This is a genomic window from Actinocrispum wychmicini, assembly GCF_004345645.1.
GTDB lineage: Bacteria > Actinomycetota > Actinomycetes > Mycobacteriales > Pseudonocardiaceae > Kibdelosporangium > Kibdelosporangium wychmicini.
Window position 1 is genome coordinate 290,926 of record NZ_SLWS01000011.1, and the last position, 115,343, is coordinate 406,268.

General features: G+C 67.6%; 102 protein-coding genes and 3 pseudogenes (2 of these 105 only partly in view). 65 read left to right on the plus strand and 40 right to left on the minus strand.

Going from position 1 to position 115,343, the window contains the following annotated elements; all coding sequences use genetic code 11:
• Both EV192_RS40775 and EV192_RS40780 read left to right on the plus strand, forming a co-directional pair.
• Positions 1-194: the end of a TerC family protein gene (locus tag EV192_RS40775; RefSeq protein ID WP_132124080.1), read on the plus strand. Its footprint begins 802 nt before the window's first position; only the last 194 of its 996 coding nucleotides appear in the window; its start codon lies beyond the left edge, outside the window; the stop codon is at positions 192-194.
• A 65-nt stretch (positions 195-259) separates the two neighbouring features.
• Positions 260-2,143 (plus strand): S9 family peptidase, encoded by a 1,884-nt coding sequence (locus tag EV192_RS40780; protein ID WP_132124081.1) that lies wholly within the window; start codon positions 260-262, stop codon positions 2,141-2,143.
• A gap of 757 nt (positions 2,144-2,900) precedes the next feature.
• Here the strand turns inward: EV192_RS40780 and EV192_RS40785 are convergent.
• A complete protein-coding gene (locus EV192_RS40785; RefSeq protein WP_132124082.1) occupies positions 2,901-3,338 on the minus strand; it encodes a hypothetical protein in 438 nt (145 codons plus the stop codon).
• 729 nt (positions 3,339-4,067) lie between these two features.
• On the opposite strand from EV192_RS40785, the gene EV192_RS40790 reads away from it, so the two are divergent.
• Both EV192_RS40790 and EV192_RS40795 read left to right on the plus strand, forming a co-directional pair.
• The gene (locus EV192_RS40790; protein WP_165960890.1) at positions 4,068-5,315 is read left to right on the plus strand and encodes a helix-turn-helix domain-containing protein; all 1,248 of its coding nucleotides are present in this window, start codon (positions 4,068-4,070) and stop codon (positions 5,313-5,315) included.
• On the plus strand, positions 5,312-5,869 hold the full coding sequence (locus EV192_RS40795; protein ID WP_132124084.1) for a flavoprotein: 558 nt from the start codon (positions 5,312-5,314) through the stop codon (positions 5,867-5,869). Before EV192_RS40790 ends, EV192_RS40795 begins: the two co-directional genes overlap by 4 nt.
• A gap of 33 nt (positions 5,870-5,902) precedes the next feature.
• On the opposite strand, the gene EV192_RS40800 is transcribed toward EV192_RS40795, so the two are convergent.
• From EV192_RS40800 to EV192_RS40815, 4 genes are all read right to left on the minus strand, one after another.
• A complete protein-coding gene (locus EV192_RS40800; protein ID WP_132124085.1) occupies positions 5,903-6,403 on the minus strand; it encodes a hypothetical protein in 501 nt (166 codons plus the stop codon).
• Between the two features lie 151 nt (positions 6,404-6,554).
• Complete coding sequence (locus EV192_RS40805) at positions 6,555-7,346, minus strand: hypothetical protein (protein WP_132124086.1); 792 nt, start codon at positions 7,344-7,346, stop codon at positions 6,555-6,557.
• A 355-nt stretch (positions 7,347-7,701) separates the two neighbouring features.
• Complete coding sequence (locus EV192_RS40810; protein WP_132124087.1) at positions 7,702-8,358, minus strand: RES family NAD+ phosphorylase; 657 nt, start codon at positions 8,356-8,358, stop codon at positions 7,702-7,704.
• Positions 8,359-8,392: 34 nt separating this feature from the next.
• Positions 8,393-8,977, minus strand: coding sequence for a DNA-binding protein (locus tag EV192_RS40815; RefSeq protein ID WP_132124088.1), 585 nt, complete (start codon positions 8,975-8,977; stop codon positions 8,393-8,395).
• Positions 8,978-9,112: 135 nt separating this feature from the next.
• On the opposite strand from EV192_RS40815, the gene EV192_RS40820 reads away from it, so the two are divergent.
• The 5 genes from EV192_RS40820 to EV192_RS40840 all read left to right on the plus strand — a co-directional run bounded on the left by EV192_RS40820 (position 9,113) and on the right by EV192_RS40840 (position 15,844).
• The gene (locus EV192_RS40820) at positions 9,113-9,676 is read left to right on the plus strand and encodes a hypothetical protein (protein ID WP_132124089.1); all 564 of its coding nucleotides are present in this window, start codon (positions 9,113-9,115) and stop codon (positions 9,674-9,676) included.
• Between the two features lie 116 nt (positions 9,677-9,792).
• A complete protein-coding gene (locus EV192_RS40825; protein ID WP_132124090.1) occupies positions 9,793-11,313 on the plus strand; it encodes a sugar ABC transporter ATP-binding protein in 1,521 nt (506 codons plus the stop codon).
• Positions 11,310-12,317 (plus strand): ABC transporter permease, encoded by a 1,008-nt coding sequence (locus tag EV192_RS40830; RefSeq protein ID WP_132124091.1) that lies wholly within the window; start codon positions 11,310-11,312, stop codon positions 12,315-12,317. The genes EV192_RS40825 and EV192_RS40830 overlap by 4 nt, the downstream gene beginning before the upstream one ends.
• 11 nt (positions 12,318-12,328) lie before the next feature.
• Complete coding sequence (locus EV192_RS40835) at positions 12,329-13,333, plus strand: substrate-binding domain-containing protein (protein ID WP_132124092.1); 1,005 nt, start codon at positions 12,329-12,331, stop codon at positions 13,331-13,333.
• 39 nt (positions 13,334-13,372) lie between these two features.
• On the plus strand, positions 13,373-15,844 hold the full coding sequence (locus EV192_RS40840) for a glycoside hydrolase family 172 protein (protein ID WP_132124093.1): 2,472 nt from the start codon (positions 13,373-13,375) through the stop codon (positions 15,842-15,844).
• 211 nt (positions 15,845-16,055) lie between these two features.
• On the opposite strand, the gene EV192_RS40845 is transcribed toward EV192_RS40840, so the two are convergent.
• Positions 16,056-17,057, minus strand: coding sequence for a LacI family DNA-binding transcriptional regulator (locus EV192_RS40845; RefSeq protein WP_132124094.1), 1,002 nt, complete (start codon positions 17,055-17,057; stop codon positions 16,056-16,058).
• 139 nt (positions 17,058-17,196) lie between these two features.
• Between EV192_RS40845 and EV192_RS40850 the strand changes: the two genes are divergently transcribed.
• On the plus strand, positions 17,197-18,603 hold the full coding sequence (locus EV192_RS40850) for an L-fucose/L-arabinose isomerase family protein (RefSeq protein ID WP_132124095.1): 1,407 nt from the start codon (positions 17,197-17,199) through the stop codon (positions 18,601-18,603).
• Positions 18,600-20,084 carry an FGGY-family carbohydrate kinase gene (locus EV192_RS40855; protein WP_132124096.1) on the plus strand — a complete coding sequence of 495 codons (1,485 nt, stop codon included), beginning with the start codon at positions 18,600-18,602 and terminating at the stop codon, positions 20,082-20,084. Before EV192_RS40850 ends, EV192_RS40855 begins: the two co-directional genes overlap by 4 nt.
• Before the next feature lie 2 nt (positions 20,085-20,086).
• Here EV192_RS40855 and EV192_RS40860 read toward each other — a convergent pair whose 3' ends face one another.
• Positions 20,087-21,268, minus strand: a complete 1,182-nt coding sequence (locus tag EV192_RS40860; RefSeq protein ID WP_132124097.1) for a nitric oxide synthase oxygenase — start codon at positions 21,266-21,268, stop codon at positions 20,087-20,089.
• A 111-nt stretch (positions 21,269-21,379) separates the two neighbouring features.
• Between EV192_RS40860 and EV192_RS40865 the strand changes: the two genes are divergently transcribed.
• Positions 21,380-23,548: a beta-propeller domain-containing protein gene (locus EV192_RS40865; protein ID WP_132124098.1), complete on the plus strand. Its 2,169-nt coding sequence runs from the start codon at positions 21,380-21,382 to the stop codon at positions 23,546-23,548.
• Here EV192_RS40865 and EV192_RS40870 read toward each other — a convergent pair.
• The 4 genes from EV192_RS40870 to EV192_RS40885 are packed head-to-tail and all read right to left on the minus strand — an operon-like array spanning position 23,545 to position 28,732.
• On the minus strand, positions 23,545-24,459 hold the full coding sequence (locus EV192_RS40870) for a prenyltransferase/squalene oxidase repeat-containing protein (protein ID WP_132124099.1): 915 nt from the start codon (positions 24,457-24,459) through the stop codon (positions 23,545-23,547). The genes EV192_RS40865 and EV192_RS40870 overlap by 4 nt on opposite strands.
• Positions 24,456-25,151, minus strand: a complete 696-nt coding sequence (locus EV192_RS40875) for a class I SAM-dependent methyltransferase (protein WP_243727385.1) — start codon at positions 25,149-25,151, stop codon at positions 24,456-24,458. The genes EV192_RS40870 and EV192_RS40875 overlap by 4 nt, the downstream gene beginning before the upstream one ends.
• Positions 25,148-26,293, minus strand: coding sequence for a glycosyltransferase family 4 protein (locus tag EV192_RS40880; RefSeq protein WP_132124101.1), 1,146 nt, complete (start codon positions 26,291-26,293; stop codon positions 25,148-25,150). The genes EV192_RS40875 and EV192_RS40880 overlap by 4 nt, the downstream gene beginning before the upstream one ends.
• Before the next feature lie 3 nt (positions 26,294-26,296).
• Entirely contained in the window at positions 26,297-28,732 is a 2,436-nt protein-coding gene (locus EV192_RS40885; RefSeq protein ID WP_132124102.1) for a tetratricopeptide repeat protein, read from the minus strand.
• 39 nt (positions 28,733-28,771) lie between these two features.
• Here EV192_RS40885 and EV192_RS40890 point away from each other — a divergent pair, with 39 nt between their 5' ends.
• From EV192_RS40890 to EV192_RS57220, 7 genes are all read left to right on the plus strand, one after another.
• Positions 28,772-29,671: a hypothetical protein gene (locus EV192_RS40890; protein WP_132124103.1), complete on the plus strand. Its 900-nt coding sequence runs from the start codon at positions 28,772-28,774 to the stop codon at positions 29,669-29,671.
• 189 nt (positions 29,672-29,860) lie between these two features.
• Complete coding sequence (locus EV192_RS40895) at positions 29,861-30,358, plus strand: DinB family protein (RefSeq protein WP_132124104.1); 498 nt, start codon at positions 29,861-29,863, stop codon at positions 30,356-30,358.
• A 154-nt stretch (positions 30,359-30,512) separates the two neighbouring features.
• Positions 30,513-31,976, plus strand: coding sequence for an MFS transporter (locus EV192_RS40900; RefSeq protein WP_132124105.1), 1,464 nt, complete (start codon positions 30,513-30,515; stop codon positions 31,974-31,976).
• A 48-nt stretch (positions 31,977-32,024) separates the two neighbouring features.
• Positions 32,025-32,549, plus strand: a complete 525-nt coding sequence (locus EV192_RS40905; protein ID WP_243727386.1) for a hypothetical protein — start codon at positions 32,025-32,027, stop codon at positions 32,547-32,549.
• Between the two features lie 133 nt (positions 32,550-32,682).
• Positions 32,683-32,913 (plus strand): hypothetical protein, encoded by a 231-nt coding sequence (locus tag EV192_RS40910; protein ID WP_132124106.1) that lies wholly within the window; start codon positions 32,683-32,685, stop codon positions 32,911-32,913.
• Positions 32,914-33,017: 104 nt separating this feature from the next.
• A complete protein-coding gene (locus EV192_RS40915; RefSeq protein ID WP_132124107.1) occupies positions 33,018-33,233 on the plus strand; it encodes a hypothetical protein in 216 nt (71 codons plus the stop codon).
• 131 nt (positions 33,234-33,364) lie between these two features.
• The gene (locus tag EV192_RS57220) at positions 33,365-34,984 is read left to right on the plus strand and encodes a discoidin domain-containing protein (protein ID WP_132124108.1); all 1,620 of its coding nucleotides are present in this window, start codon (positions 33,365-33,367) and stop codon (positions 34,982-34,984) included.
• Here the strand turns inward: EV192_RS57220 and lipB are convergent.
• Together lipB and EV192_RS40930 are read right to left on the minus strand one after the other, a co-directional pair.
• Positions 34,981-35,595: a lipoyl(octanoyl) transferase LipB gene (gene lipB, locus EV192_RS40925; protein ID WP_132124109.1), complete on the minus strand. Its 615-nt coding sequence runs from the start codon at positions 35,593-35,595 to the stop codon at positions 34,981-34,983. The genes EV192_RS57220 and lipB overlap by 4 nt on opposite strands.
• A gap of 10 nt (positions 35,596-35,605) precedes the next feature.
• The gene (locus EV192_RS40930; RefSeq protein ID WP_132124110.1) at positions 35,606-36,322 is read right to left on the minus strand and encodes an SDR family oxidoreductase; all 717 of its coding nucleotides are present in this window, start codon (positions 36,320-36,322) and stop codon (positions 35,606-35,608) included.
• Positions 36,323-36,392: 70 nt separating this feature from the next.
• On the opposite strand from EV192_RS40930, the gene EV192_RS40935 reads away from it, so the two are divergent.
• Genes EV192_RS40935 through asnB form a run of 3 tightly spaced genes read left to right on the plus strand, consistent with a single transcriptional unit; the run spans position 36,393 to position 39,980 of the window.
• Positions 36,393-37,283, plus strand: a complete 891-nt coding sequence (locus EV192_RS40935; RefSeq protein ID WP_132124111.1) for a LysR family transcriptional regulator — start codon at positions 36,393-36,395, stop codon at positions 37,281-37,283.
• A complete protein-coding gene (locus EV192_RS40940) occupies positions 37,249-38,049 on the plus strand; it encodes an SMP-30/gluconolactonase/LRE family protein (protein WP_207926592.1) in 801 nt (266 codons plus the stop codon). The genes EV192_RS40935 and EV192_RS40940 overlap by 35 nt, the downstream gene beginning before the upstream one ends.
• Positions 38,050-38,057: 8 nt before the next feature.
• Entirely contained in the window at positions 38,058-39,980 is a 1,923-nt protein-coding gene (gene asnB / locus EV192_RS40945; RefSeq protein ID WP_132124113.1) for an asparagine synthase (glutamine-hydrolyzing), read from the plus strand.
• Positions 39,981-40,483: 503 nt separating this feature from the next.
• Here asnB and EV192_RS40950 read toward each other — a convergent pair.
• Entirely contained in the window at positions 40,484-41,071 is a 588-nt protein-coding gene (locus EV192_RS40950) for a TetR/AcrR family transcriptional regulator (RefSeq protein ID WP_132124114.1), read from the minus strand.
• A gap of 89 nt (positions 41,072-41,160) precedes the next feature.
• Here EV192_RS40950 and EV192_RS40955 point away from each other — a divergent pair, with 89 nt between their 5' ends.
• The 6 genes and pseudogenes from EV192_RS40955 to EV192_RS40980 all read left to right on the plus strand — a co-directional run bounded on the left by EV192_RS40955 (position 41,161) and on the right by EV192_RS40980 (position 46,006).
• Positions 41,161-41,994, plus strand: coding sequence for an SCO6745 family protein (locus tag EV192_RS40955; RefSeq protein ID WP_132124115.1), 834 nt, complete (start codon positions 41,161-41,163; stop codon positions 41,992-41,994).
• Between the two features lie 96 nt (positions 41,995-42,090).
• Positions 42,091-42,563: pseudogene (locus EV192_RS40960) on the plus strand (dihydrofolate reductase family protein).
• Between the two features lie 36 nt (positions 42,564-42,599).
• Positions 42,600-42,947, plus strand: a complete 348-nt coding sequence (locus EV192_RS40965; RefSeq protein WP_132124116.1) for a VOC family protein — start codon at positions 42,600-42,602, stop codon at positions 42,945-42,947.
• A gap of 33 nt (positions 42,948-42,980) precedes the next feature.
• Positions 42,981-43,292 carry an ArsR/SmtB family transcription factor gene (locus EV192_RS40970; RefSeq protein ID WP_207926594.1) on the plus strand — a complete coding sequence of 104 codons (312 nt, stop codon included), beginning with the start codon at positions 42,981-42,983 and terminating at the stop codon, positions 43,290-43,292.
• Positions 43,289-43,705 carry an SRPBCC family protein gene (locus EV192_RS40975; RefSeq protein ID WP_243727387.1) on the plus strand — a complete coding sequence of 139 codons (417 nt, stop codon included), beginning with the start codon at positions 43,289-43,291 and terminating at the stop codon, positions 43,703-43,705. Before EV192_RS40970 ends, EV192_RS40975 begins: the two co-directional genes overlap by 4 nt.
• 108 nt (positions 43,706-43,813) lie before the next feature.
• Positions 43,814-46,006, plus strand: a complete 2,193-nt coding sequence (locus EV192_RS40980) for a terpene synthase family protein (RefSeq protein WP_132124118.1) — start codon at positions 43,814-43,816, stop codon at positions 46,004-46,006.
• A gap of 7 nt (positions 46,007-46,013) precedes the next feature.
• Here EV192_RS40980 and EV192_RS40985 read toward each other — a convergent pair whose 3' ends face one another.
• Entirely contained in the window at positions 46,014-46,391 is a 378-nt protein-coding gene (locus EV192_RS40985) for a glyoxalase superfamily protein (RefSeq protein ID WP_132124119.1), read from the minus strand.
• A gap of 42 nt (positions 46,392-46,433) precedes the next feature.
• Positions 46,434-46,913 carry a MarR family winged helix-turn-helix transcriptional regulator gene (locus tag EV192_RS40990; RefSeq protein ID WP_132124120.1) on the minus strand — a complete coding sequence of 160 codons (480 nt, stop codon included), beginning with the start codon at positions 46,911-46,913 and terminating at the stop codon, positions 46,434-46,436.
• Positions 46,914-46,985: 72 nt separating this feature from the next.
• On the opposite strand from EV192_RS40990, the gene EV192_RS40995 reads away from it, so the two are divergent.
• The 3 genes from EV192_RS40995 to EV192_RS41005 are packed head-to-tail and all read left to right on the plus strand — an operon-like array spanning position 46,986 to position 51,767.
• Complete coding sequence (locus EV192_RS40995) at positions 46,986-47,939, plus strand: amidohydrolase family protein (protein ID WP_132124121.1); 954 nt, start codon at positions 46,986-46,988, stop codon at positions 47,937-47,939.
• 54 nt (positions 47,940-47,993) lie between these two features.
• Positions 47,994-50,750 carry a glycosyl hydrolase 2 galactose-binding domain-containing protein gene (locus EV192_RS41000; protein WP_132124122.1) on the plus strand — a complete coding sequence of 919 codons (2,757 nt, stop codon included), beginning with the start codon at positions 47,994-47,996 and terminating at the stop codon, positions 50,748-50,750.
• A 12-nt stretch (positions 50,751-50,762) separates the two neighbouring features.
• Positions 50,763-51,767, plus strand: a complete 1,005-nt coding sequence (locus EV192_RS41005) for a serine hydrolase domain-containing protein (protein WP_132124123.1) — start codon at positions 50,763-50,765, stop codon at positions 51,765-51,767.
• Here EV192_RS41005 and EV192_RS41010 read toward each other — a convergent pair.
• Positions 51,758-52,657, minus strand: a complete 900-nt coding sequence (locus EV192_RS41010) for a LysR family transcriptional regulator (RefSeq protein WP_165960891.1) — start codon at positions 52,655-52,657, stop codon at positions 51,758-51,760. The genes EV192_RS41005 and EV192_RS41010 overlap by 10 nt on opposite strands.
• 73 nt (positions 52,658-52,730) lie before the next feature.
• Here EV192_RS41010 and EV192_RS41015 point away from each other — a divergent pair, with 73 nt between their 5' ends.
• From EV192_RS41015 to EV192_RS41030, 4 genes are all read left to right on the plus strand, one after another.
• Positions 52,731-53,564 (plus strand): isocitrate lyase/PEP mutase family protein, encoded by an 834-nt coding sequence (locus EV192_RS41015; protein WP_132124125.1) that lies wholly within the window; start codon positions 52,731-52,733, stop codon positions 53,562-53,564.
• A gap of 130 nt (positions 53,565-53,694) precedes the next feature.
• Positions 53,695-55,299 carry a discoidin domain-containing protein gene (locus EV192_RS41020; RefSeq protein WP_243727388.1) on the plus strand — a complete coding sequence of 535 codons (1,605 nt, stop codon included), beginning with the start codon at positions 53,695-53,697 and terminating at the stop codon, positions 55,297-55,299.
• A 13-nt stretch (positions 55,300-55,312) separates the two neighbouring features.
• Complete coding sequence (locus EV192_RS41025; RefSeq protein ID WP_132124126.1) at positions 55,313-56,530, plus strand: MFS transporter; 1,218 nt, start codon at positions 55,313-55,315, stop codon at positions 56,528-56,530.
• A complete protein-coding gene (locus tag EV192_RS41030; protein WP_132124127.1) occupies positions 56,527-57,483 on the plus strand; it encodes a PD40 domain-containing protein in 957 nt (318 codons plus the stop codon). The genes EV192_RS41025 and EV192_RS41030 overlap by 4 nt, the downstream gene beginning before the upstream one ends.
• Here EV192_RS41030 and EV192_RS41035 read toward each other — a convergent pair.
• From EV192_RS41035 to EV192_RS41055, 5 genes are read right to left on the minus strand one after another with little or no spacing between them, the layout of a single operon-like run.
• Positions 57,480-58,325, minus strand: a complete 846-nt coding sequence (locus EV192_RS41035) for a hypothetical protein (RefSeq protein WP_132124128.1) — start codon at positions 58,323-58,325, stop codon at positions 57,480-57,482. The genes EV192_RS41030 and EV192_RS41035 overlap by 4 nt on opposite strands.
• Positions 58,322-58,609: an RNA polymerase sigma factor gene (locus EV192_RS41040; RefSeq protein ID WP_243727389.1), complete on the minus strand. Its 288-nt coding sequence runs from the start codon at positions 58,607-58,609 to the stop codon at positions 58,322-58,324. The genes EV192_RS41035 and EV192_RS41040 overlap by 4 nt, the downstream gene beginning before the upstream one ends.
• Before the next feature lie 36 nt (positions 58,610-58,645).
• Positions 58,646-59,233, minus strand: coding sequence for a GrpB family protein (locus EV192_RS41045; protein ID WP_132124129.1), 588 nt, complete (start codon positions 59,231-59,233; stop codon positions 58,646-58,648).
• A 21-nt stretch (positions 59,234-59,254) separates the two neighbouring features.
• Positions 59,255-59,908: a response regulator transcription factor gene (locus EV192_RS41050; RefSeq protein ID WP_132124130.1), complete on the minus strand. Its 654-nt coding sequence runs from the start codon at positions 59,906-59,908 to the stop codon at positions 59,255-59,257.
• Positions 59,905-61,104, minus strand: a complete 1,200-nt coding sequence (locus EV192_RS41055) for a sensor histidine kinase (protein ID WP_132124131.1) — start codon at positions 61,102-61,104, stop codon at positions 59,905-59,907. The genes EV192_RS41050 and EV192_RS41055 overlap by 4 nt, the downstream gene beginning before the upstream one ends.
• Positions 61,105-61,225: 121 nt before the next feature.
• Here EV192_RS41055 and EV192_RS41060 point away from each other — a divergent pair, with 121 nt between their 5' ends.
• The 5 genes from EV192_RS41060 to EV192_RS41080 all read left to right on the plus strand — a co-directional run bounded on the left by EV192_RS41060 (position 61,226) and on the right by EV192_RS41080 (position 68,748).
• Complete coding sequence (locus EV192_RS41060; RefSeq protein WP_132124132.1) at positions 61,226-61,972, plus strand: ABC transporter ATP-binding protein; 747 nt, start codon at positions 61,226-61,228, stop codon at positions 61,970-61,972.
• Positions 61,966-64,476 carry an ABC transporter permease gene (locus tag EV192_RS41065; protein WP_132124133.1) on the plus strand — a complete coding sequence of 837 codons (2,511 nt, stop codon included), beginning with the start codon at positions 61,966-61,968 and terminating at the stop codon, positions 64,474-64,476. The genes EV192_RS41060 and EV192_RS41065 overlap by 7 nt, the downstream gene beginning before the upstream one ends.
• A gap of 17 nt (positions 64,477-64,493) precedes the next feature.
• Positions 64,494-65,675, plus strand: coding sequence for an alpha/beta hydrolase family protein (locus tag EV192_RS41070; protein ID WP_132124134.1), 1,182 nt, complete (start codon positions 64,494-64,496; stop codon positions 65,673-65,675).
• A gap of 90 nt (positions 65,676-65,765) precedes the next feature.
• Positions 65,766-68,132, plus strand: a complete 2,367-nt coding sequence (locus EV192_RS41075) for an SEC-C metal-binding domain-containing protein (protein WP_207926596.1) — start codon at positions 65,766-65,768, stop codon at positions 68,130-68,132.
• Between the two features lie 28 nt (positions 68,133-68,160).
• Positions 68,161-68,748, plus strand: coding sequence for a DUF7711 family protein (locus EV192_RS41080; protein ID WP_132124135.1), 588 nt, complete (start codon positions 68,161-68,163; stop codon positions 68,746-68,748).
• Between the two features lie 6 nt (positions 68,749-68,754).
• Here the strand turns inward: EV192_RS41080 and EV192_RS41085 are convergent, their stop codons facing one another.
• A complete protein-coding gene (locus EV192_RS41085; protein ID WP_132124136.1) occupies positions 68,755-70,707 on the minus strand; it encodes a UvrD-helicase domain-containing protein in 1,953 nt (650 codons plus the stop codon).
• Between the two features lie 175 nt (positions 70,708-70,882).
• On the opposite strand from EV192_RS41085, the gene EV192_RS41090 reads away from it, so the two are divergent.
• The 3 genes from EV192_RS41090 (at position 70,883) to EV192_RS57540 (ending at position 72,174) form a co-directional block, all read left to right on the plus strand.
• On the plus strand, positions 70,883-71,137 hold the full coding sequence (locus tag EV192_RS41090; protein WP_132124137.1) for a hypothetical protein: 255 nt from the start codon (positions 70,883-70,885) through the stop codon (positions 71,135-71,137).
• Positions 71,138-71,393: 256 nt separating this feature from the next.
• Positions 71,394-71,531 (plus strand): hypothetical protein, encoded by a 138-nt coding sequence (locus EV192_RS54325; protein ID WP_207926598.1) that lies wholly within the window; start codon positions 71,394-71,396, stop codon positions 71,529-71,531.
• 403 nt (positions 71,532-71,934) lie between these two features.
• Entirely contained in the window at positions 71,935-72,174 is a 240-nt protein-coding gene (locus EV192_RS57540; RefSeq protein ID WP_424923422.1) for a DUF4143 domain-containing protein, read from the plus strand.
• Here EV192_RS57540 and EV192_RS41105 read toward each other — a convergent pair.
• Complete coding sequence (locus EV192_RS41105; protein WP_132124139.1) at positions 72,131-72,436, minus strand: hypothetical protein; 306 nt, start codon at positions 72,434-72,436, stop codon at positions 72,131-72,133. The genes EV192_RS57540 and EV192_RS41105 overlap by 44 nt on opposite strands.
• Positions 72,437-72,527: 91 nt before the next feature.
• Here EV192_RS41105 and EV192_RS41110 point away from each other — a divergent pair, with 91 nt between their 5' ends.
• The gene (locus EV192_RS41110) at positions 72,528-72,743 is read left to right on the plus strand and encodes a hypothetical protein (protein ID WP_132124140.1); all 216 of its coding nucleotides are present in this window, start codon (positions 72,528-72,530) and stop codon (positions 72,741-72,743) included.
• A 328-nt stretch (positions 72,744-73,071) separates the two neighbouring features.
• Here the strand turns inward: EV192_RS41110 and EV192_RS41115 are convergent, their stop codons facing one another.
• Positions 73,072-73,953: a helix-turn-helix domain-containing protein gene (locus tag EV192_RS41115; protein ID WP_132124141.1), complete on the minus strand. Its 882-nt coding sequence runs from the start codon at positions 73,951-73,953 to the stop codon at positions 73,072-73,074.
• Between the two features lie 84 nt (positions 73,954-74,037).
• Here EV192_RS41115 and EV192_RS41120 point away from each other — a divergent pair, with 84 nt between their 5' ends.
• The gene (locus EV192_RS41120; protein ID WP_132124142.1) at positions 74,038-74,496 is read left to right on the plus strand and encodes a PPOX class F420-dependent oxidoreductase; all 459 of its coding nucleotides are present in this window, start codon (positions 74,038-74,040) and stop codon (positions 74,494-74,496) included.
• Positions 74,497-74,826: 330 nt separating this feature from the next.
• On the opposite strand, the pseudogene EV192_RS41130 reads toward EV192_RS41120, so the two are convergent.
• A pseudogene (locus tag EV192_RS41130) lies at positions 74,827-75,000 on the minus strand (MBL fold metallo-hydrolase); the annotation flags it as partial.
• Positions 75,001-75,346: 346 nt separating this feature from the next.
• Between EV192_RS41130 and EV192_RS41140 the strand changes: the two are divergent.
• Genes EV192_RS41140 through EV192_RS41155 form a run of 4 tightly spaced genes read left to right on the plus strand, consistent with a single transcriptional unit; the run spans position 75,347 to position 83,573 of the window.
• Positions 75,347-76,864, plus strand: a complete 1,518-nt coding sequence (locus EV192_RS41140; RefSeq protein WP_207926599.1) for a TIGR02677 family protein — start codon at positions 75,347-75,349, stop codon at positions 76,862-76,864.
• Positions 76,861-78,099 (plus strand): TIGR02678 family protein, encoded by a 1,239-nt coding sequence (locus EV192_RS41145; protein WP_132124143.1) that lies wholly within the window; start codon positions 76,861-76,863, stop codon positions 78,097-78,099. Before EV192_RS41140 ends, EV192_RS41145 begins: the two co-directional genes overlap by 4 nt.
• A complete protein-coding gene (locus tag EV192_RS41150; RefSeq protein ID WP_132124144.1) occupies positions 78,096-82,274 on the plus strand; it encodes a TIGR02680 family protein in 4,179 nt (1,392 codons plus the stop codon). The genes EV192_RS41145 and EV192_RS41150 overlap by 4 nt, the downstream gene beginning before the upstream one ends.
• A 45-nt stretch (positions 82,275-82,319) precedes the next feature.
• Positions 82,320-83,573 carry a TIGR02679 family protein gene (locus EV192_RS41155; protein WP_165960893.1) on the plus strand — a complete coding sequence of 418 codons (1,254 nt, stop codon included), beginning with the start codon at positions 82,320-82,322 and terminating at the stop codon, positions 83,571-83,573.
• A 249-nt stretch (positions 83,574-83,822) separates the two neighbouring features.
• On the opposite strand, the gene EV192_RS41160 is transcribed toward EV192_RS41155, so the two are convergent.
• Positions 83,823-84,500 (minus strand): MBL fold metallo-hydrolase, encoded by a 678-nt coding sequence (locus EV192_RS41160; RefSeq protein WP_132124146.1) that lies wholly within the window; start codon positions 84,498-84,500, stop codon positions 83,823-83,825.
• A 103-nt stretch (positions 84,501-84,603) separates the two neighbouring features.
• Here EV192_RS41160 and EV192_RS56375 point away from each other — a divergent pair.
• Positions 84,604-85,674, plus strand: a pseudogene (locus tag EV192_RS56375) (acyltransferase family protein); the annotation flags it as partial.
• 86 nt (positions 85,675-85,760) lie between these two features.
• Here the strand turns inward: EV192_RS56375 and EV192_RS41170 are convergent.
• Complete coding sequence (locus tag EV192_RS41170) at positions 85,761-86,558, minus strand: maleylpyruvate isomerase family mycothiol-dependent enzyme (RefSeq protein ID WP_132124148.1); 798 nt, start codon at positions 86,556-86,558, stop codon at positions 85,761-85,763.
• Between the two features lie 209 nt (positions 86,559-86,767).
• On the opposite strand from EV192_RS41170, the gene uvrA reads away from it, so the two are divergent.
• The 7 genes from uvrA to EV192_RS41205 all read left to right on the plus strand — a co-directional run bounded on the left by uvrA (position 86,768) and on the right by EV192_RS41205 (position 93,905).
• Positions 86,768-89,626, plus strand: a complete 2,859-nt coding sequence (gene uvrA / locus EV192_RS41175; protein ID WP_132124149.1) for an excinuclease ABC subunit UvrA — start codon at positions 86,768-86,770, stop codon at positions 89,624-89,626.
• A 148-nt stretch (positions 89,627-89,774) separates the two neighbouring features.
• The gene (locus EV192_RS41180; RefSeq protein ID WP_132124150.1) at positions 89,775-90,179 is read left to right on the plus strand and encodes a hypothetical protein; all 405 of its coding nucleotides are present in this window, start codon (positions 89,775-89,777) and stop codon (positions 90,177-90,179) included.
• 54 nt (positions 90,180-90,233) lie between these two features.
• The gene (locus EV192_RS41185; RefSeq protein WP_132124151.1) at positions 90,234-91,367 is read left to right on the plus strand and encodes an ATP-binding protein; all 1,134 of its coding nucleotides are present in this window, start codon (positions 90,234-90,236) and stop codon (positions 91,365-91,367) included.
• Positions 91,368-91,482: 115 nt separating this feature from the next.
• Entirely contained in the window at positions 91,483-92,082 is a 600-nt protein-coding gene (locus EV192_RS41190) for a hypothetical protein (protein WP_132124152.1), read from the plus strand.
• Positions 92,083-92,215: 133 nt separating this feature from the next.
• Positions 92,216-92,770, plus strand: coding sequence for a sigma-70 family RNA polymerase sigma factor (locus EV192_RS41195; protein ID WP_165960894.1), 555 nt, complete (start codon positions 92,216-92,218; stop codon positions 92,768-92,770).
• Positions 92,767-93,468: an anti-sigma factor family protein gene (locus EV192_RS41200; RefSeq protein WP_132124154.1), complete on the plus strand. Its 702-nt coding sequence runs from the start codon at positions 92,767-92,769 to the stop codon at positions 93,466-93,468. The genes EV192_RS41195 and EV192_RS41200 overlap by 4 nt, the downstream gene beginning before the upstream one ends.
• Positions 93,465-93,905 carry an SRPBCC family protein gene (locus EV192_RS41205; RefSeq protein ID WP_132124155.1) on the plus strand — a complete coding sequence of 147 codons (441 nt, stop codon included), beginning with the start codon at positions 93,465-93,467 and terminating at the stop codon, positions 93,903-93,905. Before EV192_RS41200 ends, EV192_RS41205 begins: the two co-directional genes overlap by 4 nt.
• Here the strand turns inward: EV192_RS41205 and EV192_RS41210 are convergent.
• Positions 93,894-95,216: a cation:dicarboxylate symporter family transporter gene (locus tag EV192_RS41210; RefSeq protein WP_132124156.1), complete on the minus strand. Its 1,323-nt coding sequence runs from the start codon at positions 95,214-95,216 to the stop codon at positions 93,894-93,896. The genes EV192_RS41205 and EV192_RS41210 overlap by 12 nt on opposite strands.
• A 111-nt stretch (positions 95,217-95,327) precedes the next feature.
• Between EV192_RS41210 and EV192_RS41215 the strand changes: the two genes are divergently transcribed.
• The 4 genes from EV192_RS41215 to EV192_RS41230 all read left to right on the plus strand — a co-directional run bounded on the left by EV192_RS41215 (position 95,328) and on the right by EV192_RS41230 (position 100,493).
• A complete protein-coding gene (locus tag EV192_RS41215; protein WP_243727390.1) occupies positions 95,328-96,866 on the plus strand; it encodes an ATP-binding protein in 1,539 nt (512 codons plus the stop codon).
• Between the two features lie 66 nt (positions 96,867-96,932).
• Positions 96,933-98,135 carry a helix-turn-helix domain-containing protein gene (locus tag EV192_RS41220; RefSeq protein ID WP_207926602.1) on the plus strand — a complete coding sequence of 401 codons (1,203 nt, stop codon included), beginning with the start codon at positions 96,933-96,935 and terminating at the stop codon, positions 98,133-98,135.
• Positions 98,136-98,383: 248 nt separating this feature from the next.
• Positions 98,384-99,817: an arsenate reductase/protein-tyrosine-phosphatase family protein gene (locus tag EV192_RS41225; protein ID WP_132124157.1), complete on the plus strand. Its 1,434-nt coding sequence runs from the start codon at positions 98,384-98,386 to the stop codon at positions 99,815-99,817.
• A 10-nt stretch (positions 99,818-99,827) separates the two neighbouring features.
• The gene (locus tag EV192_RS41230) at positions 99,828-100,493 is read left to right on the plus strand and encodes a response regulator (protein WP_132124158.1); all 666 of its coding nucleotides are present in this window, start codon (positions 99,828-99,830) and stop codon (positions 100,491-100,493) included.
• Here EV192_RS41230 and EV192_RS41235 read toward each other — a convergent pair.
• Positions 100,490-101,017, minus strand: coding sequence for a CGNR zinc finger domain-containing protein (locus EV192_RS41235; protein ID WP_243727391.1), 528 nt, complete (start codon positions 101,015-101,017; stop codon positions 100,490-100,492). The two genes, EV192_RS41230 and EV192_RS41235, sit on opposite strands and share 4 nt — an antisense overlap.
• A 73-nt stretch (positions 101,018-101,090) precedes the next feature.
• On the opposite strand from EV192_RS41235, the gene EV192_RS41240 reads away from it, so the two are divergent.
• Positions 101,091-101,852, plus strand: coding sequence for a class I SAM-dependent methyltransferase (locus tag EV192_RS41240; RefSeq protein ID WP_132124160.1), 762 nt, complete (start codon positions 101,091-101,093; stop codon positions 101,850-101,852).
• 1 nt (position 101,853) lies between these two features.
• On the opposite strand, the gene EV192_RS41245 is transcribed toward EV192_RS41240, so the two are convergent.
• From EV192_RS41245 to EV192_RS41285, 9 genes are all read right to left on the minus strand, one after another.
• Positions 101,854-103,314 (minus strand): beta-N-acetylhexosaminidase, encoded by a 1,461-nt coding sequence (locus EV192_RS41245; RefSeq protein ID WP_132124161.1) that lies wholly within the window; start codon positions 103,312-103,314, stop codon positions 101,854-101,856.
• Positions 103,311-104,162, minus strand: a complete 852-nt coding sequence (locus EV192_RS41250) for a carbohydrate ABC transporter permease (protein WP_132124162.1) — start codon at positions 104,160-104,162, stop codon at positions 103,311-103,313. The genes EV192_RS41245 and EV192_RS41250 overlap by 4 nt, the downstream gene beginning before the upstream one ends.
• Positions 104,150-105,004, minus strand: coding sequence for a carbohydrate ABC transporter permease (locus tag EV192_RS41255; protein WP_243727399.1), 855 nt, complete (start codon positions 105,002-105,004; stop codon positions 104,150-104,152). The genes EV192_RS41250 and EV192_RS41255 overlap by 13 nt, the downstream gene beginning before the upstream one ends.
• A gap of 122 nt (positions 105,005-105,126) precedes the next feature.
• Positions 105,127-106,434: an extracellular solute-binding protein gene (locus EV192_RS41260; protein ID WP_132124163.1), complete on the minus strand. Its 1,308-nt coding sequence runs from the start codon at positions 106,432-106,434 to the stop codon at positions 105,127-105,129.
• A 120-nt stretch (positions 106,435-106,554) separates the two neighbouring features.
• Positions 106,555-107,670 carry a lactonase family protein gene (locus EV192_RS41265; RefSeq protein WP_132124164.1) on the minus strand — a complete coding sequence of 372 codons (1,116 nt, stop codon included), beginning with the start codon at positions 107,668-107,670 and terminating at the stop codon, positions 106,555-106,557.
• A 46-nt stretch (positions 107,671-107,716) separates the two neighbouring features.
• The gene (locus EV192_RS41270) at positions 107,717-109,147 is read right to left on the minus strand and encodes a GntP family permease (protein WP_132124165.1); all 1,431 of its coding nucleotides are present in this window, start codon (positions 109,145-109,147) and stop codon (positions 107,717-107,719) included.
• Between the two features lie 13 nt (positions 109,148-109,160).
• Complete coding sequence (locus tag EV192_RS41275; protein ID WP_132124166.1) at positions 109,161-109,790, minus strand: bifunctional 4-hydroxy-2-oxoglutarate aldolase/2-dehydro-3-deoxy-phosphogluconate aldolase; 630 nt, start codon at positions 109,788-109,790, stop codon at positions 109,161-109,163.
• Positions 109,791-111,380, minus strand: a complete 1,590-nt coding sequence (locus tag EV192_RS41280; RefSeq protein WP_132124167.1) for an N-acyl-D-amino-acid deacylase family protein — start codon at positions 111,378-111,380, stop codon at positions 109,791-109,793.
• A 10-nt stretch (positions 111,381-111,390) separates the two neighbouring features.
• Entirely contained in the window at positions 111,391-112,677 is a 1,287-nt protein-coding gene (locus EV192_RS41285) for an amino acid deaminase (RefSeq protein ID WP_132124168.1), read from the minus strand.
• A 130-nt stretch (positions 112,678-112,807) separates the two neighbouring features.
• Here EV192_RS41285 and EV192_RS41290 point away from each other — a divergent pair, with 130 nt between their 5' ends.
• From EV192_RS41290 to EV192_RS41300, 3 genes are read left to right on the plus strand one after another with little or no spacing between them, the layout of a single operon-like run.
• Entirely contained in the window at positions 112,808-113,767 is a 960-nt protein-coding gene (locus EV192_RS41290; RefSeq protein WP_132124169.1) for a sugar kinase, read from the plus strand.
• Entirely contained in the window at positions 113,764-114,507 is a 744-nt protein-coding gene (locus tag EV192_RS41295) for an IclR family transcriptional regulator (protein WP_132124170.1), read from the plus strand. The genes EV192_RS41290 and EV192_RS41295 overlap by 4 nt, the downstream gene beginning before the upstream one ends.
• Positions 114,508-114,522: 15 nt before the next feature.
• Complete coding sequence (locus tag EV192_RS41300; protein WP_132124171.1) at positions 114,523-114,900, plus strand: RidA family protein; 378 nt, start codon at positions 114,523-114,525, stop codon at positions 114,898-114,900.
• Positions 114,901-114,965: 65 nt separating this feature from the next.
• Here the strand turns inward: EV192_RS41300 and EV192_RS41305 are convergent, their stop codons facing one another.
• Positions 114,966-115,343, minus strand: the 3' end of a protein-coding gene (locus EV192_RS41305) for an IclR family transcriptional regulator (protein WP_207926606.1). 432 nt of this gene lie beyond the right edge of the window; 378 of the gene's 810 nt are visible here — the last part of the coding sequence; the start codon falls outside the window, past its right edge; the stop codon is at positions 114,966-114,968.

A 115,343-nucleotide genomic window follows, 5' to 3' on the forward strand; every position in this document is an offset into this window, starting at 1 on the left:
GTGTGAAGCTGGTGCTGGAGGCGTTGCACTCCAACGAGTTGCCGTTCATCAACTCGGGCGACCCGATCGGCGTGTGGGTGCCGAGCATCGCGGTGTCGCTCGGTGTGATCGTCACGGTCCTGGCGATCACCACCGTCGCCAGCCTGGTCAAGACCCGCCGGGTGGCCGCCAGGGAGCAGAAGGCGGCCGTGTAGGCCACCGGAAAAGTCGACCAAAGAGTGGTCGTGAGCATGGCTAAGGGTCGGGTAGCTTCAGACGGGTGCGCCCTGAGGACATCGAGCTGCTCATCACTCCGGACACTGTGACCTTGCGGGGTGAGTTGCTGCTGGTGGCGGCGGCGCACCCGGCTTTGGACACGAACGACTACCCCAGCCGGCTGCGGCGGGTGGCGCTGGACGGTTCGGGCGACCGACCCTGGTCCCACGGACACGCCGACACCGCCCCGGCGATCTCCCCGGACGGCCGGTGGGTGGCGTTCCTGCGGGTCACCAAGCCAGGGGAACAGCCGCAGGTGTACGTGCAGCCGACGGACGGCGGCGACGCGCGCGCGTTGACTGATCTGCCGTTAGGTGCGCAAGCTCCGGTGTGGTCCCCTGACTCACAGCGGATCGCTTTCACCGCAAGGATTCCCGAGCCCGGCCGGGACACGCCGGGCGTCGAGCCGGCGGCCGAGTCGGTCCGCCGGATCGTCCGGGTGGACTACCGGTGGGACGACCTCGGCTACTGCGGCGACCGGCGCCTGCGCCTGTACGTCGTCGACCTGACCGGATCGGCTGTCGAGTTGACGGATGGCGGGTGCGACGTCGGAACTCCGGCGTGGACAGCGGACAACCGGCTGGTCTTCGCCGCGGCCCGGGACTGGGGCGCGGTCGAGACGGTCAATCGGGACATTTACGTGATCCCGGCGGGCGGCGGTGAACCTGAGGTCCTGGTACGCACCCAAGGGGACGCCTCCTTCCTCGCGGTCGACGCTTCGAACGTCGTGTACCAGGGGCGCGAACTGGCCGAGTCGTCGAGTATCGCCGCGGTCAACACCGGCCTGTGGGTGGCGCCGCTCGACGGGTCCGCGCCGCCGCGCCGGGTGACCGACGTGGAAACCGTGGACTGTGAGGACATCACGCCGGTCATCGCCGGCGACGACGTGTACTTCACGGTCCGCAGCCGCGGTGCCGTGGAGCTGCGCCGGGTGTCGCTTCGGGATTCGGCGGTTGTGTTGGCGGACATGGCTTTGCTGGCCGGCGAACGGGCCAGGGTGAAAAGCTTCGCGGTGGACGGCTCCCGGGTCGTGGCCGTTGTGTCCACTCCGGACAGTGCCGGTGACGTCGTGCTGTGCGGCGGGCAACGGCTGACGGACTTCTCCGCGCCGCTGCGCGCCAGCGGGGTCCATGAGGTGCGGGAGATCGTCGGGACTTCGCCGGATGGATACTCCAGCCACGGCTGGGTCGTGTTGCCTTCGGGCGACGGGCCGCATCCAGTGCTGCTGCACATCCACGGCGGGCCGTTCATGTACCACGGCTGGGGTTTCTTCGACGAGGCCCAGGTGTACGCGTCCGCCGGGTACGCGGTCGTGGTCGCCAACCCACGTGGCTCGACGGGCTACGGCCAGTCCCACGGAAAAGCGATCGTGCACGCCCTCGGCACAGTGGACGTGGACGACCTGTTGTCCGTGCTGGACAAAGCCCTGGAACTGCCCGAGTGCGACCCCACCCGGGTCGGTGTGATGGGCGGGTCCTACGGCGGCTTCATGACCAGCTGGCTGGCGGCTCATCACAGCCGGCGGTTCCGGGCGGCGTGGAGCGAGCGCGCGGTGAACGCCTGGGACTCCTTCGCTGGGACCTCCGACATCGGCTGGTATTTCGCGGAGGCGTACGTCGGCGCCGACCCTGAGGTGCAGCGGAAGAAGAGTCCTCTTACGTACGCGGATCTGATTCGGATCCCGTTCATGATCGCGCACTCGGAGAACGACTTCCGCTGTCCCGTGGAACAGGCCCAACGGATGTTCGCCGCTTTGCGGCGTCAGAAGGCTCCGGTGGAGATGCTCCTCTTTCCGGGGGAGGGGCATGAACTGACTCGTTCTGGGCGGCCTCGGCATCGTCGGGAACGGTTTGACGCTGTTTTGGAGTGGTGGGGGCGGTATTTATAGCTCTTTTTTGGGCGGCTGGAAAGATTTTCCGCTCGCCGCTACGGCAGGCCGCCAAGAGGGAGCCCTTGTCCTGGGTATTGCTGGTTGGTTGGGTTGTTTGGTCGTGGCGCCTCCCTCCCGTGTGGCCTGCCCAAGGGAATCACATCTGGCACGTGGTGTCCGGCCTGGGTTTCGGTCCGTAGGGCTCCCGCTTTTTGCTGGGTTTCGTGGGCGGACCGGACGCTTTTGGTGGGTTCGGACACCACGTGCAGGACGAACTCGACTTCTTGGTCCGCATCCGCGTGTGGGGCGACGACAAATACGAACTCGCCAACTTCACGGACGATGAGCCGGTACCGGCGATCACCACGCTGGCGACTCAGCAACAGAGCCAGCGAGTCTCATCGCCAACCTGGGAGCACGATCTTCGGACCGAGCTGCAGGCCGCCCGTGTTGCCCACCACGACATCAAGGTGCCCTCGGCCAGATGCGGGTGCGGGAGGACAAGGTCGCGTTGGCGAAACTGCTGTGGCCGGTGCTCCAGTCGGAGTGTGAAGCTGAATATGCCCAGCGGCACCATTACTACGCCTGTACTGAAGCTCGTACTTGAAGTTCGCCAAATAGTGGCCAGACTGAATGGCATTTTTGCCCTGATGGGGCCGACCTAGCTCAGAAGATCGCCGATGCCTGGACTAAAGGTAGTTTGCTTTCAAACTACCACGCAAGGAATAGTCAGGGTACACCCCCGGCGCACCCTGACCATCCCACCGCCTACCCTCTACGCCTCATGCCCCACACACCCGCTGCACTCCACCAACACGGTGTCATCCACCGCCATCCCCGCCAGCCGCAAGAGCGCTTCTCCGAGATGCACGGCTTCGGCAGGGAGCAGCGTCAGCTGCTGCCTGCCAGATGGTCGTTCGCCCACCACTACCTGGGGCACTCGTTCCCGAAACCGTTGCTCCAAGTAGATCTCCAGCTCCTTGGGCAGCACGACCGGTACGGTCGTGCCATTGCCGCCATCCATTGCAACAACTGTCGGCACTTCCATCGACAGCGCCACAAAACACATCCATTCACTGGACATGTGTTCTGGACAATCCGGATGGTTGCCATCGCACCAGGCCGGACACGGTTCTTCGGCCCAGGACAACAGCACCTTGGTGTGGTGGTCAACCGGTGGTTCGACAACGTGCAGCGTCAGTGTGTCCGTCATGGGGTTGTTCCTCTCACAGTTTCATGTGTTTCTTGTCCGGTGCCCGCCATCCCAAGCCAAATCCGCAACCACTCATTGGCCCGGATCCAGGCCAGATCGGCCAATTCCAGGTTGGATGCAAGGCTGGCGGCAGATACTTCCGCCCAGCAACAAGCCCAGCACAAGGCCACTTGACCCAATTGCTCGGTTCCCACCGCCGCCAAGACTTCGGCAGCCCGCACTCGCACCTCAAAGGCTTCCCGGACGTAGACTGCTTCCCAATCTGGGCGAAAGCCGGGCGACAGCATGGCAAACCCTCACCGCCGCCAAGCCCGATCCTGTCGCCGCCAGCGCCAGACTGCGAACCGAGCTTTCCATCCAGATTTCGCCCAGAGCCAGCGAACCAGCACGACGGCCCACAACCCCACGGCCAGGGAGACAAGCAGCCAGAAGGAAAGGTCAGGCACGGGTGGTCTCCGTTCGCAGAACACCAGCAGCGAACCGCGGTTGGTTGCGTGACATCACCAACTCCTCAAGGGAATGCCTGGCGGGCAAAGGTTTTCTCTCGGGTGGCGCTCGACTCAGGGGAGGCAGTGTGGCCCGAACCGAGCGCCAAACGGGACGCTAAGCCGTGTTGGCTGCCCGACCCTGTACAAACTGTGCAACTTCGTGGGACTCGGACTCAGCTTCCCCGGATACGCTGAAGTAGCCCGAGTAGATGTCGCAGCTACCACAGGCTTGGAGCAAGACATGGACTACGAGGAGCAACAGCGGCACCGAACCGCCGAAGTGGTGCTGTACTGGATGCGCCGACGGGGCCTCACCCGCCAAGTCTTTGCCGACCGCATGGGTCGTTCACTCAGTTGGGTGGACAAGATTCGCAACGGTGACCGCCAGCTGGACCGGTTGTCAGTCCTGCGGCAGATCGCCAGCGTGTTGGACGTCAGCCTGGCGACGCTCATCGAGCCGGCGCAGATCGACCAGGCCAAGCGTTGTCCGGACGACCGCGAGGTTGCAGCCATTCGTGCCGCCCTGGCCCGCTACGACGTCACGACCAACATCTTCCGCCCGAACGGTGATGTCCTACCGGAACCAAACCTTGCCACCTTGGAACGCCTGGTGCGTTACGGCTGGATGGCCTTCCAAGCTGCCAACTACCAAGCGATTGGCGAACTACTGCCGAACCTCATCCGCGACGCCCAAGCGTCGGTCTGGCAGCTGGACGGCGTACCGCAGACGACAGCCCGAACCTGGTTGGCCTGGACCTACCAACTGACGGCCGCAACGGCCTTCAAGCTGGGTGACGCGCAGCTTGGCTGGATGGCCGCGGACCGCAGCATCCAGCTTGCCGAGCAAACCGAAGATCCGACGCTCATTGGGAGTGCGGCGCGGCGGGTGGCCTACGCCCTGATTGCCACCGGCCAAAGCGCCCAGGCCGTCCAGCTCGTACGGGCTGCCGCCGACCGCTTGTCGCCGCATCTCACAGCTAACGATCCAGCCTTTGTGTCCTGCTACGGCATGTTGCTGCTCAAGGGCTCGATTGCAGCAGCCCGACTGCACCAAGCAGCAGAGGTCCGCGACTTGCAAGCCGAAGCCCTGACCGTTGCCGAACGGCTCGGGGTAGACCGCAACGAGAACTGGACGGCGTTTGGCGCTACCAACGTCCGGGTCCACAAAATAGCTGCGCTGGCCGACATGCAGGCTGGCGGCTTGGTCATTGAAGCCGCCCAGGCCATCCCCTCCGGTGATCTGCTCCGGTTGCCACGTGAACGTCGGGCCAGTTACTTGCTGGACGTTACCCGCGGTTACTTGCAATGGGGCAAACGTGACGCCGCCGCCGTCACCTTGCTGGATGCCGACCAACTGGCACCGGAAGAAGTCCGCTGTCGACAGTTGACGCGGCAGATTCTTGCGGATTTGGTGCGCAGTTATCCGCGTGGACTGCATCCGCCAACTCCGCTTGCGAACATTGCCCGCGCTGTGGGAGTCGCGGTATGACCGAAAATACGCCCGAACGCGTGCTGTACGTGATTACCTGCGCTACGCCAGCCGCTCGCAAAGTTGGCACGCTTGTTGACTTGGCCCAGCAGCGTGGCTGGACCGTCTGTGTTATTGCCACGCCGCAAGCGCTGAAGTTCATTGATGCGGTCGCCTTGGAACAGCAAACCGGTTACCCAGTCCGATCGGAGTACAAAGACCCCGGCACGCCGGACGTTTTGCCGCCGGCCAGTGCCATATTGGTTGGTGGGGCGAGTTTCAATACCTTGAACAAGTGGGCGGCCGGGATTGCCGATACCTTGGCCCTCGGGCTCCTGACCGAAGGCATTGGGCTGGGAATACCCTTGGTTGCCCTGCCTTTCTTGAATGCCGCCCAAGCCGCGCATCCGGCTTTTGGGCGCAGTGTCAAGGAACTCCGGGAGGCTGACGTGCGGGTGCTCCTGGGGCCAGGCGGGTACGAGCCGCATGTGCCGCACCACGGCTCGAAGAACTTGGCGGATTATCCGTGGGGGGTGGGGTTGGCGGCGGTAGAACGGATTGCTGCTGACAGCTAGTTGGAAACAGTCAGCTCGGCGGTGTGTAGATTGTTAGGCCCCGAGAAGAAAAGTTGCACTCCGGCGTGCCCCGTCAGGCAGAGCAAGGATATCTAGGCGATCAACTGCGAGGACTTTCACAGCGCGAACGGCAACGTCGAGTGCCTCTTGGCAAAGTGGATATTCATCGGGCTCCAGCGTGCGCTCTAGGTCATCCTGTCCCGCAGGTATCTGTTCAGCGCCCACCGCGCGTTCCGCAAAGTTCTGGCGGGGATCTCTCCTGACTTGATCGAGCCGAGTAAGAACAAAACTCACAACGTCCTTGACTGAAGTATCACCAAGGTTGTCAGGTATCTGATCTCGAAACTGGGCGAGTTCCGCAAGAATAGCAGCCTGCTCGGCGCTGAGTTGAGTTTCGCCTGAGATCAACGAGGGAATGGAGTCGAGATCATTGCCAAGCAGGTAGGCGAGTAGCCTCGCGCCAATATCTTCTTCGAGCCAGGCCAAAATGGACCGATCAAACTCGGCACTCGTAGTTTCTGCTTCGTCGGTCATTGGCGTGCATCCCCTTGAATATAACTGCCTGCTACGAGCACATCGTCTCACGGGAAGTTTGCTTAGCTCGGAACGACGCGCCGGTGGGAGAAGCTTTCTGTACTGGTGGTAAGGTAATGAGCACCAAAGCCGCGCCGGCAGACGAATCCCTCTACATACTCGCCGCCGTACTCGACGGAAACGCCGCCAGATTTGCCCAGTCCTCTATTGCCGCTGAAAGCATCTTCTTGACGCGCGTCTTGGTCTCGGTCAATGCCAGTTCGATGAAGCATTGGCATCGACTGAGGTCTCGACCGTCAGCCAGGCACAGCAGAATGCCCGTGACCTGAACGCCCCGAGCCACTGCCACCAGCTTGGCATCCCAGGGCAACGGGAGGCGCGCGGCGAGTTCCTGGACGAGTTTCTGCTCAACCTTGCCTGCTCCCAGACGTGACATGATCCATTTCACGAGCGAACCCAAGAGATTGTGAAGTTTCTGCTTGCCCGACAGGATGGAGTTCGCGAGATCAGCGAGTACCTTGCAATGCTTGGTCCGTCGACTGCCAAACAGTGCCCGCCAGGTTTCCTTGGTGACGTAGTTCGTTGCGCGGCTCGCAACTGTCTCCTGCCAGCCGTCGGTCAGGATCTCGCGGCACAGCTCGGTGGCCTCGTCGATGCGCTTCTGCCGCCGTCGCGCCTGCGCGGCTTCCCGTGTCGAGTGAGCCGACGTCGGCCGTGTCGGAGCCGTGCTGTGTTGCCGCCCCATCGCGCGGGTCGACGTCGTTGTCGATCTCTTCTGCCGTTGCGCCTTGGGATGCCGCGGGCCGGCTTCGGGTTGCCCTCTGTGGAGTTGACAGCGTTGCCCAGCTTTGGCCACGCGGTTCTGACAGAGTGTGTTGGTCTTGGTGCGGGCGCGGCAACGAGGCATCTGTTGAGTGTCAAACAGCAGGGAGATCGACAGCATCCGCTATCCAGGTGCGTTGGACAAAAGATCTTTTTGACACGCCCACGGGCAGGCGACTGCAGGACAGCCCGTTTACGGCGAGCACCACCACACGTCGCGAACTGTGGTGAAGTCATTTCTCTGCCTCAACTCGGTCGCTGATGTAGGTGGTCAAATCGCGCTCGCTTAGGATGCTCGCAGGAGACGCCGGCGAATCGGCACCGCAGGAACAGGAGCTACGCATGGGCAACCATGAGCGTCACAAAGCCCAGGTTCGCCATTATGTTGAGTCGATAGTTGGTAATTGTTCGCTGATGGTGAGGGTGGGCAATTGTTTTCGGTTCGCTCGCCTGTGTGGGAGCTTTGTTCGGAATTTTTAGCTGAGGAGGGTGTAGTTCAGGTCTTCGCAGATTCGGCCTAGGGGGAGGTCCAGGCCTGGGTGGTCCAGGGGGAGGAGCATGTCCGGGGCCGGGGGGATCGCTGTTCCTGATGGGGGATCGAAGAGGCAGATCGCTGGTTCTCCGCCGTCCATTGAGGACCTGTACCAGACTCCGTCGAGGTCTGGGTGGGCCGAGCGGATGGCGCGGGCCCAGGTTTGGGTGACTGCTTTGGCTCCGCTGCTGATTTCTTGGGAGGCGCCTGCTCTGGTGGGCCAGAGGCCGGCCAGGTCGAGGAGACGGAGGGTGCGTTGGGGGCGGAAGACCACGAGGTGGGGACGGCGGGTTGTTCTGTCCACTATGGAGGTGGACTGGAAGACTTCGGCGATGCTGGTGCGCACCGAGAGGCCGAAGTACAGCACGCCGTTGCCGGGGCTGTCCGCCGGCCGTCCTTCCGGACCGGGTGGGTGTGGGTCGAACCGGCCGTGGGGGAGGGGGCCGGTGTAGCGGAAGGAGTTCCAGCGTTGTCTGTGGGCGCCGCCCGCTGCGAAGACGCGGACAAGACGGGTGGCTGTGTGCACGGCGACGATGTCCTCGTCGATCCGCAGCAGCGATTTCAGCGCAGCCGGGGGCGGCGGCTGGGGTAGCCGGGACATACGTTGAGACTTAGCGTGTCGTCCGATCTCTGTGTTACGCGGGGGTGCCTAGGACGGCCGCGAGCGCGGCGACCCGGTCCGGGTCTCCGCCGGCGAGCAGCCACTGGCGTGGGGTGCCGGGGGCGCCGCCGATCTGCAGGTCTTCTTGCGGGGTGGTCATGAACGCGGCCACCACCAGCGGCGGCTGGTCGTTGGGCAGGGCGGCCAGGACGATCTCCAGGCCGGGCAGCACGCCGGAGCCGGTGAACTGCCAGGCCGGCAGCCGCCAGCCACCGCGGTCCTTCCAGCCCACCAGTCGGCCGGCGGCGAGGCGGTGCCGGACACGGCTGGTGTCCACCTTGAGCGTGTCAGCCGCGTCGGACACGGTCAGTGCCGAGTCCCGCAGCACCGCCTGCGCGGCCACGGCACGGGCCCGTGAGTCCGGTTCGTGGGGCTGGCGGGGGCGCAGGTCAAGGCCCACTTCGGTGAGCGTCTCCCGCTGGTCGGCGGAGAAGTACTCGGCCGGGTTGGGGTTCGGCGGGGACAGCCGTCTGGCCGCGTCCTCCACCAGGCCGAGGAACTCGTCCGGGCTGGATCGAAGGCCCGCTTTGGCCAGAACCGTCTCCAACGCGATGCTCATTCGCCTAGAGTAGCGCGCGTGTGCGGGTTCGTGCGCCTTTGTGAATGTTTTCACGAAAAAGACTACAAATCGCACATAGTCCAACACTGTGCGTACAGGCCTCACCCACTATGCCCGCCGAAGTACGGTATGTCCATGCTCATCAGGGTCGACGTGCTCGAGCGGATCCAGCGGGGCGAGGTGACGCTCGCGTTCCGCAGATGGCGCAAACCCACGGTCCGTGCTGGTGGGACTCTACGAACGCTGGTCGGCGTGCTCGCGATCGACGCGGTCGACCGAATCGACCCGGACGCCGTCACCGCCGACGAGGCCATGCGTGCCGGGTACCCCGATCTCGCGGCGCTCAAAGCCACGCTGTCCACCCGCGACGGCGACGTCTACCGGATCGCGCTCCGCTTTGTCGGCGAGGACCCGCGGATCTCCCTGCGCTCGTCGGTCCCGTCCGACGACGAGATGGAAGAGATCCGCGCCAGACTGCGCCAAATGGACGAACGCAGTCCCCATGGTCCGTGGACCCGACAGGTTCTCCACATGATCGCGGCCAAGCCCGGTGCGCGCGCCTCAGACCTCGCGGCCGAGCTCGGCCGGGAGACGCGGACGTTCAAAGCGGACGTTCGCAAGCTCAAGGAACTGGGCCTGACCGAAAGCCTGCAGATCGGATACCAGCTGTCCGCACGCGGCCATGCGGTCGTCAGCTGACGGCGGAGACAGATAACAACCGATCAGTCATTCATCGCGTCGAACCTTGACATGTGCGCGCGGCCGACCCTAGCGTCTCGGGTAATCGTTTACTGAAGCCGGTCGGCGAGGTGCGGATGGACAGTGTCGTCCTGGTGGAGTTGGCCGCGATCAGCAAGTCCTACGGAGGGGTCAGGGCGTGCCGGAACGTTGACTTCGCCGTACGGGCGGGCGAGGTGCACGCGCTGCTCGGCGAGAACGGCGCGGGCAAGTCGACCCTGATGCGGGTGCTGTCCGGCGACCTCGCCGACTACGAGGGCACTGTCACGGTCGACGGCCAACCGGTCCGGTTCCACGGACCGGCCGACGCCCAACGCGCCGGCATCGCCATGATCCACCAGGAGCTCGACCTGGTCCCCGGCCTCTCGGTGGCGGACAACATCTTCCTCGGCCGCGAGCCACGCACCCGGCTGCGCACCCTGGACCGCCGCGCCATGCTCAGGGAGACGCGGAACCTGTTGCGCCGCACCGGAATCGACCTGGATCCCCGGCGGCCGGTCGGTGACCTGCGGACCGGTGAGCAGCAACTGGTCAGCATCGCCAAAGCGCTGTCGCTCGACGCCAAGGTCCTGATCATGGACGAGCCCACGTCGGCGCTGTCGGTGGCCGAGGTGGACCGGATGTTCACGGTGATCACCGAGCTCAGGCGGGCCGGCGCCGGGATCGTCTACATCTCCCACCGGATGGACGAGATCGGCCGGATCGCCGACCGCGCGACGGTCTTGCGCAACGGGTCCGTGGTGGCCCAGTTCGACGCCAGGGAGATGACCGCCGAGGGGGCCGCCGAGGCCATGATCGGCCGGCCGGTGCAGACCATGTTCGCGCACGACCCGGCCGCCCAGGGCGCCACCCTGCTCGAGGTCGACGGCCTGGTGGTGCCCCGGCACCGGTCCGGCCGCCGCGACCCGGCCGGGATCAGCCTGACCGTCCGGCACGGCGAGATCGTCGGGCTGGCCGGCCTGCTCGGATCGGGCCGTACGGAGCTGTTGGAGACGCTGTTCGGCGCGGGCGGCTCGTGGCGTGGGTCGATCCGCCTCGACGGGAAACCGATCCGGCCCCGCAGCCCCCGGCACGCGGTCCGGCTCGGCCTGGCGTTCGTTCCCGAGGACCGCCGGATCTCCGGGCTCGCGCTCGACCACTCGGTGCTGGCCAACACCGTTCTGTCGATTGTGGACAGAATCGCGCGGTTCGGGGTGGTCTCCCGGCGCCAGGAGATGTCCGAGACCACGCGGATGGTGCACGACCTGCGGGTGAAGCTCGGCTCGGTGCGTGACCCGGTCAGCGCCCTGTCCGGCGGGAACCAGCAGAAGGTCGTGTTCGGCCGGATGCTGCTGACCGAGCCGAGCCTGTTGCTGCTCGACGAACCCACGCGCGGGGTGGACGTCGGCGCGAAGGCCGAGATCTACCAGCTGCTCGGCCGGCTCGCCGAGGGCGGCATGGGGGTGCTGCTGGCGTCCTCGGAACTGGCCGAGCTGGTGGGGGTCTGCGACCGGGTGATCGTCCTGCGCGGCGGCCAGAACGTGGCCGAGCTGCCGACCGCGCACGCCGGGGAAGCGGAGTTGCTGGCCGCGTCGATGGGAGAGGTGGTTCCGCTGTGACAGCTGAGGTGGTAGGCGTCCGCCGGCACACCATCCGGACCACGGTCTTCCGCTTCCAGAGCCTGTTCGGGCTGGTGGCGGTGTTCGTGGCGGCGATCCTGTTCTCGCCGAGCCGCAACGGCGAACTCGTCTTCCTCTCCAGCGGCAACCTGTTCAACGTCGTCCGCGCCATCTCCGAGAAGGGGATCATCGCGGTCGGCATGACGTTCGTGATTCTCATCGGCGGCATCGACCTGTCGGTCGGCGCGGTCCTCGGGCTCACCGCGGTCGCGTCGGCCGACCTGATGGTGAACAACGACTGGGGTGTCGTGCCCACGGTCCTGCTGGTGCTGGTCGTGGGCCTGGTTTTCGGCCTGCTGCAAGGTGTCGCGTCCACCGCGTTCCGGATCCAGGCGTTCATCGTCACCCTCGCCGGCCTGCAGATCGCGCGCGGCCTGGCCCGGATCTGGTCCGGCGGGCAGGGCATCGCCATCTCGTACGGCACCGACCCCGGCGAGGCCCCGGTCGCGTTCTCGCTGCTGGGCGAGCGGACGTTCAACGGCCTGGTCCCGATTCCTGCGCTGATCTTCGTCGTCATCGCGGTGTTGGCGACGTTGTTCCTGCGGAGCAGCGCCTTCTCCAGACACGTGTACGCCATTGGCGGCAACGAGAAGGCCGCGCGCCTGTCCGGTATCCCGGTGACCAAGGTCAAGATCATCGTCTTCGGGATCTGCGGACTGCTGACCGCGCTGGCCGGGATCATCCACGCCGGGCAGCTCAACCAGGGCAGCCCCAACGACGGCCTCGGCTACGAGCTGGACGCCATCGCGGCGGTGGTGATCGGCGGCACGAGCCTGGCCGGCGGCCGGGGATCGGTCGGCGGCACGGTCGCCGGCGCCCTGCTCATCGGGGTGCTGAACAACATCCTGTCCCTCAACGGGGTCAACAGCGACATCCAGTTGCTCATCACGGGATTCGTCATCGTGGTCGTGGCCGGGCTGCAACGGCTCCGGCCGGCGGCCTGACTGGAGGGAACATGTCATCGCTGCGTAGCGGCACCATCCTGCTCGCCGCCTGTGTCGTGCTCACGGCCTGCGGCACCACCTCCGAGAACAGCGGCGGTGGTGGCGGGCAGACCACCGGCGCGTCCACGAAATGCAAGGGCACGGGCGGGAAGTACGTCATCGGCATGAGCCAGGCCAACGTCGCCGAGCCCTACCGGCAACGGATGGACGACGACATCAAGGCGGCCGCCAAGGGTGTGCCGCAGTTCGAGGTCCGGTTCACCGACGCCCAACAGGACAACGCGCGTCAGGTGTCCGATGTGGAGAACTTTGTCACCCAGCAGATCGACCTGCTGATCATCAGCCCGAACGAGGCGAAGCCGCTGACCGCGGTGGTGAAGTCCGCCTACGACAAGGGTATCCCGGTGCTCGTGCTGGACCGCAAGGTGGAGGGCGACGCGTACACCGAGTGGATCGGCGCGGACAACACCGAGATCGGCCGGCAGGCGGGCAAGTACGTGGCCGAGAAACTGCTGCCTTCCGGCGGAAAGATCGCTGAGATCCGCGGCCTGGCCGGGTCGACCCCGGCCCAGGAACGCGGGGACGGCTTCCGGGACGCCATCAAGGGCAAGAACATCGACATCGCGGTCAGCCAGGACGGCGACTGGCTGCGCGACAAGGGCCAGGAGAAGGCGGACGCCATCCTGAAGTCCAATCCGGACGTCCAGGTGATCTACGCGCACAACGACCCGATGGCCGAAGGCGCCTACCTGGCCGCGAAGGCCGCCGGCAAGCAGGACAGCCTGAAGTTCATCGGCATCGACGCCCTGCCGATCCCGTCCGGCGGGATCAAGGCCGTGGAGGCGGGGCGGCTGTCCGCCACCTTCGTCTACCCGACCGCGGGCAAGGAGGCGGTGGCCGCGGCCAAGCAGATCCTCGTCGACTGCCAGCAGGTGCCGAAGACGCAGACGCTGCAAACCCAGTTGATCACCAAGGAGAACGCCACGGAGGTGTACGCGAAAGCCAACGGCGGCTGAGAACCCCAGCGCGCCACAACAGAACATGAGGAGGCCAGGATGCGTATTCGATCCCTGCTCGCATCCACCGTAGTCCCTGTCCTCGTCATCGCGTTCGCGCCCGGCGCGGCCTCGGCCGCGCCGCGGCTGGCGGACACCGGTGACAAGGGTCCGATCGGATGGCAGGTCTATCGCGATCTCAACCAGTTGTCCCGGTTGAGACCAGGCGCGATCATGCGCCAGTTCTCCAGTTTCGACCGTACCGGCGGAAACGACGACGGTTTCAACGGTACCTATTCGTGCCTGCGGACCACAGCGACCGGCTGTGTGATCGCGGAACGGACCGGCGCGGGCCAGATCGACTCGATGTGGTTCACCCGCGACTTCGGGTCGATGGTCAACAACGGCCGGATCAAGATCGAACTGGACGGCACGGTCGTGCTCGACCAGTTGCTGCAGGACGTGGTCAACGGCAAGCTCGGCGCGCCGTTCGTGTGGCCGTTGGTGGGCAACGGCGAGGACACGTCCGGTGGTTCGGTGATCAAGGTCCCGATGCCGTACCGCGAGTCGATGCGGGTGACCATCCAGGCCAACCCGCGCTTCTACCACGTCGACTACCGGTCCTTTTCGGACGCTGACGGCGTGCGGACCTTCGATCCGACGGACAAGGCGCTCGACGTGATCGCCAAGTTGCGCGGCTACGGGATCCGCGACCCGAAGCAGAATGTCGCGGCCAACCGGCTCCCGGTCGTCAATGCCACTGTCGCGGCCGGCAGGTCCCGCAAGATCGCCACCACGAGCGGATCCGGGTACATCAGCCAACTGCGCGTGCGGATCCCGCAGATCGCGGCCAGTCCGCGGGTCGGCGACGACGGCCGGGCGTTCGCGGTCGGCGGCTCGTCCACCTTCAAGGTCGCCGTCGATCCGGCCAACCAGGGTGTGCGGCTGACCCGCCGGTACGACCCGGAGATCGGCCACCAACGAGCCAGGGTGTCAGTCGACGGCACCCAGATCGGCTTCTGGGACAGTGGCGCGCCGCTGCCCAACGGCCAGTGGCGGGACCAGTCCATGCCCGTCCCGGCCTCGCTGACCGCGGGCAAGTCCTCGGTGACCGTACTGAACGAGTACATCGCGTCCGATTTGGACGTCAACGAGTTCCGCTTCGACGTGCACAGCAACGTCGACGGCGACTGGCGGCGGACGGATGTCGTCGACGTCGGCCCGAACCACCCAGGTGACGAACAGGCGCACGGCTACGCCATCAAAGGCATGAGCTGGCAGGGCTACCGCGTGTTCCGCTACCCGGTCGACGCGGCCACGGTCACCCAGTCCGACAGTTTGCTCACCGGTGTCCGGCTGGTGATCTCGTTCGACGGGAAGACCACTGTGGACGCCCCGCTCGGCGAGTTCTTCGGCTCGGGGCTGGGCGAGTACGACACCCGGACCCTGATGTCGGCCATGGACCACGCGCAGGACGGTTGGTACACCTCGTGGTGGCCGATGCCGTACAGCTCGAACGCGACCGTGGTGCTGGTCAACGAGAGCGGTGTGGCGCTCGGTGACCTGACCGTGGAGACCGACCAGGTCGACGACCCGTCGGTCGGGCCGGCGCTGAGGTCGGGCAAGATCGGCTACTTCCACGCGACCCGTCAGTCCGGGCACACCGTGACCGGCAAGGACTACACGTTCCTCGACACGGCCGGCAGCGGAGTGTTCTACGGGGTCACGCACACCATGCGCGGCGACATCCCCAACGGGAACATGCGCCTGTACCTCGAAGGCGACGAGCGCGTGTACACCGACGGCGCCGCGTCCCCGATCCAGTACGGCACCGGAACCGAGGACTTCTACGAAGCCGGCTGGTACTTCCGCGACGGGACCACGTACTCCATGCCGCTCGCGGGCAACCCTTCGTGGGAACTCAACGCGGACGGCTGCGTCAACGACTGCACCGGCGCGTACCGGATGATGCTCGGCGATGCCGTTTCGTTCTCGTCAAACCTGCGTTTCGACATCCAGCACGGCCCGGTGGACGACGCGCCCGCGACCTACAGCTCCACGGCGTTCTGGTACGGCCAGCCGACCGTCGCCCTCACCGAGACCGACATGGTCGACGTGACGGACGACGCCAGCCGCACCGCCCACACCTACCAGGCGACCGGGGAAACCCGCGGCACGTTGTCGTCGACTTTCGAAGGCAAGGACGACAAGGTCACGGTGGCCCGGGGCGTGGCGTCGACGACCGGGCCGATCACGTTCACCGCCAAGCTCGGACCGGACGGCACGGGCGCGCGCCTGCTGCGGATGGGCGACCAGTCCGTGGCGTACCAGCGGGCGACGGTAGTGGTCGACGGAGTCCAGGCCGGTGAGTGGGTCCAGCCGTTGGGCAACGCTTCGTCGAAGTGGCTGGAGGATTCGTTCGACCTGCCGCAGAGTCTGGTGGCGGGCAAGACAAGCGTGACCGTCCAGCTCGTGCCGACGTCGCCGCCGGCCTGGTCGGCGGCCCGATACCGGGTGCTCACCAGGACTTAGTGTCTGGCTGTGTTTGATTGCCTCGCTCCGCTCGGGCGGGCTTGGTCGCCTTCAGCCGGACTGTGCCCATAGCCGACCCCTACGGGGCCGCCCACCCCCACCGGTCCACCCCGCCCCACGCGGCCGACATCTTCGCTCGGACCGGCTTCCGCTGTGCTCGGGGCGATGCCGGGCGTGTTGCGGGGCGTAAATGACCGGCGCGACCAAGCCGTCAGTGCTTTGTCGAACTGCCTCGTGGGATCAAGGTGGCGCTCAACGTGGTCGTGGTCGGGACCCTGGTTCCGTCCGTGATCCGGTCCAGCAGGAGTTGGGCGGCCACCGTCCCGATCTCGTAGGCGGGCTGGGACACCACGGAGAGAGGAGGGTTCACCAGCGGCGCCCATGGCGCGTCGTCGAACGCGACCACGCCGACGTCCTTGCCTGACTTCAGGCCCAGTTCGGTCAAAGCGGCCAACACGCCGATCGCCATCGTGCTGTTCGCGACGAGCAGGGCGTCCGGGCGTTCGTCCTGGCTGAGCAGGTCGACAGTGGCCTGATGGGCGCCGTCCGACCGGTACTCGGTGCGGCGGACCAGCTTGGCCGAGTACTTGCGGCGCGCGGCGCGCAGCGCGTCCCGGTATCCGGCGAGCCGGTCGTCGGCGGTCCGGATGCCGGCCGGGCCGGTCACGCAGCCGACGTGGTGGTAGCCCTGCGTGATCAGGTGCGCGGTCGCCTCCTTGGCCGCCTGCCGGGTGTCCACCAGGACGGTGTCGTTGTCCGCCGCGACGTCGGGTAGCGGCCGGTCCACCGCGACCATCGGCATGCCGCGGTCGGTCAACAGGTCCACATTGGTCGACGCGCCGGTGGTGGACAGGACCACGCCGGCGACCCGTTCCTGGATGGCGACGTCGATGTACCGCCGCTCCTTGTCCGGGTTCTCGTCCGAATTGCACAGCACCACCGAGTAGCCGACGGCGTGGGCCACGTCCTCCACGCCGCGGGCGATGCTGGTGAAGAACGGGTTCTCCACGTCCGAGATGATCAGGGCGAGCACCGCGGTCTCCTGGCGGCGCAGGTTGCGGGCCGGGCCGTTGGGCTGGTAGCCCAGTTCGGCGGCGGCGTCGAGCACCCGGCTGACCAGGTTGGGGTCCACTGTGGACTTCCCGTTCAGCGCCCTTGACACGGTCGCGGTGGAGACACCGGCCTTCGTCGCCACGTCGTTGATGGTCGCCACACGGCCTCACTCTGCGAAACGATGGCGGCACTCAGCGAGGCCGCCACGATGTTGACACTGCTCGATCCCCAGAATAGCGTGATGAGTAATCGATTACTCGGTTCGAGGGGCAGGGTCGCCCGAAAGAGCTGGAGGAACCGTGGCACGGATCGGCGTGATCAGTGTTTCCGACGGTCGGGACTACGTACACAGCGGCATCGCCGAGCACATTCGGACCACCGAGGACAAGCTGGTCGCCGAGCTGGCGGCGGCCGGCCACACCGTGGTCCGGGGCTCGGCGCCGGTCAGCACCAACTCGCTGGCCACGTCCGTGGCCCGCGAGATCGAGGCGGCCGGGGTCGACCTGACCGTGCTGCACTACGCGGTGTGGGCGTTCCCGCACTTCACGATGCTCGCGGCCGGCGCGATCCGGGGGCCGTTGCTGCTGTTGTCCAACATCGATCCGGTCCAGCCCGGGATGGTCGGCATGCTGGCCGCGGGCGGCGCGCTCGACCAGATAGGACGCGCCCACACGCGGCTGTGGGGCGAGCCCGCGGCGGTGGCCGGCGCGATCGGCGTGCACGCGGCCGCCGCGGCGGCGGTGGCCCGGTTGCGTGGCAGCACGTTCGGCCGGATCGGTGGCCGGCCGATGGGGATGAACACCGCGGTCGCCAACACCGACCAGTGGCAGCGGCTGTTCGGCGTCGACGTGGAGGAGATCGACCAGTGGGAGATCGTCCGCCGCGCCGAGGCCGCCCCGGCCGACGAGAAGGCGAAGGCCCGTGAGTGGCTGGAGCGGCACGCGCACGTCCACTACGACGGGAACAAGCTCACCCCGGCGCTGTTGGAGCGTCAGATCGGCTCGTACCTGGCGATGCGGGAGCTGATCGACGAGTGGAACCTGGACTTCACCGGTATCAAGGGCCAGCCCGAGCTGACCCAGTACTTCGCCACCATGGACATCGCCGAGGCGTTCCTGAACGACCCCTACGACTGGAACGGCCCGAAGGAACCGCACGTGTGCGCCACCGAGGCGGACATGGACGGCGCACTGACCATGCAGTTGTTCAAGCACATCGCGGCGACCCCGGTACTGTTCGCCGACGTGCGGCACTACCACGGCGACCGGGACATCTGGGACCTGTGCAACTCGGGCCAGCACGCCACCTGGTACGCGGCCCGCAGCGACGACCCGGCCGAGAACCTGGCCAAGGTGCACCTCTACCCCGAGGTGTTCTTCTTCCCGGCCGGCGGCGCCTCCGTGCACCACCTCGCGGCGCCGGGCGAGATGACGCTCGGCCGGCTGACCCGCAAGGACGGCCAGTACCGGATGCAACTGATGCTCGGCTCGTTCGAGACGTACTCGGACGAGGTCAACCAGGAGCTGATGGCGCAGTCGACGCCGGAGTGGCCGCACGCGTTCGCCCGGCTGGACGCGCCGGCGGACGTGTTCCTGTCCCGCTTCGGCGCCAACCACATCCACGCGGTCCCCGGCGACCACCGCGCCACGGTCCGCGCGGCGTGCGAACTGCTGGGGATCACGCTCGACGAGTTCACCCGAGGATGACGTCCTTGTACATCGGCATTGATATCGGCACGTCCAGCTCGAAAGGCGTGCTGGTCCGTCCTAACGGGACGATCGCGGCCCGGTTCGAGCGGCCGCACGAGGTCGCCACACCGCATCCGGGCTGGGTCGAGCACGACCCGGTCAGCGTGTGGTGGATGGATTTCGTGGCGATCGCCCGGGCCCTTGTCGACGCGGCCGACGGCCCCATCACCGCGCTTGGGGTCAGCGGGATCGGCCCGTGCCTGCTGCCCGCGTCCTTCGACGGCGCCCCGCTGCGCCCGGCCATTCTGTACGGAGTGGACACTCGCGCGTCGGTCGAGATCGCCGAGATGACAGCGGAGTTCGGCGCGGACGCGATCCTGTCCCGCGGTGGGACGCCGTTGTCCAGCCAGGCGGTGGGTCCGAAGCTGCGCTGGCTGGCCCGGCACGAGCCGGAGGTGTTCGCCCGGACCGAGATGCTCCTGATGGCCAGCTCCTACCTGGTGTTCCGGCTGACCGGCCGGTACGTGCTGGACCACCACTCGGCCAGCCAGTGCGACCCCATGTACGACCTGCATACCGCCACCTGGGCCACGGACTGGTGCGCCCGGATCGCGCCGAACCTGCGGCTGCCGGACCTGCACTGGCCGACCGAGATCGTCGGCACGGTGACCGCGGCGGCGGCCGTCGAAACCGGTCTGCCCCGAGGACTGCCGGTGACCGCGGGGACAGTCGACGCGTGGGCCGAGGCGACCAGCGTCGGCGTCACCGCGCCGGGCGACGTGATGGTCATGTACGGCACCACGATGTTCGTGATCCAGGGCCTGACCGACCCGACGCCGCACCCTGGCCTGTGGGTGACCCGAGGGGTGCTGCCCGACTCGTACTCGTTGGCCGCCGGCATGGCCACCTCGGGGGCGGTGACTGACTGGCTACGGCGCTTGTTCGCCGGTGATTTCGCCACCTTGGTGGCGCGCGCCTCGGAAGTCCCGCCGGGCAGCCGAGGACTGTTGATGCTGCCGTACTTCGCCGGTGAGCGAACACCGATTTTTGACACGAATGCCCGAGGACTCGTCGCCGGTCTGACGCTCAGTCACGGCCAACCCGAGCTCTACCGGGCGGCTCTTGAGGCGACCGCCTACGGACTGCGGCACAACCTGGAGGCGATGCGCGAGTCCGGCGGCATTCCGAAGCGGGTCGTGGCGGTCGGCGGCGGTACCCAGGGCGGCCTGTGGACCCAGATCGTCTCGGACGTCGCCGGAATCGACCAGCAGATCCCCACCGAGACCATCGGCGCCTCGCTCGGTGACGCCTTGCTGGCGGCCATCGCCACCGGCGCCACCGTGACCGCGGCCGAATGGAACCCGATCGCCCAGACCGTCACGCCGATCCCGGCGAACACCGCGAGGTACGACAAGTACTACGGCCACTACCGAAACCTTTACCCGGCGACCCGGGACACCATGCACTTCCTCGCCGAACAACAGCGGTCCTCGGGCTGACATCAGTGCAGATAACTCCACATAGGACACTCGGTGCCCGGCCGTTCCCGCCGTGGCGTCGAGGGGCCGCCGTGGGTGCCTCGGTGGGCGGCGTCGTCGTCCAGCACGAACTCCGGCCGGAGGTGCTCGGTGTCGTAGTACCGGTGGAACACCGGGGTCTGGGAACCGGACATCGGCGGGACGATCCAACTCCAGTCCGCCGGACAGGTCCGGCCCGCGCGTTGCTCCTTCGCCACGTGCTTCAGGAACCGGTCCGACTCGGTGTGGTGGTCGGTGATCGTGACCCCGGCCGCCGCGAACGAATGCAGCACCGCGCGGTTCAACTCCACCAGCGCACGGTCGCGCCACAACGTCGTTTCGCTGCTTGTGTCCAGCCCGAGTCTGCGGGCGACCTCGGGCAACAGGTTGTACCGTTCGGTGTCGGCGAGGTTCCGCGCGCCGATCTCCGTGCCCATGTACCAGCCGTTGAAGGGCGCGGCCGGGTAGGAGACGCCGCCGATCACCATGCGTATGTTGCTGATCGCCGGAACGGCGTGCCAGCGCAGGCCGAGTTCGGTGAGCCAGGGCAGTTCGGGGTGCGTGATGGGCACTTCCCGGACGGCGTCCGCCGGTAAGTCGTACAGCCGAGGGCCTTCCTCGGGCGTCTCGACCACCAGCGGGAGCACGTCGAACGCGCCGCGTGGCTCGGTGGGGCGCCAGCCCAAGGTGGTCACGCGGTCGGTGAAGCCCAGGTAACGGGGATCGCCCAGGACACCACCGTCTTCGGTGGGATAACCGGCGTACCGGATGAGTAGTTCGTTCCAGATCCGTGGCGCCGGCCGGTTCGGTGCCTCCGGGGCGAACACCGACATGAGCGGTCGGAGTTTGCCGCCGTTCCACGCCTGGCGTAAGTGCTGCACGCAGTGCTCGGCCACGTCATCCGCCGTACGGACCGCGCGCAGGTCACGGACGCGCAGGCTTCGCCAGTACAGCCGTCCGATGCAGCGCGCGCTGTTGCGCCACGCCACTTGCGCGCCGAACGTCAACTCCGCGGTGGTGTGGTGGTACGTGCCCGTCAGGTCGATCTCCGCCCGGACCCACGCGACCCGTCGGTCCGCGTCGCCCTCGTTCGGATGTTCCGTGTAGAAGAGCCGGAGGAAGTCCTCGGCGTCCGCGGGATCCACGGGTTCGGTCACCGGCGCAATCTAACCGTTATCAAAGTCGGCGGCAACGGATTCGGCCGGAGTCACCGTCTTGGGTATATGGCACCGACAGCGGGGTTACCGAGAGTTGACTGGCGGAAGATCGTGGTGGGGGTGGGAACCGTGCTGGTCGTCGGCGGTCTCGCCGCGGCCGCACCCGCCAACCTGGCGGCTCAGCCGCCGGATGTGGTGAACACCTCACCGGGCGCTGTCTCGCTGGTCTCGTTCAACACGTGTGACAAGGCGTTGAGCGGTTTGCGGCAGGCCGCGTGGCCGTACATCGGACCGTACGGCTTCGGCGGCCCGACGGCGGTCGCCATGGAAGGCGGCGGCGCCATCGCCGACGCGCCGATGGCCGAGGACGGCGCGGCGCGGGCCGGGGCACCAGCGCCGCAGGCGCCGAAGAGCGCCTCGTCGGCCGAACAACCGGGCGCGACCGACCAGCACTCGTCCACGAACAACCACGAGGTCGGCATCGACGAGCCCGACCTGGTGAAGACCGACGGGAAACGCCTGGTGTCCGCGGTGAACGGGCAGTTCAAGGTGATCGATGTCGCGTCCCACAAGGTGACCGGGACCCTGGACCTGCCGGACATGACCGTCTCGCAGATCCTCCTCGCCGGCGACCGCGCGCTGCTCGTGGCCAACAGGTCACCGCGGTACGTGCCGCTGACTCCCGAGGAGTCCCTGCCGCCTGCTTCGTCCCCGGTGCCAACGACTTCCAGCGTGCCCCGCCCGCCGGGGTCCACAACGTCCAGTCCGCCACCTCCGCCGCTGTCGACTTCCAGCGGGCCACGTCCGCCGGTGAGTTCCCCTGTGCCGAACTCCACCGTGCCGCCGCCGCTCACCAGCTCATTCGAGACCCATCCGCCGTCCAGTGGCGAAACCAAGCCGGCGCCGCCGCTTGTCCCGATCGACCCGCCGATTCCCACGAGTCCCGAGCAGACTCTGGTCCTCGTCGACCTGTCCGGGGCGCCGCGCACCCTGGGCACCTTGGCGATGACCAACGGCGAGTACGTCGACGCCCGCCAGATCGGCTCGGTCGCCCGGGTCGTGTTGAGTTCCCGGCCACGGCTGAACTTCGTCCACCCGAACCGGGCACAGGCCTACAGTTCCGCGTTGGACCAGAACCGGGAGATCGCGGCCCGGTCGACGATCAACGACTGGCTGCCGTACTTCAAGCTGAACACCGGGGACGCGCAGACCGAAGGCACCTTCGTCAGCTGTGACCGGGTCAGCCACGCGCAGGCCTACTCAGGGACGTCGATGCTGACCGTGCTCACCGTCGACCTGACCAAGAACCTGGGAACAGGCGACCCGGTCACCGTCGTCGCCGACGGGAACACCGTCTACGGCACGGACAAGAGCCTCTACGTCGCCGACGACCACCGCAACAGCGTGGCCCCGATGGTGTACAGCGGCGGCAAGGTCAAGGGCACACCGGACATCCCGGTGGCGCCACAGCGGACCCAGATCCACCGCTTCGACATCACCGGCGCCGGGCCACCGCGGTACGCCGGCTCCGGCGAGGTCGACGGCGCGCTGCTGAACCAGTACTCGATGTCCGAGTACCAGGGGAATCTGCGGGTCGCGACCACCGTCAACCAGTTCGCCACGCGAGCGGACGGCCAATCGCAGAGCGTGGTGACAGTGTTGGCACGTAAGGACAACTCGCTCGACGTCGTCGGCAGGATCGACGGCCTTGGCGTCGGCGAGCGGATCTACGCGGTCCGGTTCCTCGACGCGGTCGGCTACGTCGTCACGTTCCGCCAGACGGACCCACTGTACACATTGGATCTTTCGCAGCCGACCCGACCACGCCTGGTCGGCGAACTGAAGATCCCCGGCTACTCCGCCTACCTGCATCCGGTCGGCGACGGCAAGATCCTCGGGGTCGGCGTGGACGGCCCGATGTCCGTCCAGGTGTCCCTGTTCGACGTCGGCAACCCAGCCGCGCCGAACCGCGCCGCCGCGTACCAGATCCAAGGCACCTCGTCCGAGGTCGGCTACGACGCGCACGCGTTCCTGTACTGGCCGGCGCGCAACATGGTCGTCGTCCCGGTCATGGGCCTGTCCCGGGACAAGGCGGCAGGTGGCAGCTACGCCCTGGTGTTGCGGCTGGACAGCGGCAGCATCACCGAGGTCGGCCGCATCACCCACCCGAACGGCATGATCAGGCGCTCGCTGGTGATCGGCGACGAACTGTGGACGGTGTCGGACAGCGGCGTGATGGCGAACGGACTCGGCGATCTGGCGCAGAAAGCCTGGATGCCGTTGCGCTAGACCGCTGCTTGGCTGAAGACAGTGTGCGTCGCAGGTTCGTCGTCGATGGCCGCGGCGGCCAGTAGCATCGCGCCGGCCGTCCAGGTGGTCCGTTCCGCGGGCCAGATGACCTGGTTCGCGAACTGGTAGCCGGTCCAGTAGGAACCGTCGGTGTGGCGCAGGAATGCAATGTCGGCGAGCAGTTGCCGAGCACGGTCCTTGTCGCCGCGCACGGCCAAGGTGAGCGCGAGTTCGGCAGTCTCGCCGCCGGTGACCCAGGGCTGGTCGTGGACACAACGCACGCCCAGATCCGGCACGACGAACGTCTCCCACTTCGACGCGAGCCCGTTCTCGCCGACCACCGAACAGAGAACCGGGTAGTACCAGTCCATCGAATGCGGTTTCGGCGTGAACACCTCGGGCCGGTTGACGATCACGGCACGCAGCCCGTCGGCGGCGGCGACCCACTCCGGCCGGGACCGTCCCAGCCGGGAGGCGATGTCCGTCGCGCAGCGCAACGCGAGATGGATACTCGAGTTGCCGGCCAACAAGCACTCGGATGACCCTGTCCGCCAACGAATCGCGCCGTCGGGCCGGCGCAGCGACAGCACGAACTGCATGGCCGCGTCGATTGTCGGCCACAGGCGTTCCAGGAACGACATGTCAGCGATCAGCGCGTGGTGCAGGACGCCGACTGCCGCGTAGGCCGTGAAGTTGGCGTCTTTGGCGAGCTCTGGATACGAATACCAGGAGCCGTCCGGGTTCTGGCTCTCCGCGAGCCAGAGGTACGCGGCCTCGGCCTCCGCGTGCCGGCCGGCCACATCGAGCCCCATCGCGGCTTCGACATGGTTCCAGGCGTCCAGCGGGCCGTCGTCGTACCAGGGGATCGCTCCATCGGAACGCTGGACGCCGGCGATCCAGGCCGCGGTCACGTCGCTTTCCGTGCGTACACCACGAGACTCTTGCCCAGCACCGGATTCAGCGCTCGGTCGAGCAGCCGGACCAGGCGGGGTGCCGCGATGATCTCCCAGACCAGGAAGTCGTGGTAACGCTTGACAACGGTGTTCTCTTGGCCCAGAAGGCATTGCAGCCACCAGAAAGGGGAATGCAGCGCGTGTGCGTGATGCGTACGCACCGTTCGCAAGCCCGCTCCGCGTAGCCGGCGAAGCAGGTGACTCCGCCGGTAGATCCGGACATGGCCGCCTTCGACCTCGTGATACGCGTCGGAAAGCGCCCAGCAGATCCGTTCCGGCCACCATCGCGGCACGGTCACCGCGATCAGACCGCCCGGTTTCAGGACCCGGACGGCTTCGGCGATCATCGCCCGGTCGTCCAGTACGTGCTCCAGCGTCTCGGCGACGATTACATGCGAGAACGTGTTGTCCGGAAAGGGCAGGAAGGACCCGCTGGCCCGGACGGCGAGCGCGGGGGTGTCCGCCTCGCCCGCTTCGACCAACGCGCTGAACATGTCCCGCACGTCCTTGAGCACCGCCGAGTCGATGTCGACCGCCACCACGTGGGCGCCTCGTTTGTGCGCCTCGAAGGCGTGTCGTCCGGCACCGCAGCCGAGATCGAGCACCCGGTCGCCCGCGCCGACCGGAAACCGACCGAAATGGACGGTCAACAAGGTCGCACGCTCCTGACGACTTCCTCGTAACACGCGGCGGTCCGCTCGGCGGTCCGCCGCCAGCTCAGCCTTGCCGCTCGGGCGGTTCCCGCTTCGCCGAGCCGTTTCCGCCTGACCGGATCGGCGAGGAGATCACGCAGCGCCCGCGCCAGCGCCTCCGGAGAGCCCGGTGGGACAATGACTCCGGCGTCGCCGACGACTTCGGGAAGCGCGCCGCCGGACGTGGCGACGACAGGGACCCCGCAGGCCATCGCCTCGATCGCGGGCAACGAGAATCCCTCGAACAACGACGGCACACAGACGATCTCGGCGCCGCAGATCAGGTCCGCGTACTCGTCGTCTGTCAGGCCGCTGACGAACGTGACACCAGGAACCGGCTTCGGCTTCCCGATGACGACAAGTTCGCAGTGCACGTCCTTGACCGCGGCCAGCAAATGCCGCAGCCCCTTGATCGGCTCGTCCGCGCTCGCCACACACACGACCCGGCCGGGCACGCGCGGCACACGGTCAGGCGTGAACATCCGGGTGTCCGCGCTCAACGGCACGACCCGAATCCGGGAACCGGGCACACCCATCCGCGAAGTGATGGCCGACTTGGCCGCTTCGGAAACAGTGAGCAGCATGGGCAGCCGCCGGGCGACCCGGTGCTGCATGCGCGTGAACGCGTACCAACGCCGTGTCCCGGCGGACGGCGGCTTCATGTCCCGATCGATGACGACCGGGTGATGGACGGTCGCGATCACCGGTGTTCGCAGGCCGAGCAGGCCGTATCCGAGGCTCTGGTTGTCGTGCACGATGTCGAACCGGTGCGTGGCCAGGTATCGCCGGACGCGCAGGCTGAACGTCAGCGGTTCCGGGAAACCGCCGCGCCGCATGGTCACGAACTCGATCCAGTCCGGAATCCGGCGCAGCTCGGCCAGCTTGGGCGTGCGAAACGGGTTCGGCTCGGCGTACAGGTCGAGACTCGGTGTTCTGACCAAGGGAACACCGGGGTCGAGAACCGGATAAGGCGGCCCGGCGATCACTTCGACATAATGGCCGAGCGCGGTCAGCTCCCGGCTCAAGTGTCTGATGTAGACACCTTGCCCGCCGCAGTGCGCCTTGCCGCGGTACGACAGGAGTGCGACCCGCAGGCTCACCGCTCACCTGCCGAGCGCCCGCCCGATCTTGACCGTCTCCGGATGGTTCTCGCCGCGGACCGCGACCGAACGTTCGTACAACGACGCCAACTTGTCCGCCTCGCCGTCGGCGAGGACGAAAAGAATGTCCAAAGCCCAGGGGTCGTCATACTTCAGCTCCTCGACTCGCTGGTGGAGCAGCCGAACCTGCTCGAAAAACAACGGGGGGGGGGCTTCTTGACGCCGGGTCCAGAAAACGAAGTTCAGTCGCGCGTTGGTGGTGACCTCATGCCGGGAACCGAGCGTTTCCTCGGCGTCCGGCAGCATTTCCAGGGAGAGCCGGGCGGATTCGTCGCCGTTGCCCAGCTTGCCCGTCAGTACCGCTCGCATGTGCCTGGCATGCAACGTCTCTGGGTGCCGGGTGGACAGCGCGGCGGTCGCGTCGGCGACAAGGGGTTCCAGTACATCCCTGGACTCCTCGTACCGCTCCAGTTCGAAGAGCAGATATCCGATGTTGTTGCGAATACTGAAGATTTCCTCGTGGCCCGGGGCGAGTTCGGCCAGGGCGATCGGCAGGAGCTTCTGGAACAGCGCCAGGGCCTCGGTGCGGTTCCCGAGCTTGCCCAGTGCGGTGGCGTATCGTGCGCGGGCGATGATCGCGGGTTCGCTGCGGGCGCCTTCCGCGAACGCCACACGTTCGCTCCATTCCAGCCAGGTCGCGCACTGCTCGGCCGGGATGACCGAGCCACGCGCCCACAGGCTGGCCAGCGCTTCGAGCTGGCGACCGGCCCGCCAGAGATGGGCGGGCTCGGTCTGGTCGGCGTAGACCTGTTCGGGGCCACCGGAATCCCGTTGGTCAATCGGCGCCAGCGAGGCCAACACCCGGGCGATGGCGTCATGTGCGGCACGGTCGGAGAAGGTGGCCTCGGGGAGGTAGGTGACAAGTTCCGCCGCTGTGCCCGGGTCGCCGCGGTCGACCTTTTCGCGGTGTGCCACCAGTTCGTCGTGCACGTCCGGGATCGTCGACAGTCCGCCGAGCAATGAGCTGGCGGCGACAAGGACGCCGATCGGAATGGCGCCGCCGGCCGCGGCGAGCACCGCCCAGACCGGATCCTCGACCTCGGGTCCTGTGGACCGCGCCTCGACACCGGGGCCATCGGCGCCGAAGACCCCGTCCGGTAGTGGGGGTCCGCTGGCGACGGCGACCGCGTCCGGCGGCGCGGTTTCGCAGGAGATGACGAGCTGAACCGAGGGAAGCAGCGATTCGAGGTGTGCCAGGACCCGGGTTCGCAGCGGTTGCGGGAGGCCGTCCACGCCGTCCACGGCGATCCGGATCGCCTCGGACACCGATCGAAGCGGGCCGGAAACGTGCCGTTCGAACGCGTCGGCCGCCTGCCATGCGTTGTCGTCCATGGACTTGCGCAGCGAGGCGTGGGCGGCGGCGAATCCCGGCACGTTCTTGTCCAGTTGCCGGGCGAGTTCCGCCGCGATCCCCTCGGCGGTGTCCGTCGCGGCCAGCATCAGCAGGCCGTGCAGCATCTTCGGCGGAATCGTCTCGGGCGCCACCGCCGGCCGGGCGAGCGCCGCGACCAGTTCGGACCGCTGCGGGCCGACAACGGCCAGATATCCCGTTCCCATCAAGAGCTTGCCGACGACCTCAGCCAACGCTGGTGACGGGGTGAACCGGCGGGCCAGCCGTTCGATGGCGGCGGACGCCGGATTGCCGGCCGCGACCGAGTCGATCCACATCGGCGAGTTGTTCACCGCCAGCCAGAGTCCCTCATCACCGGCGGCGATCTGGCGACGTCCGTCAAAGGCCAGGTGGACCGCGGTCTGCGCCGGACACAGGCCGGCGAGCACGGTCTTCATGTCCGGGCACCGCAGCCGCTCACCCAGACGGTCGTGCCCGGAGCGCAGCACGCGCGCGAGTTGCCGGCTGAAGCAGCCGTTCGCGGCGACCCGGTCGTCCGACGCGGTCAGCACCTCGAACCGGCGGCCGGCCTGGCCGACGATGTGCACCCACCGGGCGGCCGCCTGTTCCGCCGCGATCCCGGCGTGGCACGTGTCCAGCAGCAACACCAGGCCGTCGACCGACGAGTAGAGCCCCAGGAGCTCGCGGATCCGTTGCGCGAGCAGGAAGGCGGTCCGGCTGGACGGCGGCAGCGCGGTGTCGCGGACCAGGTAGTAGAAGTCGTCCGAGACGTAGTCGCCATGCCCGACCAGCGCGATGATCAACGTGGCCTCGTCCGCCGAGGCACGTTCGAAGGCCGCGGTGACGGCGTCGTCGACCTCGGTGATCGTCGGGTCGACGAGGAGGCCGTCACCGACCGCGGGCACACATCCGCCGACCGCGGGATCGAGCAGGCTGGCAGCCATGTCCTGGGCCGCCGACGGCAAGAACGACAGTTGGTTCAGCTCCGCGCACTGCGAAGCGATGACCAGCAGCCGGCGTTCTCCCACGCGGGACACAGTAGCCCGGCGGGGAATACGCTGCGTCGCATGGCGGAGGTCGTGCTCGTCCACGGGATCGCGCAGGAACAGAAGTCAGCCGACGGGCTTGAGGCCGCGTGGCTGCCGAGCCTGGCCGGCGGGGTGCGGACCGCGGGCCACCCGTCGGTCGCGGACCGGCTGTGGCGGTCCGGCCAGCCAGGGGACGCGCGGATGGCCTTCTACGGCGACCTCTTCCTGCCCACGGACCAGCAGGGCACCAGCGACGACCTGCCCGCACCCGAGCTCGCCGAGGCGATCGCGATGGCGTGGCTGACGCGTGCCGCCGAGGACGCCACGGACGAGTCGGACCGGCAGGCCGCCCGTCGGGAAATCGATTACTTGACGCAGCGCGGCGAGACACAGGGTGCACGGGCCGCGCTCCGACCGGTCATCAACAGCCTGACCAGGCTGCGGCCGTTCGCCCGGCTGGGGGTGGCCCTCGCGGGACGGGTCGTGGTGAAGTCGTTGGCCCAGGTGACGCGGTATCTCACCGACGAGGAGACCCGTGCGCGGATCCAGCGGCGCGTCCTCGACCTGGTCGACGAGAACACCAAGGTGATCGTGGCCCACTCACTCGGGTCGGTCGTCGCGTACGAGGTCGCCCACCAACTGGGCCATCCACTGCCGCTCCTGGTGACCATGGGCTCGCCCCTCGGCCTGCGGGCGGTCGTCTACGAACGACTGCGACCGCAGCCCCCGATGGTGCCGAAGTCGGTCCTGAGCTGGGTGAACATCGCCGACCGGGACGATCTCGTCGCGGCCCGGCCGGACCTGACCCCACTGTTCGCCGACCCGGCCGGCGTCCTGGCAGGCGGCTACACCGTGGACAACGGCGCCAAGCCCCACGACGCCACCTTCTACCTGGCCAAACGCCAGATCGGCGAGCCGGTGGGCCGCGCGCTGTCCTGATGCTTGGCCGCGCCGGTCATTTACGCCGCGCAACACGCCCGACATCGCCCCAAGCACAGCGGCGGCCAGCTCAGAGCGAAGATGTCGGTGGCGTGGGGCGCGGTGGAAATGGCCGGCTGAAGGCGGCCAAGCCGTCCGAGCGAAGCGAGGACCATCGATACTGTCGGTGGTGCCCGCTACCTTGCCGTTATGTCGAAGCGAGTGCCGTTCACCGGCGACGAGAAGGAAAGTCTGCAGGCGAGCCTGGATCGCCACCGGGACGTCGTGCTGTGGAAGCTCGAAGGGCTGGACGACGAGCAGCTGCGCAGACGGATGACACCCAGCGGGACGAGTCTGCTCGGCCTGGTCAAGCACCTGGCGTACGTGGAGTCCGGCTGGTTCCTGGAGACGTTCGGGCGGCCGCCCGTGAAGGTCGTCCAGGATCCCGACGATCCCGAGGAGGACCTGCGGATCGAGCCGCACGAGTCCACCGAGGACGTGCTGGGCTACTACCGGCGGGCGCGGGCCGCGGCGGACCAGGTGATCGCCGAGGTCGAGGTGACGGACGAGGGCACTGCCTGGTTCGGTGACGCTGTGTCGATGCGCTGGGTGTTGATCCACATGATCGAGGAGACCGCCCGGCACGCCGGGCACATGGACATCCTGCGGGAGCTCATCGACGGCGCCGCGGGCGATCATCCGGAATGACCGGGATTGTCCGATCCGGACTGAAAGGACCCATGATGGGAGCACTCGAACACTGGACTGCACCGGCAGTGACCGTGTGTACTCGGTGTGCGGTACGGCGATCTGGGGGTGCGCCGTACCGCGCCAGCTGACCCAGCGCGGGCCGGGGACGACTATGGACACCGTGACGAACGAACCAGATCCGCGGCGATGGCGTGCGCTGGCCGTCACGTTGGGCGCGGGCTTCATGAGCCTGCTCGACGTGAGCATCGTCAACGTGGCCCTGCCGTCCATGCAGTCCGGGCTGCGCGCGTCGGCGGGCGCGGTCCAGTGGGTCGTGTCGGGGTACGCGTTGGCGTACGGGTTGACGCTCGTCGCTGGTGGGCGGCTGGGGGACGCGCTCGGCCGTCGCCGGATCTTCATGTTCGCCCTCGCCGGCTTCGTGCTGATGAGCGCGCTCGCGGGCGCCGCGTCGTCGATGGCGTGGCTGGTCGTCGCGCGGCTGCTGCAGGGCGCGTCCGCCGGTCTGCTGACCCCGCAGAGCTCCGGACTGATCCAGACCATGTTCCAGGGCGCGGAACGTGGCCGGGCGTTCGGGCTGCTCGGCGCGACCATCGGGTTCTCCACGGCGGTCGGCCCGGTCCTGGGTGGCCTGATCATCGCCCTGTTCGGCACGGACACCGGCTGGCGGTGGGTGTTCTACGTGAACGTCCCGATCGGCGTGGTCGCGCTGATCTTCGCCGCGCGGCTGCTGCCCGGTGAGGAGCGGCGCAAGATCCGGATCCGCACCGAGATCGACTTCCTCGGCGCGGCCCTGCTCGGCTTGGCCGTGGTGTGTGTGCTGTTCCCGGTGGTGCAGGTGGAGAGCGGCAACTTCGGCACGTGGTGGTGGCTCCTGCCGGTCGCGGTCGCCCTGGGGTACCTGTTCGTCCGGTGGGAACACCGGACTGTCCGGCAGGGCCGCGCGCCGCTGCTGGACGTTCGCCTGTTCACGAACACGGCCGGCTTCTCGTCCGGCGCGACCATCGGCATGGTGTACTTCTGCGGCTTCGCCGGGCTGTTCGTGGTGATGGCCATGTTCTTCCAGACCGGACTGCACTACACCGCGCTGGAATCCGGCTTCGCCGTGACGTCGTTCGCGTTGGGATCGGCGGTGTCGTCGGCGATCGCCGGCCGGCTGGTGTCCCGGTGGGGCCGACGGCTCACGGTCGGCGCGCTGGGTCTGGTGATCCTGGGCTTCGCTCTGTCGGGTGTGGCCGGTCTGCTGGCGCCCGGCCGCAGCGCCGGCCTGTGGATGGCGGTTCCGTTGCTGCTGGCCGGAATCGGCGGCGGCGCGGTGATCTCCCCGAACATCACGTTGACCCTGGAGAACGTGCCCACCCGGATGGCCGGCGCGGCGGGTGGCGCCCTGCAGACCGGGCAACGCGTCGGAACCGCGGTGGGGGCGGCACTTCTGGTCGCGGCATTCCACAGTGGCGCGGATTCCGGTGACTACCAGGCCGGGCTGGCGATCGCGATGGGCGCCGCGGTGGTGATCATTTCGATCGCCCTCGCGCTGGCCATTCGGGAGTTTCGCGGGCGTCGCCGCTGTTCCGTCGACGAAAATTTGTCCCAGCGCTCTGTGATATCCAGTCAATAACTATTACGCTCCATCCGTTCGACCCTGCCGAACGAGGAGAGCAACAGGATGCGGCTTTCACTGCTGCGCGGCATGATCACGTTCGCGGTCGCCGCCGTCGGGGTTTTCCTGGCCGACGCCACCGCGCAGGCGACGACCGAGAACGACCCGGTCGCCCACGGCACGGTCACCGTCCAGGTCGCGAAACTGACCCACGCCCAAGCCACCGCCCGGTTACGCGCGGCCGGCATCACCTGGTCGTCCAGTGGCAACTGCAGCGACCGCGACAACGCGACCTGCACGTCGTTCGACCAGGTCAACCTGACGACCATCCAGGGCGCGGAAACCCTCAAGCGCGCCAGCGGATGCGCGTTGAACATCACCGGCGGCACCGAGACCGGCCACGCGAGCGGCACGTACAGCCACTGGAACGGGTACAAGCTGGACTTCGGCAAGTCCACCTGCCTGACCAACTACATCCACAACACCTTCACGTCCATCGGCGGCGGCAAATGGCAGTCCGGCGCGGGCAACATCTACTTTGACGAATCGAGCCACTGGGACGTGACCTTCTACAACTGCGGCGGCTGTTAACCCGCACGCTGCTCCATGTGGGTGGCGACTGGACCGGCACCAGTACGGAATGATGGATTCAGTGGGCACCCTGCTGATCTGCTATTCAGTGTCCCGGGTGGGGGTCGCGAGTCCCGGCGCGAGCCTGGCTCGCATGATCACTTCGTTGGGCCGCTGGTGGCACCCGGCGGAGAACGTCTGGCTGGTGTCCACCGGCTATCACCTCGACGAGGTACGGGACATTCTCGCGGCCCAGCTCGAACTCGGTGACCAGCTTCTGGTGCTGGACATCGAGGGGCAGCCGTGGGCGGCGTCCGGTGTGTACCCGGAGGCCGAGGAATGGATGCGGGAACACGTCTCGTGTCCGCCTCATCACTCCGGGTGAATTTTGTATTCGGTGGATACTTTCGCGCCTCTATTACGTCAGAGCGGTGTCGATCCGAGCCGGCCTGGTTCGACGTGTTGGTAGAGAGCGGGAGGAGACCCACGATGAACACCATCAGCATCAGCTACCGGGACCGAGCCGTCCTGCGCGCCGTGGCCGCGGGTCGATGCGAGCTCGCGGGCGAGTGCCTGCGCGTCGACGGCATCGGGTGCTGCGACCAGTTCGCCGGGCTGCGCCTGACCCAGGCCGGCCTGATCGCCGCGGCCGACGGCCCGGCCAGACTCACGCCGACCGGGGAGGCACTGCTGGAGGCGGCGTGAGGTGCCGGGCCCCGTGCCGCGGGGCTAATTGTTAACAAACTTTCCTAATAAACCTTGACGGGAGTGCACGCGGGGCGTCAGGCTGTAGTCCAGCCGCCACAGGATCCCCCGAAGTGACTTCCGGAGGCATCATGAGACGGCGTGCGCTCGGCGCGGTCGTGACCCTCGTCCTTGTCCTGATGTCCGCGTTCGCCAACGCACCGGCGAACGCCGAGACCACTCAGCCGACGTTCCTCACGTTCTACGGCTGGTGGGACAACACGCCGCCCGGCGGCGACATCTCGTATCCCCAGATCCACTCCACCGCGGGTGGCACGGGCACGTTCGCGGACCCGATCACGTTCGCCACCGCCACCGCCGAGCTGAAGGCCGGCACCAAGGTGTGGGTTCCCCGGGTGCGCAAGTACTTCATCATGGAGGACGGCTGCGACGAGTGCGGTCAGGACTGGAGCGGCCACGGCCCCAACGGCGGTCCAGGCTTGCGGCACATCGACCTGTGGCTCGGCGGCAAAGGCGGCAGCGCCATGGACGCCATCGACTGCGAGGACGCGCTGACCCACTACAACGACAACGGCACGCCGGTGATGGAGCCGGTCGTGGTGGACCCGCCGTCGAACGAGAACTACGACCCCGCACCGATCTTCAACACCAGCACAGGCGAGTGCTATGGCGGCGCGCAGCCGAACAAGACCGTCGGCTCGTACAAGAACGTGTCCACAGGCATGTGCATGGAGGACCCGAACAACAGCTCGACCTCCGGTACCCAGATGAAGACGGCGCCGTGCACGGGCTCGGCCGCCCAGGAGTTCACGTTCCACGGCGCGTTCTTCGTGAAGAACAACCTGTGCCTCGGCATGTCCAGCAGCAAGATCGTGTTGCAGACGTGCACGGCCGGGCCGAACCAGCAGTGGTCGGTGAACCCGAGCAACAAGACCATCTCGGACATCCAGACGTCCAAGAAGTGCTTCCGCGAGGCGAGCGGCGCGGTGACGGCCGGCAGCTGCTCCGGCGCGGCGAGCCAGTGGGACTTCACCGCTTCCGGCGGTACCAACGACTTCACGGTCGGCGTCAGCCCGGCGTCGGGGTCGATCACCGGCGGCGGTTCGGTGACGTCCACTGTGAACACGACCGGTGCCGGGTCGATCGCGTTGTCCGCGTCGAACGTGCCTGCGGGCGCGACCGTGACCTTCAGTCCCGCGACGGTGACCGCGGGCGGCACGTCCACCCTGAAGGTGGCCACCACCGCTGACGCCCCAGCCGGAACGTTCCCGATCACGGTGACCGGAACGTCCGCCGGGATCTCGCACACGGCCACGTACACCTTGACGGTCGGCGGATCCGGTCCGGGGGAGCCGGTGCTGCTGTCGCAGGGGCAGCCGGCGACCGCGTCATCGACGGAGTCCTCGACCTACTCGGCCGCGAAGGCGTTCGACGGCGACCTCACGAAGACCCGTTGGGCCAGCAAGGAAGGCGCCGATCCGCAGTGGGTGCGGATCGACCTCGGCGGCACCGCCACGGTCAGCCACGTGAAGCTGACCTGGGAGGCCGCGTACGGCAAGTCGTACACGATCCAGACGTCCCCGGACGGCTCGACGTGGACCACGATCTACTCGACCACCACCGGAAACGGGGGCACGGACGACCTGACCGGTCTCACCGGCACCGGCAGGTACGTCCGGATGAACGGGACTGTTCGCGGCACCTCGTACGGGTACTCGCTGTACGAGATGCAGGTGTACGGAACCCGTTAGGCCGCGCCCAAGGCGGCTGCGACGGCGGTCCGCACCTCTCCTTCCGAGGGTGCGGGCCGCCCCATTTCGGCGAGCGACGTCATGGCCACGTCAGGCAGGCCGCACGCGGTGAACGCGGCGAACACACTCAGGTCCGGGTCGATGTTCAACGCGAACCCGTGGCTGGTGACACCGCGCCGGATGCGCATCCCGATGGACACCAGCTTGCGGTGCTCCGGAGTCCACACCCCCACCAGGCTCTGCGACCGCGGCGGGGTGTCCCGGCGGATCGTCTTGAACCCCAACGAGTCCAGCGCCTCGATGAGCCCGTCCTCCAGCCACCGGACGACATCGCCGGGCCCGCGCTCGCGCAGGTTCATCACCAGGTAGCCGATCAGCTGGCCGGGCCCGTGGTACGTGGCCTGCCCGCCGCGATCCACCGGCACGAGGGGAATCTTGCCGTGCCGCGGCAGCTCGGCCGGTGGGGTGCGCGCGCCGTACGTGATGACCGGCGGGTGGGTGAGCAGGACCAGCCGGTCCCCGATCAGCCCCTCCTGGCGTTGCCGCACCCATTCGGCCATGTCCGCGATGGCTTTGGCGTACGGAACCGCACCCAGGTCGATCCGCTGCATGACTCCACTACTACCACGGCACAACGGCGCCGTCGTCGGTGAAGAACCCGCCGGTCGGGCCGTCCGGCGGCAGGGTCGCCAGGTGGACGGACACCGCCGCGCCCTGCGCCGCCGTACGGAAACCGCTGTGGTTGTTGAGATCCGTGGCGCAGTAGCCGGGGTCGGCCGCGTTGACCAGGACGCCGTCCTTGCGGAGTTCCCTGGTGTACTGGACGGTCAGCGAGTTCACCGCGGTCTTGGTGGGGACGTACGCGAGGCCGCCGGGCATGGCCGCCATCGGGCTGTCCGGGTCGCTCATCTTGGCGAGCGAACCGACGCCGCTGGACACGTTGACGATCCGTGGAGCCGTGGACTTCAGCAGCAGCGGCAGCATCGCCTGGGTGACGTGGATGATGCCGAAGTAGTTGGTGTCGAACACGGCCCGGATCGTGGCCAGGTCGGCGTTCCGGATCAGTCCGGACTCGCCGCCGGTGATGCCGGCGTTGTTGACGAGCACGTCCAGCCGGCCGAACCGCTCGCCGACGACGGCCGCCGCGGCCTGGGCGCTCGCCGGGTCGGTGACGTCGAGCCGGACGAAGTCGACGCCCAGGGACTTGGCGGCCTCGGTGCCGCGCTCCGGGTCACGGGCCGCGAGCAGCACCGTCATGCCCAGGTCGCGCAGCTGCTTGACGGTCTCGTACCCGAGTCCTTTGTTCGCCCCGGTCACCAGGGCAACTGTCTCACTCATGAGGTTGACTCCAGCACCGGCTGACCAGGAACACCATGACCGGCTTGATCCGGAGCGATACCCTCAAGGTATGGATTCGCGGGAGCTCGGATATTTCGTGGCGGTCGCCGAGGAGCTGCACTTCGGCCGCGCCGCCGAACGGCTCGGCATCGCCCAGCCGCCGCTGTCCCGGGCGATCAAGCAGCTGGAACACCGGCTGGGGGTCGCGTTGTTCGAACGCACCAGCCGCAAGGTGGTCCTCACCGCCGCGGGCGAGGTGCTGTTCCACGAGGGACGGAAGGCGTTGGACGCCCTGTCCGCCGCGACCCTGCGAACCCAGCGAGCCGGCGAGCCCCGACCCCGGCTGGTCCTGGTGATGAAGCCCGCCGGGGACTCCGCGCTGCTCGACTCGATCCTCGCGGCGTACGCGGAGGACGCCGACTCGATCCCGGTCGAGCTGTCGGTCTGTGGGATCGGCGAACAGTCCGGGATCCTGCGCGACGGCCGCGCCGACGTGGCGTTGCTGCACGCGCCGTACGACGATATGTCCGGTTTCGACACCGAGGAGTTGCACTCCGAGGACTCGGTGGCGGTGTTGCCGCGTGGCCATCGGCTGGCGGACTGTGACCACCTGATCATGGCGGACATGGCGGGGGAGACGTTCCCACGCTGGCCGGGGAAGCCGGGATCCGGGCCATTGGTGCGGGACAGCGCGCAGTTGCTGTTGCTGGTCGCGTTGGGACGGACCATCGCGGTGCTGCCGGAGTCGGTCCGGGCCCATTTGCGGGACGACCTGGTCACCGTCCCCGTGCTGGACGGGCCCGTCACCACGACGGTCGTGGCATGGCCGGAGCGTTCCCGGTCGCGTGCGGTGGCCGCGTTCGTCCGTGCCGCGACTCGAAGTGTCGATCTGGCGGGCCGTGGTTCGTACATAGAGCATGAACGCTATGAAGACGCTGCTCACGGGACTTGGACTGGTTGAGTCGCCGCGCTGGCGCGACGGCCTGCTGTGGTTCGCCGACTGGTCAGCCGGTGAAGTTATCACGGTCGACCTGGACGGCAACCACGAGGTCGTCGCCCGGGTCGACTCGTTGCCGCTGTGCATCGACTGGCTCCCGGACGGTCATCTGCTGATCGTCGACTCGCCGAACGGCCGGCTGCTGCGCCGGGACCAGGACGGCACTCTGGTCACCCGTGCTGACCTGGGCAAACCAGGCTGGAACGATATCGTCGTGGACGGGCGCGGCAACGCGTACGTGAACTGCGCCGGCTTCAACCCGATGGCCGGCGAGGAGTTCAAACCCGGCGGGGTGTACCTCGCGAACCCGGACGGTTGTCGGCAGGTGGCCGACGACATCGCGTTTCCCAACGGCATGGCAGTGGTCGACGACGTGCTGATCGTGGCCGACTCGTACGGGCACGCCCTGGTGGCGTTCGACATTCAGCCGAACGGGGATCTCGCGAACCGCCGAATCTGGGCCGACCTGGGCTCCGACGTCCCGGACGGCATCTGCGTGGACCGCTCGGGCGCCGTCTGGTACGCCGACGTTCCGCACAAGCGGTGTGTTCGGGTCGCTTCTGGCGGCAAGGTGCTGGATACCGTCGACGTGGACCGGGGCGCGTTCGCGTGTGCCCTGAACGGGTCGACGTTGTTCGTCGTGGCCGCCGAGTGGCAGGGGATGACCGAGAAGGAGCTGGTCCGCCCTGGTAGTGGGCAGGTGATCGCGGTCGACCTCGATACGGCATAGTGGCTGCGGTGTGCGGCCTACTTGGACTGATCTGTGCGACTGAGAGCGAAGCGACGGCTGCCCGCGGCGCCGTCCAAGGCGCGTTGCGGTGCCAGCGTCACCGTGGGCCGGACGAGACCGACACGTGGGCGGACGCCGAGGTCGTCTACGGGTTCAACCGGCTCGGGTTCATCGACCTGGAACGGTCGCACCAGCCACTGACCTGGGGACCGCCCGAGGCGCCGGCCCGCTACACGCTCAACTTCAACGGCGAGGTCTACAACTACCTCGAACTTCGCGCCGAGCTGACCGAACGCTTCGGCGCGAAGTTCAACACCGAAGGCGACGGCGAGGCGGTCGTCGCCGCGTACCACCACCTCGGGCCGGACGCGGTCAAGCGGCTGCGCGGCATGTTCGCGTTCATGATCTGGGACGCGCAGGAGAAGGTTGTGTTCGGCGCCCGCGACCCGTTCGGCATCAAACCGCTCTTCTACTCTGCCGGGCCGGGCGGGGTCGCGTTCGCCAGCGAGAAGAAGAGCCTCCTTGAGCTGTCCGGGACGCTCGGCGTCGCCGAGGAACTGGACAAGACCGCGCTGCAGCACTACCTCGTCCTGCAGTACGTGCCGGAGCCCGAGTCGCTGCACACCGGGATCCGCCGCGTCGAGTCCGGCACTTCCTTCCGCGTCGCCCCAGGCGGCCAGGTCGAGTTCACCCGGTACTTCCACCCTCAGTTCGCCGCGCGGCCGGTGTCGCCTTCGGCGCTGTACGACCAGATCGCCGACGTCATGCGCGACTCGGTGGCCAAGCACATGATCTCCGACCCGGACGTCACGGTCGGCGCGTTCCTGTCCGGCGGGATCGACTCCACCGCGACCGCGACGCTGGCCAAGGAGTTCAACCCGAACCTGATCGCGTTCACCAGCGGGTTCGAGCGCGAAGGTTACTCCGAAGTGGACGTCGCCGCGGAGACCGCCGAGGCGATCGGCGTGCGGCACGTGGTCCGGATGGTGTCCGCGGCCGAGATGATGGAGGCACTGCCGCTCATCGTCTGGTATCTCGACGACCCGGTCGCCGACCCAGCCCTGGTGCCGTTGTGGTTCATCGCGCGCGAGGCACGTAAGCACGTGAAAGCGGTCCTGTCCGGCGAGGGCGCGGACGAGCTGTTCGGCGGTTACACCATCTACAACGAGCCGATCTCGTTGGCGCCGTTCGAAAAGATCCCTGGCGGCGTCCGCAGGATGATCGGCAAGGTCTCCACGAAGATCCCGGAAGGCATCCGCGGCAAAGACCTCCTCCGCCGAGGCGCACTGTCCCTTGAGGACCGTTACTACGGAAACGCCCGCAACTTCCGCGACGAACAACTGCGCGCGGTGCTCCGAACCTACGACCCCACCATCGGCTTCAAGGAAATCACCGCACCCTGGTACGCCCAGTCACAAGGCTGGGACCCAGTAGCCCGGATGCAACACGTCGACCTGTACACCTGGCTACGCGGCGACATCCTCGTAAAAGCCGACAAAGTAACCATGGCCAACTCACTGGAACTGCGCGTGCCCTTCCTGGACACCGAAGTCTTCAACGTCGCCGCCAGCATCCCCCTGGACCAGAAACTCGCCGGCGGAACAACAAAGTACGCACTGCGCCGAGCACTAGCCAAGATCATCCCCCCACACGTACTGAACCGCCGCAAACTAGGCTTCCCCGTACCCATCCGAGTATGGCTGCGCAACGAGATGTACGACTGGGCCCAAAACATCATCACCGACTCGAAAACCGACTACCTCCTCGACAAGAACGCAATCCTGTCCCTCCTACGCGAACACAAAGCAGGCGCCCACGACCGCAGCCGCCAACTCTGGGCCCTGCTGGTGTTCATGTTGTGGCACGGAATCTTCGTCGAGCACAGCATCAAGCCGGCCGTCCCCGAACCGGTCTATCCCGTGAAGCTCTAGCCTCTGGCGGGGGCCCGAAGAGAATGTTCGCTCGCCGCTTGGGCAGGCCGCCAAGAGGGAGTCGCTGGCCGGGTTTTGCTGCTGTGGTTGGGTTGGATCCCACCTGGCCCGTTTGGAGCGCGCAGCATAGCAACCCAGAGCGAGAAAGCGCTTGCAGTGCAACACACTTCGCCCAGAGCGGTGTCTCCCTCCCGTATGGCCTGGGCGAAGCCAAACACATCTGTCAGGTGGGGTCCAAGCCCACGAAACCCAACCGGAGGTCCGCCTACGAATCCCAACAAAAGGCGAAAGCCCTACGGACCGGAAGACCAAGCTGGACCCCACCTGGCAGATGTGTTTCCCTTGGGCGGGCCATACGGGAGGGGGGCGCCGCCACCGTAGACAACCCAACCACAGCAGCAAAACCCGGCCAGAAGACTCCCTCTCGGCGGCCTGCCCGAGCGGCGAGCGAACATTCTTTCAGTCCTCAAGCAGCAAGCGACACCCCACCAACGCTCGCAACCTCACAGATTGTCCAATGTGGGCCGAGAGCCGAAAAGGAGAGTGGCCAAAGCGCGGAATACATCCGCGGGATCCCGATCACCGATCGTCCGGTCCAGGTTGCCGCCTTGGACGAGGTTGGCGAAGCCGTGGGCGGCGGACCAGGCCGCGAGTTGGGCCAGGCTGGCGTCCGGGCCGCGGAACGATTCGGGCATGGCCTGGACGGTTCCGCGCAGCATCTTGCCGGTGCGTTCGCGGGCCGCGATCAGTTCTGGGGCCTTGCGGTGGTAGAGGTCGGGGCGGTACATCACTTCGAAGTGGGCGGGGTGTTCCAGGGCGAAGCGGACGTACCGGACGCCCAGGTCGATCATGCTGGCGCGGTCCTCGGCCAGCGCTTCGGCCAGTGAGTCCGCCAGCATCTCGTTGCCTTCCACGGCGATGGCGGTGAGCAGGCCGGCTTTGTCCTTGAAATGATGGGCGGGGGCGGCGTGCGAGACGCCGGCGCGGCGGGCGAGGTCGCGGAGGCTGATCGCGCCCGGCCCGGATGCCTCGATCACCTCGAGGGCGGCGTCCAGGACGGCGCGGCGGAGGTCGCCGTGGTGGTAGGCCATGCCAGCACCATACCGTGAATCTAGTCATTGACAAGATTTGGATACCGAGGTTGAATCTAGTCACCGACAAGATTCAGGTGGAGGCAGTGATGGAACGACAGATGTGGCAGTTGCTGGAGCCGGTGCACGCGATCGTCTACTACGCCCCGGAGGTGTTCGAGGAGTTCGCCAGGCTCGGGTACCAGACCGACACCCGCTGGCCCACGTACTTCGCGCTGCGGTCGGCGCCGTTGGGCACGCCGACGAAGGAGCTGGTCGCGGCCACGTTCCACAGCTTCAACCCGAAGATGGTCGCCGAGCACATCCCGACCGTTGCCGACCAGGCCGCGATCCTGCGGGCCCGGCTGACCGGTGTCGACCGGGCGTTACGCCGGATCCTCGGCGACCTGGTGGACAGCCCCGAGTTGGCCGAGGCCGCGGACCTGGCCAAGACGGTCGCGCTGGCGGCCAACACCGCTGGGAGGCCGCTCGCCGCCGCCAACGCGGCCCTGCCGTGGCCGCGGGAGCCGCACCTGGTGCTGTGGCACGCCGCCACGGTCATCAGGGAACACCGCGGTGACGGCCACATCGCCGCCCTGCTGACCGCGGGCTTGGACCCGTGTGAGGCGCTGGTGTCGTTCGCCGCGATCGGGGCCGCGCCGGTGGAGGTCTTCGCCAGCCGCCAGTGGAGCGACGAGGAATGGGCCGCCACCCAGGCCCGCCTGGTCGAGCGAGGCTGGGTGAACGCGGACGGCACCGCCACACCACAGGGCAAGGCGGGGCGGGACGAGGTCGAGCGGGTCACCGACCGGCTCGCCGCGGCGCCGTGGCAGGCGATCGGCCCGGCCATGGGTCGGCTGGCCCAGTTGGTGATGCCCGTGATGATGAAGATCGTCGAGTCCGGCCTGCTGCCGTCGAAGAGCACGCTCGGCATCGCGCGATGAGTTTTCCGGCCCGGCCAGGTCGGTACGGGCATGAGCAAGGTTCTGTATCACGTCACGATGTCCCTGGACGGTTTCATCGCCGGCCCGAACGACGACATGTCCTGGCTCGCCGGGAACGCCGGGCCGAACGAGACGGTTGACGAGGTCCTGCCGCAGATCGGCGCGCTGCTGATCGGCCACCGCACGTACTTCCCGGCCACCGCACGTACTTCCCGGCCACCGGCGCCGAGGGCAAGCCGTACGGTGGCGTGTGGACCGGGCCGATGTACGTCCACACCACCGAAACAGGGCTCGCTGACGGCTTCACCCCGGTGTCCGACCTCAAAGCCGCGGTGGTGGCCGCGTCGGCGGCCGCCGGCGACAAGTACGTCGTGATTCTCGGCGCCGCCACGGCCCGCAAGTGCCTGGAAGCCGGACTGCTCGACGAAATCCTGGTGCACATCGCGCCCGTCCTGATCGGCGACGGCACCAGGTTGTTCGACCACCCCGGCGGCACGAACGTCCACCTGGAACGGATCAAGTACACGGTGACCCCGACAGTGACGAACATGTGGTTGCGTGTCCGGTGATCTGCTGCCGCAATCGTCCTCGGTAGGCTGGGCCACATGACAATCCGTCGCGTGGTACCGAACGTGAGCACTGAGGACATCGAGGCGAGCGCGGACTTCTACCGCGGCCTGGGCTTCGACGAGGCGATGAACATCGGCTGGGTGGCGACGATGGCGTCACCCAGCAACCCGACCGCGCAGGTCGGTCTGATCGGGCCGGACCCGTCCGGACTGCACCCGGCCATCTCGGTCGAAGTGGACGATGTGGACTCCGTCCACGAGGACCTGGTGGCAGCCGGTCGGGAAATCGTTTACTCACTGCGCGACGAGCCGTGGGGTGTGCGCCGGTTCTTCGTGCGCGATCCGAACGGGACGATCGTGAACGTCCTCACCCACCGGGCTTGACGCGTAGGATATCTCCTATCTATTCTCGATCGAGTGACTGACGAGGTCTTCGCCGCGCTTGCCAGCCCGGTCCGCCGGGATGTGCTGCGGATCCTGCTGGACGGGCCCAGGCCGGTGCAGGAGTTGGCGGACCACTTCGACATGCGCCGGCCCAGCCTGTCGGAGCATCTCAAGGTGCTCAAGGACGCCGGTCTGGTCAGCGAGCGCAAAGAAGGCCGGTTCCGGTACTACTCACTGGAACCCGAACCGTTGCGGCAGGTGTCGGACTGGCTGACACCGTACGAACGGTTCTGGCGGGCGAAGCTCGCCAAGCTGCGTGACCTGCTCGACGAGGACGACCTGTGACCGAGGCGATCGAGGTCGACCAGTTCCTCGGCCACCCGCCCGCCAAGGTGTGGCGGGCGCTGACCGAACCCGACCTGCTGGCCAGGTGGCTGATGCCGAACGACATCAAACCCGTTGTCGGGCACCGGTTCCATCTGCACGCCGAGCCGGTGCCGGCGGTGAACTTCGCCGGCGGGCCGGTGGCGTGCGAGGTGCTGGAGATCGAACCCGAGCGGCTGATCAAGTTCGCCTGGGGCGACCACTGGACCATCACGTGGCGGCTGGCGCCCGAAGGCCGGGGCACCCGGCTGATACTCACCCACGACGGGTTCGGGCCGGACGAGGAGCTGGTGCGCCGGATCATGAACGGCGGCTGGCGGTCCCGGGTGTTGCGGAAGCTGATCAACTTCCTCGAACGGAGTAACGCCGGCTAGGCGAATTCATCCCATCGGATCCGACATCCGCCCGGCTGGCTGTACCGCCAAGCGGTCGAGAGTGACACCGTCTGCACGGCGGTGCCACTGACGACTCGCGAGGGGAACATGCAGGCATTCACGTTGCCCGAGTTCTACATGCCGTATCCGGCCCGGCTCAATCCCCACCTGGAGCGGACCCGCGCGCACAGCATGGCGTGGGCCAAGGACATGGGAATGCTCGACACGCCCAAGCCGGACGGCGGGGTGGTGTGGACGCCAGCTCAGCTCGCGAGGATGGACTACGCGCTGTTGTGCGCGTACACGCACCCGGACTGCGACGGGCCGATGCTCGACGCGATCACCGACTGGTACGTCTGGGTCTTCTTCTTCGACGACCACTTCCTCGACCACTTCAAGCACACCCGGGACCTGAAGGGCGGCAAGGAGTATCTCGACCACCTCGAGCTGTTCATGAGCGACGACCCGCCCGAGCCGACCAACCCGGCCGAGCTGGGTCTGACGGACCTGTGGGCCCGCACGATCCCGTCGATGTCCGCGGGCTGGCGGCGGCGGTTCGTCACCAGCACCCACAACCTGATGATCGAGTCGATGTGGGAGCTGACCAACATCACCCTCGGCCGGATCGCCAACCCGATCGAGTACGTCCAGATGCGCCGCCGGGTCGGCGGGGCGCCGTGGTCGGCGAACCTGGTGGAGTTCGCGGCGAACGCGGAGATCCCGGACCGGGTGGCGCACACGCGTCCGCTGAAGGTCCTGGCGGACACGTTCTCCGACGCCGTGCACCTGCGCAACGACCTGTTCTCGTACCAACGGGAGGTGCGCGAGGAGGGCGAGAACGCCAACGCGGTGCTGGTGTTCGAGAAGTTCTTCGGCATCGGCACGCAGGAAGCCGCGGAGATGGTCAACGACCTGTTGACATCCCGCGTGCAGCAGTTCGAGAACACCGCGTTGACCGAAGTCCCCGCCGTGGTCGTCGAGCACCAGTTGCAACCGGACGAACAGGCGCGGGTTGCCGCGTACGCCAAGGGTTTGCAGGACTGGCAGGCCGGCGGGCACGAGTGGCACGCGCGCTCCAGCCGGTACATGAACGAAGGTGTCGTCCCGGGCACCGCCGACTCGTTCAGCGGGCCGACCGGGCTGGGCACCGCGAGTCTCGTGGAACGGTTCGGCCTGCGTCGCCGGGCCGCGCAGCACTCGCATACGCGGTACAAACCGGTGGGGCACTTGCCGTTGCCCGAGCTGTACATGCCGTTCCCGGTGCACACCAGCCCGCACCTGGCGGAGGCCACGGAGTATGTGGTCGGCTGGGCCAGGGAGATGGGGTTCTGCGACTCCGTGCCCGGCATGGAAGGCGGCGGTCTCTGGGACGAACGCCGGTTGCGCGGCTTCGAGTTCGCGTACTGCGCGGCAAAGATCCACGCGGACGCCGACGCCGATCAACTCAAGCTGAGTTCGGCGTGGCTCACCTGGGGCACCTACGCGGACGACTACTTTCCGGCGGTCTACGGCAGGAACCTGGCCGCCGCGAAGATCGCCAACGACCGGCTTGTTCTCTTCATGCCCCTGGACCTCGGGGAGACGCCTGAGCCGGCGAACGCGGTCGAACGCGGCCTGGCCGACGTGTGGCGCCGGACCGTGGAGTCGATGAGCGAGACCGGGCGGGCCGAGTTCCGGGCGACGGTCACGGACATGACCGGCTCGTGGTTGTGGGAGCTGGCGAATATTGCCCAGAACCGCGTTCCCGACCCGATCGACTACGTGGAGATGCGCCGGAAGTCCTTCGGCTCGGAGATGACCGCCGCCCTGGCCCGGTTGACGCGGTGGGCAGCCATGCCCCAGGAGATCCTCCAGCATCGAGTGGTCCGCGAGCTGGAGACGGCCGCGCACGACTACGCGTGCTTCACCAACGACCTGTTCTCGTACCAGAAGGAGATCGAGTTCGACGGCGACGTCCACAACATCGTCCTGGTCATCGAGAAGTTCCTGAACGTGGACCGCTGGCAGGCCCGGGACGTCACCGCCGACCTGATGAAGGCCAGGATGCGCCAGTACGAACACATCCTCGCCAACGACCTGCCCGTCCTGTTCGACGAGTTCGACCTGGACGACGCCGCCCGGGACGCGCTGACCTGGTACGCCCACAACTTCAAGGACTGGATGTCCGGCATCCTGGCGTGGCACCGCCGCACCAACCGGTACGCCGAGGCCGAGCTGCGGCGCAGCCGGTTCCCGACGGCTTCGCTGCTGCCGACCGGCCTCGGCACCTCGGCGGCCTGGCTGCCGCTGGCCAGTCGTTGACCGTCGCCTAACGCTGGTGCCCGGGCGGGATCTGCTGCAGCGACCAGGTGTTGCCGTCCGGGTCGCTGAACCGCACGAACCTGCCCCACGGCTGCTCGTCGACATCGCTGACGTCCACGCCGCGCCCGAGAAGCTCCTTGTGCGCGGCGTCGGCGTCGGCGATCACCATCTGCAGACCCTGGACGGAACCCGGTTCGCTGTCGGTCAGGCCGGTGCCGAGTGCGATCGAGCACGCCGAGCCGGGCGGGGTGAGCTGGACGAACCGGATCTCCTCGCTGACCGCCACGTCCACGTCGTCGTTGAACCCGACCTTGTCGACGTAGAACGCCTTCGCGCGGTCCACGTCCGACACCGGCACGTACACGAGCTCGAGCTTCATCTCCATGACTGGCCTTCTCTCTTTCGCGGTTGAGGCAAACTCTATGAGCTATTCCGGCCAGGTTCCGTCCTCAATCAGAAACTCGCTCCACTGACCGATCATCGTGGCCATCTGCTGTAGCACGTCGACGAAGTTCGCGCGCTGCTCCGGGCTGAGCGCCGCGAAGTGCGCGCGTTGCCCGGCCCGTAACGCGTTGCGCTGGCGTTCGACCAGGTCACGGCCTTGGTCGGTGAGGTCGACGAGCACTTTGCGTTCGTCCTGGGTGGACCGCTGCCGGACGACGACCCCGTTCTGTTCGAGCTGTTTGAGCATCCGGGTGGCGCTCGGGCCGGACACGCCCGCGTGCCCGGCGATCTGGCCGACCAGCATCGGCCCGTGGGTCGCGACCGCGTCCAGCAGGCCGAGCTGGGACAACGACAGGTTCGACTCGGTCCGGGCGAGCCGGCCGCGGTTGCGGCGCATCGCCGTGAACAGGTCGTGCGTCGCGGCGACGAACGCCTCGAACTCCTGCTCGTCGAAATCGGTCACCGGTCGAGTGTACGGAATATCTAACTAGCTATCTAATGTTGTGTTAGCTACTTGGCCGGAGAGGAGCTTGACATGCGTATCGACGTGCACGCCCACTTGTGGAGCGAGGTGTACCTGGACCTGCTGGAGCGGTTCGGCAACACGACCACCGCCGTGCACCGCGGCCTCGGCGCCGGTCCGGAGGGGCTGGACGCCCGGTTCGCGTTGATGGACCGGGCGGGCATCGACCTGCAGGTGCTTTCGACGGCTCCAGCGTCGCCGCACTTCGACAACGAGGCGCACGCGGTCGAAGCCGCACAGCGAGTCAACGACGAGTACGCCGAGACCGTACGACGTCATCCCGACAGGTTCCGAGCGTTCGTGTCGTTGCCGTTGCCGCATACCGATGCCGCGCTCGTGGAGCTTGGCCGTGGCCTGGACGACCTGGGCATGCTCGGCGCGGCGATCACCACGTCGGTGCTCGGACGTCCCGTGGACGCGCCGGAGTTCCTGCCGGTCTATGCCGAGCTCGACCGCCGTGGCGCCGCTCTGTTCGTCCACCCGGCCGGCGTCGGCGCCGCGTCGCCGCTGATCGACTCGACCATGACCTGGTCGGCGGGTGCGCCGATCGAGGACACCGTGGCGATCACGCGCCTGATCCTGGCCGGAATCCCGAGCAGGTTCCCGAACATGAAGATCATCGGCGGCCATCTCGGCGGCGCGCTGCCCATGCTGCTCACGCGGATGGACCGGCAGTACACCTGGGAAGCGCCGAACACCCCGGAACGGCCGAGCCTGGCCGCCCGCCGGCTGTGGTTCGACACCGTCGCCCACGCCCACACGCCCGCCCTGCGTGCCGCGGCCGACTCCTTCGGCGCGGACCGGCTCGTCCTGGGCACCGACTTCCCTTACCAGACAGGCGAAGCGTTCCAGGAGGCGGTGACGTACGTGCGGCAGGCCGGCCTTACGGACAAAGACGTCACCGCCGTCCTGGACGGCACCGCCGCGGACGTACTGGGGTTGTCCGGACCTATTGACCCGGCGTGATCTATTAGTAAGGTTTCTTATCTATTCTCCTCGCCGGCTGGACGGAGCGTTGTGATGTCACCGTCGCGTAGATACCTGGCTTTCTTCACCGCGGTGGTCACTGGAGCCGCGCTGCTGGCCGGTTCGGCCGGCGCCGCCGAGGAGGACTTCGGCGGCGGCCGGTCGGGTGACCTGGTGCACGGGTGGCGCATCCAGTCGTCTGCCGTGGCCACCGACTCCGGAGCGGTGGTCTCCCAGCCCGGGTATCCGACCGCCGGCTGGCTCCCGATCTCGCAACCGGAGACGCTGATGGCCGGGCTGCTGGAGAACGGCCGTTTCCCGGACATCTTCCAGTCGAACAACCTGTCGAAGGTGCCGGCCGACCAGTTCAAGGTCAACTGGTGGTACCGGGACGACCTGTGGCTGCGGCCGCGCCCCGGCCAGCACCAGTTCCTGGTGATGAACGGGGTGCTGGGCCGGGCCAACCTGTGGGTCAACGGCACCAAGGTCGCCGACCAGGCCCAGTTGCAGGGCGCGTACTCCCGGCTGGAGTACGACATCACGCCACTGCTGAAGGACGGGTCGAACGCGATCGCGCTCGACGTGTTCCGCAACGACACCACGGAGAAGTCCGGGCAGCTCTCCGTGGACATGGTCGACTGGAACCCGAAGGCGCCGGACAACTGGACCGGCCTGCAGTTCGCCCCGCAGCTGCGGCAGGACGGGGCCGTCTCGGTCCGCAACGCGCATGTGCTGCAGAACAACGCTTCCGACCTGAGCAGCTCCGAACTGACGGTCAAGGCCGATGTCCGCAACAACACCGGCACCCCGCAGACCGTGGACGTCAACGGCACAATCACGCGGCAAGGCACCTTCATCGACGTCCATCAGCGCGTCACCGTGCCGGCCAACGCGACGAAGACCGTGTCGCTCGCACCGACGAAACTGCGGCACCCCGCGGTCTGGTGGCCGTACCAGATGGGTGACCAGCCCATGTACCACCTGGACGTGCGCGCGGCCGGTGACCAGCAGTCGGAGGACTTCGCGATCCGCACCGTGACGTCCACGCTGACACCCGTCACGCCTGGCCAGACGCACGGCCAGAGCGGATACCGGCAGTACTCGATCAACGGCGTCCCGTTCGTGGTCCGCGGCGGCGGCTGGTCGCAGGACATGTTCCTGCGGTACTCCGCGCAGAACATCCACGACCAGCTCAGCTACATCAAGAACATGGGCCTCAACAGCATCCGGTTCGAGGGCAACCTGCCGCCGGACGACATGTTCCGGCAGATGGACCGGATGGGCGTGCTGGCCATGCCCGGCTGGCAGTGCTGCAACAAGTGGGAGCAGCCGTCGTCGCGGTGGAGCGACGACATCAAGGCCAGCGCCGCGAACCAGGCGCGGAACGTCGCCCAGTGGCTGCGTGACCACCCGAGCGTGTTCACGTTCTACCAGGGCAGCGACAACGAGCCCGACCCGGCCAAGGAAGCCATCTTCCTGGCCGAGTTCAAGGCCGCCAACTGGTCGACCCCGCAGGTGTCGTCCGCCGAGTACAAGTCGTCCGCGCAGCTCGGCCCGTCCGGCGCGAAGGAAGGCCCGTACAACTACGCCCCGCCGAACTACTGGTGGAACAACGGCCCGGTGATGAACGAGGGCGGCGACTTCACCAACGCGGGCGGCGCGTTCGGCTACGACACCGAATCCAGCCCTGGCAACACCATCCCGACCGTCGACTCGCTGAACCGGTTCCTCACCCCGGCCGACCAGAACCAGATCTGGGACGTCACCTCAACCAACGGCAAGGGCACCGGGCCGAACATCTTCCACACCAGCGGGTACAACGACTACACCGCGATCGCCCGGCTGGGCCGGTACAACACTCCACTGTGGAACCGGTACGGCCACTGGACGGACATGGCGTCCTACCAACGGATCGCGCAGGCCGGCGGCTACGAGGTCACCCGGGCGCAGTTCGAGGCGTACCTCGGGCACGCCAAGGACCCGGTCAACCCGAGCACCGGGCTCATCTACTGGCAGATGAACAAGGCGTGGCCGTCGCTGCAGTGGGAGCTGTACGGATACGACCTCGACCAGCCAGGCGTGTTCTTCGGCGCCAAGCAGGCGAACGAACCCGTGCACATCATGTACGCGTACGACGACGGTTCGATCAAGGTGACGAACCTGACCAACCAGCGCCAGTCCGATCTGCGAGCCTCGGTGCAGTTCGTCGACGTCAACGGGACCGTCCGCGGCAGCCAGCAGGTCGCCGTGCCCACGCTGTCCACTCAGGACGTACAGACCGTGCTGCGGCCGGCCGTGCCGGCGGGCATCTCGTCAACGTACTTCCTGAAACTCACCCTCAGCCAGGGCGGTCACGAGGTCAGCCGGAACGTCTACTGGCTGTCCACCAAGGCCGACCAGGTCGACTACGCCAGGACGATCGGCGAGGGCAGCGGCGCGGAGTTCGTGCCAGGTGGCTACGCGGACCTGACCGGCCTGCAGAGCCTGGCCCCGGCCCGGATCCAGACCGCCGCGCACACCCAGCGCGACGGCGACGACCTGGTCACCACGGTCACCGTCCGCAACGTCTCCGACCGGCCGACGGTCGGCTTCATGCTCCGCGCGGACGTGCGCCGGGGCGCGAACGGCCGCCCACTGCCCGGTGACAACCAGGTGCTGCCGATCCTGTGGAGCCAGAACGACCTCACCCTGTGGCCAGGCGAAAGCCAGACGATCACGGCTCGCTACCACGGATCCGCGCTGAAGGGAGCACGGCCGGTGGTGACGCTGTCCGGCTGGAACGTGGGCCAGCAGGCACTGTCGGGGGACTGATACCTTGCGGCTGTGGTCCTTGATCTCATCCGCGCCCGCGACGCCCGCGCGCAGATCTGTGTGATGCGCGAGGGACAGGTGGTGCTCGACTCGTCGGTCGGATGTGGGCCGGACACCCCGTTCCTGATCTTCTCGGCGGGCAAACCGTTCGTCGCGATGCTGGTGCACCTGCTCGCCGAGCGCGGGCAGGTGTCCCTGGCCGACCCGGTTGCCCGGCACTGGCCGGAGTTCGGCCGGCGCGGCAAGGAAACGATCACGATCCGTCAGGTGCTGCAACACCGTTCGGGTCTGCATGTGGCGCGCGGCCTGGCCCAGGACGCCCTGATGGCCCCCAGCTGGCGGATGTCCGTGCGGGCACTGGAAACCGCGCGACCGTCCACAAAGGTCCCCGCGTACCACGTGATCAGCTACGGCTTCATCCTCGGCGAACTCGTCCAGCGGGTCACCGGGAAACCACTGCGGGACGTGCTGCGCGCCGAGCTCCTCGAACCCCTGAACCTGACGAACACCCACCTCGGCACCCCCAAAGCGTTGTGGCCACAGCACATCCCGATCCGCGCCGACATCGTCCGCCGAATGGTGTTCAACACCCGCCTGTTCCGCCAGGCCGTCATCCCCGCGGCCACCATCTCCACCACAGCCCGCGACCTGGCCCGCTTCTACCAGATGCTCGTGGCCGGCGGCGAACTCGACGGCGTTCGCGTCCTAGCACCGGCCACCATCGCCCAAGCCCGCCATCCGTCCAGCGACGGTGAGACCGACAACCTCCTCCGCGTGCCGATCCGCTGGTCCCAAGGATTCCAGCTCGGCGACCCGGCATCGGCGAATCCCCGCCCGATGGGCCGCGCCAGCAGCCCGAACACCTTCGGCCACAACGGGTCCAACTGCTGCCTCGGCTGGGCGGACCCGGACCGCGGCCTGGCCTTCGCGTACCTCACCAACAAGCGGGACGGCGGCTTCGAAGGCTCCCCGCACCAGACCGAGGTGAGCGACGCGGTCCTGGCCACCTACGGCTGACTACTTGCCGCGCGGGTCAGTTCGGTGTGCAGGGTTCGGGCGGCGTGGGTGAGGTAGGCGTGTCTGCGCACGGTGATGGTCACTTCTGAGGTCAGGTGGCTGGCTGGGATGGTGGCGATGGCGCCGGTGGCCAGTTCTTCGGCGATGCTGCTCAACGGCATCAGCGCGATGCCGAAACCGGCTTCGACGAGGCGTTTCTGGGCGGTCAGGCTATCCACGGCCCGCAGTGCGGTCCGAGGGATTCGGGCGGCCGCGAGATGGCCGCCGATGTAGTGGGCGGAGGCTTCGGATCTGGGTGGGCGGTCGGGGAACGCCAGCCATCGTTCGTCGCGCAGGTCGTCGAGGGTGATGCCGTGAGTGTCGGCGCGGGGGTGGTCTGGGGCGCAGGCCACCACGAGCTGTTCGTGGAACAGCACTTCGCTGGCGAGTGTGGGATCGGTGGCGTGGGCGTAGCCGATTCCGAATGTCGCGTCGCCTCGGCGGACGAGTTCGAGGACTTCGAGGCTGTTGGCGGTTTCCAGCAGCAGGTCGACTGCTGGGTGCGCGCTCGCGAAGTCGCGTAGGGCTGCGGTCAGCCAACTGCCGGCGAGGGTGCCGACGATGGCGACTCGGAGCGGACCGCGGTCCTCGGCGTGCAGGCCGCGTACGGCGCGTCGGCCGTCCTCGATCGCGGCCAGCGCGGCCTCCGCGAAAGGGAGGAAGGCGTGTCCGGCCGCGCTCAGGCGCATCCCGTCCGTGGTGCGGTCGAACAGGGACGCGCCGACGTCCGTCTCAAGCTGCGCGAGGCGTCGGCTGACCGCGGGTTGGGTTCGATGCACTGCGGCGGTGGCGCCGGTGATCGTGCCGCTCTGCTTGATCGCGACGAACGTACGCAGCTGCTCCTCGTCCATATGCAACTCCTGTATGAGGAGCATCAATCCTATGCATTGGACACATGGACAGGCGAGTTATTAGGTTCGCCTGGTGACCACACAGCAGGACAAAGCCGACCAGTTCGCCGCACTGCACGCGCGGGAGCGCGCGTTCATCATCCCGAACCCGTGGGACGCCGGGACCGCCCGGCTGCTGGCCCACGTGGGTTTCGAGGCCATCGCCACCACTGGCGCCGGTCTGGCGTTCTCGCTCGGCCGGCCGGACGGCGCGAGCACCCGGGACGAGATGCTGGCGTACGTCGGGTCGATCGCCGCCGCCACGGACCTGCCCGTGAGCGCCGACTTGGAGGACGGCTTCGGGGACGACCCGGACGCCGTGGCAGAGTTCATCCTCGCCGCGGCGGAGACCGGCATCGTGGGTGGCTCGATCGAGGACCGGAGCTACGGCCGAGGTGACCGGCCGGCCGGCGAGCGGTACGAAAAGGAGTTCGCGGCCGAGCGGATCCGGGTGGCCGCTGAGGCGGCGCGTGCCCTGCCCTTCCGGTTCACCCTCACCGCTCGTTGCGAGAACTTCCTGATCGGCAAGCCCGACCTGGCCGACACGATCGGCCGGCTGCGGGCCTACCAGGAAGCCGGCGCCGACTGCCTCTACGCCCCGGGACTGACGACCAAGGAGCAGATCCGCGAAGTCGTCGCCGCGGTCGACCGGCCGGTGAACGTGGTCATGGGTCTGGTCGGCGAACCCATCCCGCTGAAGGAGCTGGAAGAGCTCGGTGTGCGGCGGGTGAGTGTGGGCAGCGCGCTGTCCCGCGCGGCACTGGGCAGTTTCGTCGCCGCCGCGACCGAGATGCGCGACCACGGCACCTTCGGCTTCGCCGCCGACGCCATCCCGCACGCCGAGCTGGGGAAGATCTTCGCGCGGTAACCTCTGGATCGTTCAACCCTTGCCTGCCGGACGACCGTGCCGATACAGTGGGGTTTAGTTAGGAAAGTTTCCTAACTGTTTAGCCGCCGTTCACGAACACCCGAGCCGCCCCGGCCCGAAGGAGCGCGACGTGCACCCACCCCACCGCCGCAGCCTGCTCACGCTCGTGACCGTCACCGCTGCCGGTCTCCTCCTGTCGTCGGCTGTCGCGATTCCCGCGGCCGCGGCCGACGTCCTGCTGTCCCAGGGGAAGCCGGTGGCCACGTCCACCGTGGAGAGTTCCTCGCTCAACGGCGACAAGGCCGTGGACGGCAACGCCAAGACCCGCTGGGCCAGCGCCGTCAGCGCCGACCCGCAGTGGTTGCGTGTCGACCTCGGCGAGCCGTCCACAGTGCACCGGGTGAAGCTGGACTGGGAGGCCGCCTACGCCAAGAAGTACCGGCTGGAGATCTCCGACGACGGCGTCCACTTCAGCACGGTCACCACCGTCGACAACGGTGACGGCAAGACCGACGACCTGACTGGTCTCAACGCGCACGGCCGATACCTCCGGTTCGTGGGTACCACGCGCGCCACGAAGTACGGCTACTCCTTCTGGGAGATCCAGGCCTTCGGCAGCACGGACTCGACCGGGGACACCCAGCCGCCGACCACCCCGACCGGGCTCACCACCGGCGCGATCACCACGAACAGCGTCGCGCTGACCTGGTCGCCGTCGACCGACAACGTCGGCGTAACCGGCTACGACGTCCTGCGCGATGGCCAGCAGGTCGCCACCAGCGCGACCACGTCCTACAACGACACGGGCCTCGCCTCGGACAAGAGCTACGCGTACACAGTCCGAGCCCGCGACGGCGCCGGAAACACCTCGTCGCTCAGCAGCGCGGTCACCGCGCGGACGAAACCTGGTGGCACGGGCGCTTTCGTCCTGGCCGCGGCGGGGGACATCGCCGACCGGTGCACCGCGAGCGACCCGAACTGCGTCCACCCGAAGACGGCGAAACTCGTCGAAGCCATGCATCCGACGGCCGTGATCACCATGGGCGACAACCAGTACGACGACGCGCACCTCTCGGACTTCCAGAACTACTACGACAAGACGTGGGGCAAGTTCAAGAGCATCACCCACCCGGCGCCCGGCAACCACGAGACCTACGACGACACGCCGTACCAGGGCTACCACGACTACTTCGGCGCGATCGCCACCCCGCAGGGCAAGAACTACTACAGCTGGGAACAGGGCAACTGGCACTTCATCGTGCTGGACTCCAACGACTTCGTGCACGACGATCTCACCGCCCTCGCCGATCCGCCGCAGGTGGCCTGGCTGAAGCAGGATCTCGCGAAGAACACCAAGGGCTGCGTCGCCGCCTACTACCACCACCCGCGGTTCAGTTCCGGCGACCACGGCGACAACCCGGACGCTGTCGCGCTGTGGCAGGTCCTGGTCGACAACAAGGCCGACCTCGTGCTCAACGGCCATGACCACGACTACGAACGGTTCGTGCCGCAGAACGTCGACGGCAAGGCCGACCCGAACGGCCCGGTCGCGATCGTGGGCGGCACCGGCGGCGCCCCGCTGTACGACATCCACGCGGCGCACCCCACGACAGCGAAACTGCTGCGGACGTTCGGCGTGCTCAAGCTGTCGATGACCGACACGACGTTCTCGTCGCAGCTGATCGGCCTGGACGGGTCGGTCCTGGACAGCAGCCCGACGTACACCTGCCACTGAGGGAGGGGCACGCATGTACATCGCGGCAAGCCGTAGCTCGACCCCGTCCATCGAACGTGGACCGGCGCCGCGCCGGGTGCCGGCCAATGTCGTGGCGCTCGGCATGGTCAGCCTGGTCACCGACATCTCGTCGGAGATGGTCACCGCTGTGCTCCCGTTGTACCTGGTGCTCGTCCTTGGCCTGAACCCGTTGCAGTTCGGGCTGTTGGATGGGCTCTACGCGGGCGCCACCGCTCTGGTGCGCGTGTTCGGCGCGCATCTCGCGGACCGGTGGCGGCGGCTCAAAGCGGTCGCCGGGTTCGGCTACGGCTTGTCCGCGATGTGCAAGCTTGGCCTGATGGCGGCGGGTTCGTCGGTCGCCGCCATCGGTGTCGTGCTGGCTGTCGACCGAACAGGCAAAGGCCTGCGCACCGGGCCGCGCGACGCGTTGATCTCGCTCAGCAGCGAGCCGGCCGCACTCGGCAGGTCGTTCGGCGTGCACCGCGCGTTGGATACTGTCGGCGCGTTCCTCGGTCCGTTGGCCGCGATGGCGGTGTTGGCGTTGAGCCTGGGCAGCTACCCGTCGGTGTTCTTCACCAGTTTCTGTATCGCGGCGGTCGCTGTGCTCATCCTGGTGCTGTTCGTGCGGGACAGGCCAGGAGCCGTGGACCGGGCCACGGTATCGTTGCGAACAGCCGTTAACCTGTTGCGGGACAGTGGATTTCGCAGAGTGACGCTGTGGGCGGCGCTGCTGGGGCTGGTGACCGTCGGCGACTCGTTCGTGTACTTGGTGCTGCAACGCCGTTGGGACGTCGCGGCGACGTTCTTCCCGCTCCTGCCGCTCGGTACGGCCGGGATCTACCTGCTGCTGGCCGTCCCGCTCGGCCGGTTGGCCGACCGGGTGGGCAGGTGGCCGGTGTTCCTCGGCGGACACGCCGCGCTCGCCGTGGCGCTGGTCCTGCTAGGCGGCCCGGTGGCCGGGCTGTGGCTCGCGGTGCTGGCGCTCGGCCTGCACGGGGTGTTCTACGCGGCCACCGACGGGGTGTTGATGGCCGCGGCCGGCCCGTTGGTCCCGGCCGGCGTGCGCGCGACCGGACTCGCTGTGGTCCAAACCGGACAGTCGGTCGCGAGGATGTTCTCGTCCGTCCTCTTCGGACTGGCCTGGACGCTCTGGGATCTGCGTCCCGCGGTGTTGGTGTCCGCCGGCGTGCTCGTCGTCACTGTTCTCGCCGCCGCCATGGCGCGGCCATGAGACGCGTCTTCGTCGCCTTGGCCGGGTCGTTGGTGCTGATCGGCGCCGCGTTGTTTTACATTGTAAAAGAGCGTCAGGATGTCACGATGGCGGCGCCGGCCGCCGAACGACTGGCGCTGACATCAGGTCAGCTGTTGTTCCGGGACACCGACTCCGGTCAGGTCGCGGCTGTGTCACTGACCGATCCGGGTGGGGCGCGCCGGGTGAGCGGCGTGAGGTGCGATCGGTTCGCCGTGGCGCGGCAGACGGTGGCCCAACAGACTGCGGTGTGCCTGATCGCACAGCCCGGCGTGCTCCCACCGGTGACGGACATCCTGATTCTCGACGGGAACCTGGCCGTCCGCCACCGGGAGACCCTGCCGGGGGTGCCGAGCCGGGCCCGGGTGTCCCCGGACGGCAAGCTCGTCGCGTGGACCCTGTTCGTGACCGGGGACTCCTATGCCGCAACGGGGTTCTCCACCAGGGCCGGGCTGTTCGAGGTCGACACCGGGCGCCTGGTCAAGACGATCGAGGAGTTGGCGGTGTTCGTCGACGACCGCCGCTACTTCGCCTCGGACGTCAACTACTGGGGAATCACGTTCGCGGACGGCAACCGCTTCTACGCATCCCTTGGCAGCAAGGGAAAGACGTACCTGATCGAAGCAGACTACCCGCACTACCGCGGAAAGGCGATCCGCGACAACGTCGAATGCCCCTCCTTGTCCCCCGACGGCACAAGGATCGCGTTCAAGAAGAAAGTCGCGGACGGGGTCTGGCGCCTTGCCGTTCTCGACCTGGCGACACTGCGGGAAACCGAACTCACGGAGTCCCGCAGCGTCGACGACCAGGCCCTCTGGCAGGACGACTCAACCATCCTCTATGGACTCGACAGCGCGGTCTGGGCTGTCCCGGCCGACGGCACCGGTAGCCCGCGCCTGCTGGTCCGGAACGCCGCTTCTCCCGCGGTCACCTAGCGCCACGGTGTCGCGGTCTTGCAGGCCATGGGATCTGGTGCATCCCGGCCGCCCGGATCGATGAGGACGCCGTCGGGGGTCGTATAGCATTCGCCTGTTTGAGCGTTGAGCGATGTTGTGCTCAGCAGTCGTCCATTGGCGTCGTACGCCTGCAGTGTCCCAGCGCCGGGAAGCTGCCGTGTGCTCCGCACGACAAATGTCCGGTTCGCCAGCACCGCGTCGACAGTCTTGTTGTCGTTGGTGTACGTGACCTTCGCGACCTGGGCGTCGACCCGCCCCGCGATGACCGAGGAACTCTGGACGTCCACGGACAACGGCCCCGTCAGCCAGTCCATGAACGGCGACGCGCTGAATCCGGAGTTGTACGGCATGTCTGCGTCGCCGAGTGTGCAGGTCAGTGCCGCGACGTCGCCGTACAGCAGGGCGAACTGCCCGGCGGAATCGGTGACGAAGTTGTAGAGCCGGACCGGCCCGGTCTGGCTCGCGGAATGCCCACAGCCTTTCTCGATGGCGGCCCGCTGCTCCGCTGGCAGCCCGGGAATCAGCGGGTCCGGCCGCGAGCCGGGCGCGTGCTGCGGCGTGATCGACGGAGTGCCGCTGAGCAACGGCGTTGACGCGGTGGTACTGCTCAGCGATGGAGTGGCCGGAGTGGTGTCCCGCTTGGTAGGCACGAGCAGCACGACCGCGATCACGGCGAGTGCGCCGAGCGCGGCGACACCGGTGATGATCGGCGCGTACCGGGTGCGTCGTTGTTCGCCGGCGGCGGCCCGCAGCAGGTCGGCCCGGATCTCGGCCTGCCGGTGCGGCGGCAGGTCACGGGGGGTGGGCAAGGTCGTGTTCATCGGTCCTCCGGTTGCGTGGTCAGCGGGACGACCTGGCGTTCGGCGGGGGCACCGTCGAGCAGCTTCGTGAGCCGGGCCTTGGCCTTGCTCACCCTGGCTCGTACGCTGCCCTCGGTGATGCCCAGCACCGCTGCGGCGTCCGAATAGGACACTTCGGACCACACGCACATCGCCAGCGCCACACGTTCGTTGCGCGGCAACCGGTTCACCGCCGCCAGCAAGGTCGCCATCCGCCGTTGGTCGTCGACCCTGGCGGCCACGTCGTCGGCCATGTCAGTCGTCATACCCCGTACTTGTCCGGCAACCGGGAGAGTGTTGTCTCAGCGCATCCCCGCGGCCCGGAACAGCCGGTCATAGATGTCGCGGATCGTCTGCTGCTTGCGTCCGTTGTAGTCCATCACGGTCCCACCGCCGGGCACCGCCGCCTGTTTCGCCTCCTGGTAGAGCGCCCGATCGTCATCGTGAGTGCGCAACCAGTCGCGGAACATACGGTGCCGTATGGTCTCCGCACAGTCCGGGCCGAACACGTGCAGGTTGACCCGAGGCTCGGCGAGCCGGAAGCACCGGTGCTGGTGGAACGACGGCTCCCGGATCGTCAGGCGGTAGCCGAGGCGCTCGAGCGGAGGAACGTACAGGTCCTCGTCCCGGGGGTCGGGCACGGTGAGGTCGATGTCGATGACGTCCTTCGCCGCGAGCCCCTCGACGGACGTGGACCCGACGTGCTCGATGCCGAGGACCGCGTCACCGAGCGCCGCGCGGATCTGCGCCGCGAAAGCCTCGTAGCGGGCGGGCCACTGCGGGTCGTACGGGACGATCACGACCGCCTCGGGCGGAGGCGGCCCGTTGACCCAGGGATTCTCGTTCGGGTCGGCGTCGTGGTGTCGGGTGATCTCCTCGTTGGTGGGCACCCGTCGCAACGTAGCAGCGTCTCAGTCGGCTCGCGCCGTCATTAGGCCGGACTCGTAGGCGGCGATCACCAGTTGGGTGCGGTCCCTGGCGTGGAGTTTCGCCAGCAGGCGGCTGACGTGGGTTTTCACCGTCGACATCGACAGGTGCAGGGCGGCGGTGATCTCGGCGTTGGTGAGTCCACGGCCGACCAATTGGAGGACTTCGCGTTCCCGGGCGGTGATCCCGTCAAGACGCTGGATGACGGGTTCGGGCCGCCGGGTGAACTCCTCGATGAGCCGCCTGGTGACCGTGGGCGACAGCAGGGCGTCGCCCGCCGCGACGACCCTGATGGCGGTCAGCAGGTCCGCGGGTGGGGTGTCCTTGAGCAGGAACCCGCTGGCGCCCGCGCGCAGGGCGGCGAAGACGTACTTGTCGAGGTCGAACGTGGTCAGGATGATGATCTTGAGGTCGGCGGTGCCGGTGAGCAGCCGCCGGGTGGCTTCGATCCCGTCGAGTACAGGCATCCTGATGTCCATCAGCGCGACGTCGGGACGTTCGCGGCGGATCACGTCCACCGCTTCGGCGCCGTCGCCTGCCTCGCCGACGACCGTGAGGTCCGGTGCCGAGTCGACCAGGATCCGAAAACCGCCCCGGACCAGCGCCTGGTCATCGGCGACGACGACCTTGACGGTCATCCCGGGACCTCGGTCGGCAGCCGGGCCGCGACCCGGAACCCGCCGAGCGGCAGCGGACCGGCGCTGAACTCGCCGCCGTAGAGCGCGGTCCGTTCACGCATGCCGATCAGGCCGTGGCCGGTGTCGGTGCTGCCGGTCGGACCGGCGCCGTCGTCGGTCACCTCGATCCGTACGTCGTTCTCGCCGTAGTGCACGAGTACCCGGCCGCGGTCGGTGCGAGCGTGTTTCACCACGTTGGTCAACGCCTCCTGGATGATCCGGTACGCCGCCAGGTCCACGCCAGGCGGCAGTTCGCGGGCGTTGCCCCGCACGCTGAACTCGACCCGCAGCCCGGCCCGCTCGGTCCGGGCGACCATGCGGGGCAGGTCCGCGAGACCAGGCGTCGGCGGAAGCTCATCGGAGTCCGGCGTGTCGTCGCGCAGTACTCCGAGCAGGGCACGCATCTCACGCAGTGTCGCTCGGCTGGTCGTCTCGATCGCGGCCAGCGCCTTGGCGGCCGCATCGGGCTGGGAGGCGATCACGTGACTGCCCATCCCGGCCTGGACGGCGATCACGCTCATGCTGTGGGCGACCACGTCATGCAGCTCCCTCGCGATCCGCAACCGTTCTTCCGCGACCGTCCGGTGTGCCTGGTCGACCCGGTGCTGGGCCTGCCTGTCCGCCTGTTCCCGCTGTGATTCCTGGTAGCCGCGGTGCCGCCGGACCGCCAGCCCCACCGCCCAGCCCGCCAGCAATGGACTGACCCTGCTCGCCGTCAGCAGACTCCAGTCGTCCCACGAACCGAACCACACACCGGCCGCGACGACGTTGGCCACGACCAGGCCGGCTATGGTCATCACGATCGCGGCGGCCAACCCGGCAAGCGCGACCCGCATCGGCTCGACCAGCGCGACGACGTACAGCACCAACACGATCGGCAACTCCGGCGCCTTGGTGAAATCGGCCGCGGCGAACGCCACGTACCCGATCAGCGTCAGTGCGAGCGCCACCATGGGCCGCCACCGCCGGATCGCGACGGCCGAACACACTCCGACCAGCAGCACCACGAACAGCTCGACGGCCAGGTCGTGCCGCTTGAGCTGGTCGGGCGCCGCCCATCCGTTGAGGCCGACCAGGACCGCGAACACGACGTCCACCGCCACCAGATGGGCGAACGTCAGCCGGTGGGTGAACGGGGCCCGCGGATGCTCATCCACGCTCGGACGATAGATCACCGCACGTCGCCCGCACGTCGGTCTGTGGACCGACATTCCGGCCGGCAAGTGGGCGCCATGGCCCGACGCGGACAGCGAGGCGTTCGCGGCACCGTTCAACGCCATGAAGACGTCGACAGCCGCCAGCGCGAGCAACCTGTCCAAGACGTACGGCGAGGGCGTAACACAGGTCGTCGCGCTGGACTCGGTCGCCATCCGGATCGCGACAGGCACGTTCACGGCGATCATGGGCCCGTCCGGGTCGGGCAAGTCCACCCTGATGCACTGTCTCGCCGGACTGGACACCCCCACCAGCGGGCAGGCGTGGATCGGGGACACCGAGATCACCGGCCTGCCCGACGACAAGCTCACGCTGCTGCGCCGGGAGCGCGTCGGGTTCGTGTTCCAGGCGTTCAACCTCGTGCCGACGCTGTCCGTGCTGGAGAACATCACGCTGCCGCTGGACATCGCCGGGGCGGCCGTGGACCGGTCGTGGGTCGACGAGGTGATCACCACGGTCGGCCTGGCCGACCGGCTCGCCCACCGGCCGGCGGAGCTGTCCGGCGGGCAGCGGCAACGGGTGGCCTGCGCACGGGCGCTGGCGACCCGTCCCGCGATCATCTTCGCGGACGAACCCACCGGGAACCTGGACTCCAGATCGGGTACGGACATCCTGCGCCTGCTGCGACGCGGCGTCGACACGCTCGACCAGACCATCGTCATGGTGACGCACGACCCTGTGGCCGCGTCCTACGCGGACCGGGTGCTCATGCTGGCCGACGGGCGGATCGTGCACGAGATCGCCGACCCGACACCTGGCCTGGTGCACGACGTCCTGAAGCGCCTTGACCGGGCGGGGACGCCATGCTGAAGGTGAGTCTCCGCAATCTCGCCGGCACCAAGGTCCGGCTCCTTCTGTCTCTGCTGGCGATAGCGCTGTCAGTCGCCTTTGTGGCGGGCACTCTGGTCCTGCGCGACACGATCATGACCGTGACACGCGCGGCCGCCGAAGCCGGCGCCGCGGACGTGACGGTACGGCCGTCCAGCGAAACGGAGACCTTGACCGCCGCGCAGGCCGAACGCGTACGCCGGGTCGACGGTGTCGACGCGGTGTTCGCCGAGATCGACGTTTCCGATGTCAGCGTCCTGGACCGCCGGAACCAAGCCGTCACGGTGGTCAAGAACGCGCCGACGGAAGCCGGGAACTGGCAGACGACCGGCCGGGCGCCGGTGCGGCTCGCGGCCGGTCGTGCGCCGGCCGGGGACGGCGAGGTGATGATCGACAAGGACTCCGCCGCCAACTCGGGGGTCCGGATCGGCGACCAGGTGCGCGTCGCCGCCACCCCAGGCGGGTTCGACGGCACCGTGGTCGGGCTTGCCGAGTACACCACCCCCAACCCCGGGAAGAACCTGGTCTTCCTTGACGACCGCACCGCGGCGACGCGACTGCTGGGCGTTCCCGACGGTGTCACGGCCATCAAGGCGTACGCCGCCTCCGGTGTGTCCGAGGAAGTGCTGCGGCAACGGATTCGGTCGGCCCTCGGTAGCTCGTTCGACGTGCTGACGAAGACCCAGATCGTCGCCGAGTCCGGTGTCGACGACAGCGTCGACCTGGTCACGTACGTGATGCTCGGGTTCGCGGGGATCGCGGTCCTGGTCGGCACGTTCCTGATCTTCAACACGTTCTCGATGCTCATCGCGGCGCGGACCAGGGAGTTGGGCCTGCTGCGAGCGGTCGGGGCGACCGGTCGGCAGGTGCGGCGCGCCGTCGTCACCGAGGCGTTCGTCCTCGGTCTTGTCGGGAGCACCGTCGGTCTCGCGCTCGGGATCGGTGCCGCGGCGGCGTTGCGTGGCGCCGCGGCCGGGTTCGGGCTCGACCTGTCGAGCGTCGCTCTTGAGGTCACACCGCTGGCGCCGATCGTGTCGTACCTGGTCGGCACGATCGTGACGGTCGCGTCGGCGCTGCTCCCCGCACGTCGGGCGGGTCGGACCACGCCGATCGCGGCGCTGCGTGTGGCCGACCTCCCGGCGGATCCCCGGTCACGCCCGCGGACCTTGGTCGGCGGGGCGCTGGTGGTGCTCGGGGTGGCGGCGCTGGCAACCCGGTCGGCCGGCGCGCTCGTCTTCGGTGTCGCGGCATCCCTGATCGGCCTGGTGGTTCTTGGGCCAGTGCTGGTCCGGGTCGCGCTGCCCGTGCTCGGTGCGGTGGCCGTCCGGCTGTTCGGGGCCGTCGGCAGACTTGGCACCCGCAACACACTGCGCAGTACCCGACGGACAGCCGCGACCGCTGCCGCGCTGATGATCGGAGTCGCGGTGGCCGCGGCACTGTCCGTGGTGTCCGCGTCGATGAGCTCGTCGATGGCGGACCGGATCGACCGTACCCTCGGCGCGGATTTCACCATCGTGCGATCCGGCAAGGGACAGCCGCCGCTCACCGGTGACGTGGCCGCGGCGGTTCGGACGGTGCCGGGTGTCGGCCAAGTCGTGCGGCAGCGCGAGAGCCGGGTGGACATCGTCGGCGGGAGCCGGTTGACGAAGGGCGGCTGGGTGCAGGGTGTCGACCCGGACTTCCCCGCGGTGTTCCGCCAGAACTACGTCTCCGGGTCGCCGACGGACAGTTTGGCGAGCGGAAAGATCGTGCTCAGCCAGTCCTACGCCCAGGACTTCGGGTTGGCCGTGGGCGACCGGATCGACCTGCGTGGACCGGCCGGCAGCGCGACCGTCCAAGTGGGAGCGATCAGGGCGCCCGACCCGCCGGGCATGTCCCTCGGCCGGAGTGACGCCCCGTTCGTCACCATGGAACTGCTGACCCGGATCGCGCCAGCCGCGCAGGACGCGTTGATCATGGTGAACGCCGCGCCTGGCAAGGACAAGACCGCCGTCGGCGCCGCGCTCACCAAGGCACTGGCCGGGTTCCCACAGGCGAGTGTCCGCGATCAGGCCGCGTACAAGGAGTTCGCACAGACTCAGGCGACAACGGTCCTGATGCTGGTGTACGCGATGCTCGGCCTCGCGGTGCTCATCGCGATCCTTGGTGTGATCAACACGCTCGCGTTGTCCGTCCTGGAACGGTTCCGTGAGATCGGCATGCTGCGCGCGGTCGGCCTGACCCGTCGCCAGGTCACCCACATGATCGGGATCGAGTCGACTGTCATCGCGCTCACCGGGACGGCCCTCGGCCTGCTGCTGGGCCTCGGCTGGGGAGTGGGTGCCCAGCAGGCGATGTCGTCCCGTGGCATGGAGATTCTCGCAGTTCCCTGGCTCGTCGTCGGCGCGATCGTCCTCGCGGGCGTCGTCGCTGGTCTCGTCGCCGCCATCGCACCTGCCCGCCGCGCGGCGCGCATGGACCCCGTTACCGCGATCGCCACCGCATAGCCCAAGGAGTCAAAATCATGCCCTCTCGACGAACAGTGTTGACCGGCGCCGCGCTCATGGCGGTCGCTGGAACGCTCGGAACCCCAACCGCTTCGGCCGCCACGCGTCCCCTCCGCGTCACACTGCCGCGACCCACCGGCCCGCACCCAGTGGGAACCGTGTCGCTGCACCTGGAGGACCGGTCGCGGCCGGCACCCTGGGTGTCCTCGGTTCCCACCCGGGAACTCATGATCAGCATCTGGTACCCAGCGGTCCATGGCCCGTGCCGAGCCGTGCCCTGGCTGACGCCCGGCGCCGCGACGACGTTCCTGGCCGGTGTCAGACTGAACAGCACCCAGGTGACACTGCCGGACACGCACGCCGCGGAAGGTGTCCCGGTCGCTCGCACCGGGCGTCTGCCGGTCGTGCTGTACTCGCCCGGCTTCAACGCCTCCCGGGTCTTCAACACCGCCGTGGTGGAAGACCTGGCGAGCAACGGATATCTGGTCGTCACCGTCGACCACACCTACGAGGCCCTGATGGTCGAGTTCCCCGACGGCAGGGTCGTGACGAGTCAGGTCCCGGAGGGCGACCGGCCGGTGTTCGCCAAGGCGGTGGACATCCGCGTCGCCGACTTCCGGTTCGTGCTCGACCGGATCGCCGACCTGGACCGGGGCGGCAACCCCGACGTCCACCAGCACCCCCTGCCCGCCGGCCTCCATGGCGCCTTCGACCTCGGCCGCGTCGGCATGTTCGGCCATTCACTCGGCGGCGCCACCACAGCGTCCACAATGTACGCCGACCAGCGGGTCAAAGCCGGTGTCAGCCTGGACGGCTCAGCAATCGGTGCCGTCGCCGCGGCCGGACTGGACCGTCCCTACCTGGTCATGGACACCCCGGGCAAGGGCGGGATGAACAACGATCCGGCGTTGCGGGAGTTCTTCTCCCATCTCCGCGCCTGGCGCCTGGCCCTGACAATGCGCGAATCGGCGCACTACTCCTACGGCGACCTCGAGATCCTGTACCGGCGCCTGGCCGGCCTGCTCAACATGCCCCAGCAAGAACTTGAGGGACAAGTCGGCACGATAGAACCGCACCGCGCCATGGCCGTCCAACGCGCATACCCACTCGCGTTCTACGACCTGCACTTCCGCCGCCGCGGACACCTGCTCGACGGCCCCGTCCCGGCCTACCCGGAAGTCCTGTTCCGGGCACGGTGAGCGCGGCCGTCTCAGTGGACGTCCCGCCGGCGGCTACCCGTCCGGTGGCAGAAGGTACCGTGGTCGGCCGTGGCCGACTCTTCCCGTTCTGTGACCTCTGACCTTGTCGACCTGGTCGCCGGTGTGCTGGCCGAGCACGGGCCGATGACCGAGGAGCGGCTCGTCGCCCTCCTGGCCCAGCGTGGCGTCGTATTGGGGGACGACGTCGACGACATGCTGACGGACGTACTGGACGACGCGGACGGTCTGGTGACTCTGCTCGTCGACGAACGGTGGGCGTCGTTGCCGGCTCTGCTGACCGGCCGGATGTTCACGCATCGGTTGACGGGACTGGAGGTCGAGCATGACTTCCTCGACGCCGGGCCGGATCTGGACGCGGTCAGCACGTTGGTCGAGCGTGCCGAGTACCAGAGGTTGTCGCCCGACGGTTCGCCGGTGGTCGTGGCGTTCGTGCCGCTCGACATCGACCTGCTGGTCGAGCGCGGCATCCCGCTGGAGGGGGTGGGTGAGCTCGGCGCGTTCCTCCTGCCACCCGGCTGTCTCGCGGGGAAGGGACTGGCCGAGGGTGACGTGATCGCGCTGGGGATCACGGGCGACGGGGTGACGCTGGAGGTCGTCCCGGACGAGGCGGCGATGCTGGCGCGGGCGACCGGTGTGGGCGAACGGCTGAGCGCGGTGCTGGACGCCGGAGCCGGCGAGCCGCTGTCGTTGGACATGGTGGTCTGGACCGCGTGCGCGGACGATCCCGGGTTGTTCGCCGAGCCGCTGCCTCCGTTGGGGGACGTGCTGGACGGCTACGGGCTGGCGTACGACGGCGAGATGCTGGCCCCCAGCGGGTTCGAACTCGAACGGTGGCGCGTGAACGATCGGCAGGCGGCGATCGCGCAGCGGAACGATCTCGATGACGACGAGGCTCTCGCGGTCCTCGCCATCGTCGTGTTGTACGAGCAAGTCGCGGAACTGCACGAAGACGCCGAGGACGGCAATGACGCCGCGCTGGCCGAGTTCATCAGCGGCCTGAGCGCGGATTCCAACCCTGACAACGAAACCGCCGCCGCGGTCCGCGCTGTCCTGCCGGTGCTGGCCGAGCCCGCCGTCGCCGACGCGATCCTCGCCGAGACGATCGATGCCAGCAGCGAGGGAGCCGCGGCACTAGGGCTGTTCGTCGAGTCGCTGGAGCCGCTCGCGCCGCGCGCCGCCCGCCCGGCATTGCGGTGGTTGCGTGGCAAGGCACACGAGCGGCTCGGTGACGTGGCGCAGGCCGAGGCCCACTACCAGGCAGCGGAGGAGTTGGACCCGGAGTGGCCGTTGGCGCTGGTCGACCTCGCCCGCTATGCCAGCGATCGCGGTGACGCGGCCCGCGGGCTCGCGCTGCTGCGCCGCGCCGGAGCCCAGCCGGAGGACGTCCTGGTCCAGCTGCTCGAACGATTCCAGGTCGAGCCACGGCAGGACGTCGGCCGCAACGACCCGTGCTGGTGCGGATCCGGTCGCAAGTACAAGAAGTGCCACCTGAACCGCGAACAGTCCCCGCTGGAAGAGCGGGCGATGTGGCTGTACGAGAAAGCGGCCACATTCCTGGTGGACGGGCCGTGGGGCGGCGAGTTGCTGGACGTGGCCGCCGCGCGGTCGCAGCATTCCGGCGACCGGTTCGACCTGCTCGACCTGATGGACGAGGACCCGCTGGTCACCGACGCGGTCCTGTTCGAAGGCGGTGTGTTCGCCGAGTTCGTGCGGATACGAGGCGCATTGCTCCCTGAGGACGAGAGGCTCCTGGCGGATCAGTGGATGCTCGTCGACCGGTCGGTGTACGAGGTCGAGCAGGTCCGCCGCGGCGCGGGCTGCACAGTGCGCGACCTGCGGACCGGCGACGTTCACGATGTCCAGGACCAACAACTGAAGGAGGGTGCCCTGATCTGCGCGCGCGTGGTGCCAGCCGGTGCCACCATGCAGATCTTCGGTGGCATCGAACCCATCGAGCTGAAGGAGCGTGACGAGCTCATCGCGTTGCTGGACGCCGAGCCCGATCCGGTCAGCCTGGTCTCCTCCCTGTCACGACGCTTCGCTCCAGCGGAACCGTTGGTCGAACTGACTGTGCGCACCAACAGCGAAGCCCATGCCGATAGCGTGCTGAACACGCTCCGCGCACTCGACAAGACGCTCACCATCGTGCACGAGGACCGCCAACCTCCTTGGGAGGCAACCACTTCCGCCCCCACAAGCCCGTCCAGCCCTCCCCGCGACGTCGCCGCCGCACTCGACCAGTTCATCCGTGACTACGAGCGGAAGTGGCTCGACGAGCCCATTCCGGCGCTGGCCGGCCACACACCGCGCGAGGCAGCCGCCGACCCGACCCGCCGCGGCGACCTGATCCGCCTCCTCGACTCGTTCCCCGACGACCCCGACACCCCGGGAGCCATGAACCCGGACCGCCTCCGCAGGGCACTCGACCTGCGTTAGCGCCAGGCCGCACGCGTACTGTGGCGGCGTGAAATGGGCAAGTGCGGTGCGTCATCTGGCGGACCTGGCGCAGAAATGCGCGGAGCGAGCGGCATTGCCGGCGACGTTCGGTGGGCTGCGAGTGGTCGGCCTGTGGGCGTTCGGCGACATTCTCGGCGAGCCGCGGGAGCTCCAGCGGGTGAAAGTCGCCGTGGTGGTCGACATATCTGAAGTGCCCTGGCTGAGCGAGCCAGTCGGGGCCGAACACTGGGCGAACGCGACCCGGATGAAGCAGAACCCGATCAGCGGACTGTGGCGGTCAGCGAACGCACCCGTCTGGAACCATCACATCGACCGCCCTGCCCTGATCTGGACCGCCAAGGACGGCACAGCCGAACCGGCACTCACCGCGATCCGCGACGGCCAAGGCAGCGAAGTCCGCCTGCCCCCACCGAGCCCCGAAGAAATGCGTAAACGCCTCGAAGACGAGCTGATCATCAGCCTCCACTCCCTGCGTGACCACACTCGCACCTACGACGACCAACGCTGGAAACCAGGCAAAATGACCCCGGTTTCCGACGCGCTCTGGCGTGCCGCGGACGGATATCTCGACATCCTGGACGCTCTGAAACCTTGACGCCGTTCACGACTGATCTGGCACGACCCTGCCCCACCAGAGGAAGTCCCGTGCCCGGGTGGCGGCCACCAGGTGCTGCCTCCCCCGCAAGTCGCGGTTTTCCTGGTCGCCGGCCGTCTCCTCGGTCACGTCCGAGTCGGACTGCACAACCAACACTCCCTGAAAGTCCAGGCCCTTCGCGCGATGCACAGTGCCGATCTTCAACACGTCGTCGGTGTCGCCTCGGTAGTTGTCCAGATGCAGCGTCCCGATTCCCGCGTTGTTCAGTATCTTCGCGCACATGGCGAGGTCGCGGTGATGAAACACGATCAACGCCGACTGTCCACGGGGGACTGGCAGGTTATGTACCGCGGTCACGAGAGCGGTGGAAAGGTCACGTGGTGAGCCTTTCCAGTACAGCGTCTTACCGCCGGAGTTGGCGAGCTCCACGTCCCGCAGCGCGACACCCGAACCCCCATCCAGGTCGTCCACCTGGTTCTTCGCGTCGAATCGCTGGGCGAACCTGAGCACCTCGGCCCGGTTCCGATAGTTCACCCGAAGCACTTCACCCCGGCCCTGAACAGGGATGTCGGCGTCGGAGAGCCGCCAGCCACCGGGATACACCTGTTGCTGACCGTCTCCGACGAGAAGAAGCCGGTTTCTGCCCACACCTGCCAGTGTTTTGAGAAGACGTAGGCCAACCAGCGTGATGTCCTGTACTTCGTCCACAACCACGGCCTCGTAAGGTTTGTCGAGCGGCTGCTCGGTCAGTTCGGCGAGCGCGAGGCTGATCAGGTCGTTGAAGTCACAAAGGTTCTTCTCGCTGAGATTTCGCTGGTACGACTCGTACAGTTGCCATACAACTGTCCTTACCCCGCCGTCCAGCCGAAGGGTTCGCCCTCGCCTGAGCGTACGGAGGTAGCTGTCCAGGCTGGGAATGCCTCGGCCCTTGATGACCCGGTCGATCTCGGTTCGCCAGTAGCTGTGCTGTTCGAGGGGCTCAAGCCGGTCCCGGTGGGCCAGCCACGCCCGGCTGAAGGCGTTGTCCACCTTGCCCTGCTGGACATGTACGTCGTGGCCGCGATTGCCGAGAAAGGACCGAACCCACGCGTGCAGATTGACGAACTCGACCCGGTCAATGAACTCGGGAGCCAGTCGGTGGAACGAAGACTCGTGCACGGTCGGTAGCGTGCGGACAAATGTCGTGAACAACAACGGGCCGGTTGTGCGCCGCGCCAGGTATCGGAGCCGGTGTAGAGCAACGACAGTTTTTCCGGTGCCCGCAGGGCCGCTGATCCGGGCAGGGCCGCTGTAGTCACGGGTCACCACCGCCCGTTGGTGAGGGTGCAGGAACGTGAGCCAGGATTCGAAAGAACGCTGTTGAGCGGCGTCGACCTGATCAGCGGTGAGATCCCCCTCAGCCAACAACCCCACCGCGTCTGTGGTCCGCTCAGGCAAGGGCACCTGCAGCCGCTCGTACTCCACGAGCCGTTTGGCGGCCTCATTCGCGAACAAGGTAGTCGCACGACGATCCAGCCGCTGGTCGCGGCGGCCAAAGAAAGACGGCAGCTCCGACTCGCCCAGCAGCAGGTAAAGCTCACTCGGCTGCGCACCCCGGTGGTCGCCGGCACAGATGACGAGCAGGTTGACCGCTGATTCCGGCAGTACCCGACCACCCGGCCCCCGCACCCCCGAATACCGCTGTTCGGCCTGCCAAAGCGTGGCTCGTGCGGTTGGCGTGTCCGGCGGCTCATCCTTGATCAGCACCGCGAACATCCCACCGGGCCCGATGAGGAACGCAACGGCCGCGTTCGGATCACCCATACGTTGACGGACGAACAAGTGCCAGCCTTCGGCAGTACGCGCCAGCAGCGCCGTCAGCACTCGACGTTCCAGCGGCCGCAGCTCCGACGTCGACCGGGCGATCATTTCGCCAGCCCGTTTCTCCACCTGTCGTCGCGAGTGGTTGCTCAGACCCATTCAGCTCTCCACCCTGTCGTCCAAGAAGATCAACGTAAGGCTGTCTGTGCGGTGGTGGGGAGAAAAACACGACAACCACTCGAACGTCCCAACGCCACGACGGCCTTCGAACATTCGTTCGCCCCGCTGGGTGGATCCTTGCCGCGCACATCTTTGCTCCAGTTGGTTCGACGAATTGGCGGACGGCAAGGTTGTGAACAGGGAGACGGCCGCTCGCGCCGCGGCGAGCCCGTCTGAGCGCTCCAAGGCCGCCCCTCCTGAGGCCGCCCCGCCGACCCGGCGCGGCGAGATGGGCGTAGAGGCCATCCGCAGCGGCACTCAAAGCGGCACCGAGCCCGACGAGATCGACGACGAGCGATTCGGCCGAGCTGCGAATCCGGAATTTCGCCTTCAGGAATTACTGAACCCTGCCGAAAAATCATTCAGTTGAGTTATTTTGTTGGAGCTGCGGTTGGTTATAACCTGCGTGCCATGAGGGTTGGTGAAGCAAAGCTTGTCGGGGGTATGTGGGACGGCAAAGAGGTTTCCGTTCCGTTGGGGCCGGGTGGTAGGCCTTTTTCGCCCATGTCGTGGCCGGTTCCGGAGATTCCATGGTGCCCGTCATTGGTCTATGAGCTCGACGGCAGGGGTCGAGACGGAATCTGGATCTTCAAATACGTCCGGGCAGACTACGATGGTTCGTGACCGTGACTGTGGACGTTGAAGTCGCCGGGTTGACGTGGATGATGCGGGAATTGGCGACCAATGTGCCGAGGTTGGTGCCGCCGCGCTTGGCTGTGCGGAACGATGCCCTGGCGAAACTGGTCTCCGACCAGCTCCCGTAGCGCTGCAAGGCCCTCGAAGTCCTCGGCTGTGACTGTGTCCCTTGCCTTGGGCTCGATGCAGACGATCTGGCGTCATCTCGTTCGAGGGCCACGCCTGTGAGCTGGGCAGTCGCTGACGGGCAGGGTCGACATTCTCGACGTGTTGCCATTCGCCCAGATGGAAATCGACGGGAACACGAGCGAGCCACTGGTTCATCGGCTGCTTCAGGGCATGACATCGCCGCCCGTTGTTGAGCCGTCCCTAACGACTCGAGACGAGTACGCCCGACGCGTGACATCAGGAGGTATGCCGGTGGCTTTGCGGCGGCCTCCTGGGCGTTCACGTTCTCGCTGGTTCAGCAACTATCTCGATCTCATTGTCGAGCGCGATGTGATCGAGTTGAGCCGAGTCCGGCAACGCGAGATGCTGCCCCAACTCCTCAACCAACTGGCCGCCAGGTCTGGACAGGTGTTGACCATCGCCTCGGCTGCTCAGTCCATCGGGATGGAGAAGAGCAGTGCGGAGAACTACCTGCGCCTCCTTGAAGCGGTATTCCTCATTCAACGCCTGCCTACTTGGGGGACAACCCTGGGATCGCGGATATCACGTCACCCCAGGTTCATCTTGTCGACGCCGGGATCATGGCTTGGCTGCTCAGCCTGACTCCGGCGAAGATCGCCCAAGTGATCCCGCTGTGCTGACCGAGTACGGGCACATGGGTGAGATCCTCAAGCAGGTCAGCTGGTGGGATGCGCCTGTCGCGGTCGGGCACTTTCGCACCGCCACAGCAGACGAGGTCGACCTTGTCCTTGAGCGTGATGACGGCGCGGTTCTCGCGTTTGAGATCAAGGCAGGAGCCCGTATCCATGGTGAGGATCTGCGGGGGATCCGAGCCCTGAGAAACAGGCTTGGCGACCGCAGTCATCCTCTACACCGGTGCTTTGTCGAAGTGGGTGTCCTCCCTGGCCGCAAAGCGGAGAGTGACTCCCTGTGTCATCCGGTGCTGTGGGAGCGGCGTGGCCGTCAGGGAGATCGTGTCGTCGACATGTCTGGTCAACGTTCCGTTGAGTCAGACATCAGAAGTGGACACCGATCTTGAGCGATTCCACTCCTCTATTCGGCTCTCGATTGACCTCACCAATCTTGCGCTGGCTGCCGAGCATGGCCGAGCTGCGAATCTGGAATTTCGCCTTCAGGAATTGCTGAATCTTGTCGAAAATTCATTCGGCTGAGTTATTTTGTTGGAGCTGGGGTTGGCTATAGCCTGCGTGCCATGAGGGTTGGTGAGGCAAAGCTTGTCGGGGGTATGTGGGACGGCAAAGAGGTTTCCGTTCCGTTGGGGCCGGGTGGTAGGCCCTTTTCGCCCATGTCGTGGCCGGTTCCGGAGATTCCGTGGTGCCCGTCGTTGGTCTATGAGCTCGATGGCAGGGGGCGAGACGGAATCTGGATCTTCAAATATGTCCGGGCAGATTACGATGGCTCGTGAGCGTGGCCCAGCAAAACGGGGTGCGGTCGCTGCTCCCGAGAGTCGAGTCCTCCGGGGAACAAACTTGCGGGTGGCTATGCCCAGCTTCCCTCAGAGGTGGCCACCGATCGGACAGTGGATCTCGACCCGCTTTCAGCTGGCCAGTTGAGCGCGGCGAGGGCTTTGGACGTGTCGGCATCGCCCGGGAGGTAGGCGACAAGGCGATACTCCTCCGCGCCGGGCAGAAGGAGGCTCTCGTAGGCGAGGCGCAGTGCACCGGCCGTTGGGTGCTCCCACCGCTCGACGCCGGTCCAGGTGGGCAGGACGGCGGAGGCCGCGAACCGGCGGCCGAACTCGGTGCCGGCCGTGATGGACAGCTCTTCGGCGAGTGCGGCTGCGGGGTGGCTGCCGAGGTCGGCCGAGGCCCGCAGGGCGGCGGCGCGTTGGTCCGCAACCTGTTCCCAGTCCGGGAATGCCGCGCGCGACCTGGTGTCGGTGAACACGAAGCGGGTGAGGTTGGGCTGGTCGGCGTCGAGGAGGCCGACCGGGGCCGCGAGCCACCGGAATCCGACGGTGCAGGCGAGCACGTCTCCCTGCGGATCGACGACGAGTGCGGGAGTTGACTCGAGCCGGTCGAGCAGCGTCCGCACCGTAGGGCGCAGTGGCTGCATCGGGCGAGTCGACTGCGCGCATGTCTCGCCGTTGTCTGCCTTGAGCAGGCGATGCAGGTGCACGCGTTCCTCAGGCGAGAGGCGAAGGGCATCGGCGAGCGCACCAAGTACCTGGCCTGACGGATGGCGGTCGCGTCCCCGCTCCAGGCGTGTCAGGTACTCCACGCTGATCCCCGCGAGTGAGGCCAGTTCGCTGCGGCGCAGTCCGGGTGTGCGTCGGCGGGCGCCGGCCGGGAGGCCGACTTCGGACGGGGCGATCGCCTCCCGCCGGGCCCTCAGGAATCCTCCCAGTGCGTTGTCAGGCATGGTCCCGACTCTAAGGCCGCGCCGCGCGCAGAGGGGCCCTGGCACGGTCTCCCTCCGTCGAGCGCATCAGCCCAGGCTGTGGGCATGAGTGTGTTCACCGAAGCAGAGATCGAGTACCTGCGCAGTCAGCTCCTGGCCCGACTCGCGACGGTCGGTGTGGACGGCAGGCCGGGGGTCAAGCCGGTGGGGTTCCTGGTGGACTTCGCCACCGACGAGTTCGTCATCGGCGGCTACGTCGGCAGTGGCATGGCCGCGAGCAAGAAATTCCGCGACGTCGAGGCGAACCCGGACGTCGCGCTGGTCGTCGACGATGTCGCGAACATCGATCCGTGGACACCGCGAGGGATCGAGATCCGGGGCCGTGCCGAGGCGCACACCACCGGCGGCGCCGAGATCGGGGAGCGGCTCGGGAGTGCCTTCGCCTTCGACGCCGCGTGGATCCGGGTGTCACCGCGACGGATCGTGTCCTGGGGAATCGAGGGCTCGTCCTTTGAGTTCTCGGCCCGTGATGTGGCATCCCTGCCGACATCGAAGGGCGTGTGAGCATGCGGTAGCGCGCGAGAGTGCCGACGCGGGCGGCGATGTCCTGGACACCGCCTCGGCCTACGGCGACAGGGAGAGCAAGCTCCACTTCGTCATCGGCACGAAGTACACGTTGTGGCGAGATGCCAATGACCCCAATGCCGTGGGGCAACCATCGCGAGAACTTCGTGCTGTCCGGTTGGAGGCCACCGCGGAGCCTCAGCTCGGTTTCCCGTCGAATGTGAGACCAACCCGTTCGTGTGTGGCGTCAAGGAACAGGTGCGGCACGCGTGGAGCAACCACGTCAAGTGTGGAACTCCACGCGTGCGGAGGTCACCAGCCGCGGGCGCGTCATTCGTCGATGTGCGGCTTCTGCTCACCGAGCGTCGAGTCGTCGCTGTGGCCGGGGTAGAACCACGTGTCGTCCGGCAATACGTCGAAGATCCGCGACGACACGTCGTTGATCAACGACGTGAAGTCCTCCGGAGACGTCGTCCGCCCCACGCCTCATGGGAACAGAGTATCGCGTCAGCGGTGAACAGGCGGCGCAACACGAGTCAGGTCGACTCGTGAGGTACTCGCGGGGCGAGTGACCGGCACGACGGTCGGCAGGTCGTGAAGCCCTTTGACGTCATCCGGGTTGGTGGTGAACCTGGTCCTGCTCGCCATGGTCGGTTTCATCGCCTGGAGCTGCTCGGTCGAAGTTGTCACCGCTCATGGAGAAGGAACCAGCAATCACTCGATCTAGTGAACTTTCGAGGTTCGTCGCAGGCCCGGAGCTGTTGGATGAACAGAACGGCGATGGGAGTGTTACGAGGACCGCCGCGTCGCCGATGTGCCTCTGTGAGCGAGTCCTGGCGGGAGGGTCGGCGTGGGTGAGGACAACAACAGCATGAGTGCTGAGCGCGCCAGCTTGTTCGTTTACCTGACCACAGAATACGCCAACGAGTACCGGGCCGTCATGAATCTCTTCACTGGCCCGCTGCTCGTCGACTTGTCCGCGTCCGAAGTGGCTCACCAGCTCTTGGAACACGGAGTCTCCCTGTCTGTCGACGAGGCGACCAACCGCTGCGAGCAGTTGCGTGTGTGGGGCAACCTGGTACGCGGAATGCGTGACGCCAGGGTGCCGAGCGTGCGCGATTTCCTGAGATCTCGTAGCCGCTACCAGGCCTCGAAACTAGGTGGCCGGGTCCATCGAGACGTGGAAGCTATCCTCGCGGCAGGCGATGGGGCACAGGAGGTCGCCCGGGAGTTGCTCGGCGCGACGGTGCAGGTATTGGACCGGATAATCGCACGCCTCGATGAGCCGTCGCCGGACGCCGAGGCACTGGCCGGCGACGTGACCACGGTTTTCAACAACCAGCGGTTGTTCAACGAAAGCGTTCGAGACTTCTATGCCTATCTGAACGCGGTTTTGTCGCGCTATGACCTCGTCGGCGATGAGTATCGCCGTTTCAAGGAACTGCTGCTCGAATACATCGACTTGATCACGGCCGACGTGTCCCGGCACGCGCCGGCCATCGCGGCACGCTGTGACTTGTTGAAGCCCCGGGTGAGTCAGATCCTGGAGATCCTCGACAGCTTGCCGTTGCTGATCATGCCGGATGGCACGCCCGTGGACCGCCTGCCCGGTCGTAGTCGCGCGGACTGGGACCAGCTACGCGACTGGTACAGCGAGCAAGACGGCCGCTCCGGGCCCGAGACCCTGCGCGTGGCCGCCGATCAAGCCCTACGCCAGCTGCTGGCCAACGCCAGGCGGATGCTCGCTGCCGCCGGAACCGGCGTGAGCAGACGGGCCGACCTGCTCAAACTGGCGGCCTGGTTCGACAGGTCAGGCGATATCGACGTACACCGGCTCTACGCCGCGACATTCGGCGCCTATCCGTCGCGGCATCTCTTCGGCGGGCCAGAGGAACCTGGTGTCCGCGATGGCGTGAACACGTCGTGGTGGGACGCGACACCGATCGATGTCCCCATCAGCATGCGTGATCGTGGTGATCGTACGGCGCGTGGTCGTTCCGCGGCTGTCCCTGACCCGGGCAAGGACCAGGAGCGCCTGCTGCGCCAGGCCGAGCTGGAGGCACGGGATCGCCAGATGGCGGCCGACGAGCTGGTCGCGGCCGGAGTGCTCGACGGTGCCCGTGTCAGCCCGGCGTCGCGTGACCTGCTCCTCGCGTTGCTGGGATTGCTGCTGAGCAAGAACCAGGATCTCAGCAGACCGGTCCGTGAAGCCGACACCGACCTCGACCTGGAGATCACTGCTGAAACCGTGGCGGGCGGGCGAACCGTGATCCATGCGGACGACGGTGTGGTCCTGGTCCATGAACTGCGCCTCACCGCGAGCAGACACTCTGGTCAATCCGTCGGACGTGCGGGGAGAACCGGATGAACACAGGGCCCGCTGGCACAGAAGAGCACGACGCGAACGAGCGCAGACTCGCAGCACGGACGTTGCTGATGAAGCCCATCATCACGGCGGCTGCTCAGCCGGATCAACTCGTCCTGGTTCGCAAACACGCCACACAGCTCAAGAAGATGTTCATGACGACGCTCGGGTACCAGCTGGTCGTCGAGTCGACCTTCGCAAGATTGCTGAAGTCTCCGCTGAGTCAGGACACGCCCGCCCGACCGGTACTCGCCCGCAGCGAAAGACCTTTCACAGCAAAGACGTACACATACCTGTCATTGGTGTGTGCGAGCCTGTTGTCGTCAAGTACAGGTGATCAGGTTCTGATGAGTACCCTGGTCGAGCAGATCCGGGCCGACGCTGTGACAGCCGGTGTGACCATTGAGGACACAGGGGCCGAACGCAGGCACCTCGTGTATGCGATCATGCTGCTGGTCGAATGGGGTGTCCTGATTGAGACCGACGGCACTGTCGCCGGCTGGGAGACACGACAGGACGAGGCGTTGCTCGACGTCCACCGGCCGCTGCTGCCGAATCTGCTGGCGCGTTCCCTGCAGGACATCGCGGACCCTGGGTCTCTGGTCGACGGCTCGTACATCGATCCAGCAGAGCTGGAACAGCCGAGGCGCAGCCTTCGCCGCAAGCTCGTCGAGAATCCCCTGATCCGACGAGAAGACCTCACCGATGCTGAGCGGGACGTGCTGTCGCGTGAACGGCGCGAACTGACGAGAGTCCTCGACGAGTCGTTCGGACTCACCCTGGAGGCCCGGGCCGAAGGAGTCCTTGCCTACGACACCGAGGAGACGTTCAGTGACGTCACATTCCCTGGCATCGGGACCGTCCCACACGCTGCCTTGCTGGTAGTCAACGCGCTCACCGACGATCTCAATGCGTCGGCAACGGACACTGTGCTCGCCAATGGCCGCCCAGTCCCTGGAGTCCTGGCGCCGATGCGGTTGGTGCAGTCGAACATCGAGTTGCTGGTCGAGCAGTACGGAAGCACGTTCAGCAAGAAGTACACCGAGGATCCCGTTCTGCTGCAGGCCGAAGTTGTGCGGCTACTGGAGTCCGTGAGTCTGGCACGAAACTCAGTGGACGGACTGATCCTGCATCCGGCTTGTGCTCGTTACCGCCCAGAACCGCAGCGCGCCCCAGCGCGTACCCAAACGGTTCGCGGGCAGGATCAAGAAAGCCTTTTCCCGGAGGGGATCTCATGACGGTCGACGTCGATCCGGACACTCTGCTCGCGGCCCGACCGAAACACCACCCGCACCGTTGGCGGCTGGCCAGAGCCGGTGTGGTCAACGTCTGGTACTACTACGACACGACCTTCCAGTTCACCGGCGGACGGATGATCCTGCGCGGTACCAACGGTTCTGGCAAGAGTCGGGCGCTGGAGATGCTGCTGCCGTTCCTGCTGGACGCCGACCGGCGCAAAATGGACGCGACCGGATCGGGCAAGGTCCGTCTCGAGGATCTGATGCGCCACGGCGCGCACGGCCAGAACCGGCTGGGCTATCTCTGGCTGGAGCTGGCCCGCCAGGAAGACGACCAGGCCGAGCAGTTCCTGACCATCGGCGCGCTCGTCCGCTTTTCAGTGAGTACGGGCGAGGCCAAGCCCTGGTACTTCACGACGCCGCTGCGGGTCGGCGTGGACCTGCCGTTGATGGACGATCGACGGCAACCGCTGTCACGGGAGCACCTGGGCGAACTCATCGGTGCCGACAGGATCACCGAGAAAGCCGACGTCCACCGCGAGCGAGTCGGCGCGACGGTGTTCGGACTTTCGGGCAACAGCGGGAAAGAACGCTACGGCGGTCTCCTGCAGTTGCTGCATACGTTGCGTGCGCCCGACATGGGCAACCGGATCGACGAGGGCAACCTGCCGAAGATTCTTTCCGACGCGCTTCCGCCCCTGTCGGAGAACACGTTGCGGGAAGCCGGCGAGCGTCTTGACTCGCTCTCCGACTCGCGGGAAGAGCAGCGACGACTGGTCGAAGCGGTCGAACATATCGACACGTTTCTCGACGTCTACCGCAGATACACCGTGCGGGCGCTGTTCGACACAGCTGAGCAGGCTCGGGTGGCCGCGATAGCAGCGAAGGACTTCGCTGACAACGAGCAGAAGGCCGAGCATGCCCATGCGGCGCTGGTCCTGGATCACTCGGAGATCTTGCGGCGGCTCGCTGAGGCCAGGGCACAGGATGTGGTGCTGCAGTCGACTATCGAGGGGATCAAGGACTCCGACGCCTACAAAGCGGGCCTGAACATCGAGAATCTGGCTCAGAGCGTCAGTTCACTCGGCAGGGCCGCAGGCAGTGACCTGTCCGCTGCCGTCGCCCGACGCCAGGAGGAGAGCGCTGCGGTGCGCCGCATAGACACTCAGGCAGAGGAGATCGCTGCCGAAGCGAAGCGGGCGTGCGCAGTGCTCAACGAAGTCAGGCAGGCAGCGTCCGGTGCTCGAATGCCGATCACGACTCTTCCGGCCACCGTGGCGGTGGACCTGACTCCACAAGAGCCTCCGCAGGAGCTGGTCAGGTCAACCTTGACCGATGCTCCAGAACTGTTCTCACGTCCTAGTCCGACGCGGCTCGAAGTTGTTCCAGACGATGTGGACGAGGCTCACCGGACGGTTGTGGACGCTGCTCAGGCGATGAGCAGACGATCCACGGAAGCCACGAGCAGACTGGCTACCGCCAAAGCATTGGACAACCGCGAGAATGAGGTTTCGATCGCGGAGGACCGTGCGGAGGAGTTGAGCGAACGCGCTGCGGAAAACGCCGCGCAAGCTCAGGATACAGCGGATGACCGCGACGATAGAGCCCGAGCGCTGGCGACGGCGTGGAGACGGTGGACCGCGGACGACCAGACTCGTTCGCTTCTCGGCGACATCGACTGGGCAAGCACCGCAGTAGGGCCGTTGTTGATCGACGCGGACGCGCTTACCGGTGAGCCGGCCGGCGATGACCTCACGCAACTCGACGAGGCTGCCAGCGAGAGTTCGTCGTCTGCTCGAAATGCGATTGCCGACTCTCGCGCCACCCTGCGACGTGAAGACCTGGACGACAAAGCAGCTCGCGAGCATTTGCTGGATGAGCAGAACGGCCTGCGGGCTGATCGAGATTCCGAACCACCTGCCGCGCCATGGATGCGAACCGGCCCCCCTGGATCTGTGCCGCTGTGGCGCACCGTCGAGTTCGGTGCGGACCTGAATGAGGTCGACCGTGCCGGACTGGAGGCGGCACTGTTGTCCGCGGGATTGCTGTCCGCGGCGTTGAGCACAGACGGTACCGTTCGCGCAGAGGACGGGCAGGTCCTGCTGACCCTGGACGCGCCAGAAGCAGTTTGCTCCTTGACCACAGTCCTGCAATGGGATCCAGCAAGTGGTCTGCCTCGTGAGCTTGTCACAGCCGTACTGTCCAGAGTGGGCAGCGGGCCAGGGCACGGCACCTGGGTCGATGTGGACGGTCGCTGGGGTTCAGGTCCGTTGCAGGGCAAGAACAGCGCTGATCGAGCTCGGTATGTCGGCGCTGCTGCTCGCGCTGCCGCTCGTGCTGAACGACTTGCTGAGATTGACGAGGAACTTGCGAAGATCCAGCTGCGATCCGACGAGCGGACGCGCCAGCTGGCGCGGCTGACTGAGGCTGAAGCTACGCTCAAGAAGCATGTCCGTGCCGCACCGAGAACAACTGAACTGGACCGGGCACGAACGACCGCCAGTATCGCGGCGGCGACAGCGGCCAGATCGCTGCGTGACGCGACGACGGCCCACAGTGAGGCAGTACGTAGGCGCCGGGAGTTGACGGAGGACAGCTCGGCGCACGAGCAACAGTGTTCCCGGCTGGGCCTGCCTTATGATCAAGCGGGACTCGCGGACGTCGCGGCAAAGGCCAACCAGGCGAAAGAGAACTGCCGGGGATTGGCTGACCGGCTCGACGCACTGCGCCGCCGCCGATCGACTCGCTTGACCGAACTGCAGGAACTCGGCAAGGCCATCGACGAACGACGGCAAGCCGAGTTCGTCGCGGAGGAATCCTGGCGTGAATGGCATTCTGCCCACGCGAAGTTCGCCGCCTTGCAGGAGGCCGTCGGCACGGAGGCGAAGGAGGTCCGAGAGCGCCTGAAGACCGCCAAGACCGCCCATCGGAAGGTCGGTCTGCTGATCGATGGCCTCACCGACAAGGAACGAGAACTCGACAAGAAATCCACAGCCGCCGAACTGAGGATGCAGGGAGCACGCGTGGATACCAGGAACGGTGAGAACGCCATGCGTACCGCGTTGACATTGTTGACGGACAGGTCCAGCCTGGCAGGGGTGGCCGAGGCAGCTACTGGAGGCGGCCGTTTTGATCTACCCGCCATGCCGGAAGTGCCGACGAGTACGGATGTCGAGCAGGCTGCGGTTACCGTTCAACGAGCACTTGAACGGAAAGGCAAGGCGGCCGACGAGAACGCTCTGATGCGTGCTCTGCAGGCGGTGAGCGCCGGGTTGTCCAACACGTTCGACCTCTCGCAGACCCGGACGTTGGACGTGTGGCTGATCGACCTCACGGACGCCACCGGGCGCTACCCGGTTGCCGTTGCCGCGGCCAGGCTCCGTGAACAAGCAGAACGCGGCGCTTCAGCGTTGACGGACCGCGAACACAAAGTCTTCACGGACTTCGTCATCGGTGGTGTCGGCGAAGAGTTGCGGCGCCGGCTTGGCCAGGCCGAGGGACTGGTGACCGCGATGAACACGAGCCTGCGTGATATCCGGACCAGCCACGGAATCGGTGTGCGGCTCAAGTGGGAGCTCGTGGAGCCCAAGGACAGTCCGATAGGTCGTATCCGCGAACTTGTCCAGTCAAGCGCCGCGATCCGCTCGACAGAGGAGACCGACGAACTGATTCGGCTGCTGAAAGACCGAGTGGACGATCGTTTCAAGGAAGATCCCGACGGTGGCTACAGCGCGCATCTGCGCTCCGCTCTGGACTACCGGCAGTGGCATCGCGTCGAAGTGTTCATCCTCGGTCCGGCGCCCGGACAGGAGCGCAAGATCAGCCGTCGGGCGCGGCTCTCGCAGGGCGAAACCCGTTTCGTTTCGTACGTGGCGCTGTTCGCGGCGGCGGACGCCTACCTTTCCGGGCTGCCGGACACCAGCCAGGCCCTCCGCTTGATCTTGCTGGACGACGCGTTCGCCAAGGTGGATGATAGGACCATCGCGGAGCTGATGGGTCTGTTGGTTCGCCTTGATGTGGACTTCTGCATGACCGGCCACGCGTTGTGGGGGACCTATTCGCAAGTTCCGGGCGTGGACGTCTACGAGATCCGGCGAGCTGAAGGAACAGCCGCTGTCGCGACACACGTGCATTGGGACGGCCGTGCCAGGCACTACCTGCGATCGGCTGGCTAGCACATGATTTCGTCAGCGGCTCGTGCCTACTTGACAACGCCAGGGTTGACGCCGCTGTGGCAAACCATCCGGGATCGGCTGGAACGCAATGGCCTCACAGTGACGGGAGTTGTCACCCTGGACCTGGATTATCAAGCGGCCGAAGACCTGTCCGGCCTGCTCAAACGTGCCGTGCCACCGGGTCGCGCCCGCCTCCGGCTGGCGGAGCTCGATGCCGCACTGCGTTCTTCTGCCGTCGCTCAGGGGCTTGTGACCGTCACAGCCGAACTTACCGGGGGCAGCCTCACGGACCGGAAGGCAGTGAGCGAAGCCCGCCGAACCTCTCGGTATAACCTCTGGGAGTACTGGGAGAACTCACTCGCCAACGCTGGACTGGCTGCGGCACCGTGGGTCGTGGAGTGGCAGCACGGCATTCGCCGTGCCGGCCTTCTGGGTCGCGCCGGCGAAGCCGCGGAAACCGTGATCCAGCAAACAATGGCCGTCCTGCGAACAATGTCCGAGACCACGCCGTTGGCGGACCGTAGTCACGACGCGATGCGTGTCGCTCTGCCGCTCCCGCCTTCCTTCGAACTGGCTGAACTCGCGAGCCGCGCATGCGGCGACGCCCACGCCCTGGATGACGGCCGCCTCGTCACGGTATTGGTTCTGCGCGCCATCGCAGTCGCATCAGGCGAACCCCTCCCGTCCACCGCCGCCCGCCGACGCGACCTCTGGGCCATGGCCGGAATCAATCCCGACACAGTATCCGGCACGGTATTGACATGGGGCTTACGCCCACCAAGAGCCGATCCCTGGGCGATGATGATGCACACCCGCGCCGACCTCGGCCTGGCCACTCACATCACTCTTCAGGAATGGCACGCCGGCGCCAACCAACCCTGGGCCGCCACCGGTGACAGACTGTTCGTCTGCGAGAACCCCCAAGTCCTGCAAGCCGCAGCCCGCGCCGGCGTATCCCACCCAATGCTCTGCACATCGGGAAATCCAGCCACAGTAGCCACTCTGGCCCTCACCAGCCTCGTCCAAGCAGGTGTCAAGGTCTTCTATCACGGCGACTTCGACATCGCCGGCGTTACCATCGCCGCGCGGCTGTTCTCTCAGGGCGCCCACCCCTGGCGCTTCAGTGGAGATGACTACCTCGCCGCAGTGCGGTCCACTGGCTCCAGCCTCCCCATCACCGGCACAGTCCCCGACACCCCATGGAGCCCTTTCCTCGCCCACGCCATGCGATCACACCAGATCGCCGTCCACGAAGAATCCCTGTTGGAGACATTGTTGAGCGATTTGTCCGACCAGTGAACGCGATCCGCACTTTTCGTGCGTCGTGCGGCTGCGGATGGGGCGGAAAGCAGGTTGGCGGCGTCGCACATGCGTTCGACGGCGGCACGGTCAACGCAATTGGGACGGAGGCGAGCGCCAGCCGTTCGGCTCGTCGTAGACGAAGTCTGCGAGACAATCGTGACTCAAGGCGGGTGTCCTCCCGCCGAGGACCGTTTGCTGCACTACTGCAAACGGGGCCGCCTACATGTCAGGCAGCCCCGTTCGTCGTCACCAGCCGCGGGAGCGCCATTCGTCGATGTGTGGCTTCTGCTCGCCCAAGGTCGAGTCGTCGCCGTGGCCCGGGTAGAACCAGGTGTCGTCAGGGAGGACGTCGAAGATCCGGGAAGACACGTCGTTGATCAACGAGGTGAAGTCCTCCGGGGATGTCGTACGCCCCACACCGCCGGGGAAGAGGGAGTCGCCGGTGAAGAGGTGGGGGTGGCCGGTGGGGTCTCGGTAGAGGAGGGCGATTGAGCCGGGGGTGTGGCCGCGGAGGTGGATCACTTCCAGTTCGCACTCGCCGACCGGGATCTTGTCGCCGTGGTTGACCAGGGTGTCCGGGGGGACGGGGAGGGGTTCGGCGTCGTCGGGGTGGGCGATGGTGTTGGCGCCGTTGGCTCCGGCGACCGCGCCGAGGGCCTGCCAGTGGTCCGGGTGTTGGTGCGTTGTCACTATCGTGCGCAGGCGGGGGCGGTTTCGGTCGTGGCCGATCAGGTCCTCGATCCGCTCGGGGTCGTTTGCCGCGTCCACCAACAGGGCATCCCTGGTCGTGTTACAGACCAGTAGGTAGGCGTTGTTGTCCATCGGGCCGACCGACAGTTTGCTGATCGTCAGGTTGGTCAGTTCTCGGCGGGCCGCCGCGCCGCCTGGGTCCACGTGACCGGTGTAGTTCGAGGCAACATCCACAGTGGCTGACAGTAGTCCTTCAGGACCTGCTCAGTGTCTTCACAGGTTGCCTGATTACGCTCCGGTCACGAAGGTGCCCGTGCCCGACGACCACTGAGAGCTCGTGACTACTACACTCTCTGCCACCAAACCGGCGCCGGCGCGGTCCGCGCGCCGGATCAGTTGGGACATCCTCCGGGTGTTCGCGGTCTTCTGTGTCGTGGTCGAACACGTGACCCATCAGTCCGCCGTCAACCATCCCGAGTTGGCCGGCTATCCGTTCGTCCTGCCGTTCCAGTTCGGCGCCAGCACCATGCTGGTCATCTCCGCCTTCTTCGTGTGTGTCACCGTCGGCAAGGGGCGGCCAGGTTCCTGGCTGTGGAACCGGATCGCCCGGTTGTTGCCCGCATACTTCGTCGCGGTCCTGGTCACGTACGTGATTACGCGGCTGGCGGTCACCGCGTTCAACGGACTGCACTTCAGTGACGGCGACTGGTTGTTCGGCACCCCCACCGCCAGCAACCCGTGGCTGTTCAACACGTGGAACCTGCCCACCGGCCAGGACCTGCTCGGCAACCTGCTGATGGTCCAGGCGTGGGATCCCAGCCTGCACTGGGTCGACCCGTCCTACTGGACGCTCCCCATCCAGCTGGTCGCGTTCGCGTGCGCCGCGTTCCTGGCCCGCCACAAGCTGATGACCAGCAGGCGCGTGCCCGTGCTGCTCTGGTCGCTCGTGATCATGCCGATCTTCCTGCGGTTCTTCGTCCGCGACCCGGGCCCGCAGTGGATCAAGTCGATCTTCGACGGGCTCGCGTTGAACCGGGTCGCCCTGTTCGGTGTGGGCATCGCCATCTGGCTGTGGAGCAAACGGCGGATGCGGTTCTGGCACCTGGCCGGGTACATCCTCGCCGCGCTGGTCAGCCTCGACTGGCACACGTACTGGACGGACACGTCGTCGACCATCGCGGTCGGGATCGTGCTGATCTTCGTGGTGTTCGCCGCCGGCGGCCCGGACTGGAACATTCCCGTCGTGCGCAGGATGACGCCGACGATCACCTGGCTGGCCGGTATTTCTTACGGTGTATACCTGACCCATCAGGTGCTCGGGTACATCCTGTCCCGGGCCCTGCTGGACATCGGCGCGAGACCGTGGGAACGGCTGGTGGCGTCGCTCATCGCCGCGGTGGTCCTGGGGTGGCTGATGACCAGACTCGTCGAACGCCCGGCGCACCGATTCCTCAGCGACGCCGGGCCCCGGATGGTGGCGTGGATCCGTCGTGCTCAGATCCACGCGGGCAGGCTGGGCACGTCACCCGCCAGACCGGTGCCGTCGCCCCGGCCGGTCAGCCAGGCCAGCACCGTCGTCGCCGGCCCGCCCACGTCGGGCGAGTCGCTGCCGAGCATGCTGCCGGCCAACTCCCAGTCCCGTTGACGGCCGTCGGCGAGATCCACCCGCAACCGGACCGCCGGCACGTCCTGGCGGGCGGCGAAGTCCTCGACCACCCACTCGAGCAGGCGTTCCTCGTGCCCGTCGGGCAGGTCCCCGAACCCGACGCCGACGTCGAGGTCGACCAGGTGCACGGACACCTCCTGCCAGCGCAGCCACGGCACGGTGCGCGCGGCGATCTGCCGACCGCTCGCCAACGCGACTTGCGCGTCCCACGCCTCCGCGGGAGTACGCGACAGCGCGTCCTCGAAACGTTCACACGCGGCGACGAGGTCCTCGCGGAGGATGGCCGCCATCCGGTGCGAGCCTTCCTCGATGTCCGCGTCGCGGTCCGCCTTGCTCGCGTACATCGGGTGTTCCACCCCTGTCCTCGCCCACAGGAGCAGGTTGACCAGCCCGTCGGCGTTTCGGGCCAGGTGCGATACGACGTGTGCGCGCGTCCAGCCGGGCAGCAGGCTCGGCCGCCGCATCGCCACGTCGTCGAGCCCCTCGACGGCGGTGGTCACCAGCGCGGTCAACTGCTTGGCGGCTGTTCTGCCCAGCTCCGCGTACTCCGCGGCGGTCGGCTGGGTGCGAGGCTCCGGGAAGGAATCGTGCGACACGGCTGTGCGTTGCGATATACGTCCAGTCATAGGTGGCAATCCCGACTTCGTTGCGCTACGTCGCGCTCACGATGAGCTGATGGTGCCCAGCGTACGGGTAGATCAGCTCATGTGGGGGAGAGCCGAATCGGTTTTGTCGGTGGCCCGTCCTAACATGGGTGCCGGCGATGCCCCTCGAACGCATATTCGAGTGGATCAACGCCCGTGGATCTAGCACAGCCATCCTGGAGGGACCCCTAGTGGCCGACCGTCTCGTGGTTCGCGGCGCCCGCGAGCACAACCTGCGCAGCGTGGACCTCGACCTGCCGCGCGACAGCCTGATCGTGTTCACCGGCCTGTCCGGGTCAGGTAAGTCGAGCCTCGCGTTCGACACGATCTTCGCCGAGGGCCAGCGGCGGTACGTCGAGTCGCTGTCGGCCTACGCCCGCCAGTTCCTCGGCCAGATGGACAAGCCCGACGTCGACTTCATCGAGGGCCTGTCGCCGGCGGTGTCGATCGACCAGAAGTCCACCAGCCGCAACCCGCGGTCCACGGTCGGCACGGTCACCGAGGTGTACGACTACCTGCGTCTGCTGTACGCCCGCGCGGGCAAGGCGCACTGCCCGCAGTGTGGCGAGCTGATCAGCAAGCAGACGCCGCAGCAGATCGTCGACCAGGTGCTGGCCATGACGGAGGGGGTCCGGTTCCAGGTCCTCGCGCCGGTCATCCGCGGCCGCAAAGGCGAGTACGTCGACCTGTTCGCCCAGCTGCAGTCGCAGGGGTACTCGCGCGCCCGGGTGGACGGCGCGGTGTACCCGCTGGGCGAGGTCCCGAAGCTGAAGAAGCAGGAGAAGCACGACATCGCGGTCGTGATCGACCGGCTGACCGTGAAGAAGAGCGCCAAGCAGCGCCTGACCGACTCGGTGGAGACCGCGCTCCGGCTGGCCGACGGCCTGGTCGAGCTGGAGTTCGTCGACCTGGAGGAGCACGACCCGCACCGCACCCGCGGCTTCTCGGAGAACCTGGCCTGCCCGAACGGCCACCCGCTGGCGATCGAGGATCTGGAGCCCCGGTCGTTCTCCTTCAACTCGCCGTACGGCGCGTGCCAGTCGTGTTCCGGGCTGGGTGTCCGGATGGAGGTCGACCCGGAGCTGGTCGTGCCGGACGACGAGATGTCGCTGGCCGAGGGCGCGATCGCGCCGTGGGCGGGCGGCCAGTCGGCCGAGTACTTCGTCCGGCTGCTCACCTCGTTGGCCGAGGCCGTCGGCTTCCGGATGGACACGCCGTGGAAGCGGCTGCCGGCCAAGGCGCAGAAAGCGGTCCTGCACGGCACGGCCGACCAGGTCCACGTGCGGTACCGCAACCGGTACGGCCGTGAGCGTTCGTACTACGCGAACTACGAGGGCGTGATCCCGTTCCTGGAGCGGCGCCAGGAGCAGACCGAGTCCGAGGCGATGCGCGAGAAGTACGAGGGCTACATGCGGGAGGTGCCCTGCCCCGCCTGCCAGGGTACGCGCCTGAAGCCCGAGATCCTCGCGGTCACGCTGGAACACAAGGTGCAGGGCGACCAGTCGATCGCGGACGTGTGCGCGATGAGCGTGCGCGACTGCGCGGACTTCCTGGAAGACCTGGTGTTGGGCAAGCGCGAGCAGATGATCGCCGGCGCCGTGCTCAAGGAGATCCAGGCGCGGCTGCGGTTCCTGCTCGACGTCGGCCTGGACTACCTGTCGCTGGACCGCGGCTCGGCGACCCTGTCCGGCGGCGAGGCGCAGCGGATCCGGCTGGCCACCCAGATCGGCTCGGGCCTGGTCGGCGTGCTGTACGTGCTGGACGAGCCGTCGATCGGCCTGCACCAACGGGACAACCACCGGCTGATCGAGACCCTGACCCGGCTGCGCGACCTCGGCAACACGCTCATCGTGGTGGAGCACGACGAGGACACCATCCGAACGTCGGACTGGGTGGTGGACATCGGGCCGGGCGCGGGCGAGCACGGCGGGAAGGTCGTGCACTCCGGGCCGGTCGCGAAGCTGTTGAAGAACAAGGAGTCGATGACCGGCGCGTACCTGTCCGGGCGCAAGGAGATCCCGATCCCGGAGATCCGCCGGCCGATCGACCGCAAGCGGCAGTTGACGGTCGTCGGCGCGCGCGAGCACAACCTGCGCGGCCTGGACGTGTCGTTCCCGTTGGGGTGCCTGGTGTCCGTGACCGGTGTGTCCGGTTCCGGCAAGTCCACTCTGGTCAACGACATCCTGGCGACCGTGCTGGCGAACAAGCTCAACGGTGCCCGCCAGGTGCCCGGCCGGCACACCCGGGTGAAGGGCCTCGACCACCTGGACAAGCTGGTGCGGGTGGACCAGTCGCCGATCGGCCGCACGCCGCGGTCCAACCCGGCGACGTACACCGGCGTGTTCGACCACATCCGCAAGCTGTTCGCGGCCACCACCGAGGCGAAGGTCCGCGGCTACCAGCCGGGCCGGTTCTCGTTCAACGTCAAGGGCGGCCGCTGCGAGGCGTGCGCGGGCGACGGCACGATCAAGATCGAGATGAACTTCCTGCCGGACGTGTACGTGCCGTGCGAGGTCTGCAAGGGCGCCCGGTACAACCGGGAAACCCTTGAGGTGCACTACAAGGCGAAGACCATCTCGGAGATCCTGGACATGCCGATCGAGGAGGCCGCCGGGTTCTTCGAGCCGATCAACAGCATCTACCGGCACCTCAAGACCCTGGTGGACGTGGGGTTGGGGTACGTGCGGCTGGGCCAGCCGGCGCCGACGCTGTCCGGTGGTGAGGCGCAGCGCGTGAAGCTGGCCAGCGAGCTGCAGAAGCGGTCGACGGGCAAGACCGTGTACGTCCTGGACGAGCCCACCACGGGCCTGCACTTCGAGGACATCCGCAAACTCCTCGGCGTGATCAACGGCTTGGTGGACAAGGGGAACACGGTGATCGTCATCGAGCACAACCTGGACGTGATCAAGAGTTCGGACTGGGTCGTCGACATGGGGCCGGAAGGCGGCTCGGGCGGCGGCACAATCGTGGCCGAGGGCACCCCGGAGGACCTGGTGGAGGTGGAGGAGAGCTACACCGGACAGTTCCTGCAGCACGTGCTGAACGTCTGACAACCGAATAAGACCATTGAGGACAGTCCGGCAAAGGTACGTTGGCTGACGAAATAGCCCTCTACACCGCCTTTTCGGGCAGGAAGCGGGCAATCGCGCGTCCGTAGCCTCGCGGTGTGGACTGTACCTATCTGCTGGCCAGGCTGACGTGATCGAGGCGCGGGTCCGCGTGGCCGTGGATGTGCGCAGGGACAGCCACAAGGACAAGCCGTTCGGGGGTCTTTACCTCAGTGCGGGCGAGGTCGACCGGCTGCTCGCTTCGCCGGCCACGGCCAGCCATCTGGACGCCGTCGCTGTGAGCGGCGATGGGGCGGACGTCGCTGTTGCGGGCGACGGCGCGGATTGTGTGGATGGCGAGTCGAGGCTGCTCGGTGTGATCCGCACGTTCGGCCTTAGTGGGCTGGACGTGGACCTGTTGCTGGCGGCGCTCGCGCCGGATGTCGATGTCCGGTTCAACCAGTTGTACGGCTACCTACACGATGACCTGACGCGGCGGCGGGTCAGTGTGGGGCTCGCGCTGGAGCTTGCCGGGGTGTCTTCGCGGTCGGCCTAGGCCCGGTCGCGGTTGCTGCCCGGCGCGCCACTTGTCGCCGGTGGTCTGATCGAGGTGACTGACCCGGACCGGACGTTTCTCACGCGTGGCCTGCGGGTTCCGGACCGGGTGACCATGCACCTGCTCGGTGACGACACGCCCGATCCGGCCCTGGACGGGCTGATCGTCACGCCCATGCCGTGCCTGGCCGGGGATCCGATCGCATTGGGTGCGGCGCTGCGGCGTGGGGCGACGCCGTGCTACCTGCGGGCGCGGCGGGGCAGTTCGGCCGAGTCGCTCGGCGCGGCCGCGTTCACCGAGTTGGGCCTGCCCGCGTTGGTGCTGGATCTCGCCCGTTGGGGAAGGACCGATCCGCGCGATGGGGTCCGCGTCGCCTGCCGGGAGGCCCGATTGCGTGGGGCTGGTCTGGTGGCGGGACCGGTGGAGGCGCTCGGCGACCAGGTCGGGTCGGTGGTGGCGGAGCTGTGCGCGACCGGTTGGCCGGTCGTGCTGCATGGACGGCGTTCGTGGGATCCACGGTGGTCGCCGGATGTACCGTTGGTGGTGGACGCGCCGCCGGTCGCGGCCACGGACATGGCCGAGCTGTGGAACAGCCTGCTGGCCGGTGAGGTCGACCCGGACATGGACGTGACCGCGAGCACGCACGCGCTCAACATGGACCCGGGCCAGGTGCGGCGCGCGGCGAACGCGACGTGGTGGCAGGCGGCGCACGCCGAACGTCGGATCGGCGCGGAGGAGCTGCGGGTCGGTATCCGGTCGCAGAACGCGGCCGGCCTCGAACAGCTGGCCCGCCGGGTGGATCCCCAGGCCGGTTGGGACGACCAGGTGCTGCCGCCGGCGCAGCTGAGCATGCTCCGCGAACTCGGGCTCCGGGCCCGGCACCGCGACCAGGTGCTGGACGGGTGGCAGATGCGTGGCACCGGCCGTGGAACGGGCATCGCGGCGTTGTTCACCGGGCCGCCGGGCACCGGGAAGACCCTGTCGGCCGAGGTGCTCGCGCACGACCTCGGTTTCGATCTGTACACAGTGGACATAGCCACGGTGGTGGACAAGTACGTCGGCGAGACGGAGAAGAACCTCGAACGGATCTTCTCCGAAGCCGAGCAGGTCAACGGTGTCCTGTTCTTCGACGAGGCCGACGCGTTGACCGCGAGGGGACTGAAGGTGACGCACACCCCTGAGGAATGACCAATCCTTCTGGGTGTCCGCCTCGAAATTGGTTGAACCGTCAGGCGCCTCTCCTCGTGTGTGTGGGCAGACGGAGGCCGCGTCGGAGCGGCACCGCATACCAGGAGGTCTTGTCATGAGGGGCGCTCGTGTCGGCGTGCTGAGTGCCATCGCCGCTCTGGGGCTACTGGGCTTGACCGCGTGCGGCAGCGGCAGCAGTTCCGGATCGGTGTCGGCTCCACCGCCCGACCAGGAGAAGGCGCAGGCCGCCGGGCCGCGTCCCAATCTGGTCGCGCAGGAGGTCGGCACGCTCGGCGTGGTGCTGACCGACCAGGAGGGCAGAACGCTCTACCGGTTCGACAAGGACACCGCCAAGCCGGCCGTCTCCAACTGCTACGGCGACTGCGCCCAGAAATGGCCGCCGCTGCTGGCGGCGGGCAAGCAGCTCACGTTCACCGGGGTGGACGAGAAGGCGATCGGCACCGTCACCCGCAAGGACGGCACCAAGCAGGTGACCGTCAACGGGTGGCCGATGTACACGTTCGCCAAGGACACCGCGCCGGGCCAGTTCAACGGCCAGGGTCAGGGTGGCACGTGGTTCGCCGCCACCCCCGAGGGCAAGAAGGCACAGGGCACCGCCCCGGCCGGATCCCAGCCGCCGCAGTCGCCGAAGCCGGTGACCTCGGCCCCGCCCGCGAATGGCAACAGTGGCAATGACACTGGCACTGGCTACTGACCTGACCACGCGAGCGGAGGGAGCCACCCGCGTGAACGCCTCAGTCGCCGTCGCTGGTGGCCCGCGAGCGCCATACGCCCTGCCACGTCCAGTAACCTCCGCGTCGACCCGATCCCCAGCGGAGAGGAACCTGGTGACGACTCCAGGCTGGTGGCCGCGGAGATCGCGGCGCGTACGTGGCGAGGACTTGGTTCGGTCGCTGTACAACGAGCACGGCGCGAGCCTGCTCGCGTACGCGACGCGGCTCACCAACGACAGGGCGGCTGCGGAGGACGTAGTCCAGGAGACGCTGCTGCGTGCTTGGAAGCACGCGGACGTGCTCACCGACGAGAAGGGGTCGGTGCGCGGCTGGTTGCTCACGGTGGCCAGGAACATCGTGACCGACCGGGCCAGGGCGCGTGCGGTCCGACCGCCCGAGGTGGCCGAGGTGACCGAGTCACCGTCGGTCGAACGGGACCACGCCGACCAGGTCGTCGACTCGATGGCCATGCTCGGCGCGCTGGAAGGCTTGTCTCCTGAGCACCGCGAGGTGCTCGTGGAGATCTACTACCGGGGCCGCACGGTCACCGAAGCCGCTCAGGCTTTGGGCATCGCCGCGGGTACCGTGAAATCACGCTCTTATTATGCATTGCGTGCCCTGCGGGCCGTGATGTCCAGCGGCGACAAAGGGATGGAGGTGCCCCGGTGAGCAGGCCAACGCATGACCACTCCTCGCTTGGGGCGTATGCCCTCGGCGTGCTGACCCCGCATGAAGCCACCGAGGTCGAGGCCCACCTGGCGGCCTGTCCCGACGGTCGACGCGAGGTGGCCGAACTGGTGGGCCTGCGAGAGGCACTGGACTCGGTGCCGCCCGAGGCGTTCATCGACGGCCCGCCTCCCGACGGCGACCTGCTGCTGCAGCGCACGCTGCGCAAGGTCAGGTCGGCCGAGGTGGCGGCGCCCGTAAGGCAGTCGTCCGGCGGCGCCCGCCGGCTGGTCGCGGTAGCCGCGGCCGTGGTGATCGCGGGCGGCGCGCTCGTGGGTGGCATCTTCATCGGCCAGGGCGCCGACGGCGGTACTCAGCAGGCCGCGGTCGAGGGACCGAAGTTCTCCGGGATCGACCAGGCCACGCACGCCAAACTGGACGTGCAGGTCCAGCCGCTGAAAGGCTGGGTGAAGGTGGCCGCGACCGCCAGCGGGATCAAGGCCGGTGAGCCGTGCCAGCTCGTGGTGACCGCGAAGGACGGCACCCAGCGGATCGCGGGCAGCTGGCTGGTGTCGTCGAACGCCGAGAGTGACGGCACGAAGTTGCAGGGTGCCGCCATGGTCGCCCCGCAGGACGTGAAGTCGGTCGACGTGATCACGTTCGACAACCGCAAGCTCGTCTCGGTGCCGGTCACCCTATGACCCGTCGCTACCGGTTCCGCAGCGTGTGGACGCTGCGAGTGCCGGTAGCGCAGGTATTCGAGGTGGTGACCGACCCGGGGACGTATCCGCTGTGGTGGCCGGACATCTACGGGGTCAGCCGGGTGGACGACGACACGGCCGAGGTGATCTGCCGCTCGGTCCTGCCGTACGCGTTGACGTTCCGGATGCACCGGGGCGAGCAGGATTTCGAGGCCGGCCGGATGGTGATCGGCCTGACCGGGGACTTGGAAGGCGTCAGCAGGGGGACACTGGTGACCCGACCGCACGGCGTCCACCTGGAGATCACCCAGGACGTTGTGGTGAACAAGCGTTTGCTTCAGGTGCTGGCGCCCGTCGCCGAACCCGCGTTCCGCGCCAACCACGCCGTCATGATGTGGCGTGGCCAGCGCGGACTGCGTCGTTTCCTAGGCCGGTGACGGCACCGGTTCTCGTTCGTCGACCATGGTCGCCTCGTTGAACGGGTCCTGGCCGGACAGCGCGCGGCGGGCCTGGTCGGGGTCGAACTCGCCGGTCCACTTGCCGATCAGGATGGTGGCGACGGCGTTGCCGGTGAAGTTCGTGAGCGCGCGGGCCTCGGACATGAACTTGTCGATGCCGATGATGAAGCCGACGCCGCCGACCAGGTCCGGCCGGTGTGACTGCAGGCCACCGGCCAGGGTGGCCAGGCCGGCGCCGGAGACGCCGGCGGCGCCCTTCGACGCGATGATCATGAACAGCAGCAGGCTGATCTGCTCGCCGAACGCGAGTGGCTGGTCCATGGCGTCGGCGATGAACAGGGTGGCCATCGTGAGGTAGATGGCGGTGCCGTCCAGGTTGAACGAGTAGCCGGTCGGGACCGTGATGCCGACCGTCTGGCGGCTCACCCCGACGTGCTCCATCTTCGCGATCAGCCGCGGCAGCGCGCTCTCCGAGGACGACGTGGAGAAGATCAGCAGGTACTCCCGGCCGAGGTAGCGCATCAGCTGGAAGATGTTGACCCTGGCCACACTCCACAGGACCAGCCCGAGCACCACGGCGATGAACAGGACGCACGTGAGGTAGAAGCCGAGCATGATCACCAGCAGGCTCTTCAACGCGGCCCAGCCGGTCGCGCCGACCACTGCCGCGATCGCGCCGAACGCGCCGAGCGGGGCCGCCCACATGATCATCGTCAGGACCTTGAACACCAGCCGCTGGATGTGCTCGATGCCGCGCAGCACCGGCTTGCCCCGCTCGCCCAGGCCCTGCAGCGCGAAGCCGACCAGGAGCGCCACCAGCAGCGTCTGCAGGACCTGACCGCTGGTCAACGACGACAGCAAGGTGGTCGGGATGATGCCGAGGATGAACGCGGTCGTGTCCTGCGGCTGGCCGACCTGCTTCTGCCCGGCCTGCTTGATCGAGTCGGTCAGGTGCAGCCCGGCGCCCGGCTCGATGATGTTGCCGACGATCAGGCCGATCACCAGCGCGACCGTCGACATGACGAGGAAGTACGCGATGGTCAGGCCACCGACCTTGCCCACCCGGGCCGCCTTGGCGATCGACCCGATGCCGAGGACCAGGGTGCAGAAGATGATCGGGCTGATCATCATCTTGATCAGGGCGATGAACCCGTCGCCGACCGGCTTGAGCGCGACCCCGGTCTTCGGGAACAGCAAGCCGACGATGACACCGAGGACGACCGCCACGATGACCGCGATGTACAGCACGTGCGTGCGGTCCCGGCGGGAGCGCTGTTCAACTGTGGACAAAGCTGGCCTCCTGTGCAGGCTGAACGTGGCCGTGGGCGGTGCCGACTATCCGTGTCCATATGACGTGGGTCACTGTTGTGTTCATATCGGTCGCGTGCCGCGGAGGTGACAGTGCGTGAGTGGAGCCTGGCCCGCCAGCTGCTGGTGTTGCAGGTGGTGATCGTCGGGGTGATCGTGGGCGGCGGGTCGATCCTGGCCTACCTGGACGCCGCCCGGAACACGGACGACGCGGCACGGCGAGAAGTCCTCGCGGTCGCGTACTCGGTGGCCGCCGCGCCGAGCGTGCAGGCCGCGCTGAGCACGCCGCGACCGTCCGACGCGTTGCAGCCGTTCGCCGAGCAGGTCCGGAAGGACACGGACGTCGACTTCGTGACGATCATGAGCCCGGACGGCATCAGGTTCAGCCATCCGAACCCGGCCGCGATCGGCCAGCACTTCCTCGGGCACACCGAGGGAGCGCTCGCGGGCGGCATCGTCACCGAGACGTACACCGGCACGCTCGGGCCCTCGATCCGGGCCGTCGTCCCGGTGTTCTCGTCATCGCGGCAGGTGGTGGCCCTGGTGTCGGTCGGGATCACGGTCACCGCCATCGCCGAGGAACTGCGGTCGCGGCTGTTCGCGGTCGTGCTGGTGGGGGTGGCGGCGCTGGCCGTCGGGCTGGCCGGGACGTACCTGGTGAGTGCCCGGCTGCGGCGGCAGACCCGGGGGATGGGGCCGGCGCGGCTGCGCCGGATGATCGACTACCACGAGTCGATCCTGCACGCCGTGCGTGAGGGGCTCCTGCTGCTGGACCGGGTCGGGACCGTGACCTTGTGCAACGACGCCGCCCGGGACCTGCTGGGCGTGCCCGAGGACGCCGACGGACGGCCGCTGGCGTCGCTCGGCCTGCCGTTGTCTCTTGTGGACAGTCTGCTGTCCGAAGGCCCGGTGCGCGACGAGATCCACGTGACCGACCGGCGGGTGCTGGTGGTGAACAAGTCCCTGGTCTGGAGCCAGGGGTCGGTGGTGACTCTGCGGGACCACACCGACCTGCAGGTGCTGACCGGCGAACTGGACTCGGTGAAGGGGTTCGCCGAGTCGTTGCGCTCGCAGGCCCATGAGGCGGCGAACCGGTTGCACACCGTGGTGTCGCTGATCGAGCTGGACCGGACCGCCGAGGCGATCCGCTTCGCCACCGACGAACTCCAGGTCGCGCAACGGTTGACCGACCGGGTCGTGGGCGCGGTGCACGAGCCGGTGCTGGCCGCGTTGCTGCTGGGGAAGATGGCGTCGGCGTCGGAACGCGGGATCGAGCTGGTGGTCACGCCGGACACGCAGATCGACGAGACCTCGTTGCCCGGCCGGGACCTGGTGACCGTGCTGGGCAACCTGATCGACAACGCCATGGACGCCGCGCTGGACGGCGACGAACCGGCCAAGGTCTTCGTGACCGTCCGGAAGTCGGCGTCGTCGGTGGTGCTGCGGGTCGCCGACACCGGACGTGGTCTGGAAGCATCCCAGGCCGCTTTCGAACGCGGATGGTCCACAAAGGACGGAAATCGTGGCCTGGGGCTGGCGCTGGTGGGTCAGACCGTCCGCCGCTACGGCGGGACCATTGAGGTCGGACACGACGGCGGCGCGGTGTTCACCGTGCGAATTCCGGAAGAATAGGTGCTTCCCGCCGGGGCGTGGGTGAGAATGGTCCACGCCAGGGGATGGGTGAGGTGTGCTGTGTTGGTGATCGACCCGGGTCTGCCGCCCGGTGAGCGGATTCGCCTGTACCGCAGGCGGGCGGGGCTCACCCAGGAGCAGTGTGCGCAGCTCAAGGGGTGCACGGTGTCCGCGTGGCGGAAGTGGGAGTCCGGCGAACGGCAGGTGGCCGCGTTCTCCGACTGGATCGAGATCGCCCGCATCCTGCGCGTCCGTGACCTGTACAAACTCACCGGGCTGCCGGTCGGCGAGCTGCCCGAGGACCCGACCGAACACGACACCGTGCCGGCCATCCGGGCCGCGATGCTGTCGTTCGACCCACGGCTGACCGACGAGCCGGACGTCTCCCGGCTGGACAAGGCGGTGGCGACGGCGTGGGCGATCTGGCAGGAACGCCGGCCGTTCACCCAGATCGGCTCGATGCTGCCGGGCCTGATCACCGAGGTCCGGGCGACCATCCCGCTGGTCGGCGGCCCGGACCGGGACCAGCTGCTGCGCACCGCGTCGATGCTCTACTTCCTCACCAGGGCGTTCACCAAACGCGTTGGCGCGCAAGACGTTTCGCTGCTTGCGGCGGACCGGGCGATGGCCGCCGCGATCAAGGCGGACGACCTGGACTACCGCGCGGCGGCGGCCTGGAACTCCGGCATGATCCTGGCCGAGCAGGGTCACACCGACGTGGTCCTCGAACTCGCCACCGACGCGGCCGCGGAACTCGAACCGACCCTGCCGGACGGCCCGGTGGAACGGATGAGCGTCTTCGGCGCGCTGCATCTGTTACGTGCCATGCAGTTCGCCCGTCTCGGCGACGAGCACGGCGTGGTGTGCGCGCTCGAAACGGCCGACAAGGTGGCGTCCACGCTGGGTGATCGCAACGACTTCCGTACCGTCTTCGGGCCGACGAACGTGGGGATCTACCGGGTGTGGCTCGCGGTCGAGCTGTCCAAACCGGGCGAGGCGATCCGGACCGCCCAACGCTACGACGTGACCGTCCTGCCCAGTGTGGAACGGCGTTTCTCGTACTACGTGGAGCTGGCGCGCGCGTACAGCATCCGCACCGAGGACGTTGCCGCCGTGCACATGTTGCTGCGCGCGGAACAGGAATCCGCGGAAGAGCTGCGGTTCAACGTGGAGGTCCGCGCGATGGTCCGGGAACTGCTGCGCCGCGAGAACATGGTCACCCGCTCCGAGTTGCGGCCGCTCGCCGACCGGATCGGCGTTCTGCGTTAGTCAAAGCCACCTAGGTGACTTTTCCGCCCTTAGGTGAGTGCCACCCGCAGGGACGGCGACACAGGGCGTGGTGCTGGGGTCCACCACCACGCGGGGCTGTTACTCGCCAGTAGCGACGTTAGCTGGAATCTGCCGATCACCATGACGGCAGGGCATTCACAGTAAGGCGATCACAGCGGGGAACGGGCACCGTGCGGGTGAGGGTGCCCGTTCGCCGTACCAGGGGGACGGACTGATTGGAGACCTCCGTGGCGATCACGCGCGAATCCCCCCGGACATCGACCCGACCGTGGTGGCTGGCCGGCGGCATGCTCGGCCTCGCCTTCGGGTATTTCTTCTGGTACACGCCTTACGCCGGGCTGACCAAGGCCCTGTCGTCCGGTCTGCTGCCCGGAATGGACAAACATGTCGGTGGCCTGGTGCTGTTACCGGCGGCGGCGTTGGGCACGCTGGTGGGCGCGCCGCTGTTCCTGGCGTTCACCGGATGGTGGCGGTACATCGGCGTCCGCGGCGGTAAACGATTTCCCAGCAACACCATGATCGTCGCGGGATTCTTCACCGCGCTGCTGATCGCGGCAACGACGCTGAACTACACGTTCGCCGGCGTCTCGATCCTGTTCATGCTGCTGATGATGCGGGCCGGGGTGCTGATCCTGTCGCCGATCGTGGACGCCGTCCGCCGGCGGAAGGTGCGCGTCTTCTCGTGGGTGGCGCTCGGTTTCAGCCTGCTCGCGGTGGCCACGGCACTGTTCGACGTCAACAGCTACGTGCTCACGTTCGGCGCGGTGGCGAGCCTGGCGATCTACTACACCGGGTACATTGGCCGGTTCCGGATCATGAGCCGGGTCGCGAAGACCGGGATCGAGGAGGTCGACCGCCGGTACTTCGCCGAGGAGTCGGTCACGTCGGCGGTGTGGCAGGTCGGGCTGTGCGTCGTGCTCGCGGTGCTGCCGCTCGGTGAGGTGTCGAGCGCGTTGCGGGAAGGGTTCACCACGTTCCTGATCACGCCGGCCGTGATCCCGGCGTTCGGCGTCGGACTGCTGTACGCCGCGCTGTACGTGTACGGCACGTTGATCTACCTGGACCACCGTGAGTACACCTGGTGTGTGCCCGCGAACCGGTGCGCCAGCCTGCTTTCCGGGCTGGTGGCGTCGTTCGGGCTGACCTGGCTGACCGGCATCGCCGCACCTGGCACCGGCCAGCTGATCGCGACCGGGTTCATCGGGTTGGCGATCCTGGCACTGAGCTATCCCGCGTTGTTCGGCCGCCCGGTGCTGCTGTTCGTCTGCGGCGGCAACACGTGCCGGTCCGCGATGGCCGCCGCGATCGCGATGGCGGCCGGCGGACGCCGCCAGGTGCTGAGCGCCGGCATGGACGCGAAGGAAGGCGCGCCCATGGCCACGCAGGCCGTGACGGCACTGCGTGAACTAGGCATCCCGGTGAACGGCCACCAGGCGCAGCGCCTCAATTCCGCCCTGATCAACAAGGCCACCACGGTGTACGTGATGACCGACGCCCAACGCGACGCGGTCCTGGCGATGGTGCCCGGGGCTTCGCGCAAGATCGTCCGGCTGGACGCGACCGGGGACATCCCCGACCCGCACGACCAGACCGAGTCGGCCTACCTGGACGTCGCCGAGAAGATCAAGGAGGCGGTCCACCGCCGGCTCGTGCCCGCCTAGACTCCCGAGCGTGATCAGGGTGCTGGTGGTCGAAGACGACCTCGTCGCCGCCGACGCGCATCGGCTTTACGTACAGCGTGTCGCGGACTTCGAGGTGGTCGGGGTGGCCCACACCGGCGCCGAGGCGATGCGGTTCGTCGAGCAGCACCCGGTCGACCTGCTGCTGCTCGACTTCTACCTGCCCGACGCGCACGGCCTGCAGATCGCCCGTGCCCTGCGCACCGCCAACCACACCGCGGACGTCATCGCGGTCACCTCCGCCCGTGACCTGGCCATGGTCCGGGCGGCGGTGTCCGCGGGCGTCGTCCAGTACCTGCTGAAACCCTTCACGTTCGCGACATTGCGGGACAAGCTGGAGCGCTACGCGCGCTTCCGGGACACCGTGACCGGAGAAGCGACGGGGCAGGACGAGGTGGACCGCGCGCTCGCAACCCTGCGCGGAACCGACGGCATCGCGTTGCCCAAGGGAATGAGCGCGGACACGCTCAGCGCGGTGGTCTCAGCTCTGCGCGAAGCGCCCGGTGGACTCTCCGCGGTGGGTGCCGCGGGAGCCGTGGGGATCTCCCGCGTGACGGCTCGCCGTTACCTGGAACACTTGGCGGACAAAGGAGTTGTCGCCCGCCGACCGCAGTACGGCCAGGTCGGCCGCCCGGAGTTGGTGTACAGCCTGTCCTAGTCGCGGTGACGGGCGCGGAAGGCCGCGGTCTTGACGCGGTTCTGGCACGCCGTGGAACAGAAACGTTTGGTGCCGTTACGCGTGACGTCAACGAACACGCGGTCGCACGCGGGCGCGGTGCAGACGCCGAGGCGGTCGTGCATGGGGTTGCCTAGGACGACGGCGAGTCCGGTGGCCATGGAGGCGATGTGGCTGCGTGCCCAAGAAGCGTCCGGCGCGTGGAAGTGCAGGTGCCACGGCTCGCCGTCGTGCCTCGTCAGGAACGGCGCTGCCTGGAAGTCGCGAAGGATGGTGTTGACGGTTGTGCAGGCGTCGTCGACTCGGCCGTCGTCGACGGCGGCGAACACCGAGCGAAGGCCCATGGCGTACGCGCGGAGTTCCTCGACCTCTTCGGGGGAACGGTCGGCGTAGTCGTCGTAGCCGGTGGCTGTGTATTCGCGTCCACGGGTGTGACCTGGGGTGAGGAGGTTGATCGCGCGGACAGCGGCGGCCACCACGTCACTGGTGTGACTGTCGAAGTTCACTTGACCAGTTACCCTCTCGATTGTAGGTTCGTCACTGTTGAACAGTACATCGACAGTTACTGGAGGGTGGATCATGGTGGCGTCAACTGTGGCCGCGGCCTGGGTGAACCGGTGGGACGCGCAGCAGGAACGCTATGTCGCGGACCGGGAAGAGCGGTTCGCCGTCCTCTGCGACATCGTCGAGAGCAGCCTGGCGACCGTGGCCGCGCCGGTCGTGCTGGACCTGGGGTGCGGGCCGGGGTCGCTCGCCGCCCGACTGCTCGCGCGACTGCCCCAAGCCCGGATCATCGGGCTGGACTACGACCCGCTGCTGCTCAGCCTGGCGCGTACGCACTACGGCGACACGATCGAATGGGTCGACACGGACCTCAACGGCACGGAATGGCCGAAACACGTACCGAACACCATTCACGCGGCGGTGTCCACGACGGCGTTGCACTGGATGCCGGGGAGTCGGCTGGCTGAGCTCTACCGCGGTCTTGCGACCCGGATGGCTCCTGGCGGTGTGCTGGTCAACGGCGACCACCTGAAGAACGGCGACGAACGGATCGACGCGCTCGCCGAAACTGTGCGCGCCCGCCGCGCCACCCGCGTCGGCGTGGACACCAACGAGGAGTGGTGGCCGTGGTGGGACGCGATCCTGGCCGACCCGAACTTCGAACACCAGGCCGAAGTTCGGGCTCGGCGGGTGGCCGAACGCCAGAAGGACGACGGCCACAACGGCAACGAGCTGACCGTCAACGACCACACCAGACTGCTGCGGACGGCCGGATTCCGCAGCGCGGCCCCGGTGTGGCAGGTCGGCGACGACACCGTGCTGGTCGCCGTGAAGTAGCTCAGCGGATCCGGCCCGGCACCCCGGGCCGGGTCTGCCACGGCCGCGGTCCCGTCAACGGTCGATATTCCACGCCCATCGCGTCCAGCCTGGGCAGGTGGTGGGTGACGAGCCGCTGCTCGAACTCCTCGTACGACCGTTCCCCGGAGCTCCAAACGACTTCGGCGAACGCGGCGAGCCGAGGGAAGGTCGCGTAGTCCACGCGCCGGGCGTTGTCCAGGTGCTCGGTCCAGACCTGCGCCTGCGCGCCCAACACCCGCTCGTGAAACTCTTCCGGCAGTGCGGCCGGGACGGGTTCGTAGGCGTAGACATCCGCGAGCGTGTGCAGGTAGCCGACTGGAACCGGCTCGTCGGGATGGTCGGCCTGGCGGTGGTCGAGATACACGTACTGCTCCGGGCACATCACGACGTCGTGCCCGGCGGACGCCGCCGCGACCCCGGCCTCCTCACCCCGCCACGACGCGACGATCGCCGCCGGCGGCAACGATCCCGCCTCCAGGATCTCGTCCCAGCCCAGCGTTCGCCGGCCGAGATTCGCCAGGTGGGCGGCCATCTGCCCGACGAACCAGCCGTGCAACTGCCGGGCCTCGGTGAACCCCTCGGCGTGCATCCGTTCCTTGGCGACCAGGTTGTCCTCCCACTGCACAGTGGGGACCTCATCGCCGCCGACGCAGATCACCGGACTGTCGAAGACCGTCACGACATGGTCGAGAACCTTGCGGTAGAACGCGATCGTACGGTCCGAGACGTTGAGCACGTTCTCGTTGATCCCCCAGTTGCGCAGCACCGGCAGGGACTCGCCGGTGTTGCCCAGTTCGGGGTACGCGGCGATCGCGGCCTGGCTGTGCCCGGGAATGTCCACTTCGGGCACGACCGTGATGTGTCTTTCCTTGGCGTACGCCACGATCTCGCGCATGTCCTCGGTCGTGTAGTAGCCGCCGTGCGGGCGGCCGTCGTGCTCGGTGGTGCCGTCCGGCTGCCGGCCGACCCACGATCCCGTGCGCCACGACCCGACCGACGTCAGCCCGGGGAACTCCGGGACCTCGATCCGCCAGCCCTGGTCGTCGGTCAGGTGCAGGTGCAGCACATTCAACTTGTGCGCGGCGAGCTGGTCGAGGAACCGGAACACCTCGTACTTGGGCATGAAATGCCGGGCCACGTCCAGCAGCACGCCACGCCAGCCGAACCGCGGGTGGTCCACGATCTCGCCGCACGGCAACGTCCGCGCCGGTTCGATCGACGCGGCCCGGAACGCGTCCGGACCGTACAGCTGGCGAAGCGTTTGCGCGGCATAGAAAGCGCCGGCTTCGTCCGCCGCCTCGATGGCGACCGCGGCTGGCGTGATCCGGATCCGGTAGCCTTCCGCCGGCAGGTCCGCGTTGAACGACACGGCTGGCGGCTCGTCGCCGACGTGGATCTCGCCGGTGAAAGTGGCCGATACCGGCCGGGGAAGTAACGTCATCCTTTGACCGCTCCGGAAAGTCCCGACACCAGGTGTCGTTGCACGAATACGAAGAAAATGAGGACGGGGATGGTCATCAGCGTGGATCCCGCCATGATCCCGCCCCAGTCCAGGTTCTCAGGGTTGTAGAACACGCGCAGCGCCTGCGGCAGCGTCCGGTTGTGCACGTCCGAATATATCAGCGTCTGCGCGAACAGGAAGTCGTTCCACGCGTGGATGAACGACAGCACGCTCGTCGCCACCAACCCGGGTGCCACCAGCGGGAACAACACCTGCCACGTGAACCGGAACCGGCTGGCGCCGTCCAGTGCCGCCGCCTCCTCCAGTTCCACGGGCACGGCCGCGACGAAGCCACGCAGCATCCAGATCGCGAACGGCAGGCTGAACGCGAGGTTCACGAGCACCAGCGGAGCGAGCTGGTTCAGTCCGAACGCGGGTGCCGTGTCCTGGACCGACCGCACCATGAAGAACAACGGGATGGTCAGCGCTTCAACCGGGATCATCTGCGCGACCAACAGCATCACCAGCAGTACCGTCCGGCCACGGAACCGGAACCTGGTCAACGCCACCGCCGACAGGAACGCCAGCAGGATCGACAGGCCGACCACGCACACCGCGACGATCGTGCTGTTCAGGAAGTACTGGCCGAACCCGTTGAGCCCCAACACCCGCTTGAAACTGTCCAAAGTGGGCGCCAGCGTCCACGGCCGCGGGTTCGCGGACTGGATCTCGCCGGCCGGTTTGAACGCCGACAACACCATCCAGTACAGCGGAATCGCCACCACCGCGGCGATCACGCAGCAGACAACCTCGGCGACGAGCCGGCCCGGCCGTTTTACGGCTGCCATCCGGACCTCCGCTGCGTCCGCAGGTACAGCACGGTGATGAGCAGCAGCAACACCGTCATCACCACACCGATCGCCGAGCCGAGACCGTAGTCCTCACCCGCGAACGCCTGCTGGTACGCGTACACGTTCAGCACCAGGTTCCGCCCGGCGATCCCGCCGCCGTTGGTCATCACGTAGACCTGGGTGAAGATCTTGAAGTCCCAGATGATCGACTGGATCGTGGCGATCACCAGCAACGGCCGCAGAATGGGCAGGATCACCCTGGTCGCCGTGCCCCACCAGGACGCGCCGTCCAGCTGGGCCGCTTCGACCACCTCACCCGGGATCGACTTGATCCCGGCGTACAGCGTGACCATCACGAACGGGAACGAGCACCAGATCACCTCGGCCGCGACCAGCGCGAACGTGGAAATCTGGCCGTAGGTCCAGGAGTGGCCGTGGGTGCCCAGCATCTCGTTGACCAGTCCGAAGTCGCGGTCGAACAGGAACAGCCACACGTACGACCCGGCCATCGCCGGTGTCGCCCACGCCCCCAGTGCGGCGAGGAAGAGCAGCATGCGCGGTACCGCACGGACCCGGCTCGCCAGTACCGCCAGGGCGGTTCCCACCAGGAGGCTGCCGATCACGCACACCGCGGCGAACAGGATCGTCGCCAGCAGCACCGACCAGAACTGCGGGTCGCCGAACAGGTTCGAGTAGTTCTGCAAACCGATGAACACCAGGGGCGCGGCGCCACTGGCCTGCGCCTGGCCGTACTTGTACAGGGAGATCTGGAGGAGCTGGTACAGCGGGTACGCCATCAGGCCGATCAGCAGAATCCCGGCAGGCAGCAGGTACAACATCGCCGCGCGGCCGTCACGCCTCTTTCGAACGGGCCGACGCGGCACCGGAACTTCGATCTCCGGTGCCGCGGCGGCCACTTTGCCCGAAGATCCGCTTGCGGGATCGAGCATTGGCAGAGCCATCAGCCGCCGAACGCCTTGTTCATCTCGCCCGCGGCGGCTTCCGTTGCCGCGTCGACGTTCTTGGCGCCGGTCGCGACCTGCTGGATCGCGGTCGGGATCACGCCCTGCGCGTCGATCTTCGTCCACGCCGGGGTGGTCGGCACGAACTTCGTGCCCGCCTGCACGGTCTGCACGAACGGCTCAAGGAACTTGTCGTTGCCGGCGATCTGCTGCTGCACGTCCTTGAGTGTCGGCAGGTTGCCCATGGAGCCGTACATCTTCTGCTGGTACTTCTTGCCCGCCAGCAGCTGGATGAACTGCAGCGACAGCGTGTAGTGCTTGCTGCCGCGGAACACGCCGAGCAGGTTGCCGCCCGCGAACGCCGGGGCGATCTTGCCCACCTCGGTGCCGGGCAACGGGACCACGGCGTAGTTCCCCTTGACCGTGCCGGCGTCGACCGCCTTGCGGTTGAAGTCGCCGCCGATGGTCATGCCGGCCTTGCCGCCGGCGAACGCCGCGACCGACTGGGTGCCGGTGAACTGGGCGCACGCGGCCGGCGGGCAGTTGTCGTCCTTGATCAGATCGGCGTACTGCTTGAGGCCGGCCTTGGCCTGGGTGCTGTTGATCGTGGACGACCACTTGTCGCCGTCCTGTTTGGCCACGTCACCGCCATTGGCCCAGACGAACGGCAGGGCGCCGTACGTGTACTTGCCGCCGACCGAGATGCCGTACAGGTCCGGCTTGGCCGCGTGGATCCTGCGGGCCGTGTCGGCCAGTTCGGCGAGCGTCTTCGGCGGCTGCAGGTTCAGCTCCTTGAAGACGTCCGTGCGGTAGTACAGCGCGCGGGTGCCCGTGAACCACGGGATGCCGTACGTCTTGCCGGCGACCTTCGCGGTGTCCAGCACCGACGGGATCAGTTCCTTGCCGTCCGGCCAGGCCGCGAGGTCGGTCGTCAGGTCCGCGAACCCGTTGGACGCGGCGTAGCCGGCCAGGTCGGTGTTGCCGAACTCGGCCACGTCCGGCGACGAGTTCTTGTCGTTGAACGCGCCGTTGAACCGGTTGGCCCGGCCGTCCACCGGCAGGTACTCCAAAGTGACCGTCACCCCGGGATGCGCCGCCTCGAACTCTTTCTTGGCGTCCGCGATCGTGGCTTCCTTGGGGGCGTTGCTGGCTTCCTGGAACAGCCACACCCGCAGTTCGCCGGTCATGTCGCCGACCGGCTGGCCGGCGGCGGCGGACGGCTGCGGCTGGGTGTTGGCCTGGGGCGGGCCGCAACCGACGACGAGCGCCCCGACAGCGGCTGCGGCCAGCACACCTCTGATTCTCATCATTCCTCCGGTTGCGTCTGACGCAACGAATGTTTCACATGCAACAATGTGACAGAGGGTAGGGCTGTGCACCTACCGGCACAAGGGTCTAAACCAATCCCGATGTGTCCGGATTCGGGCCTACCTGAACAGTGCGATCCCCACCGAGGTCACCGCGACCGAACCCGCGACCGCACCGAGCTTTCCAGTGGACGGGTTGCGGGACAACCAACTCACGGTGTTCGCCAACTGGTTGGACACGTACACCCATCTGCCGGTCGGGTCGAGCGTGAAGTGTCGCGGCCAGTGCCCACCGCACGGCGTGGTCTCGACGAACGCCAGCTCACCCGACCTGGCCACGCTGAACGTGGCGATGCTGTCGTGGCCGCGGTTCGAGGCGTACACGAACCGCCCGTCCGCGGACACCTGGACCTCCGCCGGGAAGTTCTGCGGCGGTGTGGCGCCGCCGAGCGTCCCGACCACCTGGCCAGCGGTGAGCCTGCCCGCGCCCGGATCCCAGGTCGCGACCGTGATCTCCGAGCGCAGTTCGCCGAGGATGTACACGTGCCGGCCGTTCGGGTGGAACGCCAGGTGCCGCGGCCCGGCCCCGACCGGCAGCTTCAACTGCTGGTTCAGGGCGAGCTTCCCGGAGTCGACGTCCAGGCTGTACACGTACACCGAGTCGGCGCCGAGGTCGACCGACAGCACCCATTGTCCGGTGGGGTCGTTGACGGTCTGGTGGGCGTGCGGGTCGCGGGTGTCGCCGGTGTGCTGCACCACATCGGTCACCGGCCCGATGCGGCCGTCCTCGTCCACCGGCAGCACGGACACCGAGCCGCTGCCGTAGTTGGACGCCAGCAGATAGCGTTCGCTGGCGTGCACGCTGACGTGCGTGGTGACGGACCCGTTGGCGGGCTGGGAGTTCAGCACGCGCGGCCGGGTCGGGTTGCCGAGGCTGAACGAGGTGACCCCGCCGTCGGGGTCGTTCTCGTTGGTGGTGAACAGAGTCCGGCGGTCACAGGAGAACGCGAACCACGACGGGTTGGCGATCCCGTTGACCGTGTGCCCGACCGTCAGCGTCCCCGATTCCGGGTCGACGCTGCCGACCTGCAGTCCCGGTCCGGCCGGCGTGTAGCTGCCGATGTACACAGTGGACCCACCCCTTCTGGCCGCCTCGGCGGGCAGTCCGGCGGCCAGCAGCACGCCGCCGGCCCCGACCGCCCCCAGGAATCCGCGCCTGTTGAGTTCGTTTGCCACCAGGAATCCCCTTCTTTGTGCGATGAACGGTCCCCGGCGCGGGACACTAACTGACGATGGCCATCAGGATGGCCGCCATGGCGAAGCCGACGAGCGACAGGATCGTCTCCAGCACGGTCCAGGTCTTCAGCGTGTCCTTCACCGAGATGCCGAAGTACCGGGACACGATCCAGAAGCCGCCGTCGTTGACGTGCGAGGCGATGATCGAGCCGGCGCAGATGGCGGCGACGATCAACGCCAGCTGTGCTTGTGAATAGCCCGCGTTGACGATGGTCGGGCCGATGATGGCCGCGGACGCGGCGATCGCTGCCGTCGCCGAACCCTGCGCGATCCGCAGGCCGCAGGAGATCACGTACGCGGCGACCAGCACGGGCAGGCCCCAGCCGTCGAGCGTGTGTTTGACGGCCGTGCCGATGCCGGTCTCGGTCAGCACCTTGCCGTAGAACGCGCCGGCGCCCACGACGAGCAGGATCATCGCGACCGGCCGCAGCGAGGCGTTGGCCAGTTCGGACACCTTCGACTTGGACATCCCCCGCCGGTAGCCCAGCAGCCAGAACGCCAGCAGCACGGCGATCGTGAGGGCGACCGCCGGCGTGCCGAAGAAGTTCGCGATCCCGGCCAGGGTCTTGTTGCCGGTCAGCCAGATGCTGCCGAACGTGCCGGCGAGGATCAGCAGCAACGGAATGGCGATGATCCACGCGACCAGCTGCAGCGACGGCTCGTTCCGGGGCTCGTCAACGGCGTCGTCGCCGTCGCCCGTGCCGTCGCCTCCGCCGGTGGTCACCTTCGACGCGGCCAGCATCTCCGCTGGCACCGGGATGTGGATCCGCTTGCCGATCCAGGACGAGAACAGGATCCCGCCCACGAACCAAGCGGGGATCGCGCACGCCGCGCCCATCAGGATCATCCAGCCTAGCTCGACGTGCAGCAGGCCGGCCGCGGCCACCGGACCCGGGTGCGGCGGCAGGAACGCGTGCGTCACCGACAGGCCGGCGATCAACGGCAGGCAGTACAGCAGGATCGACTTCTTGCCTTGTTGCGCGGCCACGTAAACCAGCGGCGCGAGCACGAAGATGCCGACGTCGAAGAACACCGGGATGCCGAAGATCAGCCCGGCCAGACCCATCGCCAGCGGCGCCCGGTTCTCGCCGACCGCGCGCAGCAGCGCCCGGGTGAGCACCTGTGCGCCGCCGGAGGCCTCCAGGATGGCGCCGAGGAACGTGCCCAGGCCGATGATGATGGTGATGTGGCCGAGGATCCCGCCGAACCCGAGTTCCAGGATCGAGTTGGCGGCGCCCTGCGCGGTGCCCACCAGCTTGGCCACCGGCATGCCTTGGGCGAGCGCGGTGAGCAGGCCGACGATCAGCAGCGCGATGAACGGTTCGACCTTGACCGCGATGATCAGCGCCAGCAGCAGCGCGATGCCGACGACGGCGAGCAGCAGCAGCCCGCCCGTCGAAGTTTGCAACCAGTTCAAGGGGACGGCTCCCTCAGGGGTTCAGATTCAGTGTGGCGTCGACGAACTCACGCGCCCGCAGGGCGATTTCCTTCAGCCGCGACTCCGCGGCCAGCGCGGGGGAGACCACGCCGCTGCCCGCGGTGACCGCGAGCGCGCCGGCTTCCAGGTACTCCGTGGCGTTGCCGGCGTGCAGGCCGCCGGTCGCCACCAATGACGTGCCCGGGTACGGGCCGTGCAGGTCCTTGAAGTACTCCGGACCCAACCTGGCCGCCGGGAACACCTTCACCGCTGTGGCGCCCAGCTCCACGGCGTCCGCCACCTCGGTCGGGGTCATCGCGCCGAGCACGATCGGCACACCCTGCCGGATGGCCTCCGCCGCCACTTTCGGCCGCAGGCCCGGTGTCAGCAGGAACTGCGCGCCCGCGTTGATGGCGTCCCGCGCGTCCTGCTCGGTCATCACCGTGCCCGCGCCGAGAATCAATCCGTCCACTTTGGCCGCCTGGGCCATCAGCGCCGGCGCGTTCGGGGTGGTGAACGAGAACTCGACAATCGGCATGCCGGCGTCGACCAGGGTCTGGCCGAGGCCGACCGGGTCGGGGATCTCGGGCGCGCGGATGATGCACAGGGCCCGCCACGCGGCGAGCTCGCTGAGGAGATCCATTCAGGCTCCCTGGTTGCGGATCGAGTGACCGGGCAACGCGCCCGTGTGCGTGCCGTCGTCGATCACCGGCGTGCCGTTGACCAGGACGTACGGGATGCCGGTCGCGGCCTGCCGCGGCTCGTCGAACGTGGCGGTGTCGGCCACTGTGTCCGGGTCGAACAGCACAAGGTCGGCCGTGTAGCCCTCGCGGAGAAGGCCGCGGTCAGCCAGCCGCAGCCGGTTGGCTGCGCGGCCGGTCAGGTGCGCGACGCACTCCTCCAGGTCCAGCACGCCCAGCTCGCGGACGTACCGGGCGAGGTAACGCGGGAACGTGCCCCACGCGCGCGGGTGCGGGCGTTCGCCGACGAGCAACCCGTCGCTCCCGCCGGTGTGCGCCGGGTGCTTCATGATCGCCTGGACGTTGTCCTCGTGGCCGACGTGCATCAGGCACGAGGTACCCAGCCGCTCGGCCACCAGAACATCGAAGTACAGCTCGGCCGGTGGCCGGCCGGCCCGGCGCGCCGACTCGGCCACCGAATGGCCGACGAACCGGCTGTTCTCCTCGCGGCGGACGCCGTTGATCTCGATCGTGTCCCAGTCCACCGGGACGCCGTGGCAGCCGTCCGAGCCGGTTTCCTCAAGGTCCCGCCGGATCCGCTCCCGGGTGTCCTGGTCGGACAGTCGCCTGAGCGTCTCGTCCGGGCCGCCCTCCGCCGACCAGCTCGGCAGCAGCGCCGACAGGTAGGTCGCGCCCGGCAGGTACGGGTACGTGTCCAACGTGATGTCGCAGCCGTCGGCGATGGCGTTGTCCAACAACGACAGCAGCTCGCCCGCGCGGCCTTTGTTCACCGGGAAGTTCATCGTGGCGTGCGCCAGATGCAGCGGGCAGCCGGAACGCTTGGACACGTCGACCATCTCGGCATACGCCTCGACGGCACCCGCGCCGTAGCTGCGGTGGTGCGGGCTGTAGTAGCCGCCGTTCCTGCCCACGACCTCGCACAACGCCACCAGCTCAGCGGTGTCCGCGTACATCCCTGGCGTGTACGTCAGGCCGGACGACATGCCCATGGCGCCTTCGCGCAGGCCCTGCAGGACGACCTCACGCATCCGGTCCAGCTCGTCCTCGCGCGCCGGCCGGTCGTCCCAGCCGACCACGAGCATCCGGATCGTGCCCTGCGGCAACAGGTACGCGGCGTTGACCGCGATGCCCTCGTCCAGCCGGTCCAGGTACTCGCGGACACCGCGCCAGTTCCAGTCGAAGCCCACCGGGTCGTCGTTCCAGCCCGCGAGCTGGGCCCGCAGCCCGGCCAGGGTGGCGTCGTCGACGGGCGCGTACGACAGGCCGTCCTGGCCGAGGACCTCGCAGGTCACGCCCTGGGAGACCTTGGCGAGGTGGTCAGGTTTCGCCAGGATCTGGATGTCGGAGTGGGAGTGCATGTCGATGAAGCCAGGCGCGAGCACGAGGCCGTGCGCGTCGATCACCCGCGTGCCGGCCAGCCGCCGGCCGGTGGCGATCTCGGCGATCCGCCCGGCCTGGACGCCGACGTCGGCCTGATAGCGAGGGGCACCCGTGCCGTCGACGACCGTCGCGCCCCGGACCACGATGTCCATAGTGGACTCCTCAGAAGTACGTGCGGATCAAGTCGACCACGGTCTCGCCGTCCGCGCCGACCGCCGGCAGCAGCTGCCACTTGTCGAACACCGTGCACGGATGCGACAGCCCCAGCCCGATCCAGTCGCCGACCCGCACGTCGGCACCGTCCACCGCCATGAACGAGTGCTGGTCGTTCATGGCCGTGACCACACAGCCGGTCAATGGTTTGGTTCCGTCGCCGGTCCGGATCAGCTGCGGCTCGGGCAGGCCCTCGTCGAACGACGCGTCCCGCTTGCCGATCGTGAGCAATGCCAGGTCCGGCTGGGGTTTGGACGTCACCTGCGCCCACGCCCGCAAAGCGGGCCGGAACGCCGGGACGCCGCCGATCCGGGCGTGCTCGCCGAGCGGTGAGACGCCTCGGTAGAAGCCGTCGTCGTGGGTGACGTACGCGCCGCTGCGCAGCACCGGCAGCACAGGCAGACCCGTCGGCCACGGCTGGGTCAAGGCGTCCGCCACGTGATCGAAGTACGCGCTGCCGCCGACCGTCACGATCACCCGATCGAGATCGTCGAAATGCCCGGTCAGCGTGATCGTCAGCTCCCGGATAGCCTGCATGTACGCGTCGACCGTGGCGAACGCCTCGGCTGAGGCGTCATGGGCGAGCGCGCCCTCGTATCCGCCGACGCCGACCAGCCGCAGCGCCGGGCTCGTCGCGACCGCGTCCGCTACGGCGACCGCGGTCGGCAGGTCCCGGGCGCCGGTCCGGCCACCGGCCGCGCCCAGCTCCACCAGCACGTCGACTTTGCGCTTGGCGTCGGCGAGCCCTTCGGTCATCAGCTCGACCCCGCGGACCGAGTCGACCCAGCAGCAGAACTCGAACTCCGGGTGCGCTTCCAGCTCCGCGGCGAGCCAGCGCAGTGCGGCCGGGTCGACGAGCTGGTTGGCCATCAGGATCCGGTTCACCCCGAACGCCCGGTAGACGCGCAGCTGGCTGGCGTTGGCCGTGGTGATCGCCCACGACCCGCGGTCCAGCTGGCGCTGGAACAGCTGCGGAGCCATGGTGGTCTTGCCGTGCGGGGCCAGCTCGACCCCCTTGGCCGCGCACCAGCGGGCCATGGTCGCGATGTTGTGGTCGACGGCTTCGTCGTCCAGCACGACCAGCGGACCGACGAAGCCGTCGGAGAACAGGTTCGGCCTGGTCGCGAGCGCCTCGGCCACGGTCCGGCCGAACAGTGCCGACGGCATGCCCTTGCAGCGCCAGTCGATCCGGTCCTCGCCGAGGCTCGCCACGGCAGCGGCATCGATGCCGACCATTTCCCCTCCATTGCGTATCGTGCAACGGCTATTGCGCGATGTGATGCGGAGGTGTGTAGCATCCCCATCGCCGCCAGGTCAACGTTGGTGACTCGAGTGAGCCCCGCCGCCGACGGGCTCGAAAGGATGGATGGTGGACACGGATGTGCTGTGCCTCGGCGAGTCGATGGCACTGTTCGTTCCCGGCGAGCCCGGACCGGTGGACGAGGTCCGCACGTGGATCCGCACGGTCGGCGGCGCGGAGTCCAATGTGGCCTGCAACCTGGCCATGCTCGGCCTGCGCTCGGCGTGGGTGAGCGCGGTCGGCGCGGACGCGTTCGGCCGGGCGGTGGTGACGGCCGTGGCCGCGAAAGGCGTCGACGTGTCCGGTGTCCTGGTGGACCCGGCGCGGCCGACAGGCTTGTACGTCAAGGAAAGCAGCGCGTCCGGCAGTCCCGTGCGGTACTACCGGTGTGGGTCCGCCGCGTCCGGCCTGGGCCCGTCGGTGGTTGCCGGACTGCGCCTCGACGGCGTGCGGATCGTGCACGTAAGTGGGATCAACGCCGCCCTTTCGGACTCGTGCCTGGCACTGATGTGGGCGCTGACGGAGGCGCCCCGGAGCACCCACCGGCTGTCGTTCGACCTGAACTGGCGGCCGAAACTGTGGTCGGATCGTGACCCGTCGGTCCTGCGCGAGCTGGCGAACGCCGCCGACATCGTGTTCGCCGGCGACGACGAGGCGGAACTGGTCTGGGGGACGGGCGAGCCCGCGGCGATCCGCAAGATCCTGCCCGACCCACGGACCCTGGTGGTGAAGCACGGCGAACGCGGCGCCACCCTGATCGAGGGCGACAGCACGCTGTTCGCGCCGGCGTTGCGGGTGGACGTCGTCGAGCCGGTCGGCGCGGGTGACGCGTTCGCCGCCGGTTTCCTCGCCGCGACACTGGCTGGCGAGTCGCTGCTGCGGCGACTGCGTTCCGGACACCTGCAGGCCGCTGTCGCACTGCGTACGCACGACGATGTCGGGACACCTTTGCCGGCTACTCTTGTGCGCTCGTTGCTCGACGCGGACGACGAGACATGGGCCGCCACGCACCTGGGGGAGACATGAGTCAGAGTGTCGACCGGGCCCTGACGTTGCTGGCCGGGCTCGCCGAAGGCCCGAAAACCCTCGACGACCTGGCCGGGGCCGTCGGCGTGCACAAGTCGACCGTGCTGCGGCTGCTGCGCACCCTGGAATCCCACCGGTTCGTGCAACGCGACGGAGTCCGGTACTACCGGCTCGGCACCGCCCTGTTCGACCTGGCCAACCGCTCGCTGGAGGACCGCGACGTCCGGCGCAGTGTCGAACCGGCGCTGCGGGAGCTGAACAGCCTCACCGGCCACACCGTCCACCTCGCCTCCTATGAGGACGGCGAGGTCGTCTACATCGACAAGTACGAGTCCCGCCACCAGGTCCGGATGTACTCGCGGATCGGCAAACGCGCGCCCCTGCACTGCACGGCGGTCGCCAAGATCCTCGTCGGCGCGCTGCCCCTGACGCGACGCCAGGAGATCGCGGCGACGCTGCAGTACCCGAAACTCACCGACAACACGATCACCACTGCCGAGGGCTATCTCGCCGAGTTGGTCCGCGTAGCGGAACGCGGGTATGCCATCGACAACGCCGAACACGAGGACTTCATCCACTGCATCGCCGCACCCATCCGCGGCGCGCGCGGCGAGGTGCTCGCGGCCATGTCACTGTCGGTGCCGCAGGTACTGTTGGATCTTGACGGGCTGCTGGGGCTCGTGCCGGACCTGTTGCGCGCGGCGGAGAAAGCGTCCGTCGAGTGCGGGTACCACCGTTAGGAAGGGAACACCGAGATGGCCAGGACCTTCGTCCACCCGGAAGGCGCAGCCAAGCCGGCCGTACCGTTGTCGGCCGGCGTCCGGAAGGGCAACATCCTCCAGGTGGCCGGCCAGGTCGCCTTCGACCAGAGCGGCAACGTGGTGGGCACCACCGTCGCCGAGCAGACCAGGCAGGTGCTGAGCAACGTCAAGGCGGTGCTCGAAGCCGGCGGCGCCACCTTCGACGACGTGCTGATGCTCCGCGCGTACCTCACCGACGTCGCCCACTTCGGGGAGTTCAACGAGGTGTACGCGGAGGTCCTCGGCGGCGACTACCCGGCCCGCACCACGGTGTACGTCGGCCTGCCGCCCGGCCTGCTGGTGGAGATCGACGCACTCGCCGTGCTGGACTGAATTCGGGCGACCTGCCGGATGGGGGATGGGCCTGAACGCATCCCCCACCGGCGACGCGAGGCCCGTTACTCGCGGGGCACCTCCGCGGGCAGTTTGGTGGAGCCGAACACGCGGGAGATCTCGATGGCGTACCGCATCACCACCGGACCGACCTCGCGGATCCGCGCCGGTTTCATGCGGGATGCCAGCGCGGACACCGAAAGCGCGCCGATGACGTCATCGGCGTGGTCGAAGATGGGGGCGGCGATACATCTCACCTCCTCTTCGTTCTCCCGGTCGTCGATGGCGTAGCCACGGCGGCGGATCCGGTCGAGGTCGGCCCGCAGGCTGTCCGCGTCGATCAGGGTCCGGTCGGTCACGGGGAGCAGACCACGGTCGATCGCGTCCTGCACGGCGTGCTCCGGAAGCCACGCCAGGATGGCCTTGCCGACCGCCGTGCGGTA

What these genes read in the sequence shown, in the direction of transcription:
- EV192_RS40785 (WP_132124082.1), bottom strand. Translation starts at nt 3,338, where the DNA reads ATGACGGACACACTGACGCTGCACGTTGTCGAACCACCGGTTGACCAC.
- EV192_RS40790 (WP_165960890.1), top strand. Translation starts at nt 4,068, where the DNA reads ATGGACTACGAGGAGCAACAGCGGCACCGAACCGCCGAAGTGGTGCTG.
- EV192_RS40795 (WP_132124084.1), top strand. Translation starts at nt 5,312, where the DNA reads ATGACCGAAAATACGCCCGAACGCGTGCTGTACGTGATTACCTGCGCT.
- EV192_RS40800 (WP_132124085.1), bottom strand. Translation starts at nt 6,403, where the DNA reads ATGACCGACGAAGCAGAAACTACGAGTGCCGAGTTTGATCGGTCCATT.
- EV192_RS40805 (WP_132124086.1), bottom strand. Translation starts at nt 7,346, where the DNA reads ATGCTGTCGATCTCCCTGCTGTTTGACACTCAACAGATGCCTCGTTGC.
- EV192_RS40810 (WP_132124087.1), bottom strand. Translation starts at nt 8,358, where the DNA reads ATGTCCCGGCTACCCCAGCCGCCGCCCCCGGCTGCGCTGAAATCGCTG.
- EV192_RS40815 (WP_132124088.1), bottom strand. Translation starts at nt 8,977, where the DNA reads ATGAGCATCGCGTTGGAGACGGTTCTGGCCAAAGCGGGCCTTCGATCC.
- EV192_RS40820 (WP_132124089.1), top strand. Translation starts at nt 9,113, where the DNA reads ATGCTCATCAGGGTCGACGTGCTCGAGCGGATCCAGCGGGGCGAGGTG.
- EV192_RS40825 (WP_132124090.1), top strand. Translation starts at nt 9,793, where the DNA reads ATGGACAGTGTCGTCCTGGTGGAGTTGGCCGCGATCAGCAAGTCCTAC.
- EV192_RS40835 (WP_132124092.1), top strand. Translation starts at nt 12,329, where the DNA reads ATGTCATCGCTGCGTAGCGGCACCATCCTGCTCGCCGCCTGTGTCGTG.
- EV192_RS40840 (WP_132124093.1), top strand. Translation starts at nt 13,373, where the DNA reads ATGCGTATTCGATCCCTGCTCGCATCCACCGTAGTCCCTGTCCTCGTC.
- EV192_RS40855 (WP_132124096.1), top strand. Translation starts at nt 18,600, where the DNA reads ATGACGTCCTTGTACATCGGCATTGATATCGGCACGTCCAGCTCGAAA.
- EV192_RS40890 (WP_132124103.1), top strand. Translation starts at nt 28,772, where the DNA reads ATGGCGGAGGTCGTGCTCGTCCACGGGATCGCGCAGGAACAGAAGTCA.
- EV192_RS40895 (WP_132124104.1), top strand. Translation starts at nt 29,861, where the DNA reads ATGTCGAAGCGAGTGCCGTTCACCGGCGACGAGAAGGAAAGTCTGCAG.
- EV192_RS40900 (WP_132124105.1), top strand. Translation starts at nt 30,513, where the DNA reads ATGGACACCGTGACGAACGAACCAGATCCGCGGCGATGGCGTGCGCTG.
- EV192_RS40905 (WP_243727386.1), top strand. Translation starts at nt 32,025, where the DNA reads ATGCGGCTTTCACTGCTGCGCGGCATGATCACGTTCGCGGTCGCCGCC.
- EV192_RS40910 (WP_132124106.1), top strand. Translation starts at nt 32,683, where the DNA reads ATGATCACTTCGTTGGGCCGCTGGTGGCACCCGGCGGAGAACGTCTGG.
- EV192_RS40915 (WP_132124107.1), top strand. Translation starts at nt 33,018, where the DNA reads ATGAACACCATCAGCATCAGCTACCGGGACCGAGCCGTCCTGCGCGCC.
- EV192_RS57220 (WP_132124108.1), top strand. Translation starts at nt 33,365, where the DNA reads ATGAGACGGCGTGCGCTCGGCGCGGTCGTGACCCTCGTCCTTGTCCTG.
- lipB (WP_132124109.1), bottom strand. Translation starts at nt 35,595, where the DNA reads ATGCAGCGGATCGACCTGGGTGCGGTTCCGTACGCCAAAGCCATCGCG.
- EV192_RS40930 (WP_132124110.1), bottom strand. Translation starts at nt 36,322, where the DNA reads ATGAGTGAGACAGTTGCCCTGGTGACCGGGGCGAACAAAGGACTCGGG.
- EV192_RS40935 (WP_132124111.1), top strand. Translation starts at nt 36,393, where the DNA reads ATGGATTCGCGGGAGCTCGGATATTTCGTGGCGGTCGCCGAGGAGCTG.
- EV192_RS40940 (WP_207926592.1), top strand. Translation starts at nt 37,249, where the DNA reads ATGAAGACGCTGCTCACGGGACTTGGACTGGTTGAGTCGCCGCGCTGG.
- EV192_RS40950 (WP_132124114.1), bottom strand. Translation starts at nt 41,071, where the DNA reads ATGGCCTACCACCACGGCGACCTCCGCCGCGCCGTCCTGGACGCCGCC.
- EV192_RS40955 (WP_132124115.1), top strand. Translation starts at nt 41,161, where the DNA reads ATGGAACGACAGATGTGGCAGTTGCTGGAGCCGGTGCACGCGATCGTC.
- EV192_RS40965 (WP_132124116.1), top strand. Translation starts at nt 42,600, where the DNA reads ATGACAATCCGTCGCGTGGTACCGAACGTGAGCACTGAGGACATCGAG.
- EV192_RS40980 (WP_132124118.1), top strand. Translation starts at nt 43,814, where the DNA reads ATGCAGGCATTCACGTTGCCCGAGTTCTACATGCCGTATCCGGCCCGG.
- EV192_RS40985 (WP_132124119.1), bottom strand. Translation starts at nt 46,391, where the DNA reads ATGGAGATGAAGCTCGAGCTCGTGTACGTGCCGGTGTCGGACGTGGAC.
- EV192_RS40995 (WP_132124121.1), top strand. Translation starts at nt 46,986, where the DNA reads ATGCGTATCGACGTGCACGCCCACTTGTGGAGCGAGGTGTACCTGGAC.
- EV192_RS41000 (WP_132124122.1), top strand. Translation starts at nt 47,994, where the DNA reads ATGTCACCGTCGCGTAGATACCTGGCTTTCTTCACCGCGGTGGTCACT.
- EV192_RS41010 (WP_165960891.1), bottom strand. Translation starts at nt 52,657, where the DNA reads ATGGACGAGGAGCAGCTGCGTACGTTCGTCGCGATCAAGCAGAGCGGC.
- EV192_RS41025 (WP_132124126.1), top strand. Translation starts at nt 55,313, where the DNA reads ATGTACATCGCGGCAAGCCGTAGCTCGACCCCGTCCATCGAACGTGGA.
- EV192_RS41030 (WP_132124127.1), top strand. Translation starts at nt 56,527, where the DNA reads ATGAGACGCGTCTTCGTCGCCTTGGCCGGGTCGTTGGTGCTGATCGGC.
- EV192_RS41035 (WP_132124128.1), bottom strand. Translation starts at nt 58,325, where the DNA reads ATGAACACGACCTTGCCCACCCCCCGTGACCTGCCGCCGCACCGGCAG.
- EV192_RS41040 (WP_243727389.1), bottom strand. Translation starts at nt 58,609, where the DNA reads ATGACGACTGACATGGCCGACGACGTGGCCGCCAGGGTCGACGACCAA.
- EV192_RS41050 (WP_132124130.1), bottom strand. Translation starts at nt 59,908, where the DNA reads ATGACCGTCAAGGTCGTCGTCGCCGATGACCAGGCGCTGGTCCGGGGC.
- EV192_RS41060 (WP_132124132.1), top strand. Translation starts at nt 61,226, where the DNA reads ATGAAGACGTCGACAGCCGCCAGCGCGAGCAACCTGTCCAAGACGTAC.
- EV192_RS41065 (WP_132124133.1), top strand. Translation starts at nt 61,966, where the DNA reads ATGCTGAAGGTGAGTCTCCGCAATCTCGCCGGCACCAAGGTCCGGCTC.
- EV192_RS41070 (WP_132124134.1), top strand. Translation starts at nt 64,494, where the DNA reads ATGCCCTCTCGACGAACAGTGTTGACCGGCGCCGCGCTCATGGCGGTC.
- EV192_RS41085 (WP_132124136.1), bottom strand. Translation starts at nt 70,707, where the DNA reads ATGGGTCTGAGCAACCACTCGCGACGACAGGTGGAGAAACGGGCTGGC.
- EV192_RS57540 (WP_424923422.1), top strand. Translation starts at nt 71,935, where the DNA reads ATGCTGCCCCAACTCCTCAACCAACTGGCCGCCAGGTCTGGACAGGTG.
- EV192_RS41105 (WP_132124139.1), bottom strand. Translation starts at nt 72,436, where the DNA reads ATGACTGCGGTCGCCAAGCCTGTTTCTCAGGGCTCGGATCCCCCGCAG.
- EV192_RS41115 (WP_132124141.1), bottom strand. Translation starts at nt 73,953, where the DNA reads ATGCCTGACAACGCACTGGGAGGATTCCTGAGGGCCCGGCGGGAGGCG.
- EV192_RS41120 (WP_132124142.1), top strand. Translation starts at nt 74,038, where the DNA reads ATGAGTGTGTTCACCGAAGCAGAGATCGAGTACCTGCGCAGTCAGCTC.
- EV192_RS41145 (WP_132124143.1), top strand. Translation starts at nt 76,861, where the DNA reads ATGAACACAGGGCCCGCTGGCACAGAAGAGCACGACGCGAACGAGCGC.
- EV192_RS41150 (WP_132124144.1), top strand. Translation starts at nt 78,096, where the DNA reads ATGACGGTCGACGTCGATCCGGACACTCTGCTCGCGGCCCGACCGAAA.
- EV192_RS41170 (WP_132124148.1), bottom strand. Translation starts at nt 86,558, where the DNA reads ATGACTGGACGTATATCGCAACGCACAGCCGTGTCGCACGATTCCTTC.
- EV192_RS41190 (WP_132124152.1), top strand. Translation starts at nt 91,483, where the DNA reads ATGAGGGGCGCTCGTGTCGGCGTGCTGAGTGCCATCGCCGCTCTGGGG.
- EV192_RS41205 (WP_132124155.1), top strand. Translation starts at nt 93,465, where the DNA reads ATGACCCGTCGCTACCGGTTCCGCAGCGTGTGGACGCTGCGAGTGCCG.
- EV192_RS41240 (WP_132124160.1), top strand. Translation starts at nt 101,091, where the DNA reads ATGGTGGCGTCAACTGTGGCCGCGGCCTGGGTGAACCGGTGGGACGCG.
- EV192_RS41245 (WP_132124161.1), bottom strand. Translation starts at nt 103,314, where the DNA reads ATGACGTTACTTCCCCGGCCGGTATCGGCCACTTTCACCGGCGAGATC.
- EV192_RS41250 (WP_132124162.1), bottom strand. Translation starts at nt 104,162, where the DNA reads ATGGCAGCCGTAAAACGGCCGGGCCGGCTCGTCGCCGAGGTTGTCTGC.
- EV192_RS41255 (WP_243727399.1), bottom strand. Translation starts at nt 105,004, where the DNA reads ATGTTGTACCTGCTGCCTGCCGGGATTCTGCTGATCGGCCTGATGGCG.
- EV192_RS41260 (WP_132124163.1), bottom strand. Translation starts at nt 106,434, where the DNA reads ATGAGAATCAGAGGTGTGCTGGCCGCAGCCGCTGTCGGGGCGCTCGTC.
- EV192_RS41275 (WP_132124166.1), bottom strand. Translation starts at nt 109,790, where the DNA reads ATGGATCTCCTCAGCGAGCTCGCCGCGTGGCGGGCCCTGTGCATCATC.
- EV192_RS41280 (WP_132124167.1), bottom strand. Translation starts at nt 111,380, where the DNA reads ATGGACATCGTGGTCCGGGGCGCGACGGTCGTCGACGGCACGGGTGCC.
- EV192_RS41285 (WP_132124168.1), bottom strand. Translation starts at nt 112,677, where the DNA reads ATGGTCGGCATCGATGCCGCTGCCGTGGCGAGCCTCGGCGAGGACCGG.
- EV192_RS41290 (WP_132124169.1), top strand. Translation starts at nt 112,808, where the DNA reads ATGGTGGACACGGATGTGCTGTGCCTCGGCGAGTCGATGGCACTGTTC.
- EV192_RS41295 (WP_132124170.1), top strand. Translation starts at nt 113,764, where the DNA reads ATGAGTCAGAGTGTCGACCGGGCCCTGACGTTGCTGGCCGGGCTCGCC.
- EV192_RS41300 (WP_132124171.1), top strand. Translation starts at nt 114,523, where the DNA reads ATGGCCAGGACCTTCGTCCACCCGGAAGGCGCAGCCAAGCCGGCCGTA.